General features: G+C 66.8%; 101 protein-coding genes, 4 tRNA genes, 1 pseudogene and 1 riboswitch (2 of these 107 only partly in view). Of the genes and pseudogenes, 64 read left to right on the plus strand and 42 right to left on the minus strand.

The genetic code is table 11. The annotated features are described in order from the left end of the window. Positions 1 to 861: the 5' end (the start) of a DNA polymerase III subunit alpha gene (gene dnaE, locus ABLE38_RS18615; RefSeq protein ID WP_348975733.1), read on the minus strand. 2,613 nt of this gene lie to the left of the window's left edge; the window shows 861 of its 3,474 coding nt (coding positions 1-861); the start codon lies at positions 859 to 861; its stop codon lies off the left edge, out of view. Positions 862 to 1,171: 310 nt separating this feature from the next. On the opposite strand from dnaE, the gene ABLE38_RS18620 reads away from it, so the two are divergent. Together ABLE38_RS18620 and ABLE38_RS18625 are read left to right on the plus strand one after the other, a co-directional pair. Beyond that, positions 1,172 to 1,657: a hypothetical protein gene (locus ABLE38_RS18620; protein ID WP_348975734.1), complete on the plus strand. Its 486-nt coding sequence runs from the start codon at positions 1,172 to 1,174 to the stop codon at positions 1,655 to 1,657. Between the two features lies 1 nt (position 1,658). Further along, on the plus strand, positions 1,659 to 2,087 hold the full coding sequence (locus ABLE38_RS18625) for a hypothetical protein (RefSeq protein ID WP_348975735.1): 429 nt from the start codon (positions 1,659 to 1,661) through the stop codon (positions 2,085 to 2,087). 124 nt (positions 2,088 to 2,211) lie between these two features. On the opposite strand, the gene ABLE38_RS18630 is transcribed toward ABLE38_RS18625, so the two are convergent. Next, positions 2,212 to 3,054, minus strand: a complete 843-nt coding sequence (locus tag ABLE38_RS18630; protein WP_348975736.1) for a hypothetical protein — start codon at positions 3,052 to 3,054, stop codon at positions 2,212 to 2,214. After that, positions 3,032 to 3,658, minus strand: a complete 627-nt coding sequence (locus ABLE38_RS18635; protein ID WP_348975737.1) for a hypothetical protein — start codon at positions 3,656 to 3,658, stop codon at positions 3,032 to 3,034. Before ABLE38_RS18635 ends, ABLE38_RS18630 begins: the two co-directional genes overlap by 23 nt. 247 nt (positions 3,659 to 3,905) lie before the next feature. On the opposite strand from ABLE38_RS18635, the gene gyrA reads away from it, so the two are divergent. The 3 genes from gyrA to ABLE38_RS18650 all read left to right on the plus strand — a co-directional run bounded on the left by gyrA (position 3,906) and on the right by ABLE38_RS18650 (position 7,187). Continuing rightward, positions 3,906 to 6,668, plus strand: coding sequence for a DNA gyrase subunit A (gene gyrA / locus ABLE38_RS18640; RefSeq protein ID WP_348975738.1), 2,763 nt, complete (start codon positions 3,906 to 3,908; stop codon positions 6,666 to 6,668). Continuing rightward, entirely contained in the window at positions 6,665 to 7,018 is a 354-nt protein-coding gene (locus ABLE38_RS18645; protein ID WP_348975739.1) for a DUF952 domain-containing protein, read from the plus strand. The genes gyrA and ABLE38_RS18645 overlap by 4 nt, the downstream gene beginning before the upstream one ends. Before the next feature lie 94 nt (positions 7,019 to 7,112). Next, positions 7,113 to 7,187: transfer RNA gene (locus ABLE38_RS18650), tRNA-Glu, on the plus strand. A gap of 70 nt (positions 7,188 to 7,257) precedes the next feature. Here ABLE38_RS18650 and ABLE38_RS18655 read toward each other — a convergent pair. Together ABLE38_RS18655 and ABLE38_RS18660 are read right to left on the minus strand one after the other, a co-directional pair. Then, positions 7,258 to 7,635: a DUF202 domain-containing protein gene (locus ABLE38_RS18655; protein ID WP_348975740.1), complete on the minus strand. Its 378-nt coding sequence runs from the start codon at positions 7,633 to 7,635 to the stop codon at positions 7,258 to 7,260. Further along, entirely contained in the window at positions 7,632 to 7,997 is a 366-nt protein-coding gene (locus tag ABLE38_RS18660) for a DUF1622 domain-containing protein (protein ID WP_348975741.1), read from the minus strand. Before ABLE38_RS18660 ends, ABLE38_RS18655 begins: the two co-directional genes overlap by 4 nt. A 155-nt stretch (positions 7,998 to 8,152) precedes the next feature. Here ABLE38_RS18660 and ABLE38_RS18665 point away from each other — a divergent pair, with 155 nt between their 5' ends. Then, the gene (locus tag ABLE38_RS18665) at positions 8,153 to 9,004 is read left to right on the plus strand and encodes a hypothetical protein (protein ID WP_348975742.1); all 852 of its coding nucleotides are present in this window, start codon (positions 8,153 to 8,155) and stop codon (positions 9,002 to 9,004) included. A 3-nt stretch (positions 9,005 to 9,007) separates the two neighbouring features. On the opposite strand, the gene ABLE38_RS18670 is transcribed toward ABLE38_RS18665, so the two are convergent. From ABLE38_RS18670 to ABLE38_RS18695, 6 genes are all read right to left on the minus strand, one after another. After that, positions 9,008 to 11,026, minus strand: a complete 2,019-nt coding sequence (locus ABLE38_RS18670) for an acetyl/propionyl/methylcrotonyl-CoA carboxylase subunit alpha (protein WP_348975743.1) — start codon at positions 11,024 to 11,026, stop codon at positions 9,008 to 9,010. 7 nt (positions 11,027 to 11,033) lie between these two features. Beyond that, entirely contained in the window at positions 11,034 to 11,246 is a 213-nt protein-coding gene (locus ABLE38_RS18675; RefSeq protein ID WP_348975744.1) for a hypothetical protein, read from the minus strand. A gap of 10 nt (positions 11,247 to 11,256) precedes the next feature. Further along, positions 11,257 to 12,255, minus strand: a complete 999-nt coding sequence (gene bioB / locus ABLE38_RS18680; RefSeq protein WP_348975745.1) for a biotin synthase BioB — start codon at positions 12,253 to 12,255, stop codon at positions 11,257 to 11,259. Next, complete coding sequence (gene scpA, locus ABLE38_RS18685) at positions 12,252 to 14,393, minus strand: methylmalonyl-CoA mutase (RefSeq protein WP_348975746.1); 2,142 nt, start codon at positions 14,391 to 14,393, stop codon at positions 12,252 to 12,254. The genes bioB and scpA overlap by 4 nt, the downstream gene beginning before the upstream one ends. 147 nt (positions 14,394 to 14,540) lie before the next feature. Then, positions 14,541 to 14,960 (minus strand): methylmalonyl-CoA epimerase, encoded by a 420-nt coding sequence (mce, locus tag ABLE38_RS18690; RefSeq protein WP_348975747.1) that lies wholly within the window; start codon positions 14,958 to 14,960, stop codon positions 14,541 to 14,543. 264 nt (positions 14,961 to 15,224) lie between these two features. After that, positions 15,225 to 16,751 (minus strand): acyl-CoA carboxylase subunit beta, encoded by a 1,527-nt coding sequence (locus ABLE38_RS18695; protein WP_348975748.1) that lies wholly within the window; start codon positions 16,749 to 16,751, stop codon positions 15,225 to 15,227. 102 nt (positions 16,752 to 16,853) lie between these two features. Between ABLE38_RS18695 and ABLE38_RS18700 the strand changes: the two genes are divergently transcribed. The 3 genes from ABLE38_RS18700 to ABLE38_RS18710 all read left to right on the plus strand — a co-directional run bounded on the left by ABLE38_RS18700 (position 16,854) and on the right by ABLE38_RS18710 (position 19,572). After that, positions 16,854 to 18,254 (plus strand): short-chain fatty acyl-CoA regulator family protein, encoded by a 1,401-nt coding sequence (locus tag ABLE38_RS18700; protein ID WP_348975749.1) that lies wholly within the window; start codon positions 16,854 to 16,856, stop codon positions 18,252 to 18,254. A 60-nt stretch (positions 18,255 to 18,314) separates the two neighbouring features. Then, a complete protein-coding gene (locus ABLE38_RS18705) occupies positions 18,315 to 18,749 on the plus strand; it encodes a DUF3291 domain-containing protein (protein ID WP_348975750.1) in 435 nt (144 codons plus the stop codon). Positions 18,750 to 18,813: 64 nt separating this feature from the next. Next, the gene (locus ABLE38_RS18710) at positions 18,814 to 19,572 is read left to right on the plus strand and encodes a class II aldolase/adducin family protein (protein ID WP_348975751.1); all 759 of its coding nucleotides are present in this window, start codon (positions 18,814 to 18,816) and stop codon (positions 19,570 to 19,572) included. 25 nt (positions 19,573 to 19,597) lie between these two features. Here ABLE38_RS18710 and ABLE38_RS18715 read toward each other — a convergent pair whose 3' ends face one another. Continuing rightward, entirely contained in the window at positions 19,598 to 20,398 is an 801-nt protein-coding gene (locus ABLE38_RS18715; RefSeq protein ID WP_348975752.1) for a class III extradiol ring-cleavage dioxygenase, read from the minus strand. 77 nt (positions 20,399 to 20,475) lie between these two features. On the opposite strand from ABLE38_RS18715, the gene ABLE38_RS18720 reads away from it, so the two are divergent. The 3 genes from ABLE38_RS18720 (at position 20,476) to ABLE38_RS18730 (ending at position 22,816) form a co-directional block, all read left to right on the plus strand. After that, complete coding sequence (locus tag ABLE38_RS18720; RefSeq protein WP_348975753.1) at positions 20,476 to 20,982, plus strand: (2Fe-2S)-binding protein; 507 nt, start codon at positions 20,476 to 20,478, stop codon at positions 20,980 to 20,982. A 117-nt stretch (positions 20,983 to 21,099) separates the two neighbouring features. Beyond that, on the plus strand, positions 21,100 to 21,990 hold the full coding sequence (locus tag ABLE38_RS18725) for an RcnB family protein (protein WP_348975754.1): 891 nt from the start codon (positions 21,100 to 21,102) through the stop codon (positions 21,988 to 21,990). Between the two features lie 91 nt (positions 21,991 to 22,081). After that, entirely contained in the window at positions 22,082 to 22,816 is a 735-nt protein-coding gene (locus ABLE38_RS18730; protein ID WP_348975755.1) for a 2OG-Fe(II) oxygenase, read from the plus strand. A gap of 71 nt (positions 22,817 to 22,887) precedes the next feature. On the opposite strand, the gene ABLE38_RS18735 is transcribed toward ABLE38_RS18730, so the two are convergent. Both ABLE38_RS18735 and dapA read right to left on the minus strand, forming a co-directional pair. Next, positions 22,888 to 23,112 (minus strand): hypothetical protein, encoded by a 225-nt coding sequence (locus ABLE38_RS18735; protein WP_348975756.1) that lies wholly within the window; start codon positions 23,110 to 23,112, stop codon positions 22,888 to 22,890. A gap of 132 nt (positions 23,113 to 23,244) precedes the next feature. Further along, complete coding sequence (gene dapA, locus ABLE38_RS18740; protein ID WP_348975757.1) at positions 23,245 to 24,126, minus strand: 4-hydroxy-tetrahydrodipicolinate synthase; 882 nt, start codon at positions 24,124 to 24,126, stop codon at positions 23,245 to 23,247. 71 nt (positions 24,127 to 24,197) lie between these two features. Here dapA and ABLE38_RS18745 point away from each other — a divergent pair, with 71 nt between their 5' ends. From ABLE38_RS18745 to ABLE38_RS18765, 5 genes are all read left to right on the plus strand, one after another. Continuing rightward, positions 24,198 to 26,204 (plus strand): transglycosylase SLT domain-containing protein, encoded by a 2,007-nt coding sequence (locus ABLE38_RS18745; protein ID WP_348975857.1) that lies wholly within the window; start codon positions 24,198 to 24,200, stop codon positions 26,202 to 26,204. Positions 26,205 to 26,375: 171 nt separating this feature from the next. Beyond that, the gene (gene greB, locus ABLE38_RS18750; RefSeq protein ID WP_348975758.1) at positions 26,376 to 26,852 is read left to right on the plus strand and encodes a transcription elongation factor GreB; all 477 of its coding nucleotides are present in this window, start codon (positions 26,376 to 26,378) and stop codon (positions 26,850 to 26,852) included. Positions 26,853 to 26,955: 103 nt separating this feature from the next. After that, positions 26,956 to 27,234: an acylphosphatase gene (locus ABLE38_RS18755; RefSeq protein WP_348975759.1), complete on the plus strand. Its 279-nt coding sequence runs from the start codon at positions 26,956 to 26,958 to the stop codon at positions 27,232 to 27,234. A 122-nt stretch (positions 27,235 to 27,356) separates the two neighbouring features. Further along, complete coding sequence (locus tag ABLE38_RS18760; protein WP_348975760.1) at positions 27,357 to 27,737, plus strand: DoxX family protein; 381 nt, start codon at positions 27,357 to 27,359, stop codon at positions 27,735 to 27,737. A gap of 58 nt (positions 27,738 to 27,795) precedes the next feature. Next, positions 27,796 to 28,596 carry a transporter gene (locus ABLE38_RS18765; RefSeq protein WP_348975761.1) on the plus strand — a complete coding sequence of 267 codons (801 nt, stop codon included), beginning with the start codon at positions 27,796 to 27,798 and terminating at the stop codon, positions 28,594 to 28,596. 23 nt (positions 28,597 to 28,619) lie between these two features. Here ABLE38_RS18765 and ABLE38_RS18770 read toward each other — a convergent pair whose 3' ends face one another. Together ABLE38_RS18770 and ettA are read right to left on the minus strand one after the other, a co-directional pair. Beyond that, on the minus strand, positions 28,620 to 30,389 hold the full coding sequence (locus ABLE38_RS18770; protein WP_348975762.1) for a methyl-accepting chemotaxis protein: 1,770 nt from the start codon (positions 30,387 to 30,389) through the stop codon (positions 28,620 to 28,622). A gap of 156 nt (positions 30,390 to 30,545) precedes the next feature. Then, positions 30,546 to 32,225, minus strand: a complete 1,680-nt coding sequence (ettA, locus tag ABLE38_RS18775) for an energy-dependent translational throttle protein EttA (RefSeq protein WP_348975763.1) — start codon at positions 32,223 to 32,225, stop codon at positions 30,546 to 30,548. A gap of 191 nt (positions 32,226 to 32,416) precedes the next feature. On the opposite strand from ettA, the gene ABLE38_RS18780 reads away from it, so the two are divergent. Together ABLE38_RS18780 and ABLE38_RS18785 are read left to right on the plus strand one after the other, a co-directional pair. After that, complete coding sequence (locus ABLE38_RS18780) at positions 32,417 to 32,785, plus strand: hypothetical protein (protein WP_348975764.1); 369 nt, start codon at positions 32,417 to 32,419, stop codon at positions 32,783 to 32,785. A gap of 585 nt (positions 32,786 to 33,370) precedes the next feature. Beyond that, positions 33,371 to 33,505, plus strand: coding sequence for a hypothetical protein (locus ABLE38_RS18785; RefSeq protein ID WP_348975765.1), 135 nt, complete (start codon positions 33,371 to 33,373; stop codon positions 33,503 to 33,505). Between the two features lie 301 nt (positions 33,506 to 33,806). On the opposite strand, the gene ABLE38_RS18790 is transcribed toward ABLE38_RS18785, so the two are convergent. Then, complete coding sequence (locus ABLE38_RS18790; protein WP_348975766.1) at positions 33,807 to 34,697, minus strand: IS1595 family transposase; 891 nt, start codon at positions 34,695 to 34,697, stop codon at positions 33,807 to 33,809. A gap of 261 nt (positions 34,698 to 34,958) precedes the next feature. Here ABLE38_RS18790 and ABLE38_RS18795 point away from each other — a divergent pair, with 261 nt between their 5' ends. The 7 genes from ABLE38_RS18795 to ABLE38_RS18825 all read left to right on the plus strand — a co-directional run bounded on the left by ABLE38_RS18795 (position 34,959) and on the right by ABLE38_RS18825 (position 43,251). Next, complete coding sequence (locus tag ABLE38_RS18795) at positions 34,959 to 36,341, plus strand: M20/M25/M40 family metallo-hydrolase (RefSeq protein WP_348975767.1); 1,383 nt, start codon at positions 34,959 to 34,961, stop codon at positions 36,339 to 36,341. A gap of 184 nt (positions 36,342 to 36,525) precedes the next feature. Then, a complete protein-coding gene (locus ABLE38_RS18800; protein ID WP_348975768.1) occupies positions 36,526 to 36,759 on the plus strand; it encodes a hypothetical protein in 234 nt (77 codons plus the stop codon). Between the two features lie 125 nt (positions 36,760 to 36,884). Continuing rightward, positions 36,885 to 38,201: a C4-dicarboxylate transporter DctA gene (gene dctA / locus ABLE38_RS18805; RefSeq protein WP_348975769.1), complete on the plus strand. Its 1,317-nt coding sequence runs from the start codon at positions 36,885 to 36,887 to the stop codon at positions 38,199 to 38,201. 63 nt (positions 38,202 to 38,264) lie between these two features. After that, positions 38,265 to 38,489, plus strand: a riboswitch (cobalamin riboswitch). A 178-nt stretch (positions 38,490 to 38,667) separates the two neighbouring features. Continuing rightward, complete coding sequence (locus ABLE38_RS18810) at positions 38,668 to 40,602, plus strand: TonB-dependent receptor (RefSeq protein ID WP_348975770.1); 1,935 nt, start codon at positions 38,668 to 38,670, stop codon at positions 40,600 to 40,602. After that, entirely contained in the window at positions 40,602 to 41,507 is a 906-nt protein-coding gene (locus tag ABLE38_RS18815; RefSeq protein WP_348975771.1) for an ABC transporter substrate-binding protein, read from the plus strand. Before ABLE38_RS18810 ends, ABLE38_RS18815 begins: the two co-directional genes overlap by 1 nt. After that, a complete protein-coding gene (locus ABLE38_RS18820) occupies positions 41,504 to 42,487 on the plus strand; it encodes an iron ABC transporter permease (RefSeq protein ID WP_348975772.1) in 984 nt (327 codons plus the stop codon). The genes ABLE38_RS18815 and ABLE38_RS18820 overlap by 4 nt, the downstream gene beginning before the upstream one ends. Beyond that, positions 42,484 to 43,251 carry an ABC transporter ATP-binding protein gene (locus tag ABLE38_RS18825; protein ID WP_348975773.1) on the plus strand — a complete coding sequence of 256 codons (768 nt, stop codon included), beginning with the start codon at positions 42,484 to 42,486 and terminating at the stop codon, positions 43,249 to 43,251. Before ABLE38_RS18820 ends, ABLE38_RS18825 begins: the two co-directional genes overlap by 4 nt. 9 nt (positions 43,252 to 43,260) lie before the next feature. Here ABLE38_RS18825 and ABLE38_RS18830 read toward each other — a convergent pair. From ABLE38_RS18830 to ABLE38_RS18845, 4 genes are all read right to left on the minus strand, one after another. Continuing rightward, a tRNA-Pro gene (locus ABLE38_RS18830) sits at positions 43,261 to 43,337 on the minus strand. A gap of 48 nt (positions 43,338 to 43,385) precedes the next feature. Continuing rightward, positions 43,386 to 43,462: transfer RNA gene (locus tag ABLE38_RS18835), tRNA-Ile, on the minus strand. A 25-nt stretch (positions 43,463 to 43,487) separates the two neighbouring features. Then, positions 43,488 to 44,516, minus strand: a complete 1,029-nt coding sequence (locus ABLE38_RS18840; RefSeq protein ID WP_348975774.1) for a polysaccharide deacetylase family protein — start codon at positions 44,514 to 44,516, stop codon at positions 43,488 to 43,490. A 1-nt stretch (position 44,517) separates the two neighbouring features. Beyond that, a complete protein-coding gene (locus tag ABLE38_RS18845) occupies positions 44,518 to 46,707 on the minus strand; it encodes a histidine kinase dimerization/phospho-acceptor domain-containing protein (protein WP_348975775.1) in 2,190 nt (729 codons plus the stop codon). A 181-nt stretch (positions 46,708 to 46,888) separates the two neighbouring features. On the opposite strand from ABLE38_RS18845, the gene ABLE38_RS18850 reads away from it, so the two are divergent. Continuing rightward, positions 46,889 to 47,350, plus strand: coding sequence for an Lrp/AsnC family transcriptional regulator (locus tag ABLE38_RS18850; RefSeq protein ID WP_116840822.1), 462 nt, complete (start codon positions 46,889 to 46,891; stop codon positions 47,348 to 47,350). Between the two features lie 72 nt (positions 47,351 to 47,422). Here ABLE38_RS18850 and ABLE38_RS18855 read toward each other — a convergent pair whose 3' ends face one another. Further along, positions 47,423 to 48,679: a hypothetical protein gene (locus tag ABLE38_RS18855; RefSeq protein ID WP_348975776.1), complete on the minus strand. Its 1,257-nt coding sequence runs from the start codon at positions 48,677 to 48,679 to the stop codon at positions 47,423 to 47,425. Between the two features lie 262 nt (positions 48,680 to 48,941). On the opposite strand from ABLE38_RS18855, the gene ABLE38_RS18860 reads away from it, so the two are divergent. Both ABLE38_RS18860 and ABLE38_RS18865 read left to right on the plus strand, forming a co-directional pair. After that, on the plus strand, positions 48,942 to 49,451 hold the full coding sequence (locus ABLE38_RS18860) for a hypothetical protein (protein WP_348975777.1): 510 nt from the start codon (positions 48,942 to 48,944) through the stop codon (positions 49,449 to 49,451). Further along, the gene (locus ABLE38_RS18865; protein WP_348975778.1) at positions 49,385 to 49,903 is read left to right on the plus strand and encodes a hypothetical protein; all 519 of its coding nucleotides are present in this window, start codon (positions 49,385 to 49,387) and stop codon (positions 49,901 to 49,903) included. The genes ABLE38_RS18860 and ABLE38_RS18865 overlap by 67 nt, the downstream gene beginning before the upstream one ends. On the opposite strand, the gene ABLE38_RS18870 is transcribed toward ABLE38_RS18865, so the two are convergent. Genes ABLE38_RS18870 through ABLE38_RS18885 form a run of 4 tightly spaced genes read right to left on the minus strand, consistent with a single transcriptional unit; the run spans position 49,860 to position 52,876 of the window. Further along, a complete protein-coding gene (locus ABLE38_RS18870; protein WP_348975779.1) occupies positions 49,860 to 50,339 on the minus strand; it encodes a glutathione peroxidase in 480 nt (159 codons plus the stop codon). The two genes, ABLE38_RS18865 and ABLE38_RS18870, sit on opposite strands and share 44 nt — an antisense overlap. Further along, complete coding sequence (locus ABLE38_RS18875) at positions 50,336 to 50,932, minus strand: GNAT family protein (protein ID WP_348975780.1); 597 nt, start codon at positions 50,930 to 50,932, stop codon at positions 50,336 to 50,338. Before ABLE38_RS18875 ends, ABLE38_RS18870 begins: the two co-directional genes overlap by 4 nt. Next, the gene (locus ABLE38_RS18880; protein WP_348975781.1) at positions 50,929 to 51,633 is read right to left on the minus strand and encodes an ABC transporter ATP-binding protein; all 705 of its coding nucleotides are present in this window, start codon (positions 51,631 to 51,633) and stop codon (positions 50,929 to 50,931) included. The genes ABLE38_RS18875 and ABLE38_RS18880 overlap by 4 nt, the downstream gene beginning before the upstream one ends. Continuing rightward, positions 51,626 to 52,876, minus strand: coding sequence for a lipoprotein-releasing ABC transporter permease subunit (locus tag ABLE38_RS18885; protein WP_348975858.1), 1,251 nt, complete (start codon positions 52,874 to 52,876; stop codon positions 51,626 to 51,628). Before ABLE38_RS18885 ends, ABLE38_RS18880 begins: the two co-directional genes overlap by 8 nt. Positions 52,877 to 53,621: 745 nt before the next feature. Between ABLE38_RS18885 and ABLE38_RS18890 the strand changes: the two genes are divergently transcribed. Further along, positions 53,622 to 54,440, plus strand: a complete 819-nt coding sequence (locus ABLE38_RS18890) for a PAS domain-containing protein (protein ID WP_348975782.1) — start codon at positions 53,622 to 53,624, stop codon at positions 54,438 to 54,440. Between the two features lie 94 nt (positions 54,441 to 54,534). On the opposite strand, the gene ABLE38_RS18895 is transcribed toward ABLE38_RS18890, so the two are convergent. Beyond that, positions 54,535 to 57,006 carry a TonB-dependent receptor gene (locus ABLE38_RS18895; RefSeq protein ID WP_348975783.1) on the minus strand — a complete coding sequence of 824 codons (2,472 nt, stop codon included), beginning with the start codon at positions 57,004 to 57,006 and terminating at the stop codon, positions 54,535 to 54,537. Positions 57,007 to 57,255: 249 nt separating this feature from the next. Between ABLE38_RS18895 and ABLE38_RS18900 the strand changes: the two genes are divergently transcribed. After that, positions 57,256 to 57,726: an Hsp20 family protein gene (locus tag ABLE38_RS18900; RefSeq protein ID WP_348975784.1), complete on the plus strand. Its 471-nt coding sequence runs from the start codon at positions 57,256 to 57,258 to the stop codon at positions 57,724 to 57,726. A 411-nt stretch (positions 57,727 to 58,137) separates the two neighbouring features. Here ABLE38_RS18900 and ABLE38_RS18905 read toward each other — a convergent pair whose 3' ends face one another. Beyond that, positions 58,138 to 58,782 (minus strand): peptidylprolyl isomerase, encoded by a 645-nt coding sequence (locus tag ABLE38_RS18905; RefSeq protein ID WP_348975785.1) that lies wholly within the window; start codon positions 58,780 to 58,782, stop codon positions 58,138 to 58,140. 99 nt (positions 58,783 to 58,881) lie between these two features. Between ABLE38_RS18905 and ABLE38_RS18910 the strand changes: the two genes are divergently transcribed. Beyond that, positions 58,882 to 59,274, plus strand: coding sequence for a GFA family protein (locus ABLE38_RS18910; protein ID WP_348975786.1), 393 nt, complete (start codon positions 58,882 to 58,884; stop codon positions 59,272 to 59,274). Between the two features lie 132 nt (positions 59,275 to 59,406). Here ABLE38_RS18910 and ABLE38_RS18915 read toward each other — a convergent pair whose 3' ends face one another. Continuing rightward, positions 59,407 to 60,300, minus strand: a complete 894-nt coding sequence (locus tag ABLE38_RS18915) for an SDR family oxidoreductase (protein WP_348975787.1) — start codon at positions 60,298 to 60,300, stop codon at positions 59,407 to 59,409. 92 nt (positions 60,301 to 60,392) lie between these two features. Between ABLE38_RS18915 and ABLE38_RS18920 the strand changes: the two genes are divergently transcribed. After that, positions 60,393 to 61,220 carry a helix-turn-helix transcriptional regulator gene (locus ABLE38_RS18920; protein WP_348975788.1) on the plus strand — a complete coding sequence of 276 codons (828 nt, stop codon included), beginning with the start codon at positions 60,393 to 60,395 and terminating at the stop codon, positions 61,218 to 61,220. A gap of 47 nt (positions 61,221 to 61,267) precedes the next feature. Here ABLE38_RS18920 and ABLE38_RS18925 read toward each other — a convergent pair whose 3' ends face one another. The 3 genes from ABLE38_RS18925 to secG all read right to left on the minus strand — a co-directional run bounded on the left by ABLE38_RS18925 (position 61,268) and on the right by secG (position 64,340). Beyond that, positions 61,268 to 61,831: a hypothetical protein gene (locus ABLE38_RS18925; RefSeq protein ID WP_348975789.1), complete on the minus strand. Its 564-nt coding sequence runs from the start codon at positions 61,829 to 61,831 to the stop codon at positions 61,268 to 61,270. A gap of 356 nt (positions 61,832 to 62,187) precedes the next feature. Next, positions 62,188 to 63,822, minus strand: a complete 1,635-nt coding sequence (locus ABLE38_RS18930; protein ID WP_348975790.1) for a CTP synthase — start codon at positions 63,820 to 63,822, stop codon at positions 62,188 to 62,190. 119 nt (positions 63,823 to 63,941) lie between these two features. Then, the gene (gene secG / locus ABLE38_RS18935; RefSeq protein ID WP_348975791.1) at positions 63,942 to 64,340 is read right to left on the minus strand and encodes a preprotein translocase subunit SecG; all 399 of its coding nucleotides are present in this window, start codon (positions 64,338 to 64,340) and stop codon (positions 63,942 to 63,944) included. Between the two features lie 204 nt (positions 64,341 to 64,544). Between secG and ABLE38_RS18940 the strand changes: the two genes are divergently transcribed. The 6 genes from ABLE38_RS18940 to edd all read left to right on the plus strand — a co-directional run bounded on the left by ABLE38_RS18940 (position 64,545) and on the right by edd (position 70,811). After that, positions 64,545 to 64,898 carry a MarR family transcriptional regulator gene (locus tag ABLE38_RS18940; RefSeq protein WP_348975792.1) on the plus strand — a complete coding sequence of 118 codons (354 nt, stop codon included), beginning with the start codon at positions 64,545 to 64,547 and terminating at the stop codon, positions 64,896 to 64,898. A 118-nt stretch (positions 64,899 to 65,016) separates the two neighbouring features. Further along, complete coding sequence (locus ABLE38_RS18945) at positions 65,017 to 65,211, plus strand: SH3 domain-containing protein (protein WP_348975793.1); 195 nt, start codon at positions 65,017 to 65,019, stop codon at positions 65,209 to 65,211. Further along, on the plus strand, positions 65,208 to 66,149 hold the full coding sequence (argC, locus tag ABLE38_RS18950) for an N-acetyl-gamma-glutamyl-phosphate reductase (protein ID WP_348975794.1): 942 nt from the start codon (positions 65,208 to 65,210) through the stop codon (positions 66,147 to 66,149). Before ABLE38_RS18945 ends, argC begins: the two co-directional genes overlap by 4 nt. A 354-nt stretch (positions 66,150 to 66,503) precedes the next feature. Continuing rightward, a complete protein-coding gene (zwf, locus tag ABLE38_RS18955) occupies positions 66,504 to 67,961 on the plus strand; it encodes a glucose-6-phosphate dehydrogenase (RefSeq protein WP_348975795.1) in 1,458 nt (485 codons plus the stop codon). Positions 67,962 to 68,166: 205 nt separating this feature from the next. Next, complete coding sequence (gene pgl, locus ABLE38_RS18960) at positions 68,167 to 68,874, plus strand: 6-phosphogluconolactonase (protein ID WP_348975796.1); 708 nt, start codon at positions 68,167 to 68,169, stop codon at positions 68,872 to 68,874. Between the two features lie 116 nt (positions 68,875 to 68,990). Next, entirely contained in the window at positions 68,991 to 70,811 is a 1,821-nt protein-coding gene (gene edd, locus ABLE38_RS18965; RefSeq protein WP_348975797.1) for a phosphogluconate dehydratase, read from the plus strand. A gap of 50 nt (positions 70,812 to 70,861) precedes the next feature. Here the strand turns inward: edd and ABLE38_RS18970 are convergent, their stop codons facing one another. Next, the gene (locus ABLE38_RS18970; protein WP_348975798.1) at positions 70,862 to 71,530 is read right to left on the minus strand and encodes an OmpW family outer membrane protein; all 669 of its coding nucleotides are present in this window, start codon (positions 71,528 to 71,530) and stop codon (positions 70,862 to 70,864) included. A gap of 185 nt (positions 71,531 to 71,715) precedes the next feature. Here ABLE38_RS18970 and glk point away from each other — a divergent pair, with 185 nt between their 5' ends. From glk to ABLE38_RS18990, 4 genes are all read left to right on the plus strand, one after another. Continuing rightward, positions 71,716 to 72,684: a glucokinase gene (gene glk, locus ABLE38_RS18975; protein ID WP_348975799.1), complete on the plus strand. Its 969-nt coding sequence runs from the start codon at positions 71,716 to 71,718 to the stop codon at positions 72,682 to 72,684. A gap of 14 nt (positions 72,685 to 72,698) precedes the next feature. Further along, complete coding sequence (eda, locus tag ABLE38_RS18980) at positions 72,699 to 73,289, plus strand: bifunctional 4-hydroxy-2-oxoglutarate aldolase/2-dehydro-3-deoxy-phosphogluconate aldolase (RefSeq protein ID WP_348975859.1); 591 nt, start codon at positions 72,699 to 72,701, stop codon at positions 73,287 to 73,289. After that, positions 73,286 to 73,762, plus strand: coding sequence for a DUF5946 family protein (locus ABLE38_RS18985; RefSeq protein WP_348975800.1), 477 nt, complete (start codon positions 73,286 to 73,288; stop codon positions 73,760 to 73,762). The genes eda and ABLE38_RS18985 overlap by 4 nt, the downstream gene beginning before the upstream one ends. 88 nt (positions 73,763 to 73,850) lie before the next feature. Continuing rightward, on the plus strand, positions 73,851 to 74,318 hold the full coding sequence (locus ABLE38_RS18990) for a group III truncated hemoglobin (RefSeq protein ID WP_348975801.1): 468 nt from the start codon (positions 73,851 to 73,853) through the stop codon (positions 74,316 to 74,318). A 144-nt stretch (positions 74,319 to 74,462) separates the two neighbouring features. Here ABLE38_RS18990 and mltG read toward each other — a convergent pair whose 3' ends face one another. From mltG to fabD, 7 genes and pseudogenes are all read right to left on the minus strand, one after another. Then, positions 74,463 to 75,374, minus strand: coding sequence for an endolytic transglycosylase MltG (mltG, locus tag ABLE38_RS18995; RefSeq protein ID WP_348975860.1), 912 nt, complete (start codon positions 75,372 to 75,374; stop codon positions 74,463 to 74,465). A gap of 106 nt (positions 75,375 to 75,480) precedes the next feature. Then, the gene (gene fabF / locus ABLE38_RS19000; RefSeq protein WP_348975802.1) at positions 75,481 to 76,740 is read right to left on the minus strand and encodes a beta-ketoacyl-ACP synthase II; all 1,260 of its coding nucleotides are present in this window, start codon (positions 76,738 to 76,740) and stop codon (positions 75,481 to 75,483) included. A 163-nt stretch (positions 76,741 to 76,903) separates the two neighbouring features. After that, positions 76,904 to 77,152, minus strand: coding sequence for an acyl carrier protein (locus ABLE38_RS19005; RefSeq protein ID WP_348975803.1), 249 nt, complete (start codon positions 77,150 to 77,152; stop codon positions 76,904 to 76,906). Positions 77,153 to 77,252: 100 nt separating this feature from the next. Then, positions 77,253 to 77,786, minus strand: coding sequence for a hypothetical protein (locus tag ABLE38_RS19010; RefSeq protein ID WP_348975804.1), 534 nt, complete (start codon positions 77,784 to 77,786; stop codon positions 77,253 to 77,255). A gap of 28 nt (positions 77,787 to 77,814) precedes the next feature. Further along, positions 77,815 to 78,552, minus strand: a complete 738-nt coding sequence (gene fabG, locus ABLE38_RS19015) for a 3-oxoacyl-[acyl-carrier-protein] reductase (RefSeq protein ID WP_348975805.1) — start codon at positions 78,550 to 78,552, stop codon at positions 77,815 to 77,817. A gap of 22 nt (positions 78,553 to 78,574) precedes the next feature. Continuing rightward, positions 78,575 to 78,998, minus strand: a pseudogene (locus ABLE38_RS19020) (GxxExxY protein). A 54-nt stretch (positions 78,999 to 79,052) separates the two neighbouring features. Beyond that, positions 79,053 to 79,988, minus strand: a complete 936-nt coding sequence (gene fabD / locus ABLE38_RS19025; protein WP_348975806.1) for an ACP S-malonyltransferase — start codon at positions 79,986 to 79,988, stop codon at positions 79,053 to 79,055. Between the two features lie 218 nt (positions 79,989 to 80,206). Here fabD and ABLE38_RS19030 point away from each other — a divergent pair, with 218 nt between their 5' ends. The 10 genes from ABLE38_RS19030 (at position 80,207) to ABLE38_RS19075 (ending at position 86,324) form a co-directional block, all read left to right on the plus strand. Continuing rightward, the gene (locus ABLE38_RS19030) at positions 80,207 to 80,518 is read left to right on the plus strand and encodes an RcnB family protein (protein ID WP_348975807.1); all 312 of its coding nucleotides are present in this window, start codon (positions 80,207 to 80,209) and stop codon (positions 80,516 to 80,518) included. A 140-nt stretch (positions 80,519 to 80,658) separates the two neighbouring features. After that, positions 80,659 to 81,630, plus strand: a complete 972-nt coding sequence (locus ABLE38_RS19035) for a hypothetical protein (protein WP_348975808.1) — start codon at positions 80,659 to 80,661, stop codon at positions 81,628 to 81,630. Between the two features lie 32 nt (positions 81,631 to 81,662). Continuing rightward, positions 81,663 to 82,724, plus strand: a complete 1,062-nt coding sequence (locus ABLE38_RS19040) for an alpha/beta fold hydrolase (protein WP_348975809.1) — start codon at positions 81,663 to 81,665, stop codon at positions 82,722 to 82,724. 181 nt (positions 82,725 to 82,905) lie between these two features. Then, positions 82,906 to 83,304: a 30S ribosomal protein S6 gene (gene rpsF / locus ABLE38_RS19045; protein ID WP_348975810.1), complete on the plus strand. Its 399-nt coding sequence runs from the start codon at positions 82,906 to 82,908 to the stop codon at positions 83,302 to 83,304. Between the two features lie 14 nt (positions 83,305 to 83,318). Continuing rightward, complete coding sequence (rpsR, locus tag ABLE38_RS19050; RefSeq protein WP_010543816.1) at positions 83,319 to 83,543, plus strand: 30S ribosomal protein S18; 225 nt, start codon at positions 83,319 to 83,321, stop codon at positions 83,541 to 83,543. 14 nt (positions 83,544 to 83,557) lie between these two features. Continuing rightward, on the plus strand, positions 83,558 to 84,169 hold the full coding sequence (gene rplI / locus ABLE38_RS19055) for a 50S ribosomal protein L9 (protein ID WP_348975811.1): 612 nt from the start codon (positions 83,558 to 83,560) through the stop codon (positions 84,167 to 84,169). 371 nt (positions 84,170 to 84,540) lie between these two features. After that, on the plus strand, positions 84,541 to 84,687 hold the full coding sequence (locus ABLE38_RS19060; RefSeq protein ID WP_348975812.1) for a hypothetical protein: 147 nt from the start codon (positions 84,541 to 84,543) through the stop codon (positions 84,685 to 84,687). A 51-nt stretch (positions 84,688 to 84,738) separates the two neighbouring features. Further along, complete coding sequence (locus ABLE38_RS19065) at positions 84,739 to 85,158, plus strand: CAP domain-containing protein (RefSeq protein ID WP_348975861.1); 420 nt, start codon at positions 84,739 to 84,741, stop codon at positions 85,156 to 85,158. 117 nt (positions 85,159 to 85,275) lie between these two features. Beyond that, a complete protein-coding gene (locus tag ABLE38_RS19070; protein ID WP_348975813.1) occupies positions 85,276 to 85,983 on the plus strand; it encodes a CAP domain-containing protein in 708 nt (235 codons plus the stop codon). Between the two features lie 53 nt (positions 85,984 to 86,036). Continuing rightward, entirely contained in the window at positions 86,037 to 86,324 is a 288-nt protein-coding gene (locus ABLE38_RS19075) for a hypothetical protein (RefSeq protein ID WP_348975814.1), read from the plus strand. Here ABLE38_RS19075 and ABLE38_RS19080 read toward each other — a convergent pair. Then, positions 86,321 to 86,455 carry a hypothetical protein gene (locus ABLE38_RS19080; protein ID WP_348975815.1) on the minus strand — a complete coding sequence of 45 codons (135 nt, stop codon included), beginning with the start codon at positions 86,453 to 86,455 and terminating at the stop codon, positions 86,321 to 86,323. The two genes, ABLE38_RS19075 and ABLE38_RS19080, sit on opposite strands and share 4 nt — an antisense overlap. Before the next feature lie 16 nt (positions 86,456 to 86,471). Continuing rightward, positions 86,472 to 88,256 carry a DNA mismatch repair endonuclease MutL gene (gene mutL, locus ABLE38_RS19085; RefSeq protein ID WP_348975816.1) on the minus strand — a complete coding sequence of 595 codons (1,785 nt, stop codon included), beginning with the start codon at positions 88,254 to 88,256 and terminating at the stop codon, positions 86,472 to 86,474. A gap of 149 nt (positions 88,257 to 88,405) precedes the next feature. Between mutL and ABLE38_RS19090 the strand changes: the two genes are divergently transcribed. The 11 genes from ABLE38_RS19090 to ABLE38_RS19140 form a co-directional block, all read left to right on the plus strand. After that, a complete protein-coding gene (locus ABLE38_RS19090) occupies positions 88,406 to 89,446 on the plus strand; it encodes a rod shape-determining protein (RefSeq protein ID WP_348975817.1) in 1,041 nt (346 codons plus the stop codon). Positions 89,447 to 89,463: 17 nt separating this feature from the next. Beyond that, the gene (mreC, locus tag ABLE38_RS19095) at positions 89,464 to 90,369 is read left to right on the plus strand and encodes a rod shape-determining protein MreC (RefSeq protein ID WP_348975818.1); all 906 of its coding nucleotides are present in this window, start codon (positions 89,464 to 89,466) and stop codon (positions 90,367 to 90,369) included. 2 nt (positions 90,370 to 90,371) lie between these two features. Then, entirely contained in the window at positions 90,372 to 90,878 is a 507-nt protein-coding gene (mreD, locus tag ABLE38_RS19100) for a rod shape-determining protein MreD (RefSeq protein ID WP_348975819.1), read from the plus strand. Further along, on the plus strand, positions 90,878 to 92,911 hold the full coding sequence (gene mrdA, locus ABLE38_RS19105; RefSeq protein ID WP_348975820.1) for a penicillin-binding protein 2: 2,034 nt from the start codon (positions 90,878 to 90,880) through the stop codon (positions 92,909 to 92,911). Before mreD ends, mrdA begins: the two co-directional genes overlap by 1 nt. Further along, positions 92,911 to 94,047: a rod shape-determining protein RodA gene (gene rodA, locus ABLE38_RS19110; RefSeq protein WP_348975821.1), complete on the plus strand. Its 1,137-nt coding sequence runs from the start codon at positions 92,911 to 92,913 to the stop codon at positions 94,045 to 94,047. The genes mrdA and rodA overlap by 1 nt, the downstream gene beginning before the upstream one ends. 101 nt (positions 94,048 to 94,148) lie before the next feature. Then, a tRNA-Lys gene (locus tag ABLE38_RS19115) sits at positions 94,149 to 94,224 on the plus strand. Positions 94,225 to 94,461: 237 nt separating this feature from the next. Beyond that, a complete protein-coding gene (locus ABLE38_RS19120) occupies positions 94,462 to 95,979 on the plus strand; it encodes an arylsulfatase (protein WP_348975822.1) in 1,518 nt (505 codons plus the stop codon). A 198-nt stretch (positions 95,980 to 96,177) separates the two neighbouring features. After that, the gene (locus tag ABLE38_RS19125) at positions 96,178 to 108,597 is read left to right on the plus strand and encodes a YDG domain-containing protein (RefSeq protein ID WP_348975823.1); all 12,420 of its coding nucleotides are present in this window, start codon (positions 96,178 to 96,180) and stop codon (positions 108,595 to 108,597) included. Further along, entirely contained in the window at positions 108,594 to 110,306 is a 1,713-nt protein-coding gene (locus tag ABLE38_RS19130) for a ShlB/FhaC/HecB family hemolysin secretion/activation protein (RefSeq protein WP_348975824.1), read from the plus strand. Before ABLE38_RS19125 ends, ABLE38_RS19130 begins: the two co-directional genes overlap by 4 nt. Before the next feature lie 107 nt (positions 110,307 to 110,413). Continuing rightward, a complete protein-coding gene (locus ABLE38_RS19135) occupies positions 110,414 to 112,765 on the plus strand; it encodes an arylsulfatase (RefSeq protein WP_348975825.1) in 2,352 nt (783 codons plus the stop codon). Positions 112,766 to 112,802: 37 nt separating this feature from the next. Beyond that, on the plus strand, positions 112,803 to 113,374 hold the 5' portion of the coding sequence (locus ABLE38_RS19140; RefSeq protein WP_348975826.1) for a hypothetical protein. The gene runs 277 nt beyond the window's last position; 572 of the gene's 849 nt are visible here — the first part of the coding sequence; it begins with the start codon at positions 112,803 to 112,805; its stop codon lies beyond the right edge, outside the window.

Below are 113,374 nucleotides of genomic sequence, written 5' to 3' on the forward strand. Positions count from 1 at the left end.
GCGGTCGCCGGCGAGGCTGGGCAGGATCGGCTTGCGCTTGGGCGCGGCATAGGCGCAGCGCTGGGCGACAACGAGCGTGTTGGCGATGCCTTCGGGCAGGTCGGCGAACAGGTTGCGCATCTCGGTCGCCGGCTTCATCCAGGCGTCAGGCGAGGAGCGCGGGCGATCGTCCGAGGCGATGTACGACGAGTTGGCGATGCACAGCATCGCGTCATGCGCCTCGTAGAAGGTCTCTTCGGCGAAGCAGCTCGGGTTGGTCGCGACCAGCGGCAGGCCACGGTCATAGGCGAGGTCGAGCAGCCGCGGCTCCGCCTTGCCTTCGATCTCGTCGAGCCGACGGACGATCTCGATATAGAGCCGTTCGGGGAACAGCGACTCGAGCCGGCGGGCATAGGAATCGGCGGCGCTGTCCTGCTGCTCGGCATAGAGCCGCGCCAGCGCGCCCTCGCGCCCCGCCGTCAGGCAGAGCAGCCCATCGGTGCGGCCTTCCAGCGCCGCAAACGGGATGTGCGCGTCTTCCTCGACCGGGCGATCGAGATGCGCCATCGAGACCAGGTCGCACAGGTTGAGATAGCCCGCCTCGTCCTGCGCATAGAGCGCCAGCCAGTCGATCGGCGCGGCGACGCCGTCGGGCATGTCGGGCCGCTTCACCGCGAGCAGCGTGCCGATGATCGGCTGGACGCCGGCCTTGATGCAGGCATCGCCGAAGCTCATCGAGGCATAGAGTCCGTTGCGATCCGCCACCGCCACCGCCGGAAAACCCAGCTCCTTGGCGCGCTTGGCGATTGCCTTCGGCTCGATCGCGCCCTCCAGCATGGTGAAGGACGAAAAGACCCGAAGCGGAACGAAGCCGGAATGCATCGGTGGAGAATAGGGTCCCGCTCTCCGCGGCGCTACCCGTGGGGAGCGTTGTCCACAATTTTCAAGCGTTTGTGCTCAGGATTTCTCCCTACGCACGGACTCGGACGGGTGCTCTCCGGAATGGCGGCGGGCGACGCGATGGGCCAGATGATGGTTAATGGCAGTAAACGTTTCGTCGATGGAACATACCGGTTCATCGCAGGATCAGAATTGGGCGTTATTATGGCAAACATAAGGCAAGCAGAGAAACCTATCACGGTTTCAGTGACTTACCAGCAGAATACCCACCGTTTCTGACGAGTCGATGCCCATGAACAGCCTTTACCACGGTAGTGAACTTTGCGAGGTCGATGCCGACGGAAACGTCGCCGTCCCGGCCTTTCTCGAAGACGCTTTCGCCCCCGAAACCAGCCCCGAGATCGTTGTCGCCAAGCACCAGGCCGACGACTGCCTGATCGGCTATGGCCGCGCACATCTTTCGACCCTGGCCGAGCGCGCCGAGCGCCGCCGGGTGGCGGAAGAAGAGCGCGGCGAGGAAGCCCGCAGCCACTATCGCCGGATGCGCGGCACCTTCGGCCTGTCCGAGCGAATCAAGCGCGACGGCAGGGGCCTGCGCATCCCGCCCGCGATGCGCCATCTCGGCCGCATCGACGACCTCGCGCTGTTCGTCGGCGCCGGCGACAGCTTCGAAATCTGGAACCCACAGCTCGCCCTCGAAAGCGACGACGAGCATTTCCGCGCCCTGGCCGAATTCCGGCTGCGGATGCGCGGCACCAAGACCGCTGGAGTGCATTGAGATGAGTATCCGCTGCAACATGATGGGCCACACCGCCGGCACCCGGCATCACCACAACCAGGGCCTCGACTTCGCCGTCTGCCACCATTGCGGCTGCGACCTGGTTCGCCCCGAGGGCGGCGAGTGGAGCGAAGTGCCGGAAGGCTTCCAGGTCGTGTGGCGCGAATTCGGCCGCACCGGCGACGCCGCCTCGGTAGCGGATCGCATGACCCGCATGGCGCCCCCGCCCCGCCGCCGTGAGCCCCGCGGCGCCCGTCCCAAGCCCCGCCGCGACCCGCGCGGCCGTCCGTTCAGCGCCGGCTTCGGCATCGTCGGCGCGCTCGCCAATCTCGGCAAGCTGGTCAACGGCGATGTCGAGGACGACTCCACCGGCGTCGAGGCGAACGGCCAGTACGTGATCCGTCTGCCGCATACCGGCACGACGCATTGAGTTGCGGACGCCGGGCGCGCGGCCTGGTGTTCCCAAGTGCCGGTGGCGGGGCGCCCTCCTCCCGCCTCGCCATCGGTACCTTGCCTGATCCCAAGGACGACGGTCGCGTGGCGGCCGTTGGCGGCTAGCGTGAAGGCAGGTGACCGTCCTCCATTTCCGCCGGCGCCTGCTCGGCCGGCGACGGTGGTGGATTGACGGCATATTGGCCGGTTTGGCCGATCGACGCAGCCACCTGGACCTGCGCATCTACGATCGTCGCGGTGTAGACCTTCATTTTCGCAGGCGCGTCTTCCGCCAGCTCCTTGAGGCGCGCGCCGGCGTTCTGGCACGACCGGGAAAAGCGCTTGCGATCGATCACCGTTTCCTCCGGCACGGGCAGGATCGCGGGATCCGCCACCGGGCTCCAGTCTCCGTTCGAATCCACCTTCAGTATCTCGCGATCGAAGCGGGCGACGACCGTGGCCGCGCAGGCCCTTTGATTGATGCTGCCAAAGATGCCGGCGTTCATGACAGCGCCCACGGAGCCGGTCCCGGTCAGGTCTCGCGTCTTCACATCGTAGCTGCTGCGCACGACCATCACATATTGCGCACCGGTCTGCGGATCGTTGAATTTGCGGAATTCGGCGGCGACCGCATGCCCCGCCGGCGTCGCACGGGAAACCACGCGGATCCGCAGATTGTCCGAACAGTCGACTTCCTTCGAGTTGAAATAGCTTCCGAGATCCCGAGGCTCCGCGCGAAAGACCGTGCCGAGCGAACAGGAGAAGGGCTGGCGCGCGACGCCGGCCGCGTCGGTCGCGCCGAAGCGGCGCCAATCCCCGCCGCTGCTGAAACGGACGACGCTCTCCACGCCGCGATTTCGCTCGTCGACGACACGAACGTTGACGATTCGCGGCGGATTGGCCTGCGCATGTGCAGAATGCGCCGCCATCAGCAGGGCAAGACTAAGACTTACGCGGACGATCATAGCGCGACATCCCCCGATGCGGCCTAATATTCATCTGCAAATATATCTTTGGCTCTTCTTGCTGTCCACCGACCGGTGATTTGCGCATCCGGTATGCGATCACGGCGAGGAACGTCGCCCACAGCACGAACATCGCGATGAGAATCGACAATTCGTGCCGCGCGCAGAAGGTCTCGAGGTTGGCCTCGACGATCCGGATCGCCTGGCTGCTCGCGTCGATACGCAGTGCCGGCGTGGCGCTGCTCCGCGATTCCGCCGTCAGCCGGTAGGTCTCGCCCGGCAGCAGGTGCGGGATCGTGAAGCTGGCCGTCTGCCCCGCCGCATCCGGCGCATTGTCCCCCTCGGCCGCGGGCTCGACCGGCTGGATGCGCGCGCGCTCCATCGGGCCGCCGGGAACGGTGATCATCACCGAGATGCCGTCGAAGCGCTTGGCGCGGGTAACGTTGCTGAGATCGAGGGTGACGACCTGCACCTGGCCTTGCGAGGCGGTCCGCATAGAATATTCGAGCGTCGGCGCTTCCACCACGCTCGCTACGATGTGCGTGACCAGCCAGGTCAGCACGCCGACGATGACCGTGACGATATAGGGTTGCTTGTCTCCCAACGCGCCCCTCCGGTCCGGCCCCCTCCGGACTGCCGCCACTGTTCCACCCACCCGTAGGCGCCGTCAATCGCGCCATTTGGGAGTTGCAGCCATTTGCGTTTGATCTTCGACGCTCGCAAAAGCCGGCGCCCTGCCCGACTTATCCACCGCTTTCCCTCGCGTACGCGTGCGCGCGCGGGCGGGGTTGGCAGGATGCGTCCACCCGGCTAGAGCCATCGGATCGTAACAAATCCGAAAGCGTGAACCTTTGACCGACGAGACCATCCTCGCCGACGATCCTTCCGACATTGCGCCGATCTCGATCGTCGATGAGATGAAGACCAGCTACCTCGATTACGCGATGAGCGTGATCGTGGCGCGCGCGCTCCCTGACGTCCGGGACGGTCTCAAGCCGGTTCACCGCCGCATCCTCTACGCCGCGCAGGAAGGCGGCTATGTCGCCGGCCGCGCGTATCGCAAGTCGGCCCGCCTCGTCGGTGACGTGATGGGTAAGTATCACCCGCACGGCGACAGCTCGATCTACGACGCGATGGCGCGCATGGCCCAGGACTGGGCGATGCGGGTGCCGCTGATCGACGGTCAGGGGAACTTCGGTTCCATGGATCCCGATCCGCCCGCGGCGATGCGCTACACGGAGGCGCGCCTTGCCCGCGTCGCCTCGGCGCTGCTCGACGACATCGAGAAGGACACGGTCGACTTCGTCCCGAACTATGACGGGTCGGAGAGCGAGCCGGCGGTCCTCCCCGCGCGCTTCCCCAATCTGCTGGTCAACGGCGCCGGCGGCATTGCGGTCGGCATGGCGACCAACATCCCGCCGCACAATCTCGGCGAAGTGATCGACGCCTGCCTGGCGCATATCGATGCCATGCTCGGCAAGCGCGAGGCGCTCACGCTCGAGGAGCTGATGGAGATCGTCCCCGGTCCGGACTTCCCGACCGGCGCGCTGATCCTCGGCCGCTCGGGCTGCCGCTCGGCCTACCAGACCGGCCGCGGCTCGATCATCGTCCGCTCGCGCCACGAGTTCGAGCAGCGCGGCGAGCGCCGCTCGATCGTGCTCACCGAGATCCCGTACCAGCAGGGCAAGAACGCGCTGGTCGAGAAGATCGCCGAGGCCGCCAAGGACAAGCGCATCGAAGGCGTCAGCGACATTCGCGACGAATCGTCGCGCGAGGGTGTGCGCATCGTCATCGACCTCAAGCGCGACGCGACGCCCGAGGTCGTGCTCAACCAGGTCTGGCGCAACACCCCGGCGCAATCGAGCTTCCCTGCGAACATGCTCGCGATCCGCGGCGGCCGCCCGGAGCTGCTCAACCTCCAGGATATCATCCAGGCGTTCGTCAAGTTCCGCGAAGAGGTCATCACGCGGCGCTCGAAGTTCGAGCTCGCCAAGGCGCGCGAGCGCGCCCACATCTTGCTCGGCCTGGTGATCGCGGTCACCAATCTCGACGAAGTCGTCCGGATCATCCGCGGGTCGTCGAGCCCGGCCGATGCCCGCGACAAGCTGCTCGCACGCGAATGGCCGATCGCCGAGATCGCCCAGTACATAAAGCTGGTCGAAGCGGTTGAAACCGAGGTTACCGGCGACATCTACCGGCTGAGCGAAGCGCAGGTCCGCGCGATCCTCGACCTGCGCCTCCACCGCCTCACCGCGCTCGGCCGCGACGAGATCGGCGACGAGCTCAAGGAACTGGCCGATTCGATCGCCGAGCTGCTCGAGATCCTCGGCAACCGCGCGCGCCTCTACGAAGTGATGGTCGAGGAGCTGACCACTGTCCGCGCCCTCTACGCCACGCCGCGCCGCACCGAGATCGCCGCCGCCGCCGACGGCATCGAGGACGAGGACCTGATCGAGCGCGAGGACATGGTCGTCACCGTGACCATGGAAGGCTATATCAAGCGCACCCCGCTCGACACCTTCCGCGCCCAGGCCAAGGGCGGCAAGGGCCGCGCCGGCATGGCGACCAAGGACGAGGACGCGGTCACCCACCTCTTCGTCACTTCGACCCACACGCCGGTGCTGTTCTTCTCCACCGAGGGCAAGGTCTACCGCATGAAGGTCTGGCGCCTGCCCGAGGGCGGGCCGGCGACGCGCGGGCGGCCGATGATCAACCTGCTGCCGCTGGCGGCGGGCGAGACGATCTCGACCGTGCTGCCGCTACCGGAGGACGAGAATGCGTGGGGCGACCTCCACGTCATGTTCGCCACCGCAAAGGGCAATGTCCGCCGCAACTCGATGGATGCCTTTGCCAACATCCGTACCAACGGCAAGATCGCGATGAAGTTCGAGGAAGGCAGTGAGGATCGCCTCATCGGCGTCTCGCTGCTCACCGAAGGTGACGACGTTCTGCTCGCCACCAAGGGCGGCCGCGCGATCCGCTTCGCCTCGACCGACGTGCGCGAGTTCCAGAGCCGCGATTCGACCGGCGTGCGCGGTGCGCGCCTGGCCGAGGGCGACGAGGTCATCTCGATGTCGGTGCTGCGCGGCTTCGACGCGACGCCGCAGGAGCGCGAGGACTACCTCAAGGCCGCTCCCTGGAAGGAAGGCGAGCGCGAGATCGCCCTCAGCCCCGAGCGCATGGCCGAGTTCGAGGCGGCGGAGGAGTTCATCCTCACCGTCACTGCCAATGGCTATGGCAAGCGTACCTCGGCCTATGAGTATCGCCGCACCAATCGCGGCGGCCAGGGCATCACCAACATCGTCAGCTCGGACCGCAACGGACCGGTGGTGGCGAGCTTCCCGGCACACAATGGCGAACAGCTGATGCTGGTCACCGACCAGGCCAAGCTGATCCGCACCACGGTCGGCTCGGTCCGCGTCACCGGGCGCAACACCCAGGGCGTGATCCTCTTCCGCGTCGCCAAGGACGAGCATGTCGTCTCGGCCGCGCGGATCGAGGAGAGCGACGACGAGGCCGAGGTCGATCTGGGCGACGGCGCCGTCGCCGGCGAACCGACGCCTGACGGCACCACGACCGAGGACCTCGCCAGCGGTCCCGAGGACGGGCAGTGAGCGAAGCCCCGAACATCGCCTACAAGATCCTGACCGTGGAGCAGATGCACGCGCTGGAGCATGAAGGCGTGTTCGCGGGCGCGCCGATCGACCTGGCGGACGGCTATATCCACCTCTCCACCGCCAATCAGGTGGTGGAGACGCTGGACAAGCATTTCGCCGGCCAGGCGGGCCTGTGGCTCGCCGCAGTCGATCTCGAGGCGATGGACGATGCGGTGCGCTGGGAGCCGTCGCGCGGCGGCCAGCTCTTCCCGCATCTCTATGCGCCGCTGCCGCTTGCGGCGGTGACGGCGTACAGCGAAGTCCATTACGAGCCGGACGGCACGCTGCGCCTGCCGGTCGCGGGCTGAAACCGCCCGGCTCGCAATAAAATTGCCGATCCGCGGGGAAGGCGCTTGACGGGCAAGGAACCTGCCCGTAATTGCCCGCTTCCGCCACGCTAATGGCCCCTTCGTCTAGCGGTTAGGACGTCGCCCTCTCACGGCGAAAGCAGGAGTTCGATTCTCCTAGGGGTCACCAGCGGACACGAGATCGCGCGGGGCGCGATCTCGGCCATGGTGACCGGCAAGACCGTCACCAGCGGAACCGCTCAGATGAGCCGGCCCGCCATGGCGGCGAACAATCCCACGCCCGCTACGCACATCACCAGCGCCATCACCAGGATCGGTCTGCCGAAGCGGAAGGCGCCGCTGCGCTGGATGTCGCGCAGCGTCGTGGCATAGCTCAGCGTGCCGAGCACGATCGCCAATATGCCCATGCCGACCAGGAACAGTCCGACCTGCCGCGGGCTGTGCGAGTGCGGGATCTGCTTGCCCTCGGCCAGCCCCTGCAGGAACTTGTAGATGGTGAAGCCGAAGCTCAGCATCGAGAGCGAGGTGCGGATCCAGGCCATCAGCGTCCGGTCCGCCGCGAGCACGGTGCGCGTGGCGCCGAGGTCCTCCGGGAGCGCACGCTTCGTGTCGCTCATGGCGCAATCTTCTGTGCGCGGAGTTCCGCCTCGCGCTCGCGCAGCGGCTCCATGTCGCGATCGAGGAAATAGCTGAGGAAGGTGCGAATCGCCGCAATCGCCGCCAGCTTGCCGACATCCTCCCAGCTCGGCGCTATCGTCGTCTCGACGATGTCGGCGGCCAGCTGGAACGACAGCCCCGCGACCAGCCATCGCCCGAAGCCCAGCCATATCGGCCGAAGCGCTTCCTGCGAGGCGCGGGTCAGCAGCAGCCGGAACAGGTACCAGGCGGTCTGGAGCGATCCGAGCGCGATCGCCGCCATCGCGAGGAAGTTGACGATCAGCGCGATATATTCGGCGAGGACGTGCAGCGCGTCTTCCATCGGGCCGGCTCCCTGGTGCCTGTCGCACCGAAGCTGCCCTGCGCCCCGCCCGCTGCCCATCGGGGGAAGTCGGTGCGCTTCGCCGGGACAAACCCTGATTGTCCGCGCGCGCCGGCAAGGCACGATGCACCGTCCGAAACCACGGGGAAACCCCGATGAACGCGCTCCTCTCCCACTGGCTGCTGGCAACGCCGATCTGGCTGATCGGTATCTTCCTGTTCGCCGGGATGCTCGCCTTTGCCTGGCTCGGCATCCGGCTGCGGCGGCGACGCGACCGTGCGGCAGGGGGCAAGATCGACAAGGACGACGCCCAGGAGGGATTGATCGTCTCCGCGGTGATGGGCCTGCTCGCGCTGCTCGTCGGCTTCACCTTCTCGCTCGCGCTCGATCGCTATGACGCGCGGCGGATGGGCGTGCTGGAAGAGGCCAACACGATCGGCACCACCTATCTGCGCAGCCAGATGGTCGATGCGCCCTATCGCCAGCGGCTGAGCAGCATGCTCTCGCAATATGCCGACAACCGCATCGCCGTCGCGCAGCTTTCGCCCGGGCCGAAGCTCACCGAGCTGCTGGCGCGCAACGACCAGCTGATCACCGACCTGTGGACCGAGACGGTCGCCGCCTGGCCTTCGCTCAAGCATTATGATTTCTCGAGTTCGTATCTCGATACGATGAACGCGATGATCGACATGGACGCCACGCGCCGGGCCGCACGCCGCGCGCACGTGCCGGCGGAGGTGTTCCTGCTGCTCTTCATCTACCAGTTCGTCGCCGCCGGCGTGATCGGCTATGTCCTGGTCGGCGAGCGCGGGCGCCAGACGGCCGCCTTTCTCTTCGCGCTGTTCGGGCTGTCGCTGCTGCTGGTGATCGACCTGGATCGACCGACCGATGGCGGCATCATCGTATCGCAGCAGCCGATGCTCGATCTCCAGGCGATGATCCGCGCCAATCCGCCGCCCACCTTCGACCGGTTCAACGGCACCCGGACGGCAGTGCCGCCCGACTGAGCGTCATTCGAACTCGAGGATCGCCGCGTCCACCGCCAGGCTGTCGCCGGGTGCGAAATTGGCGGCCTTCACGGTCGCCGCCTTCTCGGCGCGCAGGATATTCTCCATCTTCATGGCCTCGACCACCGCGAGCGCCTGCCCTGCCTCCACCCGGTCGCCGGGCGCGACGTGCAGCTGGGTGAGCAGCCCCGGCATCGGCGCGAGCAGGAAGCGGCTCATGTCGGGCGGCACCTTCTCGATCATATGGTGGCGATATTGCGCGATATGCGGTGGATAGACCTCGACCCGGTGCGTCGCGCCGTGCGCGGTGAGCTTCCAGGCCGCACCCTTGCGCGCGACGCCGACGCTGAACGGCGCGCCATCGACGATTGCGGTGAGGGTCAGGTTGTCCGCCTGCCATTCGCCGTCGATCTCGATCGGCTCGCCTTCGACGGTGACATCCTCGTCCACCACGACCTCGAACCGCTCGCCGTCGATCAGCACCACCCGCGCCTCGCCAACCTCGACCGGGCCGTTGAGCTGCCCCGAGGTCGCGGCGGCGCGTTCGGCACGCTCGAGGTCGATCGCCGCCGCCAGCGCCGCCAGCTTGCGCTTCAATCCGGCCGAAGCCGGCGCGCCGTGGAAGCCCTCGGGATATTCCTCGGCGATGAAGCCGGTGGTGATCTCGCCCGAGCGGAAGCGCGGATGCTGCATCAGCGCCGAGAGGAAATCGATATTGTTGCCGACACCGTCGATCCGGAACTGGTCGAGCGCCGCGATCTGCAGGTCCGCGGCCTCGTCGCGCGTCTCGCCCCAGGTGATCAGCTTGGCGATCATCGGATCGTAGAACATCGAGACTTCGCCCCCCTCGGCCACGCCGTCGTCGACGCGGACATAGCCATGGTCGCCGCGCGTGCCGGGCGCGCCATAGGGCGTCTCCTCGCTCGCCGGCGGGCGATAGCGCACCAGCCGCCCGGTCGAGGGCAGGAAGCCGCGATAGGGGTCCTCGGCATAGACGCGGTTCTCGATCGCCCAGCCGGTGAGCGTGATGTCGTCCTGCCCGAACGCCAACTTCTCGCCGTACGCGACGCGGATCATCTGCTCGACCAGGTCGATGCCGGTCACCGCCTCGGTCACCGGATGCTCGACCTGGAGCCGGGTGTTCATCTCTAGGAAATAGAAGCCCGCCCCGGTCTTGTCGGCGCCCGAGACGATCAGCTCGACCGTGCCCGCCGAATAATAGCCCACCGCGCGGGCCAGCGCGACGGCCTGCTCGCCCATCGCCTTGCGCATCGCGGGCGAGACGAAGGGCGACGGCGCTTCCTCGACCACCTTCTGGTGGCGCCGCTGGATCGAGCATTCGCGCTCGCCGAGATAGACGATGGTGCCGTGCTGGTCGCCCAGCACCTGGATCTCGATATGGCGCGGGCTCTCGATGAACTTCTCGATGAACACGCGGTCGTCGCCGAAGCTCGCCAGGCCCTCGCGCTTGGTCGCCTCGAAGCCCTCGCGCACGTCCTGCTCGCTCCACGCCAGCCGCATGCCCTTGCCGCCGCCGCCGGCCGAGGCCTTCATCATCACCGGATAGCCGATCTCGCTGGCGATCCGCACGGCATGCTCGGTATCGTCGATCTCGCCGACATAGCCGGGGACGACGTTCACGCCCGCCTGCTTGGCGAGCTTCTTCGATTCGATCTTGTCGCCCATCGCCGCGATCGCGTTCGGCGGCGGGCCGACAAAGGCGATCCCCGCCTCCGCACAAGCCTTGGCAAAGCTCTCGCGCTCGGAGAGGAAGCCGTATCCCGGGTGGATGCAGTCGGCCCCGGTCTCCTTGGCGGCGAGCAGGATCAGCTCGGCCTTGAGATAGGACTCCGCCGCCGGCGCCGGCCCGAGCCGCACCGCTTCGTCCGCCATCAGCACGTGCGGCGCACGCGCATCGGCATCCGAATAGACCGCCACGGTGGCGATCCCCATCTTCTTGGCGGTGCGCATCACGCGGCACGCAATCTCGCCGCGATTGGCGACCAGGATCTTCTTGAACATCAGTCAATTACCCCAAGAAAATTGCGCACCAGACACTGATGACGAAGGTGATCGCAAGGAGCGACCAGTTAATCCAGAACTTGCCGGGCTCAATCGCACGAGCACTGCGGCCGCCTCTCGCGCCAAGCAGCGTACCGCTCAACAAGGAGCCAGCCAGCTTCGCTCCGGCTATCACGGCCCACGCGATCGCAAAGAAACGAAAGAAGCCCTGCTCGGTCACGCCGCACGGATCATTCCGCCGCCTCCAGCTCCACCTTCACCTCGGCCTGCATCGGCACCACGCCCAGCCGCGCGAACAGCGCCGCGTCCTTGTCGTCGCCGGCATTGCCCGCGGTCAGCAGCTTGTCGCCGGTGAAGATCGAGTTGGCGCCGGCCAGGAAGCAGAGCGCCTGGGTCGCGTCGCTCATGCTCTCGCGGCCCGCCGAGAGGCGGACCATGCTCGCCGGCATCGTGATCCGCGCCACCGCGATCGTGCGGACGAACTCGATATCGTCGATCTGCGCCAGCGGCGTGTCGGCCAGCATGTTGCCGAGCACCGTGCCCTTGATCGGCACCAGCGCGTTGACCGGCACGCTGCCCGGATGCACCGGCAAGGTCGCCAGCGCATGGATGAAGCCGACGCGGTCCGGCCGAGTCTCGCCCATGCCGACGATGCCGCCGCAGCACACGTTGATCCCCGCCTCGCGGACATGCTCGAGCGTGTCGAGCCGGTCCTCGAAGCTGCGCGTGGTGATCACCTCGGCATAGCGCTCGGGCGAGGTGTCGATATTGTGGTTGTAATAATCGAGCCCGGCATCGGCGAGCATCTGCGCCTGCTTCTCGCTGAGCATGCCCAGCGTCATGCAGGCCTCCATCCCCATCGCGCGCACACCCTGCACCATCTCGACGATGGCGGGCATGTCGCGGTCCTTGGGGTTGCGCCAGGCCGCGCCCATGCAGAAGCGCGACGAGCCGTGGTCCTTCGCCTGCGCCGCGGCCTGGAGCACCTGGCGCACGTCCATCAGCTTGGTCGCCTTCAGCCCCGTCTCCGCCGAGACCGACTGGCTGCAATAGCCGCAATCCTCCGGGCAGCCGCCGGTCTTGATGCTGAGCAGCGTCGAGAGCTGGACTTCGTTCGCGGCGTGGTTCGCGCGGTGCACTTCGGCGGCGCGGAACACCAGCTCGGTGAAGGGCAGCTCGAACAGCGCGGCGATCTCTTCACGGGTCCAGTCGGTACGCACTTCGTTCATTCGGCCGCTTCCTCTACCGGGGGCATGTTGTGACCGAGGAGCCTGAGCACCTCTTCGGCGGCTTTGACAAGGTTGGTGCCCGGCCCGAAGATCGCCTGCACCCCCGCCTCGCGGAGGAACTCATAGTCCTGCGCCGGGATCACGCCACCGGCGATAACCTTGATGTCGGCCCGGCCGGCCTCCTGCAGTTCGCGGATCAGCTCGGGGATCAGCGTCTTGTGCCCGGCGGCAAGGCTCGAGGCACCGACGACGTCGACATCCTCGGCCAGCGCCAGCGCCGCGGCTTCCTGCGGGGTCTGGAACAAGGGGCCCGGCACCACCTCGAAGCCGAGGTCGCCGAATGCGGAGGACACCAGGTTGGCGCCGCGGTCATGTCCGTCCTGGCCCATCTTGGCGACAAGCATCCGCGGCTTGCGGCCAAGCCGACGCTCGGTCGCGTCCACGCCCTGCTTGAGCCGCTCCCACACCGCATCGTCCTGATAGGCGCCGCCATAGACGCCCTGCACCGGCGTCGGCTTGGTCGCATAGCGGCCAAAGCCCGCCTCCATCGCCGCGCTGATCTCGCCCAGCGTCGCGCGCTGGCGGGCGGCCTCCACCGCGAGATCGAGCAGATTGGCATCGCCGCGCGCGCCTTCCTGCAGCGCGAACAGCGCCTTGCGGCAGGCCGCGTCGTCGCGGCTCGCCTTGACCTGCCTGATCCGCGCAATCTGCGCCTCGCGCACGGCGTGGTTGTCGACATCGAGGATGTCGATCGGGTCCTCGTCGGCCTTGCGATACTTGTTGACGCCGACGATCACCTGCTCGCCGCGATCGATCCGCGCCGCGGTGGCCGCCGCGGCTTCCTCGATCATCGCCTTGGGCCAGCCCGCCGCCACGGCCTTGGCCATGCCGCCCTCGGCCTCGACGCGCTCGATGATCTCCCAGGCCTTGTCGACCAGCTCCTGGGTCAGGCTCTCGATGTAATAGGAGCCGCCCAGCGGATCGACGACCTTGGTCATCCCGGTCTCTTCCTGGATGACGATCTGGGTGTTGCGCGCGATCCGTGCGGAGAAGTCGGTCGGCAGCGCGATCGCCTCGTCGAGCGCGTTGGTGTGCAGGCTCTGCGTGCCGCCGAGCATCGCCGCCATCGCCTCGATCGTGGTGCGGATGACGTTGTTGTACGGGTCCTGCTCGGTCAGCGACACGCCGCTGGTCTGGCAATGCGTCCGCAGCATCTTGGAGCGCTCGTCCGCCGCGCCGAGCTGGGTCATCACCCGGTGCCACAGCACCCGCGCCGCCCGCAGCTTCGCGATCTCCATGAAGAAGTTCATGCCGATTGCGAAGAAGAAGCTCAGGCGCCCGGCGAACTTGTCGATATCCAGGCCCGAGGCAACGCCGTACTTCACATATTCCATGCCGTCGGCGATGGTGAAGGCGAGCTCCTGCACCTGCGTCGCCCCGGCTTCCTGCATATGATAGCCGGAGATGGAAATGCTGTTGAATTTCGGCATGTTAGCCGAGGTATAGGCGAAGATGTCCGAGATGATCCGCATGCTCGGCTCGGGCGGGTAGATATAGGTGTTGCGGACCATGAACTCCTTGAGGATGTCGTTCTGGATGGTCCCGTCGAGCAGGCTCCTGTCGACGCCCTGCTCCTCGCCCGCGACGATGAAGAAGGCGAGGATCGGGATCACCGCGCCGTTCATCGTCATGCTGACCGACATCTGATCGAGCGGGATCCCGTCGAACAGGATCTTCATGTCCTCGACGCTGTCGATCGCCACGCCCGCCTTGCCGACATCGCCGGTGACGCGCGGATGGTCGCTGTCATAGCCGCGGTGGGTGGCGAGATCGAAGGCGACGCTCAGCCCCTTCTGCCCGGCCGCCAGGTTGCGGCGATAGAAGGCGTTGGAAGCCTCGGCGGTCGAGAAGCCGGCGTACTGGCGGATCGTCCAGGGCCGCCCGGCATACATCGATGCGCGCACGCCGCGGGTGAACGGCGCGAAACCCGGCAGGCCCGGATCGATCCCCGCCACGTCCTCCGCCGTGTAGAGCGGCTTGACGTCGATGCCCTCGGGCGTGTGCCAGGTCAGGTCCTTGCCCTTGACCTCCTTCGAGGCAGCGGCGGACCATTGGTCGAGTGTCGGCTTGTCGCTCAAGCTCCTTCTCCCCTTGTGGGAGAAGGAAGGGGCCCGCTGATGCAATCAGCGGGAAGAATGAGGGGGACGTATCGGGACACAACCCCCTCACCCTTCCGCGACTGCGTCGCTCCCTCCCTCTCCCACAAGGGGAGAGGGAAAATAGGCTCAATGCCCTTCATTGGGCGTCTCCATGATCTCGGTCAGCACCCCGCCCATGTCCTTCGGGTGGACGAAGAAGATCGGCGTGCCATGCGCGCCGATGCGCGGCTCGCCCAGCACCTTGGCACCCTTGGCCTCGAACCAGGCCTTGGCTTCGTGGATATCGGGCACTTCGTAGCAGAGGTGATGCTGCCCGCCCGCCGGGTTCTTCACCAGGAAGCCGTGGATCGGCGAGCTTTCGCCCAGCGGCTCGATCAGTTCGATCTGGCTGTTTGGCGTGTCGACGAAGCACACCTTCACCCCTTGCGCGGGCAAGTCGAACGGTTCGCGGATCACCTGCGCACCCATCACGTCACGGTAAAAGGCGATCGACGCTTCGATCGAGGGCGTCGCAACGCCAACATGGTTGAGGCGGCCGAGTTTCATCCTATCCACCCAATCTCTGGACCAGTCCAACGACGGTGCCGATCGCCCCCGCCAGAAACATGAAGCAGCCAAAGCCGATCATGAACTTGTGCCAGCCGATACTGGCTCTGAAAGCCCCTGGACGTTGATCACGACAGGTCTTCCGGCTTCCATGGCTGAAATAGCCACGTTCGATGGAACGCTTCAGTTCCCGCCTTAGCCACAGGGTGAAGCACGCAACGCACGCCAGCCAGAAGCCGGCAAACAACAATGCCCCCACCGCACTCACAGCGGGATATTGTCATGCTTCTTCCACGGGTTCTCGAGCTGCTTGTTCCGCAGCTTCCTGAGCCCCAGCGCCACGCGCCGCCGCGTGGAATGCGGCATGATCACCTCGTCGACGAACCCCTTGCTCGCCGCTACGAACGGATTGGCGAAGCGCGCCTCATATTCGGCGGTGCGCTCGGCGATCTCCTCGGGCGTGCGCCCACGGAAGATGATCTCCACTGCGCCCTTGGCGCCCATCACCGCGATCTCGGCGGTCGGCCAGGCATAGTTGAGGTCGCCGCGCAGATGCTTGGAGGCCATCACGTCATAGGCGCCGCCATAGGCCTTGCGCGTGATCACCGTGATCTTGGGCACGGTCGCTTCGGCATAGGCGAAGAGCAGCTTGGCACCGTGCTTGATGATCCCCGAATGCTCCTGGCCGACGCCCGGCAGGAAGCCCGGCACGTCGACGAACGTCACGATCGGAATCTCGAACGCGTCGCAGAAGCGTACGAACCGCGCCGCCTTCTTCGACGAGTTGATGTCCAGGCATCCGGCCAGCACCATCGGCTGGTTGGCGACCACGCCCACGCTGCGCCCCTCGATCCGGCCGAAACCGATCAGGATGTTGCCGGCATGGCTCGGCTGCAGCTCGAAGAACTCGCCCTCGTCGAGCGTCTTCCGGATCAGCTCGTGCATGTCATAGGGCTGGTTCGCGCTCGGCGGGATCAGCGTGTCGAGGCTCGGCTCGAGGCGATCCCAGGGATCGTCGCACGGCCGCTCCGGAACAGCCTCGCGGTTCGAGGCGGGAAGGAAGTCCACGAAGTCGCGGGCCGCGAGCAGCGCCTCGATATCGTTATCGAAGGCCACGTCAGCGACCCCCGACTTCGTGGTATGCGTCACAGCTCCGCCCAGTTCCTCCTGCGTGACGATCTCGTTGGTAACGGTCTTCACTACATCTGGGCCGGTGACGAACATGTACGATGAATCCTTCACCATGAAGATGAAGTCGGTCATCGCGGGAGAATAGACGGCCCCGCCTGCGCAGGGCCCCATGATCAGGCTGAGCTGGGGCACCACGCCGCTCGCCAATACGTTGCGCTGGAACACCTCGGCATAGCCGCCGAGCGAGGCGACACCCTCCTGGATGCGCGCGCCGCCGCTGTCGTTCAGGCCGATCACCGGGGCGCCGACCTTCATCGCCATGTCCATGATCTTGCAGATCTTCTGCGCGTGGCGCTCGCTGAGCGAGCCGCCGAACACGGTGAAGTCCTGGCTGAACACGAAGACGAGGCGGCCGTTGATCGTGCCGCTGCCGGTGACGACGCCGTCACCGGGGACGATCTGGTCCTGCATGCCGAAGTCGACGCAGTTATGCTCGACATACATGTCGAGCTCCTCGAACGATCCTTGGTCGAGCAGCACCTCGACGCGCTCGCGCGCGGTGAGCTTGCCCTTGGCATGCTGCGCGTCGACTCGCTTCTGTCCCCCGCCCAAGCGAGCGGCGGCGCGGCGGCGTTCCAGTTCCTCGATCGTCGACGACATGCGGTTCCCCTTGGAATTGGCGGCTTCTGCATGGGACATGCCGCCACGGCAAATGCAATGTTGCAAAGTTGTAAGTGGCAGGTTTGCAGATATACTGCATCAATGAGCAATTCTCCCCGTCGCCGCGTCTTCGAGGGCTTCCGCGTTCGCGAGCTGCGCCGGCGCGTGGGCCTGAGCCAGGCGGCAATGGCGACGCGGCTAGGCATCTCGGTTTCCTACCTTTCGCAGATCGAGAACAACGACCGGCCGATCACCGATATCGTCCTGGTCGCCCTCTCCCGCGAATTCCCGCTCGAGGCGTTCGGCGACGCCGCCGACAGCTCGGCGCTGCTCCGCACGATCGACGCGGCCACCGATGCCAGCGTTCCGGCCGAGCGGCTCGACGAGGCCGATGTCCGCCGCGGCATCGAGCAGCAGCCGCTCCTCGCCCGCCGCATGGTCGCGCTGCACGAGGCCTGGCAGCGCAGCCAGGAGCAGCTCCGCGTCCTCGACGACCGCTTCGACAGCGGCACCAGCGACGCCGCGCCGCTCCCCTGGGAAGAAGTCCGCGACTGGTTCCAGGCCGAGGGCAACTATATCGACGTGATCGATCGCTCGGCCGAAACGCTCGCCCAGGACCTCGATGCCGATCGCCCCACCCGCGGGCTGGAGGATCGCCTGCGCTGGCACGGCGTCCGCGTCATCGGCGAGGATGGCGACGGCAGCCAGCTCAGCCGCTTCGATCCGCGCGATCGCACCCTTGCGGTCAACAGCGCGCTCCCGCCGGAGAGCCGTGCCTTCCTGCTCGCGCACCGGCTGGTCCGCTACGAGTTCGAGAATGAGATGCGCCAGGTCGTCGCAGAGTCCGGCCTTGCCACGCCGGCCGCGCGCGAATTGCTCAGCATCGGCCTCGCCAACTATGCCGCGGGTGCGCTGCTGATGCCCTATGGCGCGTTCAAGGACACTGCGCGCGACGTGCGCCACGATATCGATCGGCTGCGCCAGCGCTTCGGCGTGAGCTTCGAGCAGGCCTGCCATCGCCTCTCCACCCTCCAGCGCCCAGGCATGCAGGGGCTGCCCTTCTTCTTCTGCCGGGTCGACATGGCCGGCAACATTACCAAGCGGCATTCGGCGACCCGGCTGCAATTCGCCCGCTTCGGCGGCGCCTGTCCGTTGTGGATGGTCCACGAGGCCGTGGCGATCCCCGATCGCATCCTGGTCCAGCATGCCGAAATGCCCGACGGCACGCGCTACGTCTCGATGGCCAAGGGGCTGGTGAAGCCGTCCGGCAGCTATGCCCGCCCCTCGCGCCGCTACGCCGTGACGCTGGGCTGCGAGGAAGCCTATGCGGCGGACTTCGTCTATGCCGACGATCTCAAGCCCGGCGGCGCGGCGACTCCGATCGGCGCCAATTGCCGCATCTGCCCGCGCACCGATTGCGACCAGCGTGCCTTCCCGCCCGCGGCCTCCTCGATCGCGATCGATCCGGACCGGCGCAGCGTGGTGCCATACGGCTTCAATTGAGCCCGTGGCAAAGAGGAGCCCCGTTTCCCATATCCCGTGCTGGCCACGCAGCGAGGGACCATGTTCGTAAGCGTCACGCGTCTCCGCATCCGTTCCTGGCGCTTTCTCCCGGCCTTCGCGCTGCTAACCCTGCAAACCAACCGCCAGGTGCGTGCCGCTGCGGGGTTTCGCGCAGGCTCGCTGCTGCCCGATCGGCACTTCACCTTCTGGACGCTCACGCTGTGGGACAGCGCCGAGGACATGCGCGCCTATATCACCGCCGGCGCGCACCGGGTGGCGATGCCGAAATTGAAGCATTGGTGCGACGAGGCGAGCATCGTCCATTGGGACCAGCCGGACACGACCCTGCCGGCATGGTCCGAAGCCGATGCGCGGATGCGCGCCGAGGGGCGCCCGTCCAAGGTGCTCCACCCCACTGCCGCGCATCTGGCGATGGCCTATGCCAGCCCGCGCCTCAGCCGCGCCGCGTCGATCCAGCCGGACGCGCGCGCCTAGGAGTTGCCGCGAGCCCCTCGCCCGTGGCATACCCGAAAAACGAAAAAGCCTTGGGAGAGGTACGATGGCCACCGCGCTGGCAAGCAAGCAGATGACCGAAGCCGAGTGGGAGGCCCGCCAGCAGCTCGCCGCCTGTTACCGCGTGTTCGACATGCTCGGCTGGTCCGAGATGATCTACAACCACATCACGCTGAAGGTGCCGGACGAGGAAGGCGCGTTCCTGATCAATCCGTTCGGACTGCACTTCAGCGAGGTGAAGGCATCGAACCTCGTCAAGATCGATATCGACGGGAACAAGCTCGACGACTCGCCCTATCCGGTGAACCGTGCCGGCTTCGTCCAGCACGCGCTGTTCCACCGCCATCTGCCCGACGTACACTGCATCGCGCATACGCACACCACGGCGGGCATGGCAGTCGCCAGCGTCGAGGGCGGCCTGCGCCCGACCAACTTCTATGCCTGCAGCTTCGCCGGCCAGATCGCCTATCACGACTTCGAAGGCGTCACGGTGCGCGACGAGGAGGGCGAGCGGTTGCTCGCGCATCTCGGCGACAAGCGCGTGATGCTGCTCAAGAACCACGGCATCCTGGTGATGGGCCGCACGCTGCCCGAGGCGTTCATCAAGCACTGGTCGCTCCAGCGCGCCTGCGAGATCCAGATTGCCACGGCGAGCATGGGCGAGCCGCTGGTCGTGTCGGACGAAGTGGTAGCGGTGCACCAGCGGGATCTCCACATGGCCCAGGTCCCCGGCGGCCCGGGCGCGGCGGACTTCGCGGCGATGGTCCGGCTGGTCGACCGCACGGACAAGAGCTGGCGGGAGTAAGACCCTCTCCCGCCGCGATGGAGAGCTACCCGAACCGATACCCGCTGACCGTCCAGCCCAGCACATGGTCGCGGTAGTCGCGCGCCGCCGGCCCCTCGCCGCCCGCGCCGAGCGCGACCATCAGCGGCAGCAAATGCTCCTCGCGCGGATGAGCGAACTGGGCATAGGGCAGCGCGCTCCACGCGGCGACCGCGGCGGCGCGCGTGGCAGGGTCGGGATCGGTCACCGCGTTGGTCAGCGCATCGTCCCACACATCGGCATAGGGCGTCACTTCGGGGCCGCGCGCACGCAGGTTGTGGAAGCTCATGCCCGAGCCGACGATCAGCACGCCCTCGTCCCTGAGCGGCGCGAGCGCCTTGCCCATCGCGATATGGTCGGCCGGATCGAGGTCCTTGCGCAGCGAGAGCTGGACCAGCGGGATGTCCGCGCCCGGCACCGCGACCATCATCGGGATGAACACCCCGTGGTCCCAGCCGCGCTCGGCCTCCTCGCCTACCGGGAAGCCCGCGCCTTCGAGCAGCGTCTTCGCGCGCGCCGCCACCTCCGGCGAGCCCGGCGCATCCCAGCGCAGGCGATAGGTGTGCTCGGGGAAACCGTAATAGTCGAACAGCAGCGGCTGGCCGGCGCCGGTGTGCACCGTCACCTGCTTCTCTTCCCAATGGCCGGAGACAAGCAGGATGGCCTTGGGGCGCTCGGGCAGCGAGTCGATCAGCCCGGCGAGATAGCCCTGCATCTTCTGCCACATCGGGTCGGCCGGGCCGCCATCGGGGTCCATGAAGAAGCACGGGCCGCCGCCGTGCGGGATGAAGAGCGTGGGGAGTGTCATGCAGCCGATGTCGCGTGCTGCACGGCACGGCACAATGCCGGTTTCGGAAACACCGCGTTTCCCGCTACATTCCCGGCATGACTCGCTTCACCGTCAACAACCAGCCGGTCGCCTACAAGATGGACCCGCGCACGCCGCTCCTCTGGGCGCTGCGCGACGCCTCGAACCTCACCGGCACCAAATATGGCTGCGGCACCGGCGATTGCGGCGCCTGCACGATCGACGTCGACGGCACCGCCCGCCTCGCCTGCCAGGAGACGATCGGCGCGCTTGAGGGCACCTTCGTGACCACGATCGAGGGCCTGTCCAAGGATCGCAGCCACCCGGTGCAACAGGCCTTCATCGCCGCCAACGTCCCCCAGTGCGGCTATTGCATCCCCGGCATGGTGATGGCCGCCGCCGTTCTGCTGCGCGCCAACCGCAATCCGAGCGAGCAGGACATCAAGGATGCGCTCCCCAATATCTGCCGCTGCGGCATCTATCCGCGGCTGATCGAGGCGGTGCAGCAGGCCGCGCGGATCGCCCGGGGCGACGTCGCGGCGCCCGAGCCGGGCCAGGACGCACCCACCCCAGCGGAACCCTGATATTTCAAATGCTTTCAATCAGCTGACAGCTGAATTCAGACTCGTGTCAGCCACCGGGCTTTAAAGAGCGTTTACCTCGAAAGCCCGGCGTCGTGCCGGTCCCAGCGGAGAGAGATAATGAAGAAGACCTTGCTAGCGGCGATCATCGCCGCAACGGCTCTGGTCCCGCCGGCACTGGCGCAGGACCGCGGTCGTCACTGGGGCGGCGGCGACCGCTCGAACAATGGCGGCCAGTCGGCACAGCCGAGCCAGCCCCGGCAGGACCGCGGCAATGGCGGCGGCGGTTGGCGCCAACCCTCGCAGCCGCAGTCGCAGCCGGCGGCGCAGCCCCAGGCCCAGCCGCAAGCCCAGCCCCAGCGCAGCTGGAACGGCGGCGGCAACCGTGGCGGCGATCGCTCGCAGTGGAATGGCGGCCAGAACAATGGCGGCGCCCGTCCGCAGTGGAATGGTGGCCAGCCGCGCGGCAGCGCACCGCAGACCCAGGTCTCGCCCCCGCAGGGCCAGCCCTCGCAGCAGTGGAACGGCAACCGCGGCAACAATGGCGGCCAGTGGAACCGCGGCGGCGACCGCAACCGGCAGGACCAGTATACCCGCGGCAACCCGAACTGGAACGACCGCAACCGCGGCTCGAGCTGGAACGGCAACAACAACCGCGGCTGGGACGGCAATCGTGGCGGCTACAACGGCAACCGCGGCGGCTGGAACAACAACTGGCGCAGCGACAACCGCTATGACTGGCGCGGCTATCGCAACTCCAACCGCGGCGCCTATCGCCTTCCGCGCTACTATGCGCCGTCGGGCTGGGGCTATGGCTATCGCCGCTTCTCGATCGGCTACACGCTGAGCTCGATCCTGTTCTCGTCGCAATATTGGATCAACGATCCCTATTACTACCGTCTGCCGGAAGTGTACGGCCCGTATCGCTGGGTGCGCTATTACAATGACGCGCTGCTGGTCGATGTGGAGACCGGCGAGGTGGTCGACACGATCTACGACATCTTCTGGTAAGCAAGCGCCCGCATCTTGCCAGAAACGGGAGGCCCGGTTCGAAAGGACCGGGCCTCTTGCTTTTGCCGCCCGCAGGCGCGAATTGCCCCTTGTGAGCAGCAACACGAACAAGCCTATCGGTAAAGCATCGGGTTCCCCCTCGCCCCAGCGCGCGCGGATCGGCCGCGAAGTGGTGGCGAAGCTGGCGGCCAACCCCGGCGTCAAGCGCGCAAAGGTCGAGGCCGCGCAGATGTTCACCTATCCCGATTTCCTGAGCGAGGAAGAGTGCGACGCGCTCGTCGGCCTGATCGATGCGGCCGCCCGCCCCTCCACGTTGCTCGCCACGCATGACGATCCCGAGTTCCGCACGAGCAGCTCCACCGACCTCGATCGCTGGTCCGATGTGGTCTGGCCGATCGACGATCGCATCGCGCACGTCCTCGGCCTGCCGCCCGCCAACGCCGAGACGTTGCAGGGCCAGCGCTACGCCCCCGGCCAGCAGTTCCGCGCGCATTGCGACTATTTCCACGAGGGCGCGGAATATTGGGAGCGCATGCTCGAGACCGGCGGCCAGCGCACCTGGACCGCGATGATCTACCTCAACGATGTCGAGGAAGGCGGCGCGACCTGGTTTCCGCGCGCCGGGGTGCGCTTCAAGCCAAGAAAGGGCCTGATGGTCATCTGGAACAACATGATGGAAGACGGCACCCCCAATTACGACACGCTCCACGAGGGCATGCGCGTGATCGAGGGCACCAAGTACATCGTCACCAAGTGGTTCCGCGAGAACGCCTGGATCCGCGGCCATGTGCCGACCTATTATGCCGGCGGCGAGCAGCGGACCTAGCGCCCTGGGGCGACGATCCCCGCTCCGAAATCCCCGCCGACGAGAGCACTCGCCGGCAGGGACGTACATCCTCAGTCGAGCTTCGCAAGCAGTTGCGATACGGGTTGCGCGGTCAGGTGTCCGTAGAAGTCACGGCAATCCTTGCGGCAGGTAAAATTGTCCCAGGAGGGCGGAGGAAACATTCCGTCGCAATCCGCCAGGCATTGCTCGAGCGGATCGTCGGGCTGCGCAAATGCCGGGGCCGCAGGAGCGCTCAGGATAGTCAACGAAAGAAATAGAATTCTTACGATTTTCATGACGTTTCCTCCTCTCGACTCGCGATGATTACGAGTCGACTGGAGGATTGTCTGCCTGTCGCTGTCGATTGGCAACGTGCATCGGACCGGCGCGGCATCGTCCCGCACCGATCCTCCGCCCCGCTTCCCAGCCTAGATCAACCCCGCAAACGCCAGCGCCGCATCCACCGCCTTGCGGCTCGCCTCGCCCGCCGGCGTCATCGGCAGGCGCAGTTCGTCGGGGAAGCCAGGGCGCACCCGCGTCATCGCGTATTTCACCGGCCCCGGCGAGGCGTCGGTGAACATCGCCAGGTGCAGCGGATAGAGCCGGTCGTGCAGCTCGAGCGCCTTGGCAGTGTCGCCCGCCGCCCAAGCCGCCTGGAATTCGGCGCAGAGCTTCGGCGCCACGTTCGCGGTCACCGAGATGCAGCCGATGCCGCCCATCGCGTTGAAGGCGAGCGCGGTCTCGTCATTGCCCGAAAGCTGGACGAAATCATGCCCGCAGCCGGCGCGCTGCTCGGTCACGCGGCCGAGCGCCCCGGTCGCGTCCTTCACGCCCAGGAAAATGCCGGGGAACGCCTTGACGATCCGCGCCATCGTGCCCGGCTGGATGTCGGTCACCGTGCGGCCGGGCACGTTGTAGAGGATGATCGGCAGGTCGGTCTTCTCTGCCACCGCCTCGAAATGCCGGAAGATGCCTTCCTGGCTCGGGCGGTTGTAATAGGGCGGGACCATCAGCGCGGCATCGGCGCCGGCGGCTTTCGCGGCCTTCACATTCTCGATCGCGACCAGCGTGTCGTTCGAGCCCGCGCCGGCGAGCACCGGCACGCGGCCCTTGGCCTGGTCGACGCAGACGCGCACCACTTCGAAATGCTCGTCCTTCGGCATCGTCGCGGCCTCGCCGGTGGTGCCGCACGGCACCAGCCCGGCAGAGCCCTCGGCAATCTGCCATTCAACCAGCGCGCGATAATCGTCTTCCGCGAAGCTGCCGTTACGGAACGGCGTCACCAGCGCGGGAATGGAGCCCGAAAACATGGTCTCAGAATCTTCCTTAATTCCCCAAATCGGGGCTGGCAGATAGGCTCGGGTCAGATATCATGTCCAGTATGCTTGCTCCGCTGCTCAAAAGTGCGTTGCTGTTCGCGGGGGTTTCGGGGCTCGCCGCTTCCTCGCAACTCACGCAGGAGCAGATCCAGTGGTACCGCGTGGCGCTCGAGGCGGGCATGCCGCGCGTGCCGCCGCCCTATATCCAGGCCGATCAGCTTTCCGATGCCTTGGTTGAGTGGAAGCGGCTGCAGCAGTCGGACAATTATCCCTTCTCCGACTATGCCAATTTCCTGCTGCTCCACCCCGGCTGGCCCGGCGAGAAGAGCCGCCGCGCCGCCGCCGAGACCATTCTCGAAAGCGGCACCTGGGCGCCCGGGCTGGTCGTCCGCTATTTCGAGCGTTTCCCGCCGCTGACCGCCGCCGGGCGGCTGCGCTATGCAGAGGGGCTTGCCGCCTCGGGTCGCCGCGCCGATGCCGAGGAGCAGGCCCGCCGCGCCTGGCGCCACGGCGTGCTGCGCCCGCGGGACGAGACCGCGCTGCTCGCCGGCTTCTCCTCGGCGCTGACGCCGGCGGATCACGACGCGCGGATGGACATGCTGCTCTGGGGCGGCGCGCTTACCGCGGCGCAGCGCCAGCTCTCCTATGTCTCGCCCGGCATGCGCCCGGTGTTCGAAGCGCGCATCGCCTTTCGCACCAAGGCGCCCGATGCCGATGCGAAGGGCGCCGCGGTGCTCGCGCTCGGCCGCACCAATCCCGGCTTCATCGCCGATCGCGCCACCTGGCTGCGCGACACCGGCCAGAGCCCGGCGATGCGCGCCTATCTCGCCCAGCCGCGCCAGCTCGCCTCCTATCCCGGCGATGCCGAGGAATTCTACGAAGTGCTGCTCACCGCGGCACGCGGCGCGCAGTCGGACGGGCAGTTCAGCCTCGCCTATCAGATCGCCAGCCAGGTCGATGACGCCTTCCCGCCGGGCACCGACATCTCGCAGCAGCCGCTCGGCGAGCGCGACGACTATACCAGCCTCACCTGGCTCGCCGGCACCGTCGCGCTGAACAATCTCGGCCGCGCCCGCGATGCGATCGGCATGTTCGATCGCTACGGCCATGGCTCGAAGACGCCGACCACCCAGTCCAAGGGCTTCTACTGGGCCGGGCGCGCCGCGGAGAGTGCGGGCGACCAGGCAGCGGCGACGCGCTTCTACGGCCAGGCGGCTGGCTTCCCGGACGTCTATTACGGCCAGCTCGCCACCGAGCGGCTCGGCAATCCCTTGAAGCGCCCACCCGATTTCAACGCGCGCGTCGGCGATCCCGCCGTCCGCGATGCCTTCTTCAAGAAGGAGACCGTGCGCGCGGCGCAGCTGCTCGGCACGATGGGCAATCGCCAGGACCAGGGCCTGTTCATCCGCCAGATCGCCAATGACGCGACCAGCGACACCGATCACGTACTCGCCGCCGAGCTGAGCCGCGCTATCGGCCGCCCCGATCTCGGCGTGCTGGTCGGCAAGAGCGCGCTGCAGAACGGCCTGTCGGACTATACCGCCGCGGGCTATCCCACCGTCGCGGTGCCGGCCTCGCAGCAGGATTACTGGACGATCGTCCACGCCATTGCCCGCCAGGAAAGCCAGTTCGATCGCGACGCGGTCAGCCATGCCGGCGCGCGCGGGCTGATGCAGCTGATGCCGGGCACGGCGCGCGAAGTCTCGACAAAGCTCGGCATGAGCTACGATCCGGGCTCGCTGAACTCGAACACCGATTACAACATCCAGCTCGGCTCGACCTATTTCCAGCGGATGTACAATCTCTACGGCAGCTATCCGCTGGCGATCGCGGCGTACAATGCTGGCCCCGGCAATGTGAACAAGTGGATCCGCGCCAATGGCGACCCGCGCCTGCCCGGCGGCGACATCGTCCAGTGGATCGAGCAGATCCCGATCTTCGAGACCAAGAACTATGTCCAGCGCGTGATCGAGAACGCGGTGGTCTACGACCTGCTCAACCCCGAACGCGCGCGCTCGCGCGGCCCGGCGAATTTGAGCTGGTATCTGGGCAAGAACAAGCCGGGCTGATCTGGCCGTCGCCGCACACCCCTCCTTCGTCACCCCGGCTGTGCCGGGGCCCACTGTGCCGCACAGTCTGTGCTCAGAACCTCCTGACCATAGCTCGCCTCCCGGTGGACCCCGGCACAAGGCCGGGGTGACGGGTTCTTCGCCCGCGCCATTTGCGCTAGTGAACAGCCAATGGACCGCCCGAACTACATCACCCCCGCCGGCTATGCCGTCCTCCGCGCCGAGTACGACAATCTCTTCGCCAAGGAGCGCCCCGCCCTGGTCGAGACGATCAGCTGGGCCGCCGGCAATGGCGATCGGTCCGAGAACGGCGATTACATCTATGGCCGCAAGCGTCTGCGCGAGATCGACCGGCGGCTGGGCTGGCTGTCGAAGCGGATGAAGGCGGCCAAGGTCGTCGATCCGGCGCAGCAGGAAGACAAGAGCCGCGCCTATTTCGGCGCCACCGTCACCATTGCCGACGAAGACGACAAGCATCGCACGCTCACGCTGGTCGGCGATGACGAGGCGGATGCCGGCAAGGGGCTGGTCGGCTGGAATTCGCCGATCGCCCGGGCGCTGCGCGGCGCCGCCACGGGCGACCTCCGGCGCGTGCTGCTCCCCGCCGGCGAGCGCGAATATGAAGTGATTGCGATCACTTACCCCTAAGGCGCGACGAGCCGCCGCCCGGCATGATTCCCTCGCATCTTCAAGTTGATAGAAGTGTGACAGGCCGGAAGGGACACGGCCGGGTACAGAGCGTGGGGAATATATGACGGCACAGCGTATTCTGGTGTCGGGGCGCGTGCAGCGTGTCGGCTATCGCGACTGGGCGGTTCGCCTTGCCAAGCAGCTGGGCGTTAAGGGCTGGGTTCGCAACCTCAACGACGGTCGGGTGGAACTGCTCGCCGAGGGCGATGACGAGGCACTGGTCTCGCTCACCGAGGCGCTGCGCGAGGGCCCGCCGATGGCCGTGGTCGACCATGTCGAGGCGTTCCAGTCGCCCGGCGACCGGCATGCCAAGGGCTTCACCAAGCGCTTCACCGCCTGAGCGGCACGGCGCGGGCGGAAACGCACGGTTTCCCGGGCGTCGGTTGACCGGACGGACATGAGGTGAAACATTTCAGCCTCGAAACGGCGCGCAAAAACGCGTGCCGCCGAGGAGAAACACCCATGCCCATTCCGGCGACCTGGTCCGCCAAGCTGCTGAGCGTCCTGCGCATCGTCGCGGGTCTCGGTTTCCTGCAGCACGGCCTCTCGAAGTTCTTCAACATTCCGCCCTTCCCGATGCCGCTCAACCCGCTGCTCTATGCCGCGGGCACGATCGAGCTGGTCGGCGGCGCGCTGATCGTCATCGGCCTGTTCACCCGCCCGATCGCGTTCATCGCCTCGGGCATGTGCGCGGTCGGCTATTTCCTCGTCCACGCCAAGGGCGGGTTCTTCCCGGCGGTCAACGGCGGCGAGGCGATCATGCTCTACTGCTTCATCTTCCTCTACCTCGCGGCCGCCGGCGGCGGCGCGTGGAGCGCGGACGCGGCGACGAAGCGCGCCTGAGCCAAGATGGGGTCCGGCCCGGCTGGACCCCATCTCCCCAAAGGCGCAGAGAGGCGCCATGAAACGCTCGCTCCTCCTGGCGGCCGCCGCGTTCGGCGGCATCGCCTCCGCCCAGGCGCAGGACCTGCGCCCGCTCTGCGCCGACCGCCCGGGGCTCGACACCCCCGCCTGCACGGTCGATCCCGGCCATCTGGTGGTGGAAGCCGGCCTCGCCGACTGGTCGCTCGATCGCGACTCCACCCAGCGCACCGACAGCTGGACCTTCGGCGACCTGCTGCTGCGCTACGGCGTCACCCCGCACACCGAGGTCCAGCTCGGCTGGACTGCGCTCGGCGCCGTCCGCACGCACGACCGCCTCGCCGGCGCGATCGACCACAGCACGGGCACCGGCGACACCAGCATCGCCCTTCGCCGCAACCTCTCGCATCCGGACGGCTCGGGCTTCGCCGCCGCGGTCATGCCCTATGCCACCCTCCCCACCGGCGGGAAGACGCTCGGCGCGGGCGATTGGGGCGGCGGGCTGATCGTGCCGCTCAGCTACAGCCTCAGCGACAGCATCGGCGTCTCGCTCACCCCGGAGATCGACGCGGCAGTCGATGGCGACCGCCACGGCCGCCACCTCGCCTATGGCAGCGCGGTGGGCGTCAGCGCCACGCTCGCCAAGTCGGTGACCGGCACGCTCGAATTCCAGGGCATCCGCGACCAGGATCCCGCCGGCCACGCCACCCAGGCGCTCGCCAGCGTCTCGCTCGCCTGGCAGCCCCGCGGCAATCTCCAGCTCGACACCGGCATGGTCGCCGGCCTCAACGCCGCCAGCCCCGATCTCGAGCTGTACCTGGGGATCGCACGCCGCTTCTAGGCTGCGCGATCCCCGGTGTGCCCTCAGGCAGCGACGGCGTGGAGCGCGGCGCCCTTGTGCGCCCGCGGCGTCGCGCTCGTCGCCGGGCCGGTGCGGAAGCGCCCGGCCTGGTCGGCGAGGTTGGAGACCTCCACCGCCAGGTTGCGCGAGGCCGCCGAGGTCTCTTCCACCATCGCCGCGTTCTGCTGCGTGCCGCGGTCCATCTCGCTCACCGCGCTGACGATCTGGGTGATCGCGGTCGACTGCGCCTGGTTGTCCGCCGCCATCGCGTCGAGCAGCTTGTGCACCGCGCCCACGCCGCCCGAGATCGCCTCGAGCGCGGTATCCATGCGCTGCACCGCGTCGACCGCCGAGCCGACTTCGTCCTGCGTCACCGTCAGCTGCTCGCGGGCGCGCTTGGCCTCTTCCTCGGCGCGCATCGCCAGCGCGGAGACCAGGTCAGCGACCACCGCGAAGCCGCGGCCGGCCTCGCCCGCACGCCCGGCTTCCACCGCCGCGTTCATCGCCAGAACCCGCGTCTGGAAGGCGATCTTGTCGAGGCCCTCGATCACGTCGTCGATGCCGCGCGCGCTGTCGCTGACCCGGCCCATCGCGGTGACCGCCTGCTCGGCGAGCGTGCGGCCGTCGCCGACCACGCGGATCGCCTCGTCGGCGCTGCGCACCGTCTGGCTCGCCGCTTCGACCGAGCCGCGGAGCCGCTCGTCCATCTGGGCGAGCGCGGCCGAGGTTTCCTCGATGCTCGCGGCACTGGCCTCGGTGCGGCGCGCCAGGTCTTCCGATGCCTGGGCGATCTCGGTCGAGCCCGACTGGATCGCCACCGCACCTTCGTTCACCGACGCGATCAGGCTGCGCAGCGCGGTCAGCGCGCTGTTGAAGTTGGTCTTGAGCGTCGCATAGCTCTCCGGGAAGTCGACGCGGATCTCGCCGGTCAGGTCGCCGTCCGCCAGCGCCGACAGGCCGTCGGCCAGCGCCGTGGTGACGATCTTCTGCGTCTTGGCGGCGGCCGCCGCGGCGGTGCGCTCCTTCTCGATCACCGAAGCCAGATAGGCATCGACCGAGCGGGCGATGTCGCCGATCTCGTCCTGCTGGTCGGTATGCGGCACCTTGGTGGTGCCGCTGGCGCGGGCCATGCCGTGGATCACCTCGGCCAGCCCCTTGATCGGCGCGACCACCTTGCGGGTGACGATGAAGAAGGCGCCGCCCAGCACGCCGAGCGCCAGCAGGCCGAGCAGGACGACGATGACCGCCGCCACATTGGCCTTGCCCAGCGCCGCGGTGGTCACATCGCTGGCGACGCTGATCTGCATGTTGACCAGCTTGCCGACCTTGTCGGAGACCGGATCGACATCGGCATAGAGTTCCTTGCTGACGAACTGGTCGATCCCGGCATGGTCGCCGGCCTGCAGCAGGCCCTCGAGCCTGGCGACGCCGTCATTGGCCTTGGCCATGACGTCCTCGGCCTGCCTGGCGAGCGCCTCCTCCTCCGGGGTCGCCTCCGACGCGGCATAGCGCTTCCACGCCGCATCGGCATCGGCCTTGGCCTTCTGGATGTTGCCCGAGGCCTGGGCGAAGCTGATAGCGCCGCTGCGCGCCTTCTGTGCGGAATCGACGATGCCCACCGCATAGCTGTCCGCGACCATCTTCAGGTCCTTGAGCGGGATCACGCGGTCGTTGAGCACGGTCTGCAGCGCGGCGCGGCTGGTGCTGGCGGACCAGGAGAACCCGGCGACCACGGCGCCGAGCACGACCCCCAGCATCACCAGCGCGGCAAGAAGCTTCTGCTTCAGTGTCATTCGTTCGGCTCCGGAAAAATACAAACTTTCCGGATTTATAGAGGTGTTTCGCCGCAAACCCCCGCAACGCAACGAAAACGCCCGGGCGTTTCCACCCGGGCGTGTCTCGATTTCGGTGAAGTATCCGCCCCAGCCCTCTGGCCGGACTGGAAAACCTCAGCGCGTCAGCTTCTTGTACGACAGCGCGGTCGGACGATCGGCGGCATCGCCCAGGCGACGGCGCTTGTCTTCCTCATAGGCTTCGAAATTGCCTTCGAACCATTCGACATGGCTGTTGCCTTCGAAAGCGAGGATGTGCGTGGCGAGACGATCGAGGAAGAAGCGATCGTGGCTGATGACCACGGCGCAGCCCGCGAAATTCTCGATCGCTTCCTCCAGCGCGCCCAGCGTCTCGACGTCGAGATCGTTGGTCGGCTCGTCGAGCAGCAGCACGTTGCCGCCGCGCTTGAGCATCTTGGCGATGTTGACGCGGTTGCGCTCGCCGCCCGAGAGCTTGCCGACATTCTTCTGCTGGTCGGCGCCCTTGAAGTTGAACGCGCCCACATAGGCGCGGGTCGAGGCGTCGTGGCCATTGACCTTCATGTAATCGTGACCGCCCGAGATTTCCTCCCAGACGTTCTTCTTGTCGTCGAGGTGATCGCGGCTCTGGTCGACATAGCCCAGACGGACGGTCGAGCCCATTTCGATCGTGCCCTCGTCGGGCGTTTCCTGGCCGGTGATCATCTTGAACAAAGTCGACTTGCCGGCGCCGTTCGGGCCGATCACGCCGACGATGCCGCCGGCCGGCAGCGTGAACGAGAGATTCTCGAACAGCAGCTTGTCGCCATAGGCCTTGGAGATGTTCTCCACTTCGATCACCTTGCCGCCCAGGCGCTCGGGCACCTGGATGACGATCTGGGCGCCGGTCGGCTTGCGGTTCTGCTGCGATTCAACCAGCTGGTCGAACTTGGCGATACGCGCCTTTGACTTGGTCTGGCGGCCCTTGGCGCCCTGCCGGATCCATTCGAGCTCGTTCTTGATCGCTGTCTGGCGGCTCGATTCCTCGCGGTCCTCCTGCTCGAGGCGCTTGGCCTTCTTCTCCAGATAGGTCGAGTAATTGCCCTCGTACGGGAAATACTTGCCGCGATCGATCTCGAGGATCCAGCCCACCACGTTGTCGAGGAAGTAGCGGTCGTGGGTGATCATCAGCACCGCGCCGGCATATTCCTTGAGGTGGTGCTCGAGCCACTGGACGCTCTCGGCATCGAGGTGGTTGGTCGGTTCGTCGAGCAGCAGGATCGACGGCTTCTGGATCAGCAGCCGGGTGAGCGCGATGCGGCGCTTCTCACCGCCCGACAGGTTGTCGACCGGCCAGTCGCCCGGCGGGCAGCGTAGCGCTTCCATCGCGACTTCGAGCTGGTTGTCGAGCGTCCAGCCATCGACCGCGTCGATCTTGGTCTGGAGTTCGCCCATCTCCTCCATCAGCGCGTCGAAATCGGTGTCGTCCTTGGGATCGCCCATCTCGGCCGAGATCGCGTTGAAGCGCTCGACGAGGTCGGCGGTCTCGCGAGCGCCGTCCTTGACGTTCTCGAGGACGCTCTTCGTGGGATCGAGCTCCGGCTCCTGCTGCAGATAGCCGACGGTGATGTTCTCGCCCGGCCATGCCTCACCGGTGAAATCCTTGTCGACGCCCGCCATGATCTTCATCAGGGTCGACTTGCCGGCGCCGTTGGGGCCGACGATGCCGATCTTGGCACCCTGGTAGAATTGCAGGTTGATGTTGCTCAGCACCGGCTTGGGAGCGCCGGGGAAGGTCTTGGTCATGTCCTTCATGACGAAGGCGTATTGGGCGGCCACGTGGCGGTCTCCGTTCGCAGGTCTGGATGTGCAGGAAGTTTGGCGGCGATGTAGCGATGGGACGGCCAATTGGCAACGCGCTGCCACGACGGTGGTGATCGGATCGGCCTCTCACCCTGCGCTTGCAATGTTGGGCACTTATCCCCCTCCGACATGTACCACGAAATGCAGGGTAGCGGCATGATGGGGGGATGGGGAAAGCCATCCAGATTGGCAGTGGGAGTGCACTGGCTATTCTATTCGTCGCCTCTGGTAAGGAGGCGGGGTGGTGGGCGCTTGGTAAAGCGCTCGACGCGCTTTCTACAGGCGCTCGCACAATGAGCTTGGCCAACATTGATTGGTGGTCGGTAATCGCTGTTTTGTCCGGACTTGGGGCGATTGCGTGCTTTCTATGGGAGCCCATAAAGCGTTGGCGCTCTAAGCCGTCTCTACACGATGAAGTGAACGTCCTGAGAGTCGAAATGGATCGTCGCTGGGACATCCAACTAGCTCATCTCGCAACCCATGCTGCTGAAATCCAAGGCCTGAAGGACGCCAAAGGCGACCAGCCTTCCGACTAGCCAACTCCTTAGAATCGTCATAACCTGTGCGAGTCACTCCGATCTTGGTCGTGAGGGGTGTCCGCATACGTGCGTGAGCGTGAGTCGCCCTTGTCGGGTGGCTCCAGAGCGCTTCGCGTGAATACGGGAGGCGCATTGCTCACGCTCGTGCGCGACCAAACCGCCCGGCTAGCCGGGGATGGGGAGCGTGGGGCGAGATATGAAGCAATGTCCGATGTGTGGGGCGGACCAGATTGATGGAGCGGCCTCTTGTAGCTGTGGCTACCGTTTTTCAACGAGCGGGCAAGACAGTCGGCGGGTTGAAGCGCCTGTGCAGTCGGCGGCCATGCACCCTCTTCTCATAGTTGGACTAGCGCTGGTAGTCGTCGGCGCGATTGCGACCACCGCCGCTTTCAACATGAAAGTCTCAGTGGAGACTCAAGTCCCATACTCCACCATCCTTGGCGAGCGCTACCGGACCGATTCTGTCGTAAACTTCGCCATGCTTCAGCAGCAAATGATGATCCTGCATTGCGGATTGGCCGCCGTCCTTTCAGGAGTCGTGGCGATATGTGCCGGCACGTTGCTTCGTGCTAATAAGAATAAATGACCGACGACCTCAACAAGCGTTTCGACCGCCTCCTAGAGCGGATGGCGAACGGGCAGGCACCAAGCGCTGGCAAGAAACAGCCGGAGCCGCCCAAGGATGACGATAAGCGGGAGGCGGATTCCTCTCGTTAGGATGGGAGGAATGGATGGACGATAGCTTTGAGGGAGACGGTCCCGAGCAAGTTCGCCTTAAATTGATGACTGGCGGATATAACGAGGCATGGACAGTTAAGGCGCGAGATTGGTTATCGAATTACGATTACGAATCGCGCTTGCGCAATGAGGCCTCCCAAGCCGAGCAGTATCGGACAGCGCGAACTGCAAAGAACGCAGCGATAGTAGCAGCCATAGCTGCTAGTGCGGCAATTCCGCTTGCGATAATAGCCATATACATAGCTTGGATTTCATACACCAAATGAGCGCATGATTCTACTTACCGCACAAAAGATACCATCAGCCGATCCAACATTTCGTGCGGACGGTCGCGCATATTCCAGCGGTATTCGAACTCTCCGAGGTACTTCGGGAGATGCTTGGCGCTGACGTGAATATGGGTGCCATTGATACCGCGCTTTAGCTGGGCCCAGAAACCTTCAATTGCGTTCACCGTGGCGCCTTGGGGCGAAACGTATTCACCGCCACGGTGGTTCACGCTCTTATGCGTGTAGGCCATCCCAGGCATGTTCCCGATAGTGAGATAGGTCCGGTACTCATCGGTATGGATTTCGGTGCGGGCCTGCACCGTTCCTTTGATGAGCGGGAAGACAGTGCCGCGCGTGCGGTTCGGGATAACGCGGGTGACGATTTCGCCGTCGCGCTCAAGCATACCGAATACGATAGCCTTACCTTCTGCTGGATCGCCACCACGGTGACCGCGATCTAGGCGCCCACCTACGAACGTCTCGTCGATCTCCACCAGCTTGCCATCACCACCAATCGGGCCGTTGCCGTCGATTTCGCCCATGTATTCCCTGATCTGGTGGCACATGCGCCAAGCCGTCTTGTAGGTGACGCCTAGCTGGCGCTCGACTTCCTTGGCGGCCACGCCGTTCCGCGAAGAGCAGAACTGGAACATCACGAAGAACCAATCACGCAGCGGCGTGCGAGTGCGGTCAAAGGGTGTTCCCGCAGTCGGGTAAACCTGATGGGCGCACCATTGGCACTGGTAAGCCCGGCGCTTCACGATGCGGGTGAACTTCGCCTCGCGCCCGCACTTCGGGCAATGGAAGTCCGTTCCATACCGAACCTGAAACAGGTGGTCGAGGCACGCTTCCTCAGTCGGAAAGCGTGCTTGGAACTGGCGAAGAGTGGGTGCCTTACTCATGCATATTGTATGGCATGTCCGCTTACATGTTTCAATGGGATAAGTGCCCAATGTTGGATTTCTTGTGTTGGCGTTTCCCGGAACGAGAAGCAGCGACCTGGGCGATATTCAACCAGGTGGTTGAGTGCCTCACCCGCACGTGGGACTGTCAAGGGATTCAACGAATTGCTCAACCATCCAGTTGAATGTCCGCACCGGAAACCTGGCGGAAACGCCCCCGCGCATTGCCGAATGTTTCGGGGGCGACTAGCGTCCGCCGCCATGACCAAGCGCATCCTGCTCGCGGCCGTCGCCGCGCTCGCCCTGCCCCTCCCCGCCCTGGCCCAGACTGCCGCCCAGGATCCCGCCACGCTGCGCGACGCGGCGCTCAAGGACGACGTGGCCTGGGACATTGTCGAGGGCCTGACCACCGAGATCGGCCAGCGCCTCGCCGCGACCGAGGCGGAAGCGCGGGCGCGTGCCTGGGCGGTGAAGAAGCTCACTGCGCTCGGCTTCAAGAACGTCCATATCGAGACCTACAAGATGCCGCTGTGGCAGCGCGGGCTCGAGACCGCGGAGGTGCTGGGCGCCTCGTCGCAGAAGCTCACCATCGCCGCGCTCGGCAATTCGGGCTCGACGGGTCCGAAGCCGGTCGAGGCCGACGTCGCCTATTTCCCCACGCTCGCCGATCTCCAGGCTGCGCCCGCCGAAGCGGTGAAGGGCAAGATCGTCTTCGTCAGCAACGCGATGACCCCCACCCAGGACGGCTCGCAATATGGCTATTACGGCGCCGCCCGCCGCTCCGGCCCGAACCTGGCGGCCAGCAAGGGCGCCGCGGCGATCCTGATCCGCTCGATCGGCACCGATTATCACCGCAACCCGCATACCGGCGTGACCAATTGGACCAAGGGCGTGACGCCGATCGGCGCTGCCGCCCTGTCGCTGCCCGATGCCGAGCAGCTCGAGCGGCTGCTCAAGCGCGGTCCGGTCAAGCTGCGCGTGCAGATCACCGCCGGCATGAAGGGCGAGGCCGAATCGGGCAATGTCGTCGCCGAAGTGCCGGGCAGCGATCCCGCGGCGGGGATCATCCTGGTCGGCGGGCATCTCGACAGCTGGGATCTCGGCACCGGCGCGATCGACGACGGCGCCGGCGTGGCGATCACCACTGCTGCCGCCAAGCGGATCATGGACGCCGGCCAGCCGCGGCGCACGATCCGCGTCGTCTGGTTCGGCGCCGAGGAGCCGGGCGGCTTCGGCGGCGATGCCTATGCCAAGGCGCATGCCGGCGAGCGCCATGTCCTGGCGCAGGAATCCGATTTCGGCGCCGACCGCGTCTGGAAGTTCGAAGTGAACCTGTCCGAGGGCGCCAAGCCCATCGCGGACCGGCTGGCGAGCGTGCTCTCTCCGCTCGGCATCTCGCGGGGCCGCGGCGTCGCGCATGGCGGCACCGATGTCGGCCCGACGATCAACACCGGCGTCGGCGTGATCGACATGAGCCAGAACGGCTTGCGCTATTTCGACTATCACCACACGCCTGACGACACGCTCGACAAGATCGATCCCGAGCAGCTGCGCCAGAATGTGGCAGCCTGGACCGCGATGCTGGCCGTGACAGCGAACGCGCCCGAGGATATTGCCCCGATCTCAAAGGGCCAGGGCGAGTGAAGGAACCTGTGGCGGCCTCGGCCATTGATGGCCGCCAACAGGCGAGATTTTGGCAAAAAAATGTCCTAAATCCCGTCAATGGGTGAATTTGCGATTGACGCAAACGCAACGACCGCTATTCCAGCGGTTCGCGACGGCTAATCGGGCCGGCTGCGAAACGTTTGAGTTCCTTTAGGAGCACCACATGAAGAAGATCCTCATTGTTGCTGCGACCGCCGGCCTGATGTCGCTCGCGGCTTGCAACGGCGGCACCACCAACACCACCGCCGAGAACGTTGCCGATTCGCACGAGGCGAATGCCGCTGCGTACGAAGCCGCTGCCGACAACACCACCAACGCCGCTTCGGAAGCCGTTCTCGAGAACGCTGCGAACGTCGAAGAGAACAAGGCCGACGCCGCGCAGGCGAACGCCCACTGATCTCTGTTCGGCACCCGGCCCCTGGCCGGACCGAGAGATAGGAAGGACGCTCCCGCAAGGGGGCGTCCTTTTCCGTTTGGAGCCTTTGCGCGCTAGGCTATGCCGGTGAAAACGGGGAGGAAGGAATGAGCGCAGTCGCAGCCGGCCCGGCCGCCGCACCGCCCAGGGCGCAGCGCTGGTGGCAGATGCTCTACATCCAGGTGCTGATCGGCATCGCCGCCGGCATCCTGGTCGGCGCGCTCTGGCCCGCCGGCGGGGCGTCGCTCAAATGGCTCGGCGACGCCTTCGTCAATTTGGTCAAGATGATCATCGCCCCGGTGATCTTCCTTACCCTGGTGACCGGCATCGCCGGCGCCCGCGAGCTGGGATCGCTCGGCCGCGTGGTGTTCAAGGCACTGGCCTACTTCCTGTTCTTCTCCTCGCTGGCGCTGCTCATCGGCCTCCTCGTCGCCCATGTCATCCAGCCCGGCGCCGGCATGCACATCGACCCGCACACCCTGAGCGAGGCCAAGGTCGCCGACATCGAGAAGCAGGCGCATGAGACCAGCGTGATCGGCTTCGTCATGGCGATCATCCCCACCACGCTCGTCTCGGCGCTGACCGAGGGTTCCATCCTCCAGGTCCTCTTCGTCGCCATCCTCTGCGGCATCGCCCTGTCCGGGCTCGGCGAGCGAGTCCGCCCGCTGGTCGACCTGCTCGATCAGGCGTCGCAGATGGTGTTCCGCATCGTCGCCATCCTGATGCGCGCCGCCCCTGTCGGCGCATTCGGGGCGATGGCGTTCACCATCGGCAAATATGGCCTGGCCGCCCTGCTCAACCTCGGCGGGCTGGTCGCGACCTTCTACCTCACCGCGGCGCTGTTCATCTTCGGCGTGCTGGGCGTGGTCGGCTGGCTCGCCGGCTTCTCGATCTTCAAGCTGGTGCGGTACCTCAAGGCCGAGCTGCTCCTCGTCCTCGGTGCCTCCTCGTCCGAAGCCGCCCTGCCCGCGCTGATCGAGAAGCTGGAGGCCGCCGGCTGTGACAAGGAAGTGGTCGGCGTGGTCGTGCCCGCCGGCTATTCGTTCAACCTCGACGGCACCAATATCTACATGACGCTCGCCGCGCTGTTCATTGCCCAGGCCACCGGGATCCATCTGTCGCTCGGCGAGCAGCTCATCCTGCTCGGCACCGCGATGCTCACCTCCAAGGGCGCGGCAGGCGTAACCGGCGCTGGTTTCGCCACCCTCGCAGCGACGTTGATGGTGGTGCCTTCGATCCCCGTAGCCGGGGTAGCGCTTGTCCTGGGCGTCGACCGCTTCATGAGCGAGTGCCGCAGCCTGACCAACTTCGTCGGCAACGCCGTCGCGACGATCGTCGTGGCGCGCTGGGAAGGCCGGCTCGACCGCGACGCGCTGCGGCGCGCGCTCGACGGCAGGACCGGGGATATTCCCGCCACCGCCTGAACTGCGCGATTGGCAAGGCCCGCGAATGCCCCTATGGGCGCTCGCGAACTCCGGGAGACATCCGGGGCTCATGATCGCGCCGGTGCCCCGAATGGGGCTTAATATGGGAATGCGGTGCGAGTGGCTTGCCACTCAAATCCGCGGCTGTCCCTGCAACTGTAAGCGGTGAGCGCGATGCACAGGCCCCTTCGCTCGAAGGGGCAGCCACTGGACGAGCTTGTCTGGGAAGGCCGTGCATCAAGCGATGACCCGCGAGCCAGGAGACCTGCCGGCGCTTGGTCGCTCTTGCCCTGACCCAGGGGATGGTCACGGCACGGTATCTCTCCGTCTGAGCGACGACCAAGCGGCTGGGGCCGCTTCGGTGCGTGCGACAGGCGACCAAGCGCCCGCCGTTGCTCGTATCGGTCGTTCGCAGCAGCGCGCGGCAGGCCCCGGCCCTCGTTGCACAGGCGCGGGGGGATTACCCATGTTGAAGACCAGTTTCGCTTCCCTGCTCGCGATCGCCGTGGCGACGCCGGCACTCGCCCAGACCGACAATGCGCCCGACAAGGACGCTCAGGACAAGATCGTCGTCACGGCGTCGCGCTCGGGCGAAGGCATCCCGCTCGAGAACCTGCCGGCATCGGCAACCGTTATCGACGCGCAGCAGCTCGATCAGCGCCAGATCCGCATCGTCTCCGACGTGCTGCGCGACGTGCCCGGCATCGCCGTCAGCCGCACCGGCGCGGTCGGCAGCCAGACCCAGATCCGCATCCGCGGCACCGAAGGCAACCATGTGCTAGTCCTGATCGACGGCATCGAGGCCGCCGATCCCTATAACGGCGAATATGACTTCGGCACGCTGATCGCCGATCCGTCGGCGCGCATCGAAGTGCTGCGCGGCCAGCAGAGCTCGCTCTATGGCTCGGACGCGATCGGCGGCGTGATCAACTATATCACGCTCTCGGGCCGCGAGGCCCCCGGGTTCAGCGCGCGCGCCGAGGGCGGCTCGTTCGGCACCGTCAGCACCGCTGCCCGTGCCGCCGGCGCTTCGGGTGCGTTCGACTATGCGGTGTCGGGCAACTGGTACCACACCGATGGCTATGCCACCGCGCGCGGCGGCAGCCGCAATGTCGGCTCGGACAATGTCGGCGCAACCGCCAAGGTGAACTGGCAGGCTGCGGAGAATTTCAAGCTCAGCGGCGTGCTGCGCTACAGCTACACCGACGCCGAGACCAACGACACCGACAGCAACCCGGCGAGCCCGACCTTCGGCTACACGATCGACAGCCCCGGCGTGCATTTCACCAACGAAGCGTTCTACGGCCTGCTCAGCGCCGAGCTGACCGCGCTCGACGGCCGCTGGACCAACACGGTCTCGGGCCAGTTCTCCGACACCACCCGCAAGAATTATGACGGGTTCGGCTATGCCTATGGCGACAAGGGCCAGCGCTACAAGGGCTCGTTCGTCTCGAGCTTCCGCTTCGGCACCGACGCGATCCGCCACCGGCTGACCGCCGCGGTCGACTGGGAACGCGAGCAGTTCCAGAACACCTCGCCGCCCTCGCCCTATGTGTTCACCGGCGAGCGCAGCACCGACAATCTCGGCCTGGTCGCCGAATATGAGCTGACCGCGGGCGGCTTCACCGGCGGCGCTTCGGTGCGCCACGACGACAACAACCGCTTCGCCGACACGACGACCTGGCGCGTCCAGGCCGGCTACCGCCTGCCCACCGACACGCACGTCCATGCCGCCTACGGCACCGGCGTAAAGAACCCGCTCTATTACGAGCTGTTCGGCTATGCGGACGGCAAGTATATCGGCAACCCGAACCTGAAGCCGGAAAAGTCGGAAGGCTGGGAAGCCGGCATCGACCAGCGCTTCCTGGATGGCAAGGCGACGATCGGCGCGACCCGGTTCGATTCGACGCTGAAGGACGAGATCTACACCACCTATCCGGCGCCGAACTTTGTCGCCACGCCGGGCAACCGCGCTACGGATTCGAAGCAGCACGGTCTCGAGGTGTTCGCCACGCTCCAGCCGATCGCGCAGGTGCGGATCGATGCGGCCTACACGCATCTCGAGGCAACCGAGGACGGCGTGACCGAAGTGCGCCGCCCGGGCGACATCGCCAGCTTCAACGCAACGCTGTTCAGCAAGGACCAGCGCTTCTCGGGAACGCTGACCGTACGCTACAACGGCCGCATGGACGATCTGGCCTATACCGATCCGAGCTTCGTGCCCGTGCGCGTCTCGCTCAAGCCGTACACGCTGGTGAACCTTGGCGCGCAATATCAGGTGATCAAGGGCGTCTCGGTGTTCGGCCGTGTCGAGAACCTGTTCGACGTGAAGTATGAGGAAGTGTTCGGCAACGCGACGCCGGGCCTCGCCGGCTATGGCGGCGTGCGCCTTGCCTTCTGATGCGTAGCCTCGGCCTGGCTCTCGGGCTGCTAGCCGCCGCGCTGCCGGTTTCGACCGGCAGCGCGGAGCGGCCGGCGAACGGCACTGCCCCGCTGCGCAAGCCGATGCGGGTGATGTCGCTCAATACCTGCACCGATCAGCTCGTGCTCGAGCTGCTGCCGCCCGAGCGCATCGCATCGGTGACCATGCTGTCGCTCGATCCGGGCGATTCGCTGATGGCGGCCGAGGCGAAACGCGTGGCGATCAACCACGGCCTCGCCGAGGAAGTGGTCCGCCAGAAGCCCGACCTCGTGATCGCCAGCCCCTTCTCCACACCAGCGGTGCGCAGCATGCTCAAGCGGCTGAACTATCCGATGATCGAAGTCGGCGCAGCGAACAGCTTCGACGATATCCGCAGCATGACCCGCCAGGTTGCCGCCGCCGTGGGCGAGGTCGCGCGGGGCGAGGCGCTGATCGCCGAGATGGACGCAAAACTCGCCGCGCTTGCCCGTGCGCCGCATGCCACTTATCGCATCGCCGCCTGGGACCGGTTCGGCTTTGGCAGCGGCGCCGGCACGCTGCCGGGCGCGATCTTCGAAGCGGCGGGCGCCCATAATGTCGCGGCCGATCCGCCCGCCTCCAACTATGGACGGCCCGATGCCGAAGTGCTGCTCGAGGCCGCTCCCCCGCTGCTGGTCCAGGGCGCGCCCGGCGTGCCCAAGCCGAGCCTGGGCGACGATGTCGAGGCGCACCGCGTCGTTCGCCGCTTCTGGTCGAGCCAGGGGCGCATGCTGAACATCCCCCAGGCCTATTATGTCTGCGGCACGCCGCGCATCGCGGAGGCCGTTCGGCTGCTCCGCGAACAGCTTAAGATCGCCGCCGCACGCGCGAACACTCCCCTTCCCTTTGCAGGAGCACGGCAATGAATCGCTGGCTCATCCCGGCGCTGCTAGCGGTGCTGCTGATCGCCTCGCTGCTATCGCTGATCTGCGGCACCGTCTGGCTCACCCCGGGCGAGCTGTTCGCCGGCCTTGCCGATCCTCACCCGAGCCTTGCCGGGATGGTGCTGACCGAGATCCGCCTGCCCCGGCTCGCGCTCGGCATCCTGATCGGCGCGATCCTCGGCCTTGCCGGCGCGGTGCTCCAGGGGCTGCTGCGCAATCCGCTCGCCGAGCCGGGGCTTCTCGGGGTCGCCGGCGGTGCCAGCCTGGGCGCGGTGATCGCGATCTATTTCGGCTTCACCGCCAGCTTCGCGCTTGCTTCGCCGATCTTCGCCCTGATCGGGGCGATGATCACCGCGGGCATCGCATTCGCGCTGGCGCGCGGGGGCGGCACGCTCTCGCTGATCTTGGCGGGCACGGCGATCTCGAGCATCGCCTTTGCCGGCGTCTATCTCGCGCTCAACCTCGCGCCCAATCCCTATGCGGCCTATGAGATGACCACCTGGCTGATGGGCTCGCTGCAGGATCGCAGCTGGGACCATGTCCAGCTCGCCGCGCCCTTCATCCTGTTCGGCGGCTCGGTGCTGCTGTTCACCGGCCGCGCGCTCGATGCGATGGCGCTGGGCGAAGTGCAGGCGGAGAGCCTCGGCGTCGATATCGGCCGGGTAAGGCTGCTCACGCTGGTCGGCACGGCGTTTGGGGTCGGCGCGGCCACCGCAGTGACCGGGGCGGTCAGCTTCGTCGGGCTGCTAGCCCCCCACCTCGTGCGCCCGCTGGTCGGCTATCGCCCGGCGGCGACTTTGGTCCCCGCCGGGATTGCCGGCGCGATCCTGGTGGTCGTCGCCGATATCTGCACGCGCCTGATCCATATCGGACCGCCGATCCAGCTCGGGGTGTTCATCTCGCTCGTCGGTGCGCCCTTCTTCCTGTGGCTGGTGCTGCATGTCCGCGGGAGGACCGCATGAGCGCGCTTCACTTCGAGAATGTCTCGGTCGTGCGCGACGGCCGGCCGATCCTCGACGGGATCGACGCCAGTTTCGCGGCGGGCAAGCTGACCGCAGTGATCGGCCCGAACGGTGCGGGCAAGAGCACCTTGCTCCAGCTCGCAGTCGGCTTGCTGAAGCCCGATGCGGGAACGGTGCGGCTGGGCGATACCGATATCGCCACGCTCAGCCGCAAGGCACTGGCGAGCCGTCGCGCCTATCTGCCGCAAAACGCCGCGATCGACTGGCCGATCAGCGTGGAGCGCGTAGTGGCGCTGGGCCTGCTCCCGCAACTTCCGGTGTTCGGTGGCATCCCCGCGGCACTGCAGCCGGCGGTCGAGCGGGCGTTGGAGGCGTGCGACATCACGGCGCTGCGCCACCGCCAGGCGACGACACTCTCGGGCGGGGAGTTGGCCCGGGTGATGCTCGCCCGTGCGATCGTCGGCGATCCCGAGCTCCTGATCGTGGACGAACCGACCTCGGAGCTGGACCCGCGCCACAGCATCGACGCCGCCCGCCGCCTGCGTGCCCACGCAGATGCCGGGCGCACGGTGGTGGTGGCGATCCACGACCTCGACCTGGCGCTACGCTTCGCCGACGAGATCGTGGCGGTTCGCGACGGCAAGCTGCTCGGCGCCGGGCCGGTCAACCAGGTGATGACCGAGGCGATGCTGGCCGAGCTCTACGACGTCCGCGTCCGCATCACGCGCGACGCGGAGGGCGCGGCGATCCGCTTTCTCGACTGAATGGGAAAGTGGTCGGGGAGACAGGATTCGAACCTGCGACATCCTGCTCCCAAAGCAGGCGCGCTACCGGACTGCGCCACTCCCCGACGCGGATTGCGGCCCTAGGCGCAAAGCGTGGGACACACAAGTGTTGCTGGTGGGCCCGGCAGGACTTGAACCCGCAACCTAGCCGTTATGAGCGGCCAGCTCTAACCAATTGAGCTACAGGCCCCCAGCAACCCGGCCCTAGCGGAAGGTCAGGCCGGGCCGCAAGCCGCTGCGACGATCTCGTCCACCGAAGCGGCGCGAACGCCCAGCTGGTCGAGCAGCGCCAGCACCGCATCCCACCAGTGCAGGAACGCCGCCAGGTCCGCCGCAGTGCGCACATAGGGCGTGTGACCGGGCTCGACCGAGGGCGAATGGAAGGCGAAGTTGAGCAGCCGCAGCCCCTCGCCGACGGCGACGCGGATCGCCTCCTTGGCTTCGTGCAGCGGCATGTCCTCGGGGGTCAGCGAGACGCGCGACAAAAGGCCCAGCCGCGCGGCGATGCCGATGCCCCGGGGAAAGCGGCCCAGCCGGCGGTGCAGCCCGGCGCCACCGCTGCGCATCCGGCCGGTGAAGACGGTGGTGAACGGTATCTCGACCACCGGGCCGAGGCGGAAGGCGTGATTGGGCACCGCGACGAAATCGGGGCCGCCCTCATCGGCATAGCAATAGCCCGAACGCATCGAGCTATCGATCCGGTAGCCCAGTTCGGCGAGCAGCGCCGGCGTCTCCGGCCCGATCCCATAGCGACCGGCGCGGTAGACGAGCGGACGCTTGCCGAACGCCTGGGTGAGCCGCTCGGTCAGCGCGACCAACTTGGCCCGCTGCAGCTCGAGCGGAAGATTGGCGGTGAAGCTGTTGAACCCGGTCACCTCCTCTTCGAAGGGCGGGTTGACCCAGGGATGGAGCTGCGTGCCTACCGCCGAGCGGCCATCCGCGATCAACGCGCGCAGGATCTCGACCGCGCTTGGCGAGGACACGACCGGATAGTCGACGAGATAGGTAAGCGGCACGCCGGCCGCGGCGAAGCGCGCGTGCACCGGCGGCAGCGCGGCCATGTGGCTGGTGCCGTCGGCATCCGCCCGGAGCGGTGCGCTCCAGTCGAACTCTTCCTCGGTGTCGACGAAGACCGTGAAGCGCGTGCCGAACGTATCGGGCCACCGGACAAGGGAATCGGGACCGGGCGCGGGCACGCGGTAGCCGCCGCGACGTGCATCGCGATCGGGTGCCCCGTTCCCCACTTCAGTTCAGATGTGCCTGGCCCACCTGCTCGTTTACGGCGGCCGGGAGCCGCAAAGTCAAGCTTTCCCGCCCGATCACCAGCGCGCCGCCCAGCTCGCGCGCGAGATTGCGCGCCAAGCGCAGCGCGAAGCCCGTGCCGAGCAGCGTCGCGTCCTCATGCTCGTCGTCGATGTCGAGCACCGAATCGCCGGGATAGTCGGCAAGCGCCTGCGGGCGATCGATCGTGATCGCCACCTGGTCGGTGCCTTCGGATGCCATGTGCACGCCGATCCGCTCGCCCTGCCCGCTCGCCGAGACGAGCGTGGCGAGCAGGCGCGCGAGCAGCCGCTCGACCGCGCGGCGATCACCGGTGACCGAGAGGTCCGCGATCGGCAGCGCGATCACCGAGCCACGCAGCTCCGAGAGCGGCGCGAGATCGTCGACTATCATCGCGAGCACCGGGCGCAACGCGATCCGGCCGGGCACCAGCGAGAGCGCAGCGCTGTCGATCCGCGCGGCAAGGTCGATATCGTCGATCGCGCCGAGCAACTCGCGTGCCTGGGCGCGGATCACCTGGGCGCGGTCGCGATAGGCATCGCCGACCGGGCCGAGCATCTGCGCCTCGATCATCTCGGCGAAGCCGGCGATCGCGTTGGTCGGCGTGCGCAGCTCATGGACGAGCTGGCGCAGCGAATCGGCGGGCATCGCCGCGGTGGCGGTGCGCACCGGTTCGGCGCGCTCGTCGATGCGCGGGCGGCGCGCCGTGCCGCGATAGCCGGTGAACCGGCCATTGCTCGGGTCGAAGACCGGAATCGCCGAGATCAGCCAGTCGCCCGCGGCATCCGATTCGCCTTCCACAGCCAAGCGGGCGTTGGAGAAGCCGGCGCGGCGGCGGAACGCGCCGGCGGCGATGCCATCGACGCGCGAACTGTCCGGCACGCCCGGCGCGGCCTGGCTGTCGAGCGAAACGCCGACCAGCGGCGCGCGGCTGACGCCGTCGACCCAGCGGATCATGCCCTTGGCATCGGTCTCGAAGCGGAATTCGTCGGCGACGCGCGGCGCCGGCAGCTCGGCGGGCCCGGCTTCCTCGCGGTGACGCCAGAACGCATCGATCCGGGCCACGACGTCGGCGATCTCGAAAGTGCCGTCATCGTCCCCCGCGGCTTCTGCCGCGATCTGCCGCACTTCTGCAGCCAGGCCGTCCCTGTAATCCATCGCCGGACCCTGCGCCGCGGGTTCGGGCGGTGCAATCGCTTCGGCGGAAACGAGTGACTCGCCTGTCCCGGATTGGACCGGGTGGATCGGATTTTGCGGCGCTTCACTAGCTTGCGCAATCGAGGGCGCCAAGCCCGCGAGGGCGATGAAGGAGAGATCCTCTGCGTCCTGCGCAGCAGCGATGGGGACGGGAGGCGCTTCCGCCGGGGGATCTGCCAGAGGCGCGGGCGCGATGCGTTCGCCCGGCTCGGGCAGCCGCGCGAGCAGCGTCGAGAGGCTCGCCTCGTGCGTCGGCTGCCGCGCCGGCAGCGTTGCGCTCCAATAGCGAATAGGTGCCTCGCCCGGCTCAGCGTCGACGGGTTCGGGTTCGGGTTCTGGCGCTTGCGCCGCAACTGGCTCGGGTTCCGGCAGCGCCTGCGGTTCGGGTTCCGGTTCGATCTCGACGGGGGCGTCGGCAACCTCGGCAGGATGCGCGGCGACGACTTCGGACCAGTCGATGGCGACTGCCTCGACGGCTTCCTCAGCCACCGCTTCCGGCGCGATCGCCTGCACGGCTTCCTTCACTGTCTCGTCAGGCAGCACGAAATCGATCCGTCCGAAGCTTTCCAGCGCGCGGCGTACCACCGGGCTCAGGTCACGGCGATTGCGCAACACCGCGCGGCCCGCTGGCGCAAGCTCGGGAAGCAGCTGGATCCATTCGGCGGAGTTCATCCGCGCGCTGCGCAGAACCGGCAGCGCGACCTGAAGCTCATCGAGCGCGAACAGGCGGACGAGCGGCGGCGGCGGATCGGCAAATTCGAGCGCACGGGCACTGGCTGCACGGACTGGCAGCGGCACGGAATCGCGGATCGAGCGGAGCACGCCCATTGCCCGGGCGCCGGCAACCGCGCGACGTCGCCCGATCAGGTCGACCAGCTGTCGCCATGCGGACTGGACGCCGTAAGGCGTACTCAGATCCGAGGTGAGCACGGTCTCCAATGTATCGTCGAAGCGCAACGCGTGCCCACCCTTTACCCGACGCTGCAACGCGCGCCGTAACGAATCCTTAACCCGCCAAACGCCTGTTCGGAACCGTCCATTTCGGCACGTCGCATTGTGGGACAATTGCGTTGCGGCGTAATAATATTATGTCTAAACGCAACACACGGAAACGAATCAAAAGAAAGAAGGAACATAAATGCGATTCGACGACATCGACGTCCGGATCCTCGGCCTGTTGCAGGATAATGGCCGCATGACCAATGTCGAGCTTGCCGAACGTGTTGGATTGACCGCGCCGCCTTGCCTGCGCCGCGTGCGCGCGCTCGAGCAACAAGGCGCGATCACCGGCTATCACGCCGCGCTCGATCCCGCTGCGCTCGGCTACAACCTCACCGTGTTCGCGATGGTCAGCCTGAAGAGCCAGGCCGAATCCGATCTCCGCGCCTTCGAGCAGATGATGGCCGAGATCCCCGAGGTTCGCGAATGCCACATGCTCAACGGCGAGATCGATTTCATCCTGAAGATCGTCGCGCCCGACCTGCAGAGCTTCCAGCACATCCTGACGACGCGCCTCACGCCGGCGCCGAATGTCGAGCATGTGAAGACATCACTCACCATCCGCACGTCCAAGGCATTGCCCGGCGTGCCGGTCGCCTGACCCACGGTATCTCGGGAAACGAAAGGGGCGGCCCGAAAGCCGCCCCTTTCTTTTTCAGGCCCGAGGCCGCGCTCAGCTGAGCGGCGGCGTGTCGAGCGAGACCTGCCAGAGCAGTGCAACATTGACGTACGGGCCGGTCTTCACCGCCTGGAACGCCGTCTTCGCTTCGTCCTTGCGGCCAAGGCGCTGGAGCGCAATGCCGCGGTGCAGGTTGATCTCATTGGCGTCGCCGCCCTTGGCGAGCGCCGCGTCATAGAGCTTGAGCGCGTTTTCATTGTCGCCAGCGGCCAGCAGTGCATCGGCATTGCCCGCGCCGCCCTGCTTGGCGAGCGCGTCGAGCGACGGGCTGCTCTTCACGCCGGCCTGGGCCGCGGCGTAGGTGCGGTTGGCGTCCGCATCGGTGGTCGGGAGCTTGCCGCTCTTGCGACCCTCGTCGATTGCCGAGATCGCTTCCCAGGGCAGGCCCGAGGACTGGGCAGTGTAGGCATAGTCCGAATAATCGCCACGATCGGCCAGCGAGTTGGTGATGCGGCGCAGGCGATACAGGTCGATGCGCTCGATCTTCGCGGCGCGATCGGTGCCCTTCGCACCCTGGCCGAGCACTTCGATCGCCCAGCGCCAGTTCTTCACCGTTGGATAGTCCTTCAGGTAATAAGCGAGCCAGTCATAGGCCGCCTCGCGGTTGCCCGACGCGGTCACCTTCGGGATGGCGAACTGATACCAGGCTTCCGGCGCCTTCTGGCCCATCGCCTTGACGAACTCGATCGAGTTGCGCGCCTCGGCGGCAGCCTCGACATTCTTGCCCGTCGCGGCATAGGCATTGGCCATCATCAGCGAGATATCGACGTTCTTCTCGCCGAGCTCACGCGCCTTGGTCATGTAGGTGATGACCTCGGGATACTTCTTCGCGGCGTTGGCATTCTTGCCCATCAGGAAGTTCAAGCGCGCATTATAAGGCCCGACGGCTTCCGGCTTGGTGCGCGGGCTGGCGGCGAGCACCTGAAGCGGCCCGATCTGGCCGGCTTCGTTGCCCTTGTTCAGCTCGAGCTGGAAGCGCAGCGACGCGGCGAAGAACTTCTCGTCGTCGTTCTTGGCAGCCGCTTCGGCGGCAACGATCTGCGGCTCGGCGGTTGCCCAGTCCTTGGCCTTCACGGCCGCCTCGGCGGCGGCGGCGGGCTTTCGGAACTCATCGCTCACCTTGAGCTGATTGGGATCCTGCGCAGCGGCCTTGTCGTCCTTCTTCTTCTGCGCGGCGGCAGGTGCCACGGTAAGCGCAGTGGTGCCCAGCGACAGCACGGCGGCCAGCGCGAGCTTGGAAGCGAAGTTCATGCGAAACTCTCCATAAACGGGGAAAGAGCGGGGGGCTTTCGGGGCACCTCTAATTGCCCGTCACGCGCCATTCAAGCCGATCCCCGTCGCGGATGGCGGTTATGCGATGAATGTTGATTTAACGGACCGCGTCTGCACGCCGGATCGCGCGCCTCATCCTGTCAAAGAAACCATTCATCCCGCATATTTTGGTTGATGTGCGTTAACCCTGTGGATAAGTTTGTGGACAGTTCGAGTAACTCGTTGCGTTGGAAGGGGTAAAATGAGTTCCTTGTATCTCGGGTGCACGCTTTGCGAAGTCGATGCCGATGGCAACGTCCTGCTGGGGGACACCGCCGCCCGGGCATTGGGGCTCCCTTCCGCCGACGAACCCGTCTTCCTTTCCACGCATGAGCGCGACCAGTGCCTGGTCGGCTATGCGAAATCGCATCTCAGCGAGATCCGCACCCGCACCGAGCGCTGGCGCCTGGCCGATGAGGATGCCGGGCGCGATGCGCGCCTGCACCAGGAGCGGATGCGCCGGCTGTTCGGCATCGTCGAGCTCGCCCCGCGCAGCGAACGCGGGCTGCTGCTCCCCGCCGTGATGCGCCATCTCGGCAGAATCGAGAGCGTCGCGCTGGTCGTTGGCGCGGGCGACCGCTTCGAGATCTGGAATCCGCAGCTCGCCGTGGCGCATACCGATGGCCGTTTCCGCGATCTCGCCAGTTGGCAGGTGACGCACCGTCACGCCCCCCGCGCCGGCTCGCGCCGCGCCCGCCCGGTCCGCCGCTGATGGGCACGCTGCGCTGCCGGCTTCTCGGCCATGCCGCAATGCCGACCCATTATCGCAACGGCGAGACCGAGTTCGCGCTCTGCGTCCGCTGCGGCGACGATCTGCTACGCGCGATCGGCGCCGAGGACTGGCAGGAAGTCCCGAGCGGGCACAAGGTGATGTGGCGCCGCCGCGACCATGGTGACAGCGCCGCGGCGGTAGCCGAGCGGATGACGCTTGCCCCCGCCCCTCGCCGCCATCGCGCATCGCCGGAGAGCGGACAACGCCGCGCGCGTCCGGGCCGGGCTGGCGTGCCGATGCTGCTCGGCCTCACCGGCCGCTTCGTGATGGCGAGCATCTTCGACGGGTTGCGTCGCCCTGCCCGTCCGATACCGGCGCCGGTGCGGCTGCTCCCCGCACCGGGGCGGCTTACAGCAGCTTCTCGATCTTGGGTCCGATCGCGTCGGGGCTAGTCGTCGGCGCGAAGCGCTCGACCTTGTTGCCGCTGCGATCGACCAGGAACTTGGTGAAGTTCCACTTGATCCCCTTGGATCCCAGCACGCCCGGCGCCGCCTTTTTCAGCGCTTCGAACAGCGGCGCGGCATTGTCGCCATTCACATCGATCTTGGCGTAGACCGGAAAGGTCACATCGTAGCTGAGCGTGCAGAAATTCGCGATCTCGGCGGCGTCGCCCGGCTCCTGCGCGCCGAACTGGTTACAGGGGAAGGCGAGCACCGCGAAGCCGCGATCCTTGTACTTTCGGTACAGCGCCTCGAGGCCGGCATATTGCGGGGTGAAGCCGCATTTTGAAGCGGTGTTGACGATCAGCAGCACCTCGCCGACGTGCTCGGTGAGCGTCGTCGTCTCGCCATCCGCCTTTGCGACCGGAATATCGGTGATCGCAGTCATGCCGGCTCTCCTTCGTAATGCGCCATCAGCAGCTCGATATTGCGGCGGACACCGGGCCATTCGTGCGCGAGGATCGAATAGACGACGCTGTCGCGCAGATGACCCTTGAGGATCAGATGGCCGCGCAGCACGCCGTCCATCCGCGCGCCGAGCCGCTCGATCGCCTTGCGCGAGGCGTGGTTGAGGAAATCGGTGCGGATCTGCACGCAGTTCACCTCCAGCACCTCGAAGGCGTGGCGGAGCAGCATGTACTTGGCCTCGGTGTTGAGCCCGGTGCGCTGGACACGCGGGAAATAGAGGGTACCGCCGATCTCGATCCGGCGATGCTGCGAGCTCATCCGCATGAAGCGCGTGGCGCCCGAGATGCGCCCGGTGGCGTCAAGCACGGTGAAGGGCAAGGACCGCCCCGCCGCCACGTCGCTCTCGATCCGGTCCATCCAGGCATCGATGCTCGTGTCATCGGGCACGGTGGTGTGAAAGAGCTGGTGGAGCCCCTCGAAGGCCGCGAGCAATCCCGCGCGATCCGCGCGAACCATCGGGCGCAGCGTGACGTGACGGCCCGCGAGGACCGGCACCTCGCGCCAGGCGCTCACTCCAGATGCCCGTCGTGCAGCCGCACCACCCGGTCCATCCGCGCGGCGAGCCGCTCGTTGTGCGTGGCGATCAGCGCGGACGAGCCCTGGGTACGCACCAGGCCAAGGAACTCCGCGAGCACCTTGTCCGAGGTCAGCTCGTCGAGATTGCCGGTCGGCTCGTCGGCCAGCACCAGGGCCGGCTTGTTGGCGAGCGCACGAGCAACAGCAACGCGCTGCTGCTCGCCGCCCGAGAGCTGGCTCGGCCGATGTGTCAGCCGGTGGCCAAGTCCGAGCGCCGTGAGCAGTTCGGCGGCGCGCCTGTCGGCATCGGCGCGCAGCGATCCGTGGATCATCTGCGGCAGCACGACATTCTCGAGCGCGTTGAAGTCCGGCAGCAGGTGGTGGAACTGGTAGACGAAGCCCAGGTGATCGCGGCGCACCGCGGTGCGGCCCGGGCTGTCGAGCCGGGCGGCTTCCTTGCCGGCGATCAGGATCGAGCCCTCGAACCCGCCTTCGAGCAGACCCACTGCCTGGAGCAGGGTGGACTTGCCCGAACCGGAGGGGCCGAGCAGCGCGACGATCTCGCCCGGCTGCACATCGAGATTGACCCCGCGCAGCACCTCGATCGTCTCGCCGCCCTGGCTGAAGCTGCGCTTGAGGTCGCGGGTCTGGAGGACAGGCCCGGCGCCGTTCACAACGCGCTCTTCGAGGTTACTCATAGCGCAGCACCTGCACGGGATCGGTACTCGCCGCCTTCCAGGCCGGATAGAGCGTCGCGAGGAAGCAGAAGATCAGCGCCATCGCGCAGATGCCGATCGTCTGGAGCGGATCGGTCTTGGCGGGCAGCTCGGTGAGGAAACGCATCGAGGGATCCCAGATATTCTGCCCCGTCACCAGCCCGATGAACTTCACGACCGCTTCGCGGAACGTGATGAACAGGAAGCCGAGCACGCCGCCCGCGGCGACGCCCAGCGCGCCAATGATCGTGCCCACGGTGACGAAGATCCGCATCAGCCCGCCGCGCGTCGCGCCCATCGTGCGCAGCACCGCGATGTCACGCGTCTTGGCGCGCACCAGCATGATCAGCGAGGAGACGATGTTGAAGGCCGCGACTACCAGGATGATCGACAGGATGGTGAAGGAGACGGTGCGATCGACCGCCAGCGCTTCGAACAACTCGGAGTTCATCATCCGCCAATCGACGATCTGACCGACGCTGCTGACCTTCTCGTTGAGCGGCTGCAGGATGTCCGACACCTTGTCAGGATCGGTGGTCTCGAGCTCGATCATCGACACGCCGTCACCGAGCAGCAGCAGCGTCTGCGCGTCCTCAATCGGCATGATCGCGAAGACCTTGTCATAGTCGTAGACGCCGACCTCGAAGATCGCAGCGACCTTGTACTTCACGATGCGCGGCATCGTGCCGAAGGGCGTCGCGGCGCCTGCGGGATTGAAGATCGAGATCTCGCTGCCCACCGTGGCACCGAGCGACTCCGCCAGCCGCGAGCCGATCGCGACCTGCTCGCCGCCCGGCTTCAGGCTGGAGAGCGAACCGACGACTTCCTTGCCCTTCAGCGTCTGGTTGTCGCGGATATCCTCCATCCGCATGCCACGCAGCTGAATGAACTCGGCGCGACCATTGAAGGTGGCAAAGAGCGGCTGCTCGATCAGCGGCGTGGCGCTGGTGACCCCCGGCGTCTTCTTCGCTTCTTCCAGCACTTCGCGCCAGTTGCGCAGCTGGCCGCCATAGCCCTGGACCACGGCATGGCCGTTCAGCCCAGTGATCTTGTCGAACAGTTCGGCGCGGAAGCCGTTCATGACGCTCATCACCACGATCAGCGCCGCGACGCCGAGCATGACCGCGACCAGGCTGAACCCGGCGACGACGGCGATGAACGCCTCGCTGCGCCCTGGCAGCAGATAACGGCGGGCGATCATCCGCTCGTAGCGTGAAATCAACAACATGCGGGTCTTGATACTCGCCCAGGGGACAGGTCTGCGTCCGATCTAGGCCAGATGGCGGCGAATTCCTACTGGGAACCGCTATGTTGCCGATTCATCACAGGGTGACACCAATCTGCGCCTACCCTTTGTAATGCCAGTGACAAACCCGGCTCTCGCGCCTAGCAAAACCCTCGTCGAAGCGCAGGCGAAAGGCCGTGGTTCGGGGAGGCTCCAAGCCCCGCTCGTAGGCAAGTACGAGTGTGTGGGCTGGGCCTGACAAAGGGGGCTGACGAGCATTCGTCACGCAGGCGCCCGGATCGGAAACGGTCCGGGCGTTTGCCGTTTTCGGCCGCTTTCAGTGCGACACTCAGCCAGGAAAAATCCGAACACGTGCCAGCCTTCGCCAGAGGCCATGTCCCAGACGCGTCGTAGCCAGCACAAGTATGTTCGCGCATTTTACAAGAAACACGTGCCGACGCGAGGCGTCGCTGGCGCGGTGCATAACACCCTCCCCTTGATGATGTCATTGATTTAAGCCGCCATTCTCGATCAAGCTGCCCTTGATTTGCATCAACCTCGTGATATCGCTCGATTCCGTTCGAAATTGAGCAATTTCCGGAATTCAAATGATTATTACCCCGAACCCAAAACGTGGCGATGAATCAAAATAGAATTGAGGATTTTGACCATGCAGCGCTCCTCAGAACAGACGGTTTCATCGGCTGAACTTACCCGGAATTTTGCCTATTGGCAGGATCGGGCCATGCACGGTCCCGTCACCATCACCTATCACGGCCGCCCGCGCTATGTGCTGCTCGCGGCGGAGAACTGGGATGCGGAGCGCTCGATCAGCGAGGGCGAGAGCGCGCGGCGAGAGCTCGAATATCAGTTCTTGGTCGAGCATATGGACGGCGGCCTGCTCATCACCGACCCCGAGCTCCGGATCACCGACTCATCGAGCGCCGCGGCGCTGATCCTCGGGCGCGCGGCGGCGACGCTGATCGGCAAGACGATCGCCGATGTGCTGCCCAGCGCCACCCACGTCACGATGCTCGCCAGCCTGCGCCATGTGTTGCGCACCGGCGAGCAGGCGCAGTTCGACCTGCTGCTTGGCGAAGAGACCGGAACGCGGCTGCGGGTGCGCGCCTTTCCCTGGGTGGACGGCGTCGCGCTGCTGCTGCGGGTCAGCTATGACGGCGACGAGGAAGCCCGGCTCGCCGAGCAGGCCGCGCTGGAGAAGGCACGCCAGGCGCATGGCCGGATCGAAGTGCTGCGGCTCACCGTGCGTGGGACCGTGACGGCGGTCGAGCCCGAATTCGCGGCCCGGGTGGGGCTGACGCGCGAGCGCATCCTCGGCCTGCGCTTCGTCGATCTGCTCGCGGTGCACGACCGTACCATTGCGCGCGAGGCGATCGAAAGGGTGCTGAGCGGCCGCGCCGGCGCCGAGGCGTTCGAGGCGCGCTTGCTGTCCGGCGGCGCGGAGGAGATCGGCGCGCGCATCTCGATCGCACCGCTCGCCAGCGGCTATGCGGTAGGCGGCGCGATGGCGATCGTCACCTTCGACAAGGGCGCGCTGCAATAGCAGGCGGGCCACGTAAAAAGAAGGGAGGCGGTGCGGGCGCCGCCTCCCTTCCCCTAACCTCCCCCGGCCATGGCAGGAGGTCAGACCGTGAAGCTCAGAAGCTCTTGCTGATCGTCAGTCCGTAGGTCCGAGGATCGCCCGGCTGGCCGACGATCAGCCCGGTGCTGCCCGACTGGACCGAGAGCAGCTCGAAATAATGCTTGTCGAACACGTTGCGGACCCAGCCATAGATGTTGAGGTCCGCGCGTCGCCAGCCGAGGCGGACGTTCGACAGCGAATAGGCGTCGATCCAGGTATAGGCCGAGGGCGACGGGTTGGACGAGAATTTCGAGCGCCAACTGCCGTCATAGGCCAGGTAGACGCTGCCGTCGCCGACCGGCTGGCGCACCTCCCCGCCCCAGCTCAACGACCATTTCGAGATGCCCGGCAGCACCTGGCCCGAAATGTCGCAATAGGCCGGGCTGCGACCGCCCGGCGTGCCAGCGGGATCGGTGACGCCCCCTGGCGCGGTGGCGGTGCCGCCGCTCAACTCGGGCGGGCACGGGGCGTTCTTGAAGTCGATATATTTCGCGTCGGTATAGGCGCCGTTGAAATAGAGGTTGGCCTGCTTGCTCGGGCGGAACGACGCGTCCCACTCGAAGCCGCGCACCCGCACCTTGCCGGCATTGGCGAGATAGCCGCGGATCACGTTGATCGCGTTGTTGTTCACCGTTGCCTGGTAATCGGTGATCTCGGTCCAGAAGCCGGCGGTGTTGAAGGTCAGGCGGCGGCCGAGGAACTGCGTCTTCAGGCCGATCTCGAAATGGTTGACCTTCTCGGGCTTCACCGTCTGGGTGGAGAGATCGACGCCGGTGCTGGTCGAATTGAGCGGCAGGCCCGAAAGGTTGATGCCGCCCGATTTGAAGCTGCGCGCATAGGTGGCATAGGCGTGAACATCGCCCGAGACGTCGTACGACAGGGTGAGGTCGCCCGAGACGTTCCAGTCGCTGAACCGCGGGCTGTAGCGCTGCGGGGCCAGCGTGTTGATCTGGTTCTGGAAGGTCGTCCGCGCCGCGCCCGAGGTGGCGGCGAACAGCGCCGCGACGTTATCGGCGCTCGCGACGAAGTTGTACTGCGCGTTGTGGATGCTGACGACCGAGTCGTAATAGCCTGACTTCTTGTCGTAATTCACCCGCAGGCCGGGCTGGATGTGGAAGCCGTCCGCCGGCTCCCAGTTGAGCTTGCCGAACACCGCGAAGCTGGTGTTGTCGAAGTTGATCGTGTTGGTCGAGGTCAGCCCGTTGAGCACGTTCGGGTTGAGCGCATCGGCGCCCGAGAGCAGCCAACGGCTCGCCGCCGCGCCCTGGACCTGCGAGCCCTGGGTATCGATCGTCTGGTGGAAGAAGAAGGCGCCGAGCGTATAGGCGAGGCGATTGTCGCCGTTCGAGCTGAGGCGCAGCTCCTGGCTGAACTGCTTCTGCTGCGACGGGTTCTGCGAAACCGTGGTGATCGGCAGGCCGGTGAAATCGCGGTCGTTCTTCGGCTGCCAGTCCCAATAGCGCCAGGCGCTGACCGAGGTCAGCGTTGCCGGGCCAAGGTTCCAGTTGGCGACCAGCGCGGCGCCACCAATCTCCTGGCGCGAGTTGATGTCGGCATCGAGATCGGTGCGGCGATCGAAGGGATCGGTGCTCGCCGGGGCATAGCCGAGCGCCGTCGCCAGCACTGCATATTGGCGGGCGAGCGGGCGCTGGGTAGCGCCGACCCGGGCATAATATTGCACGCAGCACAGCGGGTTCTGCAGGTTCCAGTCGCCCGACAGCGTGATGTCGATGTCGTCGTTCGGTTTCCACAACAGCTGGCCGCGGAAGCTGCTGGTGCTCTGCTTGTGGAGATCCTCGCCGCTGCGCACGTCGTAGATGGTGCCGCGCCGGCTGGTGACCGCGCTCGAGATGCGCAGCGCCAGCTTGTCGCTGAGCGGCCCCGATACCGAGGCCTTGGCCGAGATCAGGTCGTAGTTGCCGAGGCTCAGCTCGATCTTGGACTCGGGCGTGAAGCTCGGTGCCCGGGTGGTGATGTTGATCGCGCCTGCGGTGGTGTTCTTGCCGTAGAGCGTGCCCTGGGGGCCGCGCAGCACCTCGACCCGCTCGACGTCGACGAAGTCGAACGTCGAGGCGCCGATGCGGCCGATATAGACCTGGTCGAGATAGAAGCCGACGCCCTGCTCGATGCCGTCATTCGTGAGGCCGAACGGCGCGCCCAAGCCACGGATATTAATGGCGGAATTGCGCGGGTTGCTCGAGTAGAACTGCACCGCGGGCAGCTGGGTCTGGAGCCGGTTGAGGTTGGTGTTGCCGCTGTTCTCGATCGTCGAGCCGCCGATCACCGACATCGCGATCGGCACGTCCTGCGCCCGCTCCTCGCGGCGGCGGGCGGTGACGACGATCTCGCCCGGGCCGTCCTGCGCGGCGGGTGCCGGCTGGGCCTTTTGCTGGTCGTCGGCCGCCGCGACGGGCGCGTCGTGAACGGGTGCGGCGGGCGCCGGCGCGGTACTGGTGAGAAGCAGCAGTGATAGCGAAACAAGGCTCATCATCGTCCCCTTTGCGATGTCGCGCTAAATCTCCACTGGATTAGTAGGTATTAGCGAGGAAGGAGATGTTTAGCCATGCCTAGCTGGCGTTGACCGGCGCGCCGGAGCCTCGCCTGGGCGCACTTGAAAGGGGGAAAATCCAACACGATCTACATCAGGCGCGGCGCCGTACATGGGCCGCGAGCCGGCGTTGCGGGCCCGTCCGGACGCCGGGGAATCCGTCAATTCGCTTCCTGTGGAGGTCTTGATATGCGCCAGTTCGATTTCACTCCCTTCCGCCGCTCGACCATCGGGTTCGACCGGCTGTTCGACCTGCTCGAGGCCAGTGCCCGCCAGCAGGCATCGGAGAATTACCCCCCGTTCAACCTCGAGCGCGTCGCCGAGGACCGCTACCGGATCACGATCGCCGTCGCCGGCTTCAAGGCCGACGAGATCGACATCACCGCGCAGCAGAACCTGCTGCTGGTCGCCGGCAAGAAGCGCGAGGAGAACGAGAACAACCAGGGCGCGTACCTGCACCTGGGCATCGCCACCCGCAGCTTCGAGCGCCGCTTCGAGCTGGCCGATTTCGTCCGCGTTGAGAATGCCGACCTGGCCGACGGGCTGCTCGTGATCGAGCTGGTCCGCGAAGTGCCCGAGGCGATGAAGCCCAAGAAGATCGCGGTGAACGCCGGCGCGCAGCCGAGCACGATCCCGCATCGCGAGGCCGACGCGGCCTGACCCGAACCCACCACGGCTCGCGGCACCTTCCTCCCTTTGGATGCCGCAGCGGGGGGCGCTTGAACCACGGTTCAGGCGCCCTTTGCTTTTGGGCGCGCGTTCCGGACACTTCGGACGCGGATGTATACTGAGTATAGGCCCTGGAGGCGTTTCTGCGCTGCCCTTCCGTACGCTCGTGGGAGAGCGGAAGGGGTGCACGAGCGGACACTTCGGACGTTCAACGTCCACACTGCTGCTTCACCGGTTCAAAGAGCGGCCCTTGCGGGACGCAGGAACATTAGTGGAACATTTGCGTGTAGGAAAGAAGATCGTCACCCCGGCGAAAGCCGCGGCCTCAGACGGGGGCGCGGGACAGGAGCCGCGCGAGATCCCGGCTTTCGCCGGATGACGACCTGCGCGCGGGGATGACGGTTACTGGGGCACCCCGATCAGCCAGGGCTTCACGCGGCCGGTCGGGCGGGCGACGCCGTCCAGGCGCTCGGCGCGGAGGATCTTGACCGGCTGGAGGATCATCTGGTCCTTCATCGCATCGCGGCCGCCGCCGGTGGGAAGCGCGAGGATGCGCTTCACCACGTCCATGCCCGAGACCACCTTGCCGAACGCCGCGAAGCCGCGGAACTGGCCGCGCGCATCGAGCCCGGGGTTCGGGCCGACCATGATCGAGAAGTTGCAATTGGCGCCGTCCGGGTTGGGGCCGTGCGCCATCGAGATCGTGCCGTCGAGGTGGTGGAGTCCGGTTTGTTCGGTCGATTCGAGCGGCACCGAGGGCAGCATCCGCCGCGCATCGGTGCCGATGCCGCCCTGGACGAAGCCCTGGCTCGGTGCGCCCTTGCGGCGGGCGGAGCGGTAGAACTCGGTATTCTCCAGCCGGCCGTCATCGACATAGGCCATGAAATTGGCGACCGTCTTGGGCGCGTGCCTGGCGTCCAGCGCGACGACGATGTTGCCCGCCGAGGTGACCAGGCGGACGCGGATCGTGCCGGGATCCTGCGGGGCGGCCGCGCCAATCAGCAGCGGGGTGAGGAAGAGCGCGAGCAGCGCGACCAGGATACGCATGGGGGTTCGCTAGTCGAACCCGAAGCCGGTTTGAAGGGTTTTCCGGTTTCCGGCGGGTGCCTATCCTTTCCCGTCCGGAATGTCCGGAGGAGATGCGGGATGGAACGGCATAGCGGCGGGTGCCTGTGCGGCGCGGTGCGGATCGAGGCGGTGGGCGCACCCTGGCGGGTGGGGCTGTGCCACTGCCTGGACTGCCGCAAGCACCACGGCGCACCATTCTACGCGGCGGCGATCTTCCCCGCGGGCGCGGTGACAATCACCGGCGAGACCCGCGCCTATCAGGGACGCCATTTCTGCCCCGCCTGCGGCTCATCGACCTTCGCCCGCCATGGCGACGAGGTCGAAGTGATGCTGGGGGCACTGGACGCTCCGGACCAGTTCGTACCGACCTACGAGAATTGGACGGTGCGGCGCGAGGCCTGGCTGCCGCCCTTCCCGCTCGCGCATCATTATGTGCGGGATCGGGAGGGTGCGGGGCGGAGCGAGGACTAGCTATCGTCATCCCCGCGCAGGCGGGAATCCAGGGCAACAAAGCGATGTCCTCTGCGGCTCTGGATCCCCGCCTGCGCGGGGATGACGGAAGTGGTGCAACCCCGGCCGCGCCAACTTCCGTAATCGGACCGTTCAGATCGCCGAATAGTCCATGTTGCGCAGGTCCTCGATCAGGCTCGGGCCGGTGGGGTCCCAGCCCAGCCGGGCGCGGGTCTTGGCGCTGGAGGCGGGCATGTCGAGGCCGGCGAGCATGCCGAGCCAGCCGAAATAGGCGGGCGCCTCCTCGGGGGTGATCGAGCGGGCCGGCAGGCCGAGGCCGGCGGCGACGGTCTCGACGATCGTGCGGGCGGCAATGCCCTCCTCCGCCACCGCATGATAGCGGGCGCCGCGTTCGCCCTTGTCGAGCGCGAGCTGGTATAGCCTGGCGACCGCATCGACCGGGCCGGCCGGCCAGCGATTGGCGCCGTCGCCGATCCAGGCGGCGAAGCCCTTGGCGCGGGCGATGTCGACCATCGGGCTGATCAGGCCCTGGCGGTGCGTGTCATGGACCTGGGGCAAGCGGACGATGCGGACGTCGATGCCGGCATCGAGCAGCTTCGCGCCGGTGACCTCGGAGATCGAGCGCGGGTTGGGATGATCGAGGTTGAAGACATCCTCGTCGGCGGGCTGGCCCGGCCCGGGCGTGCCCATGCCGGTGCCCGAGGTGATCAGGATCGGCCGGTCCGATCCCTGCAGCACCTCGCCCAGCGCAGTGATGACGCGGCCATCCTTCTCGCAATTGGCGACGAAGTTGGAGAAGTCATGGTCGAAGGCGGTGTGGATCACCGCATCGGCCTGCTCGGCGCCGGCGCGGATGCTGGCGAGATCCTCGAGCGTGGCGTGGTGTGCCGCGGCGCCCTGCGCGGCGAGCGAGGCGGCGCCGGCGTCCGAGCGGGTCATGCCGAGGACCTGGTTCCCGGCCGCGATCAGCTCGGGGACGATGCGGGAGCCGATGAAGCCGGTGGCGCCGGTGAGGAAGATACGCATGGGGGATACTCCGTTGTTCAGAAGGCGGTTGTGGCCCCTGCCCTCTTCCTGTTAAAGTAGTGATCTTATCCTAGTATAACGACTGACAGGCTATGCCCGAAGACAGCGTTTCCCCCCTCGGCAAGTTCCTGCGCGACCGGCGCACCCGGCTCGACCCGGCGAGCTTCGGCTTCGGCGCCGGACGGCGGCGCACGCCGGGGCTGCGGCGCGAGGAAGTGGCGCAGCGATCGAACATCAGTTCGACCTGGTATACCTGGCTCGAGCAGGGTCGCGGCGGCGCGCCCTCGGCCGATGTGCTCGACCGGATCGCAGCGGGGCTGATGCTCACCGAGCCCGAGCGCGAGCACATGTACATGCTCGCCTTCGGGCATCCGCCGGAAGCGCGCTATCGCGGCAACGAGGGGATCTCGCCGCGGCTGCAGCGCGTGCTCGACGCGATGCCGGTGCCGGCGATGATCCGCACCGCGACCTGGGACGTGGTCGCCTGGAACGCGGCCGCGGCGGTGGCGCTGACCGACTATGGCGCGGTGCCGGCGAGCGAGCGCAACATCCTCAAGCGGATGTTCTCCGATTCGCGGATGCAGGCGGCGCAGGAGGACTGGCTGCAGGTGGCGCGCTATGTGGTGGCGACCTTTCGAGCGGACGTGACGCGGGCCGGCGCGTCGCACGAGATCGTCGCGCTGGTCGAGGAGCTGTCGCGGACCAGCGCCGAGTTCGAGGCGCTGTGGCGGAGCAACGACGTGGTCGGCCATACCGGTGACGGAGTCAAACGGCTGCGCCATCCCGAGCTGGGGACGATCGAGCTGGAATTCTCGACCTTCGCGGTGGAGGGGCGCCCGGAGCTCAACCTGATGGTGTACAATCCGGTGGCGGCGGACGTGGCGGCGCGGATCCGGGGGATAGTGGCGGCGAAGGGTTAGGCCCCTTCCCCGACACCCCGGCCTTGGGCCGGGGTGTCGAAGAAATCCTAGAGCAAATACACCAGCACGTAGCGGGCGACCAGAGCGAGCATCACCGCGCGCGCCCAGCGCTCGGTTGGCACGAGCATCGCCGCGGCCATCAGCGCGGCGAGGATCAGGGTGAGGACCAGCGCCAGCGGGCGGACGAGGTGCGGAGCGATCGCGGGGATGCTGGCGTAGAAGGCGAGCTGGCTGAGCAGCAGCACGAACAGCATGCCGATCACGACACGGCGGACGCGGAAGAAATGCGCGTCGAAATCGGGCTGCGCGTCGGCCTCGCGCGGGAAGACCAGCCGGGCGGCGAGATAATAGGCGCTGGCGAAAAGCGTGACGGCCATCAGCGCCTTGCCCGAGACCAGCACCGCACCGCGCACCACCCAGGCGGCCTGCCAGAAGGAGAGTAGGTCGAGCAGCACGAAGGCGCCGAGTAGCGGGGTGAGCCAGCCGATGCGGATCGCGGCGTTGGGAAGCAGGCGCGCCTCGATCGCGCGGGCCAGACCGGCGAGTATCTCGGTAATCGACAGGCCGAGCAGCAGCCCGAACAGCGCGAAGATGAACTCGAAATCCGACATGCGGTGTTGTCCCCCCCTGCCCGGCCGTTAGCCTGTGGAATCGGCAGAGGGCAATGTTTGCGCGGCGCGGAGTGAAGGAAGAGAGTGGTTCACGCGGAGACGCGAAGAAGCGAAGATGTCTCGCGCCGTGCCAGCTGCGCCCTTCATCGCGACGCTCCCGAAATGGCTGCCGCTGACGCGGCGCAGGAACCATCTACGTGCGCAGCCTCTTCCGTCTCCGCGTCTCCGCGTGAGAAAATTCTTCTTCGTCGCATCATCGCGTCGCTGCGCAAACCAACAGAAAAGGCCGGGCATCGAGCCCGGCCTTTTCTGAGCCACCCCTTGCCCCTCCCTTGAAAGGGAGGGGTTAGAAGAAGTTACACAAGCCGGCTCTGCCGCACCGCCGCTTCGATGAAGCTGGCGAAGAGCGGGTGGGGCTCGAAGGGCTTGGACTTGAGCTCCGGGTGGAACTGCACGCCGACGAACCAGGGATGGTCGGGCCGCTCGACGATCTCGGGGAGCGCGCCATCGGGGGACATGCCCGAGAAGACCAGCCCGCCCTGCTCGAGCACCGGCTTGTAGTGGGTGTTGACCTCGTAGCGGTGGCGGTGGCGCTCGCTGATCTCGTCGCTGCCGTAGATCGAGGAGACGACGGAGTTGCCGCCAAGCTTCGCGGTATAGGCGCCGAGGCGCATCGTGCCGCCGAGATCGCCGCCGGCCTCGCGCTTCTGCAAGCCCTCGGAGGTCATCCATTCGGTGATCATGCCGACCACCGGCTCCTGCGTGGGCCCGAATTCGGTGGTCGAGGCGTCGGCGACGCCCCCTGCCCGCGCGCCTTCGATGCAGGCCATCTGCATGCCGAGGCAGATGCCGAAGAACGGCACGTTGCGCTCGCGGGCGAAGCGAACGCCGGCGATCTTGCCCTCGCTGCCGCGCTCGCCGAAGCCGCCGGGGACGAGGATGCCGTGCAGCGGCTCGAGCGCCGCGGTGATCTCGTCCTGCTTGTCGTGCTCGAAAAGCTCGGCGTCGAGCCAGCGGATGTTGACCTTCACCCGGTTGGCGATGCCGCCATGGGTGAGCGCCTCGGTCAGCGACTTGTAGGCGTCGGGCACGCCCATGTACTTGCCGACCACGCCAATCGTGACTTCGCCCTCGGGATTGAGCACGCGGTCGACGATCTCGGACCAGCGGGTGAGATCTGGCGAACCCTCGGCATCGATGCCGAAGGCGCGCAGCACTTCGATGTCGAGCCCCTCGGCATGATATTGCAGCGGCACGCCGTAGATCGTCTTCGCGTCGAGCGCGGGGATGACCGAGGAGGCGGGCACGTTGCAGAACAGGGCGATCTTGGCGCGGTCGCTCTCCGGCAGCGGCTTCTCGCTGCGGCAGACGATGACATCGGCATGGACGCCGAGCGAGGCGAGCTCGCGGACGCTGTGCTGGGTCGGCTTGGTCTTCAGCTCGCCGGCGGCGGCGATGTACGGCACCAGCGTCAGGTGGACGCTGACCGAGTTGCCGCGGCCGAGATCGTTGCGCAGCTGGCGAATCGCCTCGACGAAGGGCAGCGACTCGATGTCGCCGACGGTGCCGCCGATCTCGCACAGGACGAAATCGAGGTCCTCGACATCCGCCTGGGCGAAGGCCTTGATCGCGTCGGTCACGTGCGGGATCACCTGGACGGTGGCGCCGAGATAGTCGCCGCGGCGCTCGCGCTCGATGATCGTCTTGTAGATCCGGCCCGAGGTGATGTTGTCGCTCTGGCGCGAGGCGACGCCGGTGAAGCGCTCGTAATGCCCCAGGTCGAGATCGGTCTCAGCGCCGTCGTCGGTCACGTAGACCTCACCATGCTGGTGCGGCGACATCGTGCCGGGATCGACGTTGAGATAGGGATCGAACTTGCGGATGCGGACCCGATAGCCACGGGCCTGGAGCAGAGCCGCGAGGCTCGCTGCCATGAGACCCTTGCCAAGCGAGGAGACCACGCCGCCGGTGATGAAGATATACCGCGCCATGGGAGAAAACGCCTAACGTGAATGGACGCGCGCCGGAAGCGTGCGAATCACGCAACCGGGCACTATTTTTGTGGACGAACCCGGGATCTGCCCGGGTCGGCGAAATTACTGGCGAGCGATTATTGGGCGAGCGGGACCGCGCTGTTGCCCTGCGCGGCCGGCGCCGTACCCGCCGGGGCCGTGCTGTTGGCGGGCGCGAAGGGCACCGCGCCGCCCGGAGGCGCCGTGGTCGGCATCGCCTGGGGCGCCGCAGCCGGAGCGGCGCGCTGGAGCGAGGCGTCGATCGCCGTGCCGCGGTGATTCGCGGCGAGGAAGGCAAGCACGATCGACATCGCGATGAACGCCGTGGCGAGGATCGCGGTGGTGCGCGTCAGGAAGTCGGCCGCGCTGCGCGCCGACATCAGCCCCGAGGGGCTGCCGCTCGAAGTGAGGCCGCCGCCCTCCGACTTCTGCACGAGGATCACGCCGACGAGACCCGCAGCGATGAAAGCCTGGATGATGAGCAGGAAGGTGAACATGAAAAGCGCGGACCTCTTGAAGAAAGGCGGCACATAGGGGAGCCGGCCCGCGCGATCAACCGCCTGCACGCCACTTCCCGTCGCACATGCTCAACGAGAATGTAACATTTCGCATCCGCACTGAAACCGGATCGTCGCATGCGCGTTATGACCTGTGCCCCGGCGTATCGCGGGCGTAACAACAGAGTATATGCCGTGAACGCAATGACCGACAGCTCGCTTTCTTCGTGGAAGAATACGCTGATCGACTATGTGCGATCGGGCGAACCGGACCTGACCAACAGGCAAATGGCGCTGCTCATGCTCGTCTATCTGGATCCCGGCCCCCATACCGTACGCGGACTTGCCCGGGCTTTGAACGTCTCGAAGCCCGTAGTCACACGTGCCTTGAACAGACTAGGCACGCTCGGCTATCTGCGCCGCCAGCGCGACGATACCGACAAGCGGAACATCTTCGTCGCCAAGACCGCGGAAGGGGCAGATTTTCTTGCAGAATTCGGGCATTTCCTCACTGGGGGGCACATCGCCGAGCCAGTCGCCCGCAGGGCCAGCGCGTAAGCGTTTCGCGCTTAAGGGTCATTCGGTTCCGATCGATCCGAGGGTCGATGCAGTTCGTCGCGATCTCGCCGACATCCGTCTGGCGGATCGCGTCTTCGCGCCCCATTATGCTGCGCCTATGGCCCGCATCATCGCCTCCGCAGTGTCGCTTCACGCCGGACCCAAGCCCGATTCGGACGTGCTGACCCAGCTTTCGGGCGGCGACACCTTCGAAGTGCTCGAGCTCGCCGGCGACCATGCCTGGGGCGTCGCCCCGGGGCAGAAGCTGGTCGGCTATGTGCCGGCATCGGTGCTCGAACGGCCCGCGGCATGACGATTCGCGTGTTCATCGACGGCGCCGTCGGCACCACCGGCCTGGAGATCCGCGAGCGGCTGGAAGGCCGCGCGGGGATCGAGCAGCTCATCCTGGACGACAAGGACCGCAAGGACCCGGCCAAGCGCGAGGACGCGCTCAATTCGGCGGACTTCGTGATCCTGTGCCTGCCCGACGAGGCGGCGCGCGAAGCGGTCGACATGATCAAGGCCAGCAAGGTCCGCGTGATCGACGCCTCGAGCGCGCACCGCGTCGCCGATGGCTGGACCTATGGCTTTCCCGAGCTCGAGCCCGGCCAGGCCGCGCAGATCGCCGAGGCGGCGCGCGTCTCCAACCCGGGCTGCTACCCCACCGGCTTCCTGGCGCTGGTCCGCCCGCTGATTCGCGCCGGGCTGGTCCCGCTCGACCATCCGCTTACCGTCAACGCGGTCTCGGGCTATTCGGGCGGCGGCAAGGGCATGATCGCCGACTTCGAGGACGCCAAGTCGCCGGACCATACCGAGACGGCGTTCCGCAACTACGGGCTGGGCCTAGCGCACAAGCATGTGCCCGAGATGACCAAGCACGCGCGCATCGTGCATCCGCCGATCTTCCAGCCGGCAGTGGCACGCACCTATCGCGGCATGCTGGTCGAGGTGCCCCTGCCCCTCCACGCCTTCACCCGGCGGCCGTCGCTGGAAGCGATCGAGAACGCGCTGCGCGAGGCCTACAAGGATTCGCCGATCGTGCGGGTGCTGCCGAACGACGTAACCGCGGTGACGATCGAGGAAGATGCGGGCACCGACCGGCTGTCGCTCCGGGTGTTCGGGAATGCCGAGACCGGCCAGGCGCGGCTGGTGGCGACGCTCGACAATCTCGGCAAGGGCGCGGCGGGTGCCGCGGTGCAGAACCTCAACATCATGGCGGGGTTCGAGCAGACTGCGGGGCTGGTGCTGTAGGGTTGCTTGCCTGGAGATTCGAAGAGGCCGGGCCGGGTGCCCGGCCTTTTTGTTCGCCGCAGACAAGGCGATGAAGAAGATATTTTTCGCGCGTAGGCGCGAAGACGCGGAGGTGTCTCGCGCCGCGCCAGCGGCCTCCCCCCTTCAGAGCTTACCGTGTTTCCAGCCGCTGAACGCGGCACATGCGCTACCCGCGCATGCCAACCTCTTCGCGTCTCCGCGTGAACCACCTTCTTCCTCCCGGCACCGCGCTTGCAACTGCCACCGGTTACCGCCGGTAACCTTTGCCACCAGCCTTGATCTTTCCCGCGCGTTGGTGTCTCCGGGGCGCGAAACGAAAAAGAGAGGCGATCCATGAGCCAGCCCGCGGGCAAATTGCTGTTGTTCGGCGCCACCGGCGACCTTTCCCAGCGGATGCTGCTCCCCTCGCTTTACGGCCTCCACGCCGACGGGCTGCTGCCCGAGGGCCTCACGATTACCGGCACCGCGCGCTCCGATCACGACGATGCAGGGTTCCGCGAATTCGCCCGCGAAGCGCTCGACCATTTCCTTCCTGCCGACCGCAAGGATGACAGCGCTGTCGGAGGATTTCTCGACCGGCTCTTCTACCAGCCGCTCGACGCGTCGAAGACCGACGGCTTCGCGGCGCTGGCCGAGAAGCTGGGCGACATCTCGAACGGGCTGGCGATCTTCCTGTCGACCGCGCCTTCGCTATTCGGGCCGACGATCAAGGGCCTCGAATCAGCGGGGCTGACCGGCGACAATGTCCGCATCGGGCTGGAAAAGCCGCTGGGCTTTGACCTCGCCTCGAGCAAGGTCGTCAACGACATCGTCGCCGAGGCCTTTCCCGAGGACCGCACCTTCCGGATCGACCACTATCTCGGCAAGGAGACGGTGCAGAACATCCTGGCGCTGCGCTTCGGCAATTCGCTGTTCGAGCCGGTGTGGAACGCGCAGGGCATCGATCACGTGCAGATCACCGTCTCCGAGACGGTCGGGCTCGAAGGCCGCGCAGGCTACTATGACGATGTCGGCGCGCTGCGCGACATGGTGCAGAACCACATGCTCCAGCTGCTCGCACTGATCGCGATGGAGCCCCCCGCTCGCTTCAACGGCACCGCCATCCGCGACGAGAAGGTGAAGGTGCTGCGCTCGCTCCGCCCGATCCAGGGCGCCGACGTGCCCAACCTGACCGTGACCGGCCAATATGGCGGCGGCGCGGTGAAGGGCGAGATCGTGCGCTCCTACGACACCGACCTGGAGAAGAGCTCGGACACCGAGACCTTCGTCGCGATCAAGGCGCATGTCGACAATTGGCGCTGGCACGGCGTGCCCTTCTACCTACGCACCGGCAAGCGCCTGGCCGAGCGGCGCAGCGAGATCGTGATCCAGTTCAAGCCGGTGCCGCACTCGATCTTCGCCGACCGCGGCGGCACGCTGCAGCCCAACACGCTGGTGATCCGCCTGCAGCCCGAGGAATATATCCAGCTGCGCGTGATGGCGAAGCAGCCCGGGCTCGACCGCGAGGGCATCCGCCTGAAGGAAGTGCCGCTCAACCTGAGCCTCGAGCACGAGTTCGCCGGCACGCGGCGGCGCATAGCCTATGAGCGGCTGTTCCTCGACCTGATCGAGGGTGACCCCACGCTGTTCGTCCGCCGCGACGAAGTGGAGGCGCAGTGGCAATGGATCGATGCGATCCGCGAAGGCTGGAAGGCCAGCGGCATGAAGCCCAAGCCCTATGCGTCGGGCGGCTGGGGCCCGAGCGCCGCGATCGCGCTGACCGAGCGCGACGGGGTGACGTGGAACGAATGAAATTGCAGGGAGCAGCTCGAACTCAAGCGTCGTCCCCGCGAAGGCAGAGACCCTGGGTAACAGAGCGACGCCCTTCGTGACTCTGGATCCCCGCCTTCGCGGGGATGACGAATATGGGATATTTCGCGCGGGATAATCGTCGAGCAGATCAACATGACGATGAATTTTGAACCCTGAATACCCACCTGAAACGCAAGGAAAGAACATGACGACCGAAATCGAATGGTGGGACTATGACGATGCCGACGAGATGGCCGAGGCCGTCGCGGGGGATATCGGCTTCATCATCGAGAGCGCGATCGATGCGCGCGGCGCCGCGGTGATCGCGCTGGCCGGAGGCAAGACCCCGCTGCCGATCTATGAGAAGCTGGCCAAGGCCAAGATCGACTGGAAGCGCGTGACGATCATCCCCGGCGACGACCGCATCGTGCCGCTGGGCGATCCGCTGTCGAACGTCACCGCGATCGGCAAGATCTTCATTCCCAAGGGCGCGCGGGTGATCCCGCTCGTCAGCGACAAGGCGCCCGACTACAAGGCCGCGGGCCGCTCGGCGGACGCGCTGCTCCAGGACGTGCACTGGCCGCTCGACCTGTGCCTGCTCGGTGTGGGCGGCGACGGGCATTGCGCCTCGATCTTCCCCGGCCCCGATTTCGACGAGGCGCTGAACGGCCCCAAGGAGCGCCGCGCGCTGGGCGTGATGCCCGATCCGCTGCCGCCCGAGGCCCCGGTCGCCCGCGTCACGCTGTCGCGCGCGGCGATCACCACGGCGCGCGCGCTGATGATCGCGATCACCGGCGACACCAAGAAGGAAGTGCTGGAAGCGGCGATCGAACAGGGCGCGTCCTCGTCCTACCCGGTTGGGCGCGTGCTCGCCGATGTCGAGCTGCCGGTGGATATTCACTGGGCGGCGTGAGCCGCCCCTCGCTGCTCCCCGGCGAAAGCCGGGGCCCAGGGTCACAAGCGATCCGGCAGAGAAACCCTGGGCCCCGGCTTTCGCCGGGGAGCAGGTAACCCAAATGGAATGACTGTATGACCCTGCATCCCGAAATCGCCGCCGTCACCGACCGCATCATCGAGCGCTCCAAGGCGAAGCGCCGCGCCTATCTGGCGCTGGTCGAGGCCGAGCGCGCCTCGGGCAACGACCGGCCCAAGCTCGGCTGCGCCAACCTCGCCCATGCCTATGCCGGCACCGACGAGCAGCGCGACGACCTCAAGGCCGGGCGCAAGATGAACATCGGGATCGTGACGGCGTACAACGACATGCTGTCGGCGCACGCGGTCTATTATCGCTATCCCGAGCAGATGAAGATCTGGGCGCACGAGGCCGGCGCGACCGCGCAGGTGGCCGGCGGCGTGCCGGCGATGTGCGACGGCGTCACCCAGGGCTATCAGGGCATGGAGCTGTCGCTGTTCAGCCGCGATACGATCGCGCTGAGCACCGCGGTCGCCCTCTCCCACCGCACCTTCGAGGGCGCGGCGCTGCTCGGTATCTGCGACAAGATCGTGCCCGGGCTACTGATGGGCGCGCTGCGCTTCGGCCACCTGCCGATGGTGCTGATCCCGGGCGGGCCGATGCGATCGGGCCTGGCCAACAAGGAAAAGGCCAAGATCCGCGAGCTCTACGCCGAGGGCAAGGTAAGCCGCGACGAGTTGCTCGATGCCGAGATCGCGGCCTATCATTCGAAGGGCACCTGCACCTTCTACGGCACCGCCAACTCGAACCAGATGATGATGGAGGCGATGGGCCTGCACATGCCGGGCGCGGCCTTCGCCAATCCGGGCACCAAGCTGCGCCAGGAGCTGACCCGCGCTGCCGTCCACCGGCTGGCGGACATCGGCTGGAACGGCGAGGACTATCGCCCGATCGGGCACATCGTCGACGAGAAGGCGATCGTGAACGCCGCGATCGTGCTGCTCGCGACCGGCGGCTCGACCAACCATCTGATCCATGTGCCGGCGTTCGCGCGGGCGGCGGGGATCACGATCGACTGGGACGATTTCGACCGGCTCTCGCGCGCCGTGCCGCTGCTGACGCGCGTCTATCCCAATGGCTCGGCCGATGTGAACGGCTTCGAGGACGCCGGCGGCCCGAGCTTCGTGATCCGCGAGCTGCTCGGTGCCGGGCTGATGCATGGCGACGTGCTGACCGTCGGCAAGGGCGGCATGGCCGATTATGGCCGCAAGCCCACGATGGACGGCGATGCGCTGGTGTGGCGTGAGCACCCCGAGACCAGCGGCGACGACAGCATCGTGCGCACGGCCGCCAACCCCTTCTCCCCCGAGGGCGGCTTCCGCATCCTCAAGGGCAATCTGGGGCGCGCCTGCATCAAGGTGAGCGCCGTCGAGCGCGAGCGCTGGACGATCGAGGCGCCGTGCCGCGTGTTCCAGGACCAGGCGAGCGTGCAGGAAGCGTTCAAGGCGGGCGAGCTCGACCGCGACGTGGTGGTGGTAGTGCGCTTCCAGGGGCCCAAGGCCAATGGCATGCCCGAGCTGCACAAGCTGACCCCGCCGCTCGGCGTGCTGCAGAACCGCGGCTTCAAGGTCGCGCTGGTGACCGACGGGCGGATGTCGGGCGCGAGCGGCAAGGTGCCGTGCGCGATCCACCTCAGCCCCGAGGCGCTGGGCGGCGGGCCGATCGGCAAGCTGCGCGACGGCGATGTGGTGCGGGTGTGCGCCGAGGAAGGCGTGCTGACCGCGCTGGTCGATCCGGCCGAATGGGACGCGCGCGAGCAAGCCGAAACCCCGCCGCCGGCGATCGGCACCGGTCGCGAACTGTTCGCGATGCTGCGCAACCACTGCGACGAGGCCGAAAAGGGCGGCTCGGCGATGCTGGCGGAAGCGGGGCTGTAAGAGAAAATGGGCGGCGGCTGGGCCTGCCACCGCCCACCTCCCCCGCTCCCCTAGAAGCGGAAGCCCACGCCTGCCCCGAACACGAACGGATCGAGGCTGACATTAACCTTGTTGACCGCGGCGCCGGTGGTCAGGCGCGCGGTCGTGTCGATGTCGATGAACTTGACGTCCAGGTTCACGAAGACCTTCTTGGTGATGTCGGCATCGACGCCGGCCTGGAGCGCATAGCCGAAGCTGTCGCTTAGCTTGACCTTGGTGGCGCCGAGCGCGGCGTCGAGCGAATCGCTGGCGTCGCTCGAATGGAAGATCGTGTAGTTGACGCCGGCGCCGACATAGGGCCGGACATGGCTTTTCGGGGCGAAGTGATATTGCAGCGTCAGCGTCGGCGGCAGCGCCCAGGTATCGGCGACCTTGCCGAGCCCGGCGATCGCGCCGGTGCCCTGGATATTGTGCTTGGTGGTCGAGACGATCAGCTCGGCGCCGATATGGTCGGTCGCCATGTAGGTGAAGTCGACTTCGGGCATGTAGCCGTCATCGACCTTGACCGAGCCGCTGGGCACGCCCGGTGTGATCGGGCCGGCCTTCTCGGTGGGCGAGACCAGGATGCCGCGCAGGCGGACGAGGACGTTGCCGGCCGCGATGCCGGTCTCGTCCTGTGCGTAGGCGGGCATGGCGATGCCGGCGGCGAGTGCCAGAGCGATCGGGAAAGCGCGGCGCATGATGGGATCTCCTTGGTTGAGGAGGCCCCGGTACGCCCGGCGCTGCCGCTGCGATTTGACGCGGCGCAAAAGGCTTTGCGGGTGATTTGCCGATGCCGCTTTACTTCCGCGCCGCTTCCGCAGAGAAGGGCGCCGACAACGCTGCCATACCCAAGGCGGCGCGTGGAGAGGCGTGAGGAGAGGGCATGGAAGTCGTCGCGGTCGATATCGGCGGGACGCATGCCCGCTTTGCCGTTGCCGAAGTGGCGGACGGCCGCGTCGTCTCGATCAGCGAGCCGATCACGCAGAAGGTCGCCGAGCATCCCAGCCTCCAGCTCGCCTGGCAGGCCTATGGCGAGGAACTCGGCCGGCCGCTGCCCAAGGCGGCGGCGCTGGCGGTGGCATCACCGGTGGGCGGCGACATCATCAAGCTGACCAACAATCCCTGGATCATCCGCCCCGCGCTGATCCCCGAGCGGCTCGGCGCCGATACCTGGACCGTGGTCAACGACTTCGAGGCGATCGGCCACGCCGTCGCGCAGATGGGCGACGAGCATTTCCTCCATCTGTGCGGCCCCGATCAGGCGCTGCCCGATAAGGGATCGATCACGGTGTGCGGGCCCGGCACCGGGCTGGGGGTCGCGCAGGTGTTCCGCCACCGCGCCGGCTATGACGTGATCGCGACCGAGGGCGGGCACAGCGACTTCGCGCCGCTCGACCCGATCGAGGACGCGCTCGTGAAGCGGCTGCGCAAGATCTACAACCGCGTCTCCAAGGAGCGCGTGGTGGCCGGCCCCGCGATCGTCTCGCTCTACGAGACGCTGGCCGAGCTCGAGGGCAAGCCGGTCAGCCGGCTCGACGACAAGGCGATCTGGGGCCTCGCGCTGGAGGGCAAGGACGAGCTGGCGGTGGCCGCGCTCGACCGCTTCTGCCTGAGCCTGGGCGCGGTCGCGGGCGACCTGGCGCTGAGCCACGGCCCCAGCGGCGTCGTAATTGCCGGCGGTCTGGGGTTGCGCTTGAAGGACCATCTGTTGCAGTCGGGCTTCGGCCAGCGGTTCGTCGCCAAGGGCCGGTTCCAGGGCCTGATGTCTTCCATTCCGGTGAAGCTCATCACGCACCCGCAGCCGGGCCTGTACGGTGCCGCCGCGGCGTTCGCGCAGGAGCACGCACTTTGAATATCGAAGCCATCATGCAGACCGCGCCGGTGATCCCGGTGCTCGTGATCGAAGACGCCGCCACGGCGCGCCCGCTGGCCGAGGCGCTGGTCAAGGGCGGGCTGCGCGTGCTCGAAGTGACGCTGCGCACCGGCGCGGCGCTCGAAGCGATCGCCGAGATGAAGAAGGTCGAGGGCGCGATCGTCGGCGCGGGCACGGTGGTCAACACCGACCAGTTCGAGCAGGTGATGAAATCCGATGCCGAGTTCATCGTCTCGCCAGGCCTGACCGATCGCCTGGGCGACGCGATCTCGCGCAGCGGCGTGCCGTACCTGCCCGGCATCGCCAATGCCGGCGACATCATGCGCGGGCTCGACCTAGGGCTGACCCACTTCAAGTTCTTCCCGGCCGAGACCTCGGGCGGCCTGAAGGCGCTCAAGGCGCTCGCCGCGCCCTTCTACCAGTGCAAGTTCTGCCCGACCGGCGGCATCTCGGCGGCGACCGCGCCCGAGTGGCTGGCGTTCGATCCGATCCTGTGCGTCGGCGGGTCGTGGGTCACGCCCAAGGGCGCGAGCTACGAACAGGTCGAGGCGCTGGCGCGGGAAGCGGCGTCGCTACCGCGATGAGCGAGACTGCCTGCTGCGGGTGCGGCGGCCGCTTCCCCGACATCGCCGGCCCTACCCATCCCTATATGCTGTCGTCTCCCGGCTGCTGGGCGGCCTATGGCGAAGTGCTGGCGCGCGAATATGCCGATCCGGCGCTGTTCGCGGCCTGCCACCGGCTGACCGTCGATGCCTATGCGATCCAGCATCCGGGCAATGCGGACGATCCGCGCGCGGTGCGATCGGTGTGGCTGCACTTCGCCGCGCTCCACGCGGTGTTCGCGCACGGCTATGCGCTCGACGCGGCGACCGGATTGCTGCAGCGGCTGGCGGGGCAGGACTTTCCGGCGCTGCCCGGACCTGCGCCGATCTGGGAGGTGACTCTCGCCGACCTCAATGCCGCCGATCACGCGGCGGAGATGCGGCGCTGGGCGGAAGGGGCATATCGGGGATGGCGTCCGCTGCTGGCTGAGGCGGTCGAGAGGATGATCGCCTGAGGCCCCGGCTTTCGCCGGCGTGACGGCTATAGATGCTGGGACCGAATGTCCCATTTCCTTTGCCGGTACCCGTCCCCAGATAGCTGCGATGGACAAGACCGGCACGCCCTCCCCCCATGCCACCGCGATGCGCGACGAGAAAAGGCGCGCGGCGGCCGAGATGGGGATCGACGACGCGTTCGTTTCCGCGCTGGTCGATCGCTTCTATGGCCGGATCCAGGCCGATCCGGTGCTGGGCCCGGTCTTCGCCGCGCGGATCACCGACTGGACGCCGCATCTGGCGCAGATGAAGCGGTTCTGGCGCTCGATCCTGTTCAGCAGCGGCGAGTATCTCGGCCGGCCGATGCCCCTACACCTCGCCATCCCCGGGCTCGACAAGGCCATGTTCGCACGCTGGCTCGACCTATTTGCGGCGACGCTGGCCGAGATTGGCGGCGGGGATGCCGCCGCGCATGTCCATGAGCGGGCGCGGATGATCGCCAACAGCTTCCTCAACGGAATCGCGATCCACCATCACGGGAAGCTGGGAATGGGACCGGGCGAAGGGTTCGCTTGAACTTGATCTCTCTCCCTTTGGGAGAGGGAGGGAGCCGACACAATCGGCGGAAGGGTGAGGGTCGTCGGACATCACTCGCCCTCACCCTTCCCACCGCCTTCAGCGGCGGCCCCTTCCCTCCCACAAGGGGAGAGGGAAAGTGGATCACATCTCCCCGCGCGCCCGGCGAATCGCGTACCATTTCTGCACGTTGGCGTTGTGCTGCTCGAGCGTGTCGGCGAATACGTGGCCGCCGGTGCCGTCCGCGACGAAATAGAGCGCCGACGAGCTCGCCGGATCGAGCACCGCGTCGATGCTGGCGCGGCCCGGGTTGGTGATCGGGCCAGCGGGCAGGCCGGTCATCTCATAGGTATTGTAGGCGTTCTTCGCGTGCACTTCGGAGAGCAAAGGGCGGCGGCCGAGCGGCTTGCCCTTGGTGATCGGGTAGATGAAGGTCGGGTCGGCCTGGAGCGGCATGTTCTGCTTGAGGCGGTTGCCATAGACGGCGGCGACCGTGCGGCGCTCTTCGGGCTTGCCGGTTTCCTTCTCGACGATCGAAGCGAGCGTCAGCGCGTCGCGCGGATCGCCGACCGCGATGCCGGGCTTGCGCGCTTCCCAGGCCTTGGCGAGATAATTGGCCATCGCCTTCTGCATGCGATCGAGCACGCCCTGGCGGGTGTCGCCGCGATTATAGGCATAGCTGTCGGGCAGCACGGTGCCCTCGACGGGCACCTCGATCTCGCCGGTGAGTTGCGGCGCCTTCATCAGCGTCTCGTAGACCACGATCGAGGGCGTGCCCTCGGGGATGGTGACGAAGCGCTGGAGGGTGCGCCCCCCCTGCATCATCTTGAGGATGTCGAACTGGCTGAGATGTGCCGGCACGCGATATTCGCCTGCCTTGATCGCGTCCTTGCTGCCGAAGACCTTGGCGAGGACGAGGAACTGGCGCGCCGATCCGATCGCGCCGGCCTTTTCGAGCTCGGTCGCAGCCCTCGAGAGGCTGGCGCCCTCGGGGATCATCACGGTCAGGTTCTGGCGCGCCGGCCCTGCCCCGCCCCAGAGCTGGAGCACGCCCATGACGAGCGCCACCAGCACCAGGATGCCGACGAGCAGCGCGCAGCCGCCCAGCCGCCGCTTGCGCGGCCGGGCGGAGCTTGCGGCCGTTGCCGGCGCGGGCGTGTCCTCAGACAGCCTTCATCACCAGGCTGGCATTGGTGCCGCCAAAGCCGAACGAGTTGTTCAGCACGGCCTTGACCTTGCGCTCCTTGGCCTTGTGCGGGACGAGATCGACGCCTGCGCAATTCTCGCTCGGATTGTCGAGGTTGAGCGTCGGCGGCACGATCTGGTCGCGCAGCGCCAGGATGCAGAAGATGCTTTCCACCGCGCCGGCGCCGCCGAGCAGGTGGCCGATCGCCGACTTGGTCGAGCTCATCGACAAGCCACTGATGGCGTCACCGAAAAGACGACGCACCGCGCCAAGCTCGAGCTCGTCGCCGAGCGGCGTCGAGGTGCCGTGCGCGTTGATATAGTCGATGTCCGACAGGTCGAGGCCCGACTTCTTCACCGCCATCTGCATCGAGCGGAACGCGCCCGAGCCCTCGGGATGCGGCGCGGTCACGTGATAGGCGTCGCCCGACAGGCCATAGCCGACGACTTCGGCATAGATCTTCGCGCCGCGCGCCTTGGCATGCTCATATTCCTCGAGCACGACCACGCCGGCGCCCTCGCCCATGACGAAGCCGTCACGGTCCTGGTCCCAGGGGCGGCTGGCGCGCCACGGCTCGTCGCGGAAGCCGGTGGAGAGCGCGCGAGCCTGGCCGAAGCCGGCGATGCCGATCGGGCAGACCGTGCTCTCGGCGCCGCCGGCGAGCATGATGTCGGCATCGTCCATCGCGATCATCCGCGCGGCGTCGCCGATCGAATGCGCGCCGGTCGAGCAGGCGGTGACCACGGCGTGGTTCGGGCCCATCAGGCCGTATTTGATGCTGACCTGGCCCGAGATCAGGTTGATCAGGCGGCCATGGACGAAGTGCGGGCTGACGCGCTTCGGGCCCTTTTCGGCGAGCACGAGCGATTCGCTCTCGATGCCCGGCAGGCCGCCGATGCCCGAGCCGATCGAGCAGCCGGCGCGGAAGCGGGTCGCCTCGTCCATGTTGAGCAGCCCGGCATCCTCGATCGCCTGGCCGGCGGCATCGATGCCGTAGATAATGAACGGATCGACCTGGCGCTGGACCTTGTGGTCGACGCGCTTGCCGGGATCGAAGCCATATTCATGCTCCGGACCCTTCACTTCGCAGGCATAGTTGCTCTGGAAGTCGGTCGCGTCGAAGCGCGTGATCGTGCCCGCACCCGACTTGGCTGCGATGATGTTCTTCCAGGCAGTCTCGACATCCGCACCCAGCGGGGTGACGAGGCCAAGGCCGGTTACGACTACACGACGCATCCGTCTTCTCCGTCCAACTTCTAAAGCTGCACACGAAGCCCTTGATAAATCAAGGTTTTCGCGGCCAAAAACAAAACGGCTCCCCGCCCAACTCTTTTCGAGCCCGGGACGGGGAGCCGCTGATTCACGCTCGGCCCATAAGGGCGCGATCGCCCGGAGGCGATCAGCCCTCCTTGTGCTCGGAGATGTAGGTCACTGCGTCGCCGACGGTGGTGATCTTCTCCGCTGCATCGTCGGGGATCTCGACGCCGAATTCTTCCTCGAACGCCATCACCAGCTCGACGATGTCGAGGCTGTCCGCGCCCAGATCATCGATGAAGCTCGCCGTCAACGTAACGTCGTTGGCATCGACACCGAGATGGTCGACGACAAGCGCGGTCACGCGGGTGGTGATCTCTTCCTGGTTGGCCATGGTCCCTGTTTTCCTTTGTAGCTAGGGGCTCAATTCGTTGGAACGCACCTAGATCGCACATGGTGCCGTTGCAAGAGGGTGCGCGCACGGGCGCGCAAGGTTACGCTGCCGAGAATTGCCAGGCGCTGTAGCGCACGGTGCTCAGGAACAGAAAATACTTGTTGAGGAGCATCGCATTGGCGCGAGTCTGCTTCGCCTCGTCGGTGACCGAGGCGATCACCAGGCCCTGCATCTCGGTGGTGGTGAGCGGACGATTGCGCGCGTCTTCGGGCAGCGCGTCAAACTGGCTCTCGAGTTCGGCGGTGTCGAAGCCCTGCGCGGTGACCGCCTGCTCGGCGATCGGCTGACCGAGCTTGGCGAGCGTGTAGACCCGCGCCGCCTCTAGCGCCGCTTCGGACCATTTATTCTCGTCGGCGCATTCCTTGGCGGCGATCGAGATGCCGCTGCCGATCGCGGGATCATAGGTGGGCCGCGGCGACGGCTCGCCCATGTTGCGGGTGACATCCTTGGCGATCTGGGCGGTGAGCGCGGGCTTGAGCTTGCCGATCACGCAATCGATCGTGGCAAGGTCGGCAGCCTGGGCGGGAACCGCGAAGGCGGCCGCTGCGAGGGCGGCAAATCCGAAAATACGCATAGACTTCAAACTCCAGCCCCCTGGACGATCACAGCATCGCCATCCCGCCGTTCACATGCAAGGTCTGACCGGTGACATAGCCCGCTTCCTTGCTGGCGAGATAGACAACCGCGGCGCCGATATCCTCGCCAGTGCCGAGATCGCCGGCCGGGATCTTGCCTAGCAGCGCGGCCTTCTGCGCCTCGGGCAGCACGTCGGTCATCGCCGAGCGGATGAAGCCGGGGGCGACACAGTTCACCGTCACGCCGCGGCTGCCCAGCTCCTGCGCGACCGCCTTGGACATGCCGACCAGCCCGGCCTTGGACGCGGCATAGTTGGCCTGGCCCGGATTGCCGGTGGCGCCCACGACCGAGGTGATCGAGATGATGCGGCCGAATCGGGCCTTCATCATCGGCTTGGCGGCGGCGCGGATCAAGCGGAAGGCGGCTTCGAGATTGACCGTGATGACCTGGTCCCACTCCTCGTCCTTCATCCGCATGGTGAGGTTGTCGCGAGTGACGCCGGCATTGTTGACGAGGATATCGAGCTTGCCGAGCGCCTCGACCGCCTGGAGGACGAGCGCATCGACCTGCGCCGCATCGGACAGGTTGCACGGCAGCGCGACATGGTCGCCGCCGAGCTCGGCGTGGAAGGCCTCAAGCTTCTCGGCGTTGCTGCCCGAGACGGCGAGCCGGGCGCCCTGCGCGGCCAGCGCCTTGGCGATCGCCGAACCGATCCCGCCCGAGGCGCCGGTGACGAGGGCGGTCATGCCAGTGAGGTCGAACATCATAATCTCCAGAAGAAAGAAGTTATTGGTTCACGGGGAGGCGCGGAGACGCGGAGGGGGAATAGTCGTTCACGATTCGCCTAAGACCCTCCTTCAGCGTCGCGCCGCCGAAGTTGATCAGCAGCCCTACGGGCCGTTTGGTCAGACGCAAATAGGTGAGAAGCTGTTTTTGCATGCGCGGCGGTCAGCCGTTCGACGGACTTGATCTCAACCAGCAAGCGCTCTTCCACGAGCAGATCAATACGGAACGCAGCCTCGAACCGAAGGTCATCGAACTCGATATCGATCGGCCGCTGGCGCGCTACCACGTACCCCATGGCAGCCAGCTTGCTGGCAAGGATTGCCTCGTAGACGCTCTCAAGAAGGCCAGGCCCAAGCTCGCGATGCAGTCGCAACGCCACATCGACGACGTCGCCACTGATCTGCTCGATATCCTTAGGCTCCATCTCCGCGCCTCCGCGTCTCCGCGTGAACCTCTCTCTTTCTTCTATTGCGCCAATTTACAGGCTCTTCGCCAGCGCCTCGATGTCTTCCATCGTCACCACGCTCACCGGCGCGGCGTCGGGGGTGATGCGCTTGACCATGCCGCCGAGGACCTTGCCGCCGAGCTCGACATAGTCGGTGACGCCCGCCGCGAACATCGCCAGCACCGATTCGCGCCAGCGGACCATGCCGGTGATCTGCTCGACGAGGAGCTTGGCGATCGTGTCGGGGTCGGCGACCGGAGCGGCGGTGACGTTGGCATAGACCGGCACGAGCGGCGCCTGGATCGAAACCGCCGCGAGCGCCTCTGCCATCGCATCGGCGGCGGGCTGCATCAGCGAGCAGTGGAAGGGCGCGGAAACCGGCAGGAGCAGCGCACGCTTGGCGCCCATCTCCTTGGCGAGCGGCAGCGCGCGCTCGACAGCCTCGCGGTGGCCCGAGATCACCACCTGCGAGGGATCGTTGTCGTTGGCGACGGTGCAGACCTGGCCCTCGGCCGCGGCGTCGGCGATCGCCTGGGCCTTTTCGCGATCGGCGCCGAGGATCGCGGCCATCGCGCCGACGCCGACCGGCACCGCCGCCTGCATGGCGTCCCCGCGCGTGCGCAGCAGCCGGGCGGTGGTGGCGAGGTCGAAGGCGCCGGCGGCGCACAGCGCGGTATATTCGCCGAGCGAATGTCCCGCGACGAAATCGGCCTTGTCGGCGAGGTGGATGCCGCCTTCCTTCTCGAGCACGCGGAGCACAGCGATGGCATTGGCCATGATCGCCGGCTGAGCATTGGCGGTGAGCGTGAGTTGGTCCTCGGGGCCCTCGCTCATCAGCTGGAAGAGCTTCTGGCCGAGTGCCTCATCGACTTCCTGGAAGACTTCGCGCGCGGTCGCGCTCGCATCGGCAAGGGCCTTGCCCATGCCGACGGCCTGGCTGCCCTGGCCGGGGAAGATGAAGGCGCGCATTTTTTCTCTCCTGGTCAGCGGCGTACGTTGGGGCCGCGCGTTAGGCCCGCGCCCTGCCGCGCGCAACCCCGGGGCCCCGGAACCTGAACGCCCGGGACAGGTTTGCGAAACATTGCGACCATTTCGCAATTGCCGAGACACACCCCTGCGACACGGCATCCCCACATAGAGATCAACGCCGGAGCAACCCGGCGCCAGAATAAAAGAGGAGTGAAGCCATGAAGAAGTTCATTCTCGCCGCGACGGTCGCATCGCTGGTCGCCACCCCGGTGCTCGCCGCAGCACCGCAGCACCACGGCCAGCAGACCCGGGTCGTGGTCAAGCAGCAGCCGAGCTATCGCAGCTGGCACAAGGGCGACCGCTTCGACAGCCGCTATGCCCGCAACTATCGCCAGATCGATTATCGCAAGTATCGCGGCCTGCGGGCCCCGCCGCGCGGCTATCGCTATGTCCAGTCGGGCAATGACGCGGTGCTGGTCGGCATCACCTCGGGCGTGATCGCGGCAGTGATCGCCAACGCGATCCGCTAAATCTCGCCTGACATCGCCCCCAGCGGGCACGAAACGGCAGGGCCATGCCCTGCCGTTTTACGTATCGGCAAAGAATCCGACTCCTCGTTTCGGCCGCGTTAGTGTTATGGTTAACGCAATCGACTGGAGGAGTGTGCAGGATGTTCCGGGCAGCCCTTACGGCCCTTGCGCTGACGATTCTGATGCCCCTCGCGGCACATGCGGGCGACCGCGACGATGGCGGCCTTGCGCCCGATTTCGAAGGCCAGGTCGCCTATTTCGGCAATTATACCGGCAAGACCTCGGTCACCGCCGACCAGCGTCGGCGCGACCAGGGCCCCTGCCCCTATCAGGACCAGCGCTGCTACCAGCAGGTCGTCGGCGGCGGCGTGAAGGTGGTGCTGACCTTCGACGGCGAGCATGTGACCGGCTTCTATTACTCGGTCGGCGGGTTCGAGGGGCCGAACGGCCTGCGCGAAGGCACGCTGATCGGGCGCCGCACGCCCGTAGGCTGCGAGCTCTACGAGGCCGACGGCACGATGTGGCAGGCGACGACCTGCGGCTCGAAGGGCTTCCAGGGCCAGATCGTCTCGGTGCGCGGCATCCCGAAACAGTCCGAAGTGAGCTTCTCCACCGTCGGCATGTATCTGCGCGACACCGGCTGGATCACCAAGCTGGGCGAGGACGAGGCGCGGCGCGACCGGCGGATCAACTGGCTCTCCCAGCGGATCGACGGCCCCGGCACGCCCGAGGCCCGCTTCCGCGCCGGCATCGAGCTCGACAGCTATTCGCGCCACTTCCGCGGCATCGACATGGGCCGCGTCGGCGAGCCGGTGCAATCGGGCAAGCGCAGGAAGAACCGCGACTGGTACCTCGACAGCAGCTATGCCCGGCCCGACGGCAGCACCGGCAATATCCGCGGCGTGATGTTCAACGACCGGCTGCGCTGCATCGCCTGGGACGAGGAAGCCTGCGGGCCGATCCACCCGCCCGCGGACTTCCCCAAGCCGCGCGTAGACGATGACGGCGGCTGGCTCTCGCGCAGCCCGGCGCCGATCGTGCCCGGCAACGACCCGCCCCGCCCGCAGCCGCGCCCGCGCGGGAATGGCAGCGGGAACGGGGATCGGTACTAAGTTCCCGAAAAACGAGCACCAAGACCAATATCATGGCTCCCCATAGGTCCCTGGCCGCGCTTGCCGCTCTTCTCCTGGCGACCATCTCGGCAAGCAACGTCGCTGTTGCGGCGCCGGCCCCACCTGGACCGCAGACAAACACCGAGGAAGTACGCATCCCCTCCGAACCGGGCGTGGTCCTGGCGGGAACCCTGCACTTGCCGGCGCGGAAAGGCCCGTACTCCATTCTCATCCTGCAAACCGGCTCGGGCCTGCAGAAGCGCGGCTCCTACCTCTCGCTGCAGCAGCGGCTGAACGATGCGGGGATCGCCACGATCGATTTCGACAAGCGTGGCACCGGCCAGTCGACCGGCATTTTCACCGACACGATGCAGGATATGGAAGCCGATCTCGCCGCCACGATCAAATGGCTGCGCATGCGCGGGGACATCGATGGCAAGCGGATCGCGATCCTCGGCCATAGCCAGGGCGCCGCCGCCGCGCCGATCGTCGCCGACCGTGACGGCGGGCTGGCAGCGATCGTCTTCCTCGCAGGGCCGGTCGGAGAAAGCGGGACAATATTCCTCGACTTCATGCGCGACCATCTGGTCGAGAGCGGACACTCCGCGGACGCCACCAATCGGGTTGTGTCGGCAACCCGCGCCTGGATGGAGGCGCGCCGCCATGGAGCGCCGGGCACGGAAATTGCGCAAGGGCGCCGCGCTGTGGTCTCGGCATTCGTGCGGGCAGGTTTCGACCCGAATGCCGCCGAAGCCACGACCAAGACGATCGATACCGCGCAGGTCCTGTCGATGTACGAAGCCGCGACCGGGCCGGCATTGAAGCGTCTGCGCATCCCGGTTCTCGCCGTGCTTGCCGGCCGCGACCAATCGCCCGACGCCAACGCCGCAGCGGCGACGGCGGCGCTGGCGGAGAATCCCGACGCACTGGTGGTCCAGGTGCCTGGAGCCGGGCACCTCTTCGTCTATCGCCCGGCCGATGCGCCGCCCAATGTCACCCCGCCCGGCGGACGCTGGCTGTTCCCCGAGACCCTCATCGCGCATTGGCTCATCGAGCGGCTCGCGCCCGACGGCGGGAATGGCGCGCAGCGCTGAGGCCTCCCGCTCGCGAGCGCGGTGTTTGCAGGTTGCCTTCGCCCCCTACCTCCGCTAAGGGCGCGCCTTCGTTCGAGTGGGAAGCGATTCCCGCTCGTGCGGATCAATGACTGAGACGACAGCCGGAGGGGCGTTGCACATGGGGTGCGCGTCAGCGATCGGCCAACATGGAAGAGAACGCATGGCTCTGTACGAGCACGTGTTCCTTGCGCGCCAGGATCTGGCACAGGCGCAAGTGGACGCACTGGCGGAAGCCGCCACCAAGATCATCGAGGACAACAACGGCAAGGTCGTGAAGACCGAGACCTGGGGTCTTCGTTCGCTCGCCTATCGCATCGCTAAGAACCGCAAGGCGCATTACGTGATGCTCGAGATCGATGCCCCCGCGGGTGTCGTCGCCGAGCTCGAGCGCCAGACGCAGATCAACGAAGACGTGATCCGCTACATGACCGTCAAGGTTGACGCGCATGAGCAGGGTCCGTCGGTGATCATGCGCAAGGGCGCCGACCGCGAGCGCGGCCGTGGCAACCGTCGCGATCGCGACGATGCCGGCGGCAACACCGGTTTCGGCGGCGAATAAGGGAGATTTGAACCATGGCACGCCCGTTTTTCCGCCGTCGCAAGAGCTGCCCCTTCTCCGCGAAGGACGCGCCCCGGATCGACTATAAGGACGTCCGTCTGCTCCAGGGCTTCGTGTCCGAGCGCGGCAAGATCGTCCCGTCGCGCATCACTTCGGTGAGCGCCAAGAAGCAGCGCGAGCTGGCCCAGGCCATCAAGCGCGCCCGTCACCTGGGCCTGCTGCCCTACATCGTTAAGTAAGGGAGGCTCGACCCATGGAAGTCATTCTGCTGGAGCGCGTCGAGAAGCTCGGCCACATCGGCGACGTGGTGAAGGTCAAGGACGGGTTCGCCCGTAACTACCTGCTCCCGAACAAGAAGGCGCTTCGCTCGAACGCCGCCAATCGCAAGGTCTTCGAGGCCAACCGCGCGCGCATCGAAGCCGACAACGCTTCGCGCCGCTCGGACGCCGAGAAGGAAGCCGGCACGTTCAACGACGTGACCGTCACCCTGATCCGCCAGGCCTCGAACGTCGGCCATCTGTACGGCTCGGTCGCAGTGCGCGATCTGGTCGACGCGCTGGTCGCCGACGGCCACAAGGTCAACAAGGCGCAGATCGTCCTCGACAAGCCGATCAAGGCGATCGGCGTGTACGAAGTCCGCGTCGCGCTTCACCCCGAAGTGGCGGTGACCATCAAGGTCAACGTCGCTCGCTCGCCGGAAGAGGCCGAGATGCAGTCGCAGGGCGTCGACGTGATGAGCGCGATGTTCGAGAAGGACGAGACCGGCTTCGTCGAGGATTACGATCCCAACGCCGAGCCGGGCGCGACCGCCGAAACGCGTGAGGAGGCTCCGGCCGCCGACGCAGGCGAGACCGACGAGGGCTGATCGCCCTTTCGCGTTCGAAGACAGAAAAGGGCCGGCGGAGCGATCCGCCGGCCTTTTTTGCTGTGCGTATTACCGCATTTCGGTGTGCGAATTACTGGGCCCGGCAAGAAAAAGGGGGCGGCATCAACTAATGCCCGCCCCCATCTGCGACCCGAGAGGTGAAAATACGCGCGTTACGGACACGAAACGCAGGCGCCGATCACCGCTGCGAGCGGGATCAAAGCCAATACGACTGGTAGAACCTTGTGCATCTCAACCCGAACCTTTTTCTGTCGCTCGGAATGTAAAACGAGCCCAACCGAGCAAGGTTGCACGCTGCGTTAATCTTTTGTTCGGGGAGTGTTCACCTAAGCCTGGTCTATGAGGGGGCGATGCTGCCCCTCCTGCCCCTCGCGCTGGCGCTGGCCGCGCCCGCCCAGCCCGGACTTGTCCAGTCCGACATCGAAAGCGCGGTGCTCGACGAGATCAATTTCGCGCGCACGCGGCCACGGGACTATGCGGAGCAGCTGCGCGCCTAACGCAAGCGCTTCAAGGGCAAGATCGTCTGGTATCCGGGCAATCCGAATGGGCTGCGGACCAGCGAGGGGACCAGCGCGGTGGACGAGGCGATCCGTTTCCTCGAGCGCCAGGCGCCGCTGCCGCCGATGGCGCCGGCCGCGCTGCTCGCCCAGGCAGCCGGCGACCATGTTCGCGAGCAGGGGCCGCGCGGGGGCACCGGGCACATCTCCGCCGACGGCGCCAATTCGAGCATGCGCGTGCAGCGGCGCGGCGGCGGCACCTATGTGGCCGAGGTGATCACCTATGGCCCGCCGAGCGCGGTGGAAGTGGTGCGCCAGCTGATCGTCGACGATGCGGTGCCTGGCCGCGGGCATCGCAAGGCGCTGTTCGCCGCCGAGATGCGCTATGCCGGCGTCGCCTGCGAGCCACACAAGGAATACCGGGTGATGTGCGTCGCCGATCTCGGCCGCACGGTTAACGGCGCCTACTGACGGGCTACGGTTAACTCCCGAATATCCGCTTGCCTTCTCAAGCGGTTAAGCCAGGATCGCTACCGGTGACAGATCGGACGGGCGCGGGGCCCGGCCGGCTCCGGGGGGAGCACTCGCATGATTGCCAAGGACCGCTGGTTCGCCGCGCTGAGCGCGTGCGCGATGTTCGTCACGAATGCCGCCCACGCCGGCGAGCGCGCCACCGACGTCTCGCGCCTCGAGCGCGACGTGCTCACCGAGATCAACTATGCCCGCCAGCATCCGCACGAATATGCCGAGACGCTGCGCGAATATCGCCGCTATTTCGACGGCCGCGTGCTGTTCCTGCCGGGCGACCGCAACGGCGTGATCACCAATGAGGGCATGGACGCAGTGGACGAGGCGATCGACTTCCTCGAGCACCAGGAACCGCTGGCGCCGCTCGGCCGCGGCGAATTGCTCGTGCTGGCGGCGCAGGACCATGCCGACGACCAGGGCTCGTTCGGCGGCTCGGGCCATGTCTCACGCGATGGCGCGACGCCCGGCGACCGCGTGAAGCGGCGCGGCGGCGACGTCTATGTCGGCGAGGGCATCTGGTATGGCAGCGGCGATGCCGGCGCGGTGGTGCGCAGCCTGATCGTCGACGACGGCGTGCGCTCGCGCGGCCACCGGGCGCTGCTGTTCCAGAGCGACTTCCGCTTCGCCGGAGTCGGCTGCGGCGCGCATCGCCGCTTCGGCAATATCTGTGTGGTTGATTTCAGCGGCACCGCCGACGGCTCGCCGGTGCTCCCCGCCTGGGCCAAGGCGCGCGGCGGCCAGATCTTCCGGATGCCGGCCAAGCGCTGAGCGACACCGAGACGCATTGCCATCGGCTGCGCGATCGTGAAGGATCGCGGCGGATGGGTTATCTCGTACTGTTCCTCGCCGGCGCCTTGCTCTGCAACGCGATCCCGCACCTCGCCGCTGGTCTCCGCGGCGAGCCCTTCCCCACTCCCTTTTCGCGCCCGCGCGGCATCGGGCCGTCTTCCCCCTTGATGAACTTCTATTGGGGCACGGCGAACCTGCTGATCGGGATCTCCGCGCTGCTCAGCTATCCGCTGAAGGACTATGGCGTGTGGCCGGTGATCGCCGGGTGGCTGGTAGTGGGGAGCTATTGCGCCTGGCACTTCGGCAAGGTGCGGCGCTAGAGCCCGAAGGTGCCAGGCCAGTAATGCGCGAGCACGATCCAGGCGAGCAGCAGGAACACTGGGATCATCAGGATCAGCCAGACCCGGAAGGGCAGCAGGTCGACCACCCAGTCGAAAATGAATTCCAGCACGCCCATCGCCTCCCCCTCACTTCCGCCCGAACAGCTTCTCGATATCGCCGTGCGCCAGCTTCACCCAGGTCGGACGGCCATGGTTGCACTGGCCGGAGTGGGGGGTGACTTCCATCTCGCGGAGCAATGCGTTCATCTCGGCGACCGAGAGCACCCGCCCCGCGCGCACCGAGCCGTGGCAGGCCATGGTGGCGGCGACATGATCGAGCTTTTCCTTAAGGCTGAGCGCTTCGTCGAAGCTGGCGAGCTCGTCGGCAAGGTCGGTGACCAGCGCGTGGACGTCGCCCTTCCCCAGCGCGGCGGGGACGGCACGGACGAGCATCGCGCGCGGGCCGAAGCGCTCGAGATCGAGGCCGAACTCCGATAGCTCGCTCGCACGGGCCTCGAGCCGGTCGCAGCCGGGCTCGTCGAGCTCCACGACTTCGGGGACGAGCAGGCCCTGCGACGCGACACCGCCTTCCGCCATGGCGCGGCGCATCCGCTCGAGCACGAGGCGCTCGTGCGCGGCGTGCTGGTCGACCAGGACGAGGCCATCCTCGGCCTCGGCGACAATATAGGTCTTGGCGACCTGGCCGCGGGCGACGCCTAGCGGGTGCCGGACGCTGTGCGGGACGGGCTGGATCGCGGGCTCGGCACGGGCGAGCGGCGGCGGCGCGCTGAAGCTCGGCCGGCGGTCCTGGACGCTGGCATAATTATAATGTGGCTGCGACGCGGGAGCGTAGGCAGGCTCGGCGTCCCAGAGCTGCGGGGCTGGCGGCGCGGCCGGCTCGCTCGTCCACATCCCCAGCGCCGCCTCGCTCGGGCGCTGGACGCTGCGGTGGCCGGCTTCGTCGAGCGCGCGGCGGAGCCCCGATACGATCATGCCGCGGACCAGCGCGGGGTCGCGGAAGCGGACCTCGGTCTTGGCGGGGTGGACGTTGACGTCGACCTGGTCGGCGGGGACCTGGAGGAACAGCGCCACCACCGGATGCCGGTCGCGCGCCAGCATCTCGGCATAGGCGCCGCGGAGCGCGCCGATGAGCAACCGATCCTTCACCGGGCGGCCGTTGACGAAGAGATATTGGTGATCGGCCACGCCGCGATTGAAGGTCGGCAGCCCGGCCACGCCGCCGAGCACAAGCCCCTCGCGCTCGAAATCGATCGCGACGCTGTTTTCGGCAAGCGCGCGGTCGGTGAGGACGGCGACGCGCTCGGGCCCGGTCTCGCCGCCCTGGACCTGGAGCGCCTTGCGCCCGTCATGCTCGACCGAGAAGGCGATGTCTGGCCGCGCCATCGCGAGCCGCTTCATCACGTCGAGGCTGGCGGCATATTCGGCGCGGGCCGAGCGCAGGAACTTGCGGCGCGCCGGCACGCGGCCGAACAGCTGCTCGACTCGCACGCGGGTGCCCGGCGGCAGCGCCGCGGGGCCTTCGGAGATCAGCGCGCCATTGTCGACGACGCGGCTCCATCCCTCGGCGCCGCGCACGCGGCTTTCGAGCGTCATCCGCGCGACGCTGGCGATCGAGGGCAAGGCCTCGCCGCGGAAGCCGAGCGTCGAGACCTGGTCGATCTCGTCATCGGGGAGCTTGGAGGTGGCGTGGCGCTCCAGCGCGAGCGCCATTTCGGGCGGCGACATGCCGCAGCCATCGTCGGTCACTTCGATCAGATCGGTGCCGCCGCCGGCCAGTTTCACGGCGATGCGCGTGGCGCCCGCGTCGATTGCGTTTTCGACCAGTTCTTTCAGCGCGCTGGCAGGGCGTTCGACCACTTCTCCCGCTGCAATTCGGTTGACAAGATGTTCGGGCAGACGGCGTATTGACATGGTCGTTGCTCTAGCCCAAGCGACGGCATCCCGCGACCCCAACCGCATCGCACCAGGCCGGATTTTATCATCCGGCCCGGAAGGGGCCGGACTAGAATCTTGTGATTGAGCTGCGCGGCGGGCGCCCGCGCCGCAGGACGGAACAGTAAATGGCATTTTCCCGCTTTTTCAATTTCATGTCCCACGACATGGCGATCGACCTCGGCACTGCGAACACCGTGGTGTACCTTCGCGGTCGCGGCGTCGTGCTCAACGAACCGTCGGTAGTGGCGGTCGAGACTCTGAACGGCGTCAAGCGCGTGAAGGCAGTTGGTGACGACGCCAAGCTGATGATGGGCAAGACCCCGGGCAGCATCGAGGCGATCCGCCCGCTGCGCGACGGCGTGATCGCCGACATCGACATCGCCGAAGAGATGATCAAGCACTTCATCCGCAAGGTGCACGGCCAGCGGCGCTTCATGCGCTGGCCGCAGATCGTGATCTGCGTGCCTTCGGGCTCCACCTCGGTCGAGCGCCGCGCGATCCGCGATGCCGCGTCGAACGCCGGCGCCTCGCAGGTGTGGCTGATCGAGGAGCCGATGGCGGCCGCGATCGGCGCCGACATGCCGGTGACCGAGCCGATCGGCTCGATGGTCGTCGATATCGGCGGCGGCACCACCGAAGTCGCAGTGCTCTCGCTGCGCGGCCTCGCCTATTCCACCTCGGTGCGCGTCGGCGGCGACAAGATGGACGAGTCGATCGTCTCCTATGTCCGCCGCAACCACAATCTGCTGATCGGCGAAGCCACGGCCGAGCGCATCAAGCAGGAAGTCGGCGTCGCCAAGCCGCCGGCGGACGGCATCGGCCAGACGATCCACATCAAGGGTCGCGACCTGGTCAACGGCGTGCCCAAGGAAATCCAGATCAACCAGGGCCAGATCGCCGAGGCGCTGTCGGAGCCGGTCGGCACGATCGTCGAGGGCGTGCGCATCGCGCTCGAGAACACCGCGCCGGAGCTGGCCGCGGACATCGTCGACCAGGGCATCGTGCTCACCGGCGGCGGCGCGCTGCTCCAGGGCATCGACGAAGTGCTGCGCGACGAGACCGGCCTGCCGGTCACGATCGCCGAGGATCCGCTGACCTGCGTGGCGCTCGGCACTGGCCGTGCGCTCGAGGATCCGGTGTTCCGCGGCGTGCTCATCTCGGTCTAATCGGAAGGCAGGGGGCAATGGCGCCGCCACGCAACCGGCGCCCGGGGTTTTCGCGACGGGCGCAATACGGGCTCTTCCTCGGTTATGTGGGCCTGGTCGGCGGCATGCTGGTCGCGGCCGGCCTGCTGCTGCTGTCGATCTTCAACCCGCCCGCGTTCGGCGCGGTGCGCGGCTTCTTCAGCGAGATCACCACCCCGATCGCATCGGGCTTCAGTTGGGTTCGCGGCGGCGTCGCCGGGGTGCCGGGCGGGGTCTCCTCCTATGTGAACGTGCGCAGCGAGAATGCGCGGCTGAAGAAGCAGATCGCCGACAATCAGCTGCTGGTCGAGCGCGCACGCACGCTCAACCAGGAAAACCGCCACCTGCGCGACATGCTGAAGCTGCGCGACGTCTCCACCGACGCCGTGGTGGTGGCGCGGCTCGTCGCCAGCTCGATGACCAGCACGCGGCGCTATGCCACGCTCAACGCCGGCAACTGGCAGGGCGTGAAGAGCGGGCAGCCCGTGCGCCAGCCCGACGGGCTGATCGGCCAGGTGATCGAGACCAGCCCCAACACCGCGCGCGTGCTGCTGATCGTCGATTCGGAGAGCATCGTGCCGGTGCGTCGCACGCGCGACGGCCTGCCCGCGATCGCCACCGGCCGCGGCGACGGGCTGCTCGACATCCGCTCGGCCAGCGTGGCGACGATGATCTTCCAGCCGGGCGACAGCTTCGTCACCTCGGGCACCGGCGGCATCTTTCCGCCGAACATCCCGGTGGCCCGCGTCATCCGCACCTCGCGCGATATCGCGGTGGCCGCGCCCTCGGCCAATCCCGACGCGCTCGACTTCGCGCTGGTCCAGGCGACCTTCCTGCCAGATCCGACGCCGACCCCCACTCCTACCCCGACCCCCAAGGCAAAGCCCAAGGCCGAGGATCAATAGGCGTGGCCGACTTCATCCCCCTGGGCCGCACCGAGAAGATGCCGCGCAGCCTGTGGTTGGCGCCGCTCTCGGTGGTGCTGGGGTCGCTGGTGACGCTGCTGCCGGTGATTGTCACCGTGCCGGTACTGCCCCCCTTCGGGCTGCTGATGCTGCTTTCCTGGCGGCTGCTGCGCGGCGATTCGATGAAAGTGTGGATGCCGGTGCCGCTCGGCTTCGTCGACGACATGTTCAGCGGCCAGCCGCTGGGCAGCGCGATGCTGCTCTGGTCGGCCGCGATGCTGATGATCGACGTGCTCGACACCCGGCTGGTGTGGCGCGACTTCTGGCAGGACTGGCTGCTCGCCAGCGGCGCGATCGGCTTCGTGCTGATCGGCGGCCGGCTGGTCGCGACTCCCTTCGGCGCGCATGTCGATACCGCGCTGCTGCTCCAGATCATCGTCTCGGCCGCGCTTTTTCCTGTGGTTGCGCGCTTCTGCGCATGGCTGGACCGGGATAAGAAACGAACCTGATGGCCCGGATCACCGAAGCAGCGCAGGCCTATAGTTTTTCCCGCCGCGCGCTGGTGCTCGGCGGCATCCAGGGCGCGGCCGCGCTCGTCCTGGCCGGGCGGATGACCTGGCTCGCCGTGTTCGAGAACGAGCGCTACCGGCTGACCGCCGAGAGCAACCGCGTGCGGCTGACGCTCACTCCGCCGCGCCGCGGCTGGATCGTCGATCGCAGCGGCATCCCGATCGCCAACAACCGCACCGCCTTCCGCGTCGACCTGATCCCCGATCGGATGGAGGAAAAGGAAAAGACGCTGGGCATGCTCCAGCAGATCCTGAGCCTCACCGAAGAGGACATGGAGCGGATCCACACCGACCTGAAGCGCGCATCGGGCTTCCAGCCGGTGCAGGTCTCCGACAGCCTCGACTGGGAGCGCTTCGCCGCGGTGAGCGTGCGCGTGCCCGAAATGCCGGGCGTGCAACCCACCCGCGGCTTCTCGCGCAACTATCCGCTCTCGGCGGGCGTCGCGCACCTGGTCGGCTATGTCGGCACCGCCTCGGTCGAGCAGTACCGCAAGGAAAAGGACCCGCTGCTCGTCGCCCCCGGCTTCAAGCTGGGCAAGGACGGGTTGGAGAAGACGCTGGAGGATCGCCTCCGCGGCACGCCAGGCGCCAAGCGGGTGGAAGTCACCGCGCATGGCCGGCTGGTCAAGGAGCTCGCCACGCGGCCCGACCAGCCGGGCGAGACGGTGAAGCTGACGATCGACGCGCTACTCCAGGAATATGTCGCGCGGCGACTGGGCACCAATTCGGGCTCGGCGGTGGTGATCGACGTGTCGAATGGCGACATCCTGGCGATGGTCTCGATGCCGGCCTATGATCCCAACAGCTTCTCCGACGGCATCAGCCGCAACGAATGGAAGATGCTGAGCGAGGACGACCACGTGCCCTTGATGAACAAGGTGCTGCAGGGTCTCTATCCACCGGGCTCGACGGTGAAGCCGATGAACGGTCTGGCGCTGATGCATGCCGGAGTCGATCCGCATGCGCGCGTGGTCTGCTCGGGCGCGATGCGCGTCGGCAATGGCGTGTTCCACTGCCACAAGAAGAGCGGCCACGGCCCGCTCGACCTCAAGAACGCGATCATGCAGAGCTGCGACATCTATTTCTACGAGATGGTGCGCCGCGTGGGCTATGACGCGGTGGCGCCGATCGCGCGATCGATGGGGCTCGGCCAGAAGTTCGACCTGCCCTTCTCCACCCAGCGCTTCGGCACCGTGCCCGACAGCGCCTGGAAGCTGAAGCGCTACAAGCAGGCGTGGAGCGTGGCGGATTCGCTCAACGCCTCGATCGGCCAGGGCTATGTGCTGGCCAACCCGCTGCAGCTGGCGGTGATGGCGAGCCGGCTGGCCTCGGGCAAGGTGCTGGTGCCGCGGCTGATCGCCGACGCGCCGTTCCAGCAGCCCGAGCCGCTCGCCGCGACGCCCGAGCAGCTCGCGATCATCCGCGATGCGATGTTCGGCGTGATCAATTCGGGCGGTACCGGCGGCGCCGCGCGAATCCAGGTCCCCGGGCTGACGATGGCGGGCAAGACCGGCACCGCGCAGGTGCGCCGCATCACCATGGCGGAGCGCGCCTCGGGCGTGCTCAAGAACGCCTCGCTGCCGTTCAAGCTGCGCGACCACGCGCTGCTGGTGTGCTTCGCGCCGGCGGACAATCCGAAATACGCCGCCGGCATCGTACTCGAGCATAACGGCCACACGATCCGCAACCTCGATACGCCGATGATCGGGCGCGACATCATGACCTTCCTGTTCGATCGCAAGGTGGCGATGGACTCGCTCCACCGCGAGGAGCCGACCTGGGGCGGCGATTACCGCACCCGGATGGCCGAGCAGTCCACAACCTTCGTCGCGGCACAGGCGGCCCCGCCACCCGAAGCGCCCGAGGATGCGGCCGAGGCGGCGAGCAACGTCGCCGCCGAGGCGGCCAACGCCACGACCAGCAACACGATCGACAGCAGCGCAGCCGAACGCGGCAGCGTGGAGGCAGAGTAATGGCCACGCTCCAGTCCTCCGGCCTCGGCCCCTCGGGCATCGTCCCGGGCCCGCTGGCGCAGCTGCCGTGGAAGATCATCCTGCTGGTGATCGCGCTCGGCGCGTTCGACCAGCTGATCCTCTATTCGGCGGCGAGCGCCGACTTCCACAAATGGGCGCTGCCCCAGGGCATCCGCTTCGCGGTGTTCCTCACTATGGCGATCGTGCTCTCGCGCGTGCCGGAGAATTGGTGGGCGTTCGGCTCCCTCCCCGCCTATGCCGGGCTGGTGCTCGCTCTGATCGGGGTGGAGCTGCTCGGCAAGGTCGCGGGCGGCAGCCAGCGCTGGATCAACCTGGGCTTCATGCAGTTCCAGCCCTCCGAGCTGATGAAGCCGATGATCGTGCTCGCCCTGGCGCGCTTCTACGAGATGCTGCCGGTGGGCGAGATACGCAAGTTCGCTGCGATCTGGCCCGCCGCCGTGCTGGTCGGCGTGCCGGCCGCGCTGGTGATGCTGCAGCCAGATCTCGGCACTGCGCTGATGATCTGCTTCGGCGGCGCGACCGTGATGTTCCTGGCCGGTCTGCCACTGCGCTTGTTCATCGGCGGCGCGCTGCTGGTCTCGGTGGCCGCGCCGCTGGCGGTGAACTTCGTCCTGCACGATTATCAGCGCAACCGCGTGATGATCTTCCTCGACCCCGAGAGCGACCCGCTGGGCACCGGCTACCATATCAGCCAGTCCAAGGTGGCGATCGGATCGGGCGGCGTGTTCGGCAAGGGCTTCCTGCAGGGCACGCAGAGCCACCTCGACTATCTGCCGGAGGGCCATACCGACTTCGCGCTGGCGACGATGATGGAGGAATGGGGCCTGCTCGGCGGCTTCTTCCTGATCGGTGCCTTCGGCGCGCTGATCCGCTGGGGGATCGGCGTGAGCATGCGTGCGCAGAGCCGTTTCGCCCGGCTGACCGCTGCGGGGCTCTCTGCGACGATCTTCTATTACTGCGCCATCAACATGGCGATGGTGATGGGCCTGGCGCCTGTGGTGGGCGTGCCGCTGCCGCTGATCAGCTTCGGCGGCACCGCCGTGATGACCTTCATGATCTGCTTCGGAATCCTCCTGTCGATCGACCGCCAGAGCCGCCGCGTGCAGCGTTGGTGATTTTTTCGAAATAAGGGGTTTACAAGCCGCGAGAGGCGCCGCTAAAGGCGCTCCTCCACTGCGGAGGCGCACTCACCAAGAGCGCCGAAACAACCCGGAATGGACGCATAGCTCAGTTGGTAGAGCAGCTGACTCTTAATCAGCGGGTCCTTGGTTCGAGCCCAAGTGCGTCCACCACCTTCCCAAAGACTTGGCAGATATATCGCCGCCTCGCGGGCGCGAATACCGCGGCTCGGACAACATCTTCGGCACCCATTCTCCGGGCGGTCGATTATGCTCCAAGTGTGCCTGCCCCATGCGGCAAACCCCACCTGACCGGGTAAATACCCCCTGCCCTGCGGGCTTGTCCCGATATGCCACTCCGCGACCTCCATGCAGATTTGGTGACAAATCCAGCATGGGAAGGAATCCGTCATGCCCAAGGGTAAACCCAACATCCTCGTGATCTGGGGCGACGATATCGGGTGGCAGAATGTCAGCGCCTACGGGATGGGCACGATGGGCTACACAACGCCCAATATCGACAGCATCGGCCTGCAGGGCGTCCGCTTCAGCGACCATTATGCGCAGTCCTCTTGCACCGCCGGCCGCGCCGCGTTCATCACCGGCCAGTATCCGATCCGCTCGGGGATGACGACGGTGGGCATGCCGGGCGACCTGCTCGGGCTACAGCCGGAATCCCCCTGCCTTGCCGAAGTGATGAAGGCGCAGGGCTATGCGACCGGGCATTTCGGCAAGAGCCACCTAGGCGACCGCAACGAGCATCTGCCGACCAACCACGGCTTCGACGAGTTCTTCGGCAACCTCTACCACCTCAACGTCTCCGAGGAGGAGGAACAGCGCGATTATCAGAGCTTCGCCAAGGCGCATTCGGGCAGCGTCGAAGCCTATGAGGACAAGTTCGGCGCGCGCGGGGTGATTCACAGCTTCGCCACCGATGTCGATGATCCGACGGTCGATCCGCGCTTCGGCAAGGTCGGCAAGCAGAAGATCACCGATACCGGCCCGCTCCATCAGGAGCGGATGCACGACATCGATGGGGGCGAGTTCATCCCCAAGGCGCTCGATTTCATGAAGAAGGCCAAGGACGACGACACGCCGTTCTTCGTCTGGCTCAACTCGAGCCGCATGCACCTTTACACGCGACTGGGCGACGAATGGCGCTATGCGGCGGAGAAATACACCTCCGAAGTCGATCTCCACGGCTCGGGCATGCTCCAGCACGACCATGACGTCGGCACGGTGCTCGACTTCCTGAAGGCCAATGGGCTCGAGGAGGATACGATCGTCTGGTACTCGACCGACAACGGCCCCGAGCACAGCTCCTGGCCACACGGCGGCACCACGCCGTGGCGCGGCGAGAAGATGACCACCTGGGAAGGCGGCGTGCGTGTCATTTCGATGGTGCGCTGGCCGGGCAAGATCGAGCCGGGCAAGATTCTCAACGGCATCCAGGCGCACCAGGACGCCTTCACCACGCTCGCCGCGGCGGCCGGCGTCCCCGACGTCGTGGCGAAGATCAAGGCCGAGAAGCACCAGTATATCGATGGCGTGAACAACCTCGATTACTGGACCGGCAAGGCCAAGGAATCGGCGCGAAACTACATTTTCCACTACAGCGAGAGCAAGCTTACGGCATGTCGACTGGGGCCGTGGAAATGGCATTTCGCGACGGTCGCGGACTATTACGGCAACATCTCCGGACGCAGCAAACCGTTGGTGTTCAACATCCGCATGGACCCGTTCGAGAGCTATGACAGCACCGATGCCTATGGGCACCTGCTTCAGAAGGTCTCGTGGATGGTCGCGCCGATCGGCGAGCTGATGAAGGAGCATCTTGCGACCCTCGCCGAGTTCCCTCCCGTGCAGGGCGGCAAGTCGTTCGACATGTCCAATGTCGTCGAGCAGTTCCTGAGCCACGGGCACGACTGAAACGGCCGCCGGCGTCGGGATGCCGCGCGCCGGCCACCTTCCCCTAGGGGCAGTTCCGATTGGAAGTCCCGGGTTTCGCCCGATGCCCTTGGGCGACGCAACGCGCTTGAATGAAACGATAATCCCGGGGGATATCGACGAGGGCAGCCGATGGAACACCGTTCCTCTCTCCGCGCGACCCTGCTCCGCGGCAGCATATTGGCCACCGCTACCGCGCTACTGGCCTTCGCGCCTTCCGCCTGGGCGCAAACCGGTCCCGCGCTTCCGAGCGGAGGCGTGTTCACCACCGGCGAAGGGCAGATCGCCCAACCCTCCCCCAACGCGCTGACGATCACGCAATCCTCGCGACGCGGGGTGATCGACTGGCGGGAGTTCTCAATCGCGATCGAGAACCAGGTGCGGATCGATAATGGCGGCGGCGCGACGCTGAACCGGGTGACCGGCGGAGCGCTGTCGCGGATCGACGGCATGCTGAGCGCGAGCGGCTCGGTCTATCTGATGAACCCCAATGGCGTGGTGATCGGCCCGAGCGGCAAGGTGCTGACCGGCGGCGACTTCGTGGCGACGACGCGGAACATGGATGCCGGCCAGTTCATGGCGGGCGGATCGCTGGCGGCCTCGGGCAACTCCAACGGCATGATCGCCAACGGCGGATCGATCGTCTCGCAGGGCGGCAGCGTGGTGATGATCGCGCGTGCGGTGAGCAACGACGGCACGATAGAGGCGCGCCAGGGCCGGGTCACGCTTGCCGCCGCCAATGACGTGCTGATGGCGACGACCGACGGCAAGGCGGACGGCATCTACGTCTCGGTCGGCGCGGGCGGCGGCGACATCACCCAGACGGGACGGATCGCGGCGGCAGCGGTGGCGCTCAAGGCGGCGAACGGCAACATCTTCGCGCTGGCCGGCAATCGCGACGGGCTGGTCCAGGCGACCGGCACCGCGACCATCAAGGGCGAGCTCTGGCTGACCGCGCCCGCTGGCAAGGTGGAAGTCGCGGGCATGCTCAAGGCCGCGAACGCCGATGGCAGCGGCGGGCAGATCGTGGTCAGTGGCCGCGACCTGGCGCTCACCGCAACGGCGAACCTCTCGGCAGCCGGCATAGGCGGCGGCGAAGTGCTGATCGGCACGTCGGGCTATGGCAGCGGCGCCGATCTCGCGCGCAGCACGGCGATCGGCGATGGCGCGCGGATCGCCGCGGGCGGCCCGGCAGGCGGCGGGCGGATCGAGACCTCGGGACATGGTTTGGACCTCGGCGCGGCGACGATCCTGCCGGCCGCGGGCGGCAGCTGGCTGATCGATCCGGATGACTTGGTGATCGATGCAGCTGCGGCTGCGGGGATCGTCACTTCGCTCAACGTAGGCGGAGGCACCGTCCTCGTCCAGACCACGGCCGGCGGGACGGGCGGTGTCGGCGACATCACCGTCGCGTCACCGATCGTCTGGACCGAGCCGACGGGCGCGCTTTCGATCGACGCCTATCGCAACATCGCGGTCAACGCCGCGATCACCGGGGCCGGCGATGTCAGCCTGAGCGCGAACGGCACGCTCGCCATCAACGCGCCGGTCTCGGGCGACACGATGTTCGCGCAGGTCGTCGGCGCCGTGACGATCAATCCCGGCGGGTCGTTCAGCGGCACCGACGCCGTCGGGATCGAGAGCAGCAGCTTCACCAACCTCGCCGGCGCCGGCGCGATCAGCTCGAGCGGAGACCGGTGGTTCATCGCCACGGACGACGCCGCAGGATCGAACGACGGCGGTCTGACGCCTGATTACTATCTCTACGACTATCTCAACACGCCGAGCGTGCCCGCGCCAGGCAATGGGCGCTTCTATCGCCAGGCGCCGAGCATCAGCTTCACGCTGGGCGCGGTCACCAAGACCTATGACGGCACTACCCTCGCCACGCTCGACAGCAGCAACGTCAACCTGACCGGCCTGGTCAACGGCGACGTCTACACGCTCGACGGCAGCTATGCGACCGAGGACGCCGGCATCGGCATCGACGTTACCGCGACCAACTTCCAGGCGAGCCGGGGCGGGATCGCAGTCTATGGCTACGACGTCACCACGCCGAGCGTCACCGCGGCGGTGGGCAGGATCGACCGGGCCGCGCTCACCGCGGCGATCGTCGGCAATCCCACCAAGACCTACAACGCCACCACCGCGGTCGCGCTGACCGCCGCCAATTTCCAGCTGAGTGGCGTGGTCAACGGCGAGAGCGTCACGATCAACGGCGCAGCGACATCGGCCTATGACAGCGCCAATGCCGGCCCGCGAACGGTCAGCACCACGTTCCAGAGCCCCAATTTCACCGCGGGCGCGGGCACCAGTCTCGCCAACTACATCCTGCCGATCAGCGCGAGCGGCGCGGGGCTTATCAACCCGGCGCCGATCCTGATCAGCGGAGTCACCGCGAACGACAAGGTCTATGACGGCACCACCGCAGCGACGCTGAACACCGGCGGCGCGACGATCTTCGGCGTGGTGCCCGGCGACACGGTGACGCTCGACACCTCAGGCGCCGCCGGCGTGTTCACGACGAAGAATGTCGGCAACGCCATCGCCGTGACCGGCGCAGGCTTCGCGCTCGCCGGCACCAGCGCGGCCAATTATGCCGTCTCGCAGCCGACCGGGCTTGCCGCCAACATCACAAGGGCGGCGCTGGTGGTCACCGGGCTGACCGCGAACGACAAGGTCTATGACGGCACCTTCTTCGCCGGCGTCAACACGGCCGGGCTGGTGATCAGCGGGCTGGTTCCCGGCGACGATGTCCTTCCGGTCGATGCCGGCGGCCAGATCAGCTTCGCGCAGAAGGATGTCGGGCAGAATATCCTGGTCACGATCAGCGGCGTCGTCCTGATCGGCGGGGACGCTGGCAATTATGATCTCAGCTTCTCGTCCGCGCTCACCGCCGACATCACCCAGCGCCCACTCAGCATCACCGGCAGCGGCATGCCGAGCAAGGTCTATGACGGCAACACCAACGCCTTCGTCCTCGCGTCGCAAGTCGGCCTGAGCAACGTGGTCGCCGGCGAGACGGTCACGCTCAGCCAGGCGACGGGGCTCACCTATGCCGACAAGAATGTCGGCATCTGGGACATCGACTTCACGCTCAGCCCGTCGGACTTCCAGGCCGGACCGAACACTTTGCTCTCCAACTATCTGCTGCCGAGCATCGGCACGATCCAGGGCGAGATCACCCCCGCCCCGCTGGTCATCACGATCATCGGCAACCCCACCAAGGCCTATGACGGCAACGCCAATGCCGCGCTCGGGCCGGGCAATTTCCAGGTCGACGGCTTCATCACCGGCGAGGGCGCGACCGTCACCCAGGCCTCCGGCCAGTACAGCTCGTCCGACGCCGGCGTCTGGACGGTAAGCGCCAACCTGACTGCCGGCGATTTCGCTACCGATCCCGGCACGCTGATATCAAACTACTACATCCCGTCCCCAGTGAGCGGCGTGGGCACGGTCACGCGGCGCGATCTCGGCCCGGGCGTGGTCACCGTCGACATCACCGGTAATCCGACCAAGGTCTATGACGGCACCACGATCGCCACGCTGACGCCTGGCGACTACACCCTCGGCGGCTTCATCGCCGGCGAAGGCGCGACGATCACCGAGACGGTGGGCACCTATGGCAGCGCCAATGCCGGGCAGCAGTCGGTCACCGTCCAGCTCGATCCGGGCGACTTCGCCCCCTTCCCCGGCACCAATCTCGCCAACTACACCCTACCCGACGTCGCGACGGGCATCGGCACGATCCTGCGCGCGCAGTTGAGCGCCGCGATCATCGGCAATCCGACCAAGGTCTATAACGGCCAGACGCGCATCGGGCTCAACCCCGGCAGCTTCAGCATCACCGGCCTCATCGCCGGCGAGAGCATCACCGTCACCCCGGGCAATATCGGCAATTATGACGACGCCGACGCCGGCAGCCGCACGATCACCGCGCTGTTCCCGAGCATGGCCAATTTCGTCGCCGGGCCGGGCACGCTGCTCAGCAACTATCTGCTGCCGGCCCAGGCGACCGGGCCCGGCACGATCACCCCGGCGCCGCTCAACATCCTCAACGTGCGGGCGCAAGACAAGGTCTATGACCAGACCACGCTCGCACTGCTGACCGGCACGGCCACGCTGTTCGGCGTGGTCTCGGGCGACACGGTCCTGCTGAGCTCGGCGGGATCGACGGGCACCTTCGCCACCGCCAATGCCGGCAGCGGCATCGGCGTGACGGTGTCGGGCTTCACCATCTCCGGTGCCGATGCGGGTAATTATGCGCTGTTCCAGCCGGCGGGACTGACCGCGAACATCGCGCGGCGCGGACTGACGATCGTCGGGCTGATCGCCAACGACAAATTCTACGACAGCACCACCGCCGCGACACTCGGCGGATCGCCGACGCTGGTGGGTGTGCTGAGCGGCGATACCGTAGCGCTGAACGGGCTGGGCTCGACGGCGTCCTTCCTGCAATCGAATGTCGGCACCGATCTGCGCGTCAATATCGGCGGCTTCGCGATTGCCGGGGCGCAGGCGGGCAACTACGCGCTGAGCCAGCCAAGTGGCCTCACCGCCGACATCAACCCGGTGATGTTGACCGGCACAATCCTGGGCAACCCCGCCAAGACCTATGACGGCACCACCAGCGTATCGCTGACCGGTGCCAACTACGCCTTGACCGGCTTCATCGCGGGCGAAGGCGGCACGATCACCCAGTCCTCCGGCGCGGCCTATGACAGTGCTAATGCCGGCGCGCGAACGGTAACCGCGACACTGGTGGTCTCCGATTTCGTAGCCAACGCGGGCACGTTGCTGAGCAACTATGTGCTGCCGACCGCGATCTCGGGCGCGGGCACGATCAACCAGGCGGCGCTGACCGCGACGATCATCGGCAACCCGACCAAGGTCTATGACGCAACCACCACCGCGACGCTGACCAGCGCGAACTATGCGCTCGCCGGTTTCGTGGCGGGTGAAGGCGCGACCGTCACTCAGACCGCCGGCACCTATGCCAGCAAGAATGTCGGCAGCCGCGCCGCGACCGCGACGCTCGGCAGCGGCGACTTCACTGCAAATGGCGGGACCTTGCTAGCCAATTACGTGCTGCCGACGACTGCATCAGGCACCGGCACGATCACCCAGGCCAGCGTGCAGGTGATTGGCATCCTCGCCAACGACAAGGTCTATGACGGCACCACCGTCGCCACGCTCGACAGTAGCGGTGGCGGGCTGAGCGGCGTGCTCGGCAGCGACGCGGTCGGCCTCGTCTCGAGCGGCGCCGCCGGCAGCTTCGCCACGAGGAATGTCGGCACCAACATCGCGGTGACCGCGACCGGCTACACGCTCGCCGGCGGTGACGCGGCCAATTATCTGATACTCCAGCCGACCGGGCTGGCGGCGGACATCACCCAGGCGACCATCCAGCTCCTCTCGGTCACCAAGACCTATGATGCGACCATAAGCGTGCCGACCGCCAACGGCGCCTATACCTTGTTCGGCGTGGTGGCGGGCGACAGCGTAGCCGTCGATGCCAGCGGGATCACCGGCAGCTACGCCGACAAGAATGTCGGCACGGGCAAGCTGGTGACGCTGAGCGGCGTCGCGATCACCGGCGCCGACGCGGCCAATTATTCGATCGCGGCAACCGTCACCAACCAGCCGATCGGCACCATCACGCCAGCGACGCTCGACGTCATCGGCGCGCTGGCGCTCGACAAGACCTATGACCAGAACACCGTCGCCCAGCTCGACAATAGCGGCACCGTGCTGAGCGGCGTGCTCGCCAGCGACGTGGTCAATCTGAGCTTCGCGACGACGGGCAATTTCGACAATGCCAATGCGGGCCTGGGCAAGCCCGTCACCACCACCGCCTATAGCATCTCGGGTGCCGATGCGGGCAACTACACGCTGGTCCAGCCGCATGGGCTGACGGCGGACATCAACCCGCTCGAGATCTTCCTCGCCTCAGTGACCAAGACCTATGACGGCACGACCGCGCTGCCGAGCGCGGCCGGCGGCTATGCATTTACCGGCGTGCTGAGCGGCGACACGGTGGTCGCCCAGACTTCGGGTGTCACCGGCCAGTACAACGACAGCAAGAATGTCGGCACCGCCAAGCCGGTGACGGTCGACGGCCTCACGCTCACCGGCGCGAGCGGGGGAAACTATTTCATCAGGCCGAGCATCACCGGCAGTCTCGGCACGATCACCCAGGCAGTCCTGAGCGTCGCGATCATCGGCAATCCGACACGGGTCTATGACGCGACCAACGCCGCCACGCTGGCGACCGGCAACTATCAGCTCACCGGTTTCGCCGCGGGCGAAGGCGCGACGGTGACCGAGATGGCGGGCAGCTATGACTCGGCCAACCAGGGCGCGCGCACGATCACCGCTATCCTCGACGCCGGCGATTTCACTTCGAATGGCGGCACGCTGCTGGGCAACTATGTGCTGCCCACCAGCGCCAGCGGCGCGGGCACGATCGATCCGCGGCTGCTGACCGTCTCGAGCGTAATTGCCAACGACAAGGTCTATGACGGCACGACCGTCGCGACCCTGAACAGCACGGCAGCCGCACTCAACAATGTCGTGCCCGGCGATACCGTGGCGCTGAACAGCGCGGGCGCGACGGGCACCTTCGCCTCGCCCCATGTCGGCACCGGCATCGCAGTGACCGCCTCGGGCTATGCGCTGACCAACAACCCGTTCGGCAACTACACGCTCCAGCAGCCGACCGGACTGAGCGCGAACATCACTGCGGCCCTGCTCACGCTAACCCGCGTCACGCGCACCTACGACGCATCGACCAACCTGCCGGGCAATGCCGGTGCCTATACGCTGAGCGGCGTGGTCGCCGGCGACGATGTGGCGGTCGATGCCGCCGCGGCAGCGGCGAGCGGCAGCTATGCCGACAAGAACGTCAACACCGGCATCCTCGTCACGATCGGCAACCTGGCGCTGACCGGCGCGGCAGCGAGCAATTACTCGATCGCCAGCCCGCTTACCAATGCGTCGATCGGCGAGATCACCCCGGCGACGCTGAGCGGGTCGATCATCGGCACCCCGACCCGAATCTATGACGGCACGACCGCCGCGCTGCTCGCGAGCGGCAACTTTCAGCTGACCGGCTTCTTCGGCGGCGAAGGCGCGACCGTAACAGAGACGGCCGGCCGGTATGATAGCGCCAATACCGGCGCGCGCACCATCGCCGCGACACTCGACTCTGGCGACTTCACCGCCAATGGCGGCACCTCGCTCTCCAACTATATCCTGCCGACCGGCGCGAGCGGCGCAGGCCAGATCGATCCGAAGGCGCTCGCCGTCACGATCATCGGCACGCCGACGCGGACCTATGACGGCACCACCGCGGCGGCGCTGACGGCCGAGAACTACGACCTGACCGGCTTCGTCTCCGGCCAGAGCGCGACGGTAACCCAGGCCTTCGGCGCCTATGCCAGCAAGGATGCGGGCAGCCGGACCGTCACCGCGACGCTGGGCACCGGCGACTTCCTGGCGGGGAGCGGCACCTCGCTGAGCAACTACATCCTGCCGACCACCGCCAGCGGCGCAGGATTGATCAACCAGGCAATGCTCACCGCCGCGATCATCGGCACGCCGACGCGCGTCTATGACGCGACCACCGCGGTCACGCTCAACCCGGGCAATTATCAGCTGACCGGCTTCGTCAGCGGCGAGGGCGCGACGGTGAGCGAGACGGCAGGCGTGTTCAATTCGCCCGATGCAGGCCCGCGAACGGTGACTGCCACCCTCGATCCGGGCGACTTCGTCGCGACTGGCAGCACCCTGCTCTCCAACTATGTCCTGCCCGTCAGTGCCCGCGGTGGCGGCCGGATCGACCGGGCGGTGCTCGGCGCGGCGATCATCGGCAATCCGACCCGGATCTATGACGGCACCACACTCGCCGCGCTGACCACGGCCAACTATCAGCTTACCGGCTTTGTCGGGACGCAGGGCGCAAGCGTCACGCAGACGGCGGGCGCTTACAGCTCGGCCAATGCCGGCACCCGCGCCGTCACCGCCAGCCTCACGAGCGGGGACTTCGCTGCGAATGGCGGCACGCTGCTCTCCAACTATGTCCTGCCCACCACGGCGAGCGGCCAAGGCCAGATCGATCCCGCACTGCTCACCGCCGCGATCGTCGGCACGCCGACTAAAAGCTATGACGGCACCGCCGCCGCCACGCTGACCGCCGGCAACTACACGCTGAACGGCTTCGTCGCCGGCGAAGGCGCGACCGTCACCCGGACCGCCGGCAGCTATGCTTCGGCCAATGCCGGCACCCGCATCGTCACGACCAGCCTATCGAGCGGCGACTTTACCGCGAACAGCGGCACGCTGCTCGCCAACTATGTGTTGCCGCTCACCGCGATCGGCACCGGACTGATCGACCGCGCGACGCTGCAGGTGTTCATCAGCGGCATCCCGGTGAAGGACTATGACGGCACCACGCTCGCGACGCTGACCCCCGGCAACTACACGCTGACCGGCTTCGTCGCCGGCGAAGGCGCGACAGTGACGCAGGGATCGGGCAACTATGCCTCGGCCAATGCCGGGCTGCGGCTGATCAGCACGGTGCTGGCCGGGTCCGACTTCGCGGCGAACAGCGGCACGCTGCTCGCCAACTACACCCTGCCGACCACCGCCACCGGCGTCGGCCTGATCAACCGGCGCGCGCTCGCCGCCGCGGTGATCGGCCTGCCGACCAAGATCTATGACGGCACCGATGTGGCGACGCTGACCTCGGCCAATTACGCCTTTACCGGCTTCGTGGCCGGTGAAGGCGGTACGATCACCGAGACCGACGGGACCTATGCATCGGCCAATGCTGGGCTGCGCGGGATCACCGTCAACCTGGGCAGCGCCGACTTCGTGGCGAACAGCGGTACGCTGCTCATCAACTATCTGCTGCCGCTCACCGCGACCGGACCCGGGCGGGTCGACCAGGCGATGCTGAGCGCAGCGATCATCGGCAATCCGAGCCGGGTCTATGACGGCACCACCGCTGCGGCGCTGGCCTCCAGCAATTATGCGCTGACCGGCTTCGTCGCTGGCGAGGGCGCGACCATCACCGAGACCGCGGGCAGCTATGACTCGGCTAATGTCGGATCGCGCACCGTCACTGCGTCGCTCGATGCGGGAGATTTCGCTGCGAACAGCGGAACGACGCTGGGCAACTACGTCCTGCCGACCAGCGCAGCGGGCACCGGGACGATCGGCCAGGCGATGCTCACCGCCGCGATCATCGGCACGCCGACGCGCGCCTATGACGGCACGACCCTCGCGACGCTGACCTCGGCGAACTACGCGCTGGCCGGGTTTGCGGCTGGCGAGAGCGCCACCATCTCGCAAGCCACCGGCATATATAGCTCGGCAAATGCCGGCAGCCGCATCGTGACGGCCGTACTCGCCGGCGGGGATTTCACTGCCGGCAGCGGTACCGACTTGTCCAACTATATCCTGCCGACTAGCGCGAGCGGTGCAGGACTGATCAGCCAGGCGGCGCTCAATGCGGTCATCATCGGCACGCCGACCCGAACCTATGACGGCACCACCCGCGCCATGCTGACCAGCGCAAACTATGCGCTCGCCGGCTTCGTCACGGGAGAAGGCGCGACGGTCACCCAGGCTGCCGGCACCTATGCCTCGCCCAATGCCGGAACGCGGAGCGTCACCGCCATCCTAACCGCCAGTGACTTCACCGCCGACAGCGGCACGCTACTGAGCAACTACGCCCTGCCCGCCAGCGCGATCGGAGCCGGGGTGATCGACCGCGCGGCGCTGGGCGCGATCATCGTCGGGAACCCCAGCCGGGCCTATGACGGCACCACGGTCGCGGCGCTGACCCCGGCGAACTATGCCCTGACCGGCTTCGTCGCCGGCGAAAGCGCCACCGTCAGCCAGGGCGTCGGCGGCTATGCCGCGCCCGATGCCGGCGTGCGCGTCGTCGATGCAACGCTGGCTGCTTCCGACTTCATCGCCGGCACGGGCACGTTGCTGTCCAACTATGTCCTGCCGGCGAGCGCCACCGGGCCCGGCACGATCGACCGCGCGTTGCTGGTGGCGCTGATCGTCAACGATCCGACACGGGTCTATGACGGCACCACCGCTGCGGCGCTGACCGCCGGCAATTTCACGCTCACCGGCTTTGCCGTGGGCGAAGGCGCGACGGTGACCCAGACGGCGGGCGCCTATGGCTCCCCGAATGCCGGGATGCGGACAGTCAGCGCGACGCTCGGCGCGTCCGATTTCGCCGCAATCGGGGGCACTTCGCTTGCCAACTATGTGCTTCCCATGAGCGCGAGCGGCACCGGGCATATCGAACAGGCGGTGCTGACCGCCGCGATCATCGGCACACCGACCAAGACCTATGACGGCACCGTCCTCGCGATGCTGGGCGCCGGCAACTATGCGCTGACCGGCTTTATCGCCGGCGAGGGCGCGACGATCACGCAGGCCCTCGCCGCCTATGATTCCGCCGATGCGGGCTCGCGCACCGTCACCGCGATACTCGCCGCCGGCGACTACGCCGCAGACAGCGGCACTCTGCTCGATAACTATGCCCTGCCGACCAGCGCCACCGGGTCAGGCCTGATCGACCCGCGCGCCCTCACCGCCACGATCATCGGCGATCCGACCCGCGCCTATGACGGCGCCACCCGCGCCACGCTCGCCGCGGCGAACTACGCGCTCACCGGCTTTGTCGGCACGCAGGGCGCGACGGTCACCCAGACGCAGGGCAGCTATGGCCAGGCCGATGCGGGCATCCGCACCGTCACAGCCACGCTCGCCGGCGGCGATTTCGCTGCCGACAGCGGAACCTCGCTCACCAACTATATCCTGCCAACCAGCGCCTCCGGCCTCGGCCGGATCGACCGGGCTATCCTCAACGCAGTCATCATCGGCACGCCGACCCGGGCCTATGACGGGACCGACCTGGCGGCACTGACCCCCGCGAACTTCGCGCTTGCCGGCTTCGTCTCCGGCGAAGGCGCGACGGTCACCCAGGCTTCCGGCGTCTATGCCTCGCCCAATGCGGGGACGCGGATCGTCACCGCCACTGTTGCGGCGAGCGATTTCGCGGCGGATAGCGGCACGGCGCTCTCCAACTATGTGCTGCCGACCAGCGCCGCCGGCCTGGGCGTGATCGACCAGGCGACGCTGACTGCGATCCTCATCGGCGATCCGACACGGGCCTATGACGGGACCACGCGCGCAGCGCTGACCTCGGCGAACTTCGCGCTGGCCGGCTTCGTCGCGGGCGAGGGCGCCATCGCCACTCAGAGCGCGGGCAGCTATGCCTCGGCCGATGCCGGACCACGGCTGGTCACCGTAACGCTCGCCGCCACCGACTTCGCGCCCAATGCCGGTACGCTGCTCGACAACTACGCGTTACCTGCCAGCGCCGCAGGGCTCGGAACGATAGACAGGGCCATGCTGACCGCCGCGATCATCAAAGATCCGACCCGCACCTATGACGGCACCACGCGCGCGACGCTGACCTCTGCGAACTATGCCCTTGCCGGCTTCGTCGCCGGCCAGAGCGCCACGGTCACCGAGACCATTGGCGCCTACAGCGCGGCGAATGCAGGCGCGCGGACCGTGACGGCGACACTCGACGCGAGCGATTTTGCCGCCGGCAGCGGGACCGCGCTTTCCAACTATGTTCTGCCTGTCAGTGCGGCCGGGACGGGGCATATCGGCCAGGCGGCGCTGGGCGTCGCGATCGTTGGCAACCCGACGCGGATCTATGACGGCACCAGCCTGGCCTCGCTGACCTCGGCCAATTTCGCGCTCACCGGCTTCATCGCCGGCGAAGGCGCGACGGTCGTGCGGACTACCGGCGCCTATGACAGCGCCAACGCCGGCACCCGCACCGTCACCGCCGCGCTGACCGGCGCCGACTATGCAGCGAACAGCGGCACCCTGCTGAGCAACTATCTTCTGCCGACCAGCGCGACCGGCGCCGGAGCGATCGACCGCGCCAATTTGACCGTTACGATCACCGGCTACCCCACCAAGCCCTATGATGGCGGCACCGACGCGACGCTGGTATCGTCCGACTACAGCATCTCCGGCTTCGTCGCGGGCGAGGGCGCCAGCATCACGCAGACCCAAGGCAGCTATGCCGATCCCGAAGTCGGCGTGCACAGCGTGACCGCGACGCTCGATGCCGGCGACTATGCGGCAAATGGCGGCACGCTGCTCGCCAACTACAACCTGCCGACCACCGCTACCGGGCAGGGCGAAATCACCAAGGCCAAGCCTGCGCCGCCTCCCGACTGCATCCTTCCCTGGTCGGCGGGTTGCCGGGAGCAATTTCCCAGCCTCGCGCAGGTCCTGGGCAACCGGCGCTTCTTCATTCCCTACCCGTCGATGGACTCGGTATATTTCGCCCACACCAACGGCTTCGCCGCGCTGCCGGGGATTCTCTGGCAGAGCAGCGCCGTGCCGATCCCCGACGGCCTCCTGATCACCAGCGGCACGCCGATCGTCAATTCGGCCGAGCAGATCCTCCAGCAGGGCCAGACCGCCAAGCAATGGACGATCCGCTTCCCGCCGCCGCTGCCTATCGACACCCTGGGTGTTCAGCCGTGAGGAAGCTGGCGGCGCTGGCCGTGCTGGCGATCGCAGTCGCAGCACCTGCATCGGCGCAGGACTTCAAGCGCGTCGTCCCCAAGGTGCCGCCGGTGCCCCCGCCCCCAAGCGTGGACACACCGGCGTCCCCCGCGCCTGCCTCTACGGACCAGACGGTCCTGATCCCTGAACTAAAGGGCGTGATATTCATCGGCACGCCGGATGCCGTGCAGCCCGACGGCGTGGCGCCGGAAGCCGTGGCCGGCGGCGTCTCCGCATCCGGCCTGCCGCTGATGGAGACCCCCAACTTTACCGCACGGGTGCGCGCCTATCTCGGCAAGCCACTCACCCGCGCGGGGCTCGATGCCCTCGCGCAGATCGCCCGCGAGGCCTTCCGCGCCGGCGGGCGCCCGTTCCTCGACGTCAGCGTGCCGCAACAGAAGGTGCAGAGCGGCGTGGTCCAGCTGCTCGTCACCGAATACCGGCTGGGCGCGGTCGACGTCACCGGGAACCGGCATTTCTCGACACGGCTGATCCGCGGCATGGGCGACCTGAAATCCGGCGAACCGCTGACGCTGGCGCGGCTGCGCAAGGCGCTGGACGACTACAACCAGAACCCCTTTCTGACGATCAGCGCAGTCGCCAGCCCAGGAAGCGCGACCGGCGAGACCGACCTCACGCTCGAGGCCAAGGACCGGCTGCCACTGCGCGTCTATGCCGGCTACGACAACCAGGGCACGCCGCTGCTCGGTCGCGACGAATGGTATGTCGGGGCGAATTGGGGAAACGTGCTCGGCACCGGGCAGATCCTGTCCTACCAGTTCACCCGCAGCTTCAAGCGGCGCTACACGTCGCACTCGGCGAGCGACGTGCTACCGCTCGGCCCCGACGACCGCTTCCTGCTGTTCGGCGCCTATGCGACCCAGAAACCCGATCTGGGGCCGATCTTCGACAGCGAGGGCCATTCGGGGCAAGTCAGCGCCCGCTGGGCGCACGACCTTCCGGGCTCGCCGAGCGTGAAGCACAGCCTCCAGATCGGCGTCGACTACAAGCGCACCGACAACAACCTCGACTTTCTAGGCTTCCGCATCCTCAAGTCCGATGTCGAGCTGTTCCAGATCCCGGTGACCTATAGCGGCACCTTCATCGACGGCGGCGGGCGCACCGTGGTCGAGGCGACCTGGATCTTCTCGCCCGGCGACGTCACGCCGCACAACAATGACGCAGCGCTAAACCTGCTCGTGCCCTTCTCCGACGCAACCTATGGCTATGGCCGGATCTCGGCGACGCGCACCACCTTCCTGCCCACGGGCATCAGCTGGATCGTCCGCGGCATGTTCCAGGCGGCAACGGGCAACCTCCCCAACAGCGAGCAGCTGGGCGGCGGCGGGATCGGCAGCGTGCGGGGCTATGATCCCAACACCGCGCTGGGCAGCGAGGGCGTGCTGCTCAGCACCGAGTTGCGCTCGCCGGCGTTCAGCCTGCTCGGCAAGAAGATCGACGACCAGCTCCAGCTCGGCCTCTTCGTCGACTATGCCCGTCTCTGGCAGCCGACGCCCTATCCCGACCTGCCGCATCATGATGAGCTGGCCAGCGTTGGCTTCAACATCAACTACAGTGTCGGCCGCTATCTCGACCTGCAGCTCCAGCTCGGCTCGCAGCTGATCCGCGCGCCCTTCGAGACCGAGCGCAAGACACGCGCCGCGGTGATCGCGACGATCGGTTTCTGACCGCCACAACGCCGCGGTTCTCCCGTCCTCCATTCGGGAGAAACCCCGATATCCACGCGAAGCGGTTCTGAGAGAGTCGGCGGATCTCAGCCAGCGCGAGAATCCCGATGCCCGATATCGATCGCACCCATTTGCCGCTCCCCGAACCCGCCTTCACCGGCAAGATCGGCAAGACCTATCAGGAATCGGAGAGCGCCTGGCCGCCTTTGCCCGCGCCATCCACGGGCGCGCCCAACGTCCTGCTCATCCTGCTCGACGATGTCGGCTTCGGCCAGGCGAGCACCTTTGGCGGGCCGGTGCCGACGCCGGCGCTCGACCGGCTCGCCGCCGAAGGCCTGCGCTACACGCGCTTCCACACCACTGCGATCTGCGGCCCGTCGCGCGCAGCGCTGATCACCGGGCGCAACCATCACAATTGCGGCACCGGCTTCCTTTCGGAATGGGCGACCGGCTTCCCGAGCTACAACAACATGATGCCGCAATCGACCGCGACGGTCGGCCGCATCCTCAAGGACAATGGCTATGCCACCAGCTGGTTCGGCAAGAACCACAACACCCCCGATTGGGAGAGCAGCGTCGCCGGCCCGTTCGATCGCTGGCCCACCGGCATGGGCTTCGACTATTTCTACGGCTTCATCGCCGGCGAGACGCACCAATATTATCCGGTGCTGTTCGAGAACACCGTCGCGGTCGAGCCCGATCGCTCGCCCGAAGAGGGCTACCACTTCATGGAGGACATGACCGACCGCGCGATCAACTGGATCCGCTATTCAAAGTCGGTCGCGCCCGACAAACCCTATTTCTGCTATTTCGCCCCCGGCGCCGCGCACGCGCCGCACCACGCGCCGGCCGAATGGCGCGACAAGTTCAAGGGTGAGTTCGACCATGGCTGGGAGAAGGTGCGCGCGGAGACCTACCAGCGCCAGCTCGACAAGGGCATCATACCGCCGGCCACCGCACTGACGCCCAAGCCCGACTGGGTGCAGGACTGGGACGGGCTCTCGGCGGACGAGAAGAAGCTGTTCGCCCGCTTCATGGAGAATTTCGCCGGCTATCTCGCCTACGCCGACGACGAGTGCGGCCGGCTGATCGACGCGGTGCAGGCGATGCCCGACGCAGACAATACGATCATCCTCTACATCGTCGGCGACAATGGCGCCTCGTCCGAAGGCGGGATGACTGGCACCGTCAACGAAGTGATGAACCTGAACGGCATTCCCTCCTCGATCGCGGACAATCTGGAGGCCTATGACAAGATCGGTGGCCGCGACACCGAGCCGCATTATCCGCTCGGCTGGGCCTGGTGCGGCAATGCCCCCTTCCAATGGGTCAAGCAGGTTGCCTCGCATTTCGGCGGCTCGCGCAACCCGATGGTCATTTCCTGGCCCAAGGGGATTACGGACAAGGGCGGCATCCGCCCGCAATTCTGCCATTTGATCGATATAGTCCCGACGCTGCTCGACGCGGCGGGCATCCCCGCTCCCAGCCATGTCAACGGCGTCACGCAAAAGCCGATGGACGGCGTGTCGATCCGCTCGACCTTCGCTGCAGCCGACGCCCATGCCGTGCGCGAGCGGCAGTATTTTGAGGTGTTCTCCAACCGCGCGATCTACGACCGGGGCTGGATCGCCTGCGCGCAGCACACCTTGCCCTGGCGCCAGGACTTTGCGCCTGGCCATTGGGAAAAGGACAAGTGGGAACTCTACCATATCGACGAGGACTTCAGCGAAGCGAACGACCTCGCCGCCCAGCATCCCGAGAAGGTCGAGGCGATGAAGCGGATCTTCGACGAGGAGGCGGAGAAATATCACGTCTACCCGCTCGATGATCGCGGCGCCGGCCGGCTCGCCGAGCCCAAGCCCTCGCCGGGCGGTGCCGACCCCAACCGCACCGAGTTCACCTATTATGAAGGTGCGGCACGTCTGCCCGAGACGGCGGCGCCCAACACCAAGAACCGCTCGCACTCGATCCGGATCGAAATCGATAATTTCTCGGGAACCGCGGAGGGCGTACTGCTTGCCGCCGGCGGCGGATCGGCGGGCTATGCGCTCTACGTCCAGGACGGAAATCCGGTCTATCACTATAATTTCTTCGAGAAGACCCGGCTCAACGTCGTCTCGAGCAAGCCTCTGCCCAAGGGCAAGTCGCTGCTCGAACTGGCCTTTGCCTATGACGGCGGCGGACTCGGCAAGGGCGGCGAGGCGATCCTGTTGCTCGACGGCGAGGAGGTCGGCCGCGGGCGGATCGAGCGGACCGTGGCGGGAAGGTTCGGGATCGACACTTTCGGCCTCGGCGCGGACAGCGGCTCGCCGGTCTCCGACGCCTACAAGCCCCCCTTCCCGCTCAAAGGCGCCAGGATCGGCCGCGTCGACATCAAGCTCGCGCCCCGCAATCTGAGCCAGAGCGAGGAGGACGAGCTGCAGGAGCGCTATCTCGCCTTCGCCCAGCACATCGAATGATTTCCAGCCGCATCCCCTGCCGTACTCGGAGGCCGGCATGACTCTCGCCCAGATCGTGAAATTGGTGCTGATGCTTAGCGTGATACTCACCGTCCTGGCGCTGGCACTACGCGCGCGGCGGCATGACTATCTCTACCTGTTCCACGACGAATGGCGCCTCGGATTGCGCGCGCTAATCGCGATGTTCGTCCTGGTGCCGGCGGCGGCGATCCTGGTCATCGGCTTGTTCGACTTGAAGCCCCCGGTCGAGATCGCGCTGGTCGCGCTGGCCTTCTCCCCGGTCCCGCCGCTCCTGCCCAAGAAGCAAGTCAAGGCGGGCGGCGACGGCGCCTATATCACCGGCCTTCTCGTCGGTGCAGCGCTCGCGTCCCTGATCGTCGCGCCGCTCGGGCTCGCGCTCGCCGGCACCGTCTTCGGGGTGGCGACACATGTCTCGCTCGCAGGCATGGCAATGACGCTGGGGATCACGATCGCCCTGCCGCTCGCGCTGGGTCTGGTCGGCCAGCGCATCCTTGGCGCGCGCGTCGAAGCGGTTTCCGAGCCGCTAAGCAAGATCGCGATGCTGCTTTTCGCAGCCAGCGTACTCGCTTTGCTCTTCGCGATGGCGCC

The sequence above is a fragment of the Sphingomonas sp. KR3-1 genome, from assembly GCF_040049295.1.
In the GTDB taxonomy this organism is placed as follows: domain Bacteria; phylum Pseudomonadota; class Alphaproteobacteria; order Sphingomonadales; family Sphingomonadaceae; genus Sphingomonas.

Bases quoted from the DNA above. Each gene is read 5' to 3' on its own strand.
- ABLE38_RS18910 (WP_348975786.1), top strand. From the start codon at position 58,882: ATGGAACGGCATAGCGGCGGGTGCCTGTGCGGCGCGGTGCGGATCGAG.
- argC (WP_348975794.1), top strand. From the start codon at position 65,208: ATGACGATTCGCGTGTTCATCGACGGCGCCGTCGGCACCACCGGCCTG.
- ABLE38_RS18715 (WP_348975752.1), bottom strand. From the start codon at position 20,398: ATGACACTCCCCACGCTCTTCATCCCGCACGGCGGCGGCCCGTGCTTC.
- ABLE38_RS18940 (WP_348975792.1), top strand. From the start codon at position 64,545: ATGACCGACAGCTCGCTTTCTTCGTGGAAGAATACGCTGATCGACTAT.
- mutL (WP_348975816.1), bottom strand. From the start codon at position 88,256: ATGTCAATACGCCGTCTGCCCGAACATCTTGTCAACCGAATTGCAGCG.
- fabG (WP_348975805.1), bottom strand. From the start codon at position 78,552: ATGTTCGACCTCACTGGCATGACCGCCCTCGTCACCGGCGCCTCGGGC.
- greB (WP_348975758.1), top strand. From the start codon at position 26,376: ATGGACCGCCCGAACTACATCACCCCCGCCGGCTATGCCGTCCTCCGC.
- dctA (WP_348975769.1), top strand. From the start codon at position 36,885: ATGAGCGCAGTCGCAGCCGGCCCGGCCGCCGCACCGCCCAGGGCGCAG.
- ABLE38_RS19090 (WP_348975817.1), top strand. From the start codon at position 88,406: ATGGCATTTTCCCGCTTTTTCAATTTCATGTCCCACGACATGGCGATC.
- rpsF (WP_348975810.1), top strand. From the start codon at position 82,906: ATGGCTCTGTACGAGCACGTGTTCCTTGCGCGCCAGGATCTGGCACAG.
- ABLE38_RS19005 (WP_348975803.1), bottom strand. From the start codon at position 77,152: ATGGCCAACCAGGAAGAGATCACCACCCGCGTGACCGCGCTTGTCGTC.
- ABLE38_RS18825 (WP_348975773.1), top strand. From the start codon at position 42,484: ATGAGCGCGCTTCACTTCGAGAATGTCTCGGTCGTGCGCGACGGCCGG.
- ABLE38_RS18895 (WP_348975783.1), bottom strand. From the start codon at position 57,006: ATGAGCCTTGTTTCGCTATCACTGCTGCTTCTCACCAGTACCGCGCCG.
- ABLE38_RS19060 (WP_348975812.1), top strand. From the start codon at position 84,541: ATGCTGCCCCTCCTGCCCCTCGCGCTGGCGCTGGCCGCGCCCGCCCAG.
- mrdA (WP_348975820.1), top strand. From the start codon at position 90,878: ATGGCCCGGATCACCGAAGCAGCGCAGGCCTATAGTTTTTCCCGCCGC.
- ABLE38_RS18670 (WP_348975743.1), bottom strand. From the start codon at position 11,026: ATGTTCAAGAAGATCCTGGTCGCCAATCGCGGCGAGATTGCGTGCCGC.
- secG (WP_348975791.1), bottom strand. From the start codon at position 64,340: ATGTTCACCTTCCTGCTCATCATCCAGGCTTTCATCGCTGCGGGTCTC.
- ABLE38_RS18860 (WP_348975777.1), top strand. From the start codon at position 48,942: ATGAGTTCCTTGTATCTCGGGTGCACGCTTTGCGAAGTCGATGCCGAT.
- ABLE38_RS19135 (WP_348975825.1), top strand. From the start codon at position 110,414: ATGCCCGATATCGATCGCACCCATTTGCCGCTCCCCGAACCCGCCTTC.
- fabF (WP_348975802.1), bottom strand. From the start codon at position 76,740: ATGCGTCGTGTAGTCGTAACCGGCCTTGGCCTCGTCACCCCGCTGGGT.
- ABLE38_RS18925 (WP_348975789.1), bottom strand. From the start codon at position 61,831: ATGTCGGATTTCGAGTTCATCTTCGCGCTGTTCGGGCTGCTGCTCGGC.
- ABLE38_RS19070 (WP_348975813.1), top strand. From the start codon at position 85,276: ATGATTGCCAAGGACCGCTGGTTCGCCGCGCTGAGCGCGTGCGCGATG.
- mreC (WP_348975818.1), top strand. From the start codon at position 89,464: ATGGCGCCGCCACGCAACCGGCGCCCGGGGTTTTCGCGACGGGCGCAA.
- ABLE38_RS18620 (WP_348975734.1), top strand. From the start codon at position 1,172: ATGAACAGCCTTTACCACGGTAGTGAACTTTGCGAGGTCGATGCCGAC.
- rodA (WP_348975821.1), top strand. From the start codon at position 92,911: ATGGCCACGCTCCAGTCCTCCGGCCTCGGCCCCTCGGGCATCGTCCCG.
- mce (WP_348975747.1), bottom strand. From the start codon at position 14,960: ATGAAACTCGGCCGCCTCAACCATGTTGGCGTTGCGACGCCCTCGATC.
- ABLE38_RS18755 (WP_348975759.1), top strand. From the start codon at position 26,956: ATGACGGCACAGCGTATTCTGGTGTCGGGGCGCGTGCAGCGTGTCGGC.
- dapA (WP_348975757.1), bottom strand. From the start codon at position 24,126: ATGTTTTCGGGCTCCATTCCCGCGCTGGTGACGCCGTTCCGTAACGGC.
- ABLE38_RS18785 (WP_348975765.1), top strand. From the start codon at position 33,371: ATGACCGACGACCTCAACAAGCGTTTCGACCGCCTCCTAGAGCGGATG.
- eda (WP_348975859.1), top strand. From the start codon at position 72,699: ATGCAGACCGCGCCGGTGATCCCGGTGCTCGTGATCGAAGACGCCGCC.
- ABLE38_RS18920 (WP_348975788.1), top strand. From the start codon at position 60,393: ATGCCCGAAGACAGCGTTTCCCCCCTCGGCAAGTTCCTGCGCGACCGG.
- ABLE38_RS18770 (WP_348975762.1), bottom strand. From the start codon at position 30,389: ATGACACTGAAGCAGAAGCTTCTTGCCGCGCTGGTGATGCTGGGGGTC.
- ABLE38_RS19040 (WP_348975809.1), top strand. From the start codon at position 81,663: ATGGCTCCCCATAGGTCCCTGGCCGCGCTTGCCGCTCTTCTCCTGGCG.
- ABLE38_RS19075 (WP_348975814.1), top strand. From the start codon at position 86,037: ATGGGTTATCTCGTACTGTTCCTCGCCGGCGCCTTGCTCTGCAACGCG.
- ABLE38_RS18915 (WP_348975787.1), bottom strand. From the start codon at position 60,300: ATGCGTATCTTCCTCACCGGCGCCACCGGCTTCATCGGCTCCCGCATC.
- zwf (WP_348975795.1), top strand. From the start codon at position 66,504: ATGAGCCAGCCCGCGGGCAAATTGCTGTTGTTCGGCGCCACCGGCGAC.
- ABLE38_RS18790 (WP_348975766.1), bottom strand. From the start codon at position 34,697: ATGAGTAAGGCACCCACTCTTCGCCAGTTCCAAGCACGCTTTCCGACT.
- ABLE38_RS18695 (WP_348975748.1), bottom strand. From the start codon at position 16,751: ATGTCGTCGACGATCGAGGAACTGGAACGCCGCCGCGCCGCCGCTCGC.
- ABLE38_RS18625 (WP_348975735.1), top strand. From the start codon at position 1,659: ATGAGTATCCGCTGCAACATGATGGGCCACACCGCCGGCACCCGGCAT.
- edd (WP_348975797.1), top strand. From the start codon at position 68,991: ATGACCCTGCATCCCGAAATCGCCGCCGTCACCGACCGCATCATCGAG.
- ABLE38_RS18990 (WP_348975801.1), top strand. From the start codon at position 73,851: ATGGACAAGACCGGCACGCCCTCCCCCCATGCCACCGCGATGCGCGAC.
- glk (WP_348975799.1), top strand. From the start codon at position 71,716: ATGGAAGTCGTCGCGGTCGATATCGGCGGGACGCATGCCCGCTTTGCC.
- ABLE38_RS18780 (WP_348975764.1), top strand. From the start codon at position 32,417: ATGGGGAAAGCCATCCAGATTGGCAGTGGGAGTGCACTGGCTATTCTA.
- ABLE38_RS18855 (WP_348975776.1), bottom strand. From the start codon at position 48,679: ATGAACTTCGCTTCCAAGCTCGCGCTGGCCGCCGTGCTGTCGCTGGGC.
- ABLE38_RS19030 (WP_348975807.1), top strand. From the start codon at position 80,207: ATGAAGAAGTTCATTCTCGCCGCGACGGTCGCATCGCTGGTCGCCACC.
- ABLE38_RS19010 (WP_348975804.1), bottom strand. From the start codon at position 77,786: ATGCGTATTTTCGGATTTGCCGCCCTCGCAGCGGCCGCCTTCGCGGTT.
- ABLE38_RS18970 (WP_348975798.1), bottom strand. From the start codon at position 71,530: ATGCGCCGCGCTTTCCCGATCGCTCTGGCACTCGCCGCCGGCATCGCC.
- ABLE38_RS18880 (WP_348975781.1), bottom strand. From the start codon at position 51,633: ATGAGTAACCTCGAAGAGCGCGTTGTGAACGGCGCCGGGCCTGTCCTC.
- ABLE38_RS18660 (WP_348975741.1), bottom strand. From the start codon at position 7,997: ATGGAAGACGCGCTGCACGTCCTCGCCGAATATATCGCGCTGATCGTC.
- ABLE38_RS18890 (WP_348975782.1), top strand. From the start codon at position 53,622: ATGCACGGTCCCGTCACCATCACCTATCACGGCCGCCCGCGCTATGTG.
- mltG (WP_348975860.1), bottom strand. From the start codon at position 75,374: ATGGGCGTGCTCCAGCTCTGGGGCGGGGCAGGGCCGGCGCGCCAGAAC.
- ABLE38_RS18800 (WP_348975768.1), top strand. From the start codon at position 36,526: ATGAAGAAGATCCTCATTGTTGCTGCGACCGCCGGCCTGATGTCGCTC.
- ABLE38_RS18850 (WP_116840822.1), top strand. From the start codon at position 46,889: ATGCGATTCGACGACATCGACGTCCGGATCCTCGGCCTGTTGCAGGAT.
- ABLE38_RS18945 (WP_348975793.1), top strand. From the start codon at position 65,017: ATGGCCCGCATCATCGCCTCCGCAGTGTCGCTTCACGCCGGACCCAAG.
- ABLE38_RS18630 (WP_348975736.1), bottom strand. From the start codon at position 3,054: ATGATCGTCCGCGTAAGTCTTAGTCTTGCCCTGCTGATGGCGGCGCAT.
- bioB (WP_348975745.1), bottom strand. From the start codon at position 12,255: ATGAACGAAGTGCGTACCGACTGGACCCGTGAAGAGATCGCCGCGCTG.
- ABLE38_RS18720 (WP_348975753.1), top strand. From the start codon at position 20,476: ATGACTCGCTTCACCGTCAACAACCAGCCGGTCGCCTACAAGATGGAC.
- ABLE38_RS18870 (WP_348975779.1), bottom strand. From the start codon at position 50,339: ATGACTGCGATCACCGATATTCCGGTCGCAAAGGCGGATGGCGAGACG.
- fabD (WP_348975806.1), bottom strand. From the start codon at position 79,988: ATGCGCGCCTTCATCTTCCCCGGCCAGGGCAGCCAGGCCGTCGGCATG.
- ABLE38_RS18710 (WP_348975751.1), top strand. From the start codon at position 18,814: ATGGCCACCGCGCTGGCAAGCAAGCAGATGACCGAAGCCGAGTGGGAG.
- rplI (WP_348975811.1), top strand. From the start codon at position 83,558: ATGGAAGTCATTCTGCTGGAGCGCGTCGAGAAGCTCGGCCACATCGGC.
- pgl (WP_348975796.1), top strand. From the start codon at position 68,167: ATGACGACCGAAATCGAATGGTGGGACTATGACGATGCCGACGAGATG.
- ABLE38_RS18795 (WP_348975767.1), top strand. From the start codon at position 34,959: ATGACCAAGCGCATCCTGCTCGCGGCCGTCGCCGCGCTCGCCCTGCCC.
- ABLE38_RS18700 (WP_348975749.1), top strand. From the start codon at position 16,854: ATGAGCAATTCTCCCCGTCGCCGCGTCTTCGAGGGCTTCCGCGTTCGC.
- ABLE38_RS18760 (WP_348975760.1), top strand. From the start codon at position 27,357: ATGCCCATTCCGGCGACCTGGTCCGCCAAGCTGCTGAGCGTCCTGCGC.
- ABLE38_RS18820 (WP_348975772.1), top strand. From the start codon at position 41,504: ATGAATCGCTGGCTCATCCCGGCGCTGCTAGCGGTGCTGCTGATCGCC.
- ABLE38_RS18900 (WP_348975784.1), top strand. From the start codon at position 57,256: ATGCGCCAGTTCGATTTCACTCCCTTCCGCCGCTCGACCATCGGGTTC.
- ABLE38_RS18985 (WP_348975800.1), top strand. From the start codon at position 73,286: ATGAGCGAGACTGCCTGCTGCGGGTGCGGCGGCCGCTTCCCCGACATC.
- ABLE38_RS18905 (WP_348975785.1), bottom strand. From the start codon at position 58,782: ATGCGTATCCTGGTCGCGCTGCTCGCGCTCTTCCTCACCCCGCTGCTG.
- ABLE38_RS18735 (WP_348975756.1), bottom strand. From the start codon at position 23,112: ATGAAAATCGTAAGAATTCTATTTCTTTCGTTGACTATCCTGAGCGCT.
- ABLE38_RS19120 (WP_348975822.1), top strand. From the start codon at position 94,462: ATGCCCAAGGGTAAACCCAACATCCTCGTGATCTGGGGCGACGATATC.
- ABLE38_RS18930 (WP_348975790.1), bottom strand. From the start codon at position 63,822: ATGGCGCGGTATATCTTCATCACCGGCGGCGTGGTCTCCTCGCTTGGC.
- ABLE38_RS18745 (WP_348975857.1), top strand. From the start codon at position 24,198: ATGCTTGCTCCGCTGCTCAAAAGTGCGTTGCTGTTCGCGGGGGTTTCG.
- rpsR (WP_010543816.1), top strand. From the start codon at position 83,319: ATGGCACGCCCGTTTTTCCGCCGTCGCAAGAGCTGCCCCTTCTCCGCG.
- ABLE38_RS18665 (WP_348975742.1), top strand. From the start codon at position 8,153: ATGAACGCGCTCCTCTCCCACTGGCTGCTGGCAACGCCGATCTGGCTG.
- ABLE38_RS18725 (WP_348975754.1), top strand. From the start codon at position 21,100: ATGAAGAAGACCTTGCTAGCGGCGATCATCGCCGCAACGGCTCTGGTC.
- ABLE38_RS18655 (WP_348975740.1), bottom strand. From the start codon at position 7,635: ATGAGCGACACGAAGCGTGCGCTCCCGGAGGACCTCGGCGCCACGCGC.
- ABLE38_RS18705 (WP_348975750.1), top strand. From the start codon at position 18,315: ATGTTCGTAAGCGTCACGCGTCTCCGCATCCGTTCCTGGCGCTTTCTC.
- ABLE38_RS19035 (WP_348975808.1), top strand. From the start codon at position 80,659: ATGTTCCGGGCAGCCCTTACGGCCCTTGCGCTGACGATTCTGATGCCC.
- ABLE38_RS18765 (WP_348975761.1), top strand. From the start codon at position 27,796: ATGAAACGCTCGCTCCTCCTGGCGGCCGCCGCGTTCGGCGGCATCGCC.
- ABLE38_RS18815 (WP_348975771.1), top strand. From the start codon at position 40,602: ATGCGTAGCCTCGGCCTGGCTCTCGGGCTGCTAGCCGCCGCGCTGCCG.
- ABLE38_RS18810 (WP_348975770.1), top strand. From the start codon at position 38,668: ATGTTGAAGACCAGTTTCGCTTCCCTGCTCGCGATCGCCGTGGCGACG.